The 113,602-nt window shown below is 62.9% G+C and carries 99 protein-coding genes, 1 tRNA gene, 9 pseudogenes and 1 riboswitch (2 of these 110 running past the window's edge); of the genes and pseudogenes, 38 read left to right on the top strand and 71 right to left on the bottom strand.

Translation table 11 applies throughout. The features are described 5' to 3' along the window. The 4 genes from ACQY4Y_RS21430 to ACQY4Y_RS21415 form a co-directional block, all read left to right on the top strand. Positions 1-447, top strand: partial view of an energy transducer TonB gene (locus ACQY4Y_RS21430; protein WP_428492600.1) — the 3' portion only. 426 nt of this gene lie to the left of the window's left edge; the window shows 447 of its 873 coding nt (coding positions 427-873); its start codon lies beyond the left edge, outside the window; the stop codon is at positions 445-447. Between the two features lie 11 nt (positions 448-458). After that, the gene (locus ACQY4Y_RS21425) at positions 459-1,013 is read left to right on the top strand and encodes a cob(I)yrinic acid a,c-diamide adenosyltransferase (RefSeq protein WP_428492599.1); all 555 of its coding nucleotides are present in this window, start codon (positions 459-461) and stop codon (positions 1,011-1,013) included. Positions 1,014-1,182: 169 nt separating this feature from the next. Continuing rightward, positions 1,183-1,488, top strand: a complete 306-nt coding sequence (locus ACQY4Y_RS21420) for a DUF3303 family protein (RefSeq protein WP_428492598.1) — start codon at positions 1,183-1,185, stop codon at positions 1,486-1,488. Between the two features lie 130 nt (positions 1,489-1,618). Continuing rightward, a complete protein-coding gene (locus tag ACQY4Y_RS21415) occupies positions 1,619-2,740 on the top strand; it encodes a hypothetical protein (protein WP_428492597.1) in 1,122 nt (373 codons plus the stop codon). 263 nt (positions 2,741-3,003) lie between these two features. On the opposite strand, the gene ACQY4Y_RS21410 is transcribed toward ACQY4Y_RS21415, so the two are convergent. The 8 genes from ACQY4Y_RS21410 to ACQY4Y_RS21375 form a co-directional block, all read right to left on the bottom strand. Then, complete coding sequence (locus ACQY4Y_RS21410; protein WP_428492596.1) at positions 3,004-3,210, bottom strand: hypothetical protein; 207 nt, start codon at positions 3,208-3,210, stop codon at positions 3,004-3,006. 260 nt (positions 3,211-3,470) lie between these two features. Continuing rightward, a complete protein-coding gene (locus tag ACQY4Y_RS21405) occupies positions 3,471-4,595 on the bottom strand; it encodes a TAXI family TRAP transporter solute-binding subunit (RefSeq protein WP_428492595.1) in 1,125 nt (374 codons plus the stop codon). A gap of 2 nt (positions 4,596-4,597) precedes the next feature. Continuing rightward, complete coding sequence (locus tag ACQY4Y_RS21400; protein WP_428492594.1) at positions 4,598-5,644, bottom strand: hypothetical protein; 1,047 nt, start codon at positions 5,642-5,644, stop codon at positions 4,598-4,600. Positions 5,645-6,042: 398 nt separating this feature from the next. Further along, a complete protein-coding gene (locus ACQY4Y_RS21395) occupies positions 6,043-6,681 on the bottom strand; it encodes a nitroreductase family protein (RefSeq protein ID WP_428492593.1) in 639 nt (212 codons plus the stop codon). Between the two features lie 12 nt (positions 6,682-6,693). Beyond that, positions 6,694-7,491 carry a glucose 1-dehydrogenase gene (locus ACQY4Y_RS21390; RefSeq protein WP_428492592.1) on the bottom strand — a complete coding sequence of 266 codons (798 nt, stop codon included), beginning with the start codon at positions 7,489-7,491 and terminating at the stop codon, positions 6,694-6,696. Between the two features lie 379 nt (positions 7,492-7,870). Beyond that, complete coding sequence (locus tag ACQY4Y_RS21385) at positions 7,871-9,043, bottom strand: CaiB/BaiF CoA transferase family protein (RefSeq protein ID WP_428492591.1); 1,173 nt, start codon at positions 9,041-9,043, stop codon at positions 7,871-7,873. A 71-nt stretch (positions 9,044-9,114) separates the two neighbouring features. After that, a complete protein-coding gene (locus ACQY4Y_RS21380; protein WP_428492590.1) occupies positions 9,115-9,570 on the bottom strand; it encodes a hypothetical protein in 456 nt (151 codons plus the stop codon). Positions 9,571-9,735: 165 nt separating this feature from the next. After that, a complete protein-coding gene (locus tag ACQY4Y_RS21375) occupies positions 9,736-10,899 on the bottom strand; it encodes an MFS transporter (RefSeq protein ID WP_428492589.1) in 1,164 nt (387 codons plus the stop codon). A 263-nt stretch (positions 10,900-11,162) separates the two neighbouring features. On the opposite strand from ACQY4Y_RS21375, the gene ACQY4Y_RS21370 reads away from it, so the two are divergent. Beyond that, complete coding sequence (locus tag ACQY4Y_RS21370) at positions 11,163-11,681, top strand: PaaI family thioesterase (protein WP_428492588.1); 519 nt, start codon at positions 11,163-11,165, stop codon at positions 11,679-11,681. Positions 11,682-11,718: 37 nt separating this feature from the next. On the opposite strand, the gene ACQY4Y_RS21365 is transcribed toward ACQY4Y_RS21370, so the two are convergent. Then, entirely contained in the window at positions 11,719-11,991 is a 273-nt protein-coding gene (locus ACQY4Y_RS21365) for a sarcosine oxidase subunit delta (RefSeq protein ID WP_428492587.1), read from the bottom strand. Further along, entirely contained in the window at positions 11,991-13,247 is a 1,257-nt protein-coding gene (locus tag ACQY4Y_RS21360) for a sarcosine oxidase subunit beta family protein (protein WP_428492586.1), read from the bottom strand. The genes ACQY4Y_RS21365 and ACQY4Y_RS21360 overlap by 1 nt, the downstream gene beginning before the upstream one ends. Positions 13,248-13,464: 217 nt before the next feature. Between ACQY4Y_RS21360 and ACQY4Y_RS21355 the strand changes: the two genes are divergently transcribed. Continuing rightward, positions 13,465-15,081, top strand: coding sequence for a GMC family oxidoreductase (locus tag ACQY4Y_RS21355; protein ID WP_428492585.1), 1,617 nt, complete (start codon positions 13,465-13,467; stop codon positions 15,079-15,081). A gap of 52 nt (positions 15,082-15,133) precedes the next feature. Here ACQY4Y_RS21355 and ACQY4Y_RS21350 read toward each other — a convergent pair whose 3' ends face one another. The 4 genes from ACQY4Y_RS21350 to ACQY4Y_RS21335 form a co-directional block, all read right to left on the bottom strand. Continuing rightward, complete coding sequence (locus tag ACQY4Y_RS21350; RefSeq protein WP_428492584.1) at positions 15,134-16,288, bottom strand: epoxide hydrolase family protein; 1,155 nt, start codon at positions 16,286-16,288, stop codon at positions 15,134-15,136. Positions 16,289-16,511: 223 nt separating this feature from the next. After that, positions 16,512-17,399 (bottom strand): carbohydrate ABC transporter permease, encoded by an 888-nt coding sequence (locus tag ACQY4Y_RS21345; RefSeq protein WP_428492583.1) that lies wholly within the window; start codon positions 17,397-17,399, stop codon positions 16,512-16,514. After that, entirely contained in the window at positions 17,396-18,313 is a 918-nt protein-coding gene (locus ACQY4Y_RS21340; RefSeq protein WP_428492582.1) for a carbohydrate ABC transporter permease, read from the bottom strand. Before ACQY4Y_RS21340 ends, ACQY4Y_RS21345 begins: the two co-directional genes overlap by 4 nt. Before the next feature lie 17 nt (positions 18,314-18,330). Beyond that, the gene (locus ACQY4Y_RS21335) at positions 18,331-19,710 is read right to left on the bottom strand and encodes an ABC transporter substrate-binding protein (protein WP_428492581.1); all 1,380 of its coding nucleotides are present in this window, start codon (positions 19,708-19,710) and stop codon (positions 18,331-18,333) included. 219 nt (positions 19,711-19,929) lie between these two features. On the opposite strand from ACQY4Y_RS21335, the gene ACQY4Y_RS21330 reads away from it, so the two are divergent. Then, positions 19,930-20,463 carry a Uma2 family endonuclease gene (locus ACQY4Y_RS21330; protein ID WP_428492580.1) on the top strand — a complete coding sequence of 178 codons (534 nt, stop codon included), beginning with the start codon at positions 19,930-19,932 and terminating at the stop codon, positions 20,461-20,463. Here ACQY4Y_RS21330 and ACQY4Y_RS21325 read toward each other — a convergent pair. After that, positions 20,457-21,635: an acyl-CoA dehydrogenase family protein gene (locus ACQY4Y_RS21325; protein ID WP_428492579.1), complete on the bottom strand. Its 1,179-nt coding sequence runs from the start codon at positions 21,633-21,635 to the stop codon at positions 20,457-20,459. The two genes, ACQY4Y_RS21330 and ACQY4Y_RS21325, sit on opposite strands and share 7 nt — an antisense overlap. Before the next feature lie 254 nt (positions 21,636-21,889). Here ACQY4Y_RS21325 and ACQY4Y_RS21320 point away from each other — a divergent pair, with 254 nt between their 5' ends. Further along, complete coding sequence (locus tag ACQY4Y_RS21320) at positions 21,890-22,762, top strand: glycosyltransferase family 9 protein (RefSeq protein ID WP_428492578.1); 873 nt, start codon at positions 21,890-21,892, stop codon at positions 22,760-22,762. A gap of 89 nt (positions 22,763-22,851) precedes the next feature. Here ACQY4Y_RS21320 and ACQY4Y_RS21315 read toward each other — a convergent pair whose 3' ends face one another. Next, positions 22,852-23,658 carry a helix-turn-helix transcriptional regulator gene (locus ACQY4Y_RS21315; RefSeq protein WP_428492577.1) on the bottom strand — a complete coding sequence of 269 codons (807 nt, stop codon included), beginning with the start codon at positions 23,656-23,658 and terminating at the stop codon, positions 22,852-22,854. Between the two features lie 238 nt (positions 23,659-23,896). On the opposite strand from ACQY4Y_RS21315, the gene ACQY4Y_RS21310 reads away from it, so the two are divergent. Next, the gene (locus tag ACQY4Y_RS21310) at positions 23,897-24,367 is read left to right on the top strand and encodes a MaoC family dehydratase (protein WP_428492576.1); all 471 of its coding nucleotides are present in this window, start codon (positions 23,897-23,899) and stop codon (positions 24,365-24,367) included. A 12-nt stretch (positions 24,368-24,379) separates the two neighbouring features. Here ACQY4Y_RS21310 and ACQY4Y_RS21305 read toward each other — a convergent pair whose 3' ends face one another. The 7 genes from ACQY4Y_RS21305 to ACQY4Y_RS21275 form a co-directional block, all read right to left on the bottom strand. Next, positions 24,380-25,411, bottom strand: a complete 1,032-nt coding sequence (locus ACQY4Y_RS21305; RefSeq protein ID WP_428492575.1) for a hypothetical protein — start codon at positions 25,409-25,411, stop codon at positions 24,380-24,382. 104 nt (positions 25,412-25,515) lie between these two features. Beyond that, the gene (locus ACQY4Y_RS21300) at positions 25,516-26,748 is read right to left on the bottom strand and encodes an ABC transporter substrate-binding protein (RefSeq protein WP_428492574.1); all 1,233 of its coding nucleotides are present in this window, start codon (positions 26,746-26,748) and stop codon (positions 25,516-25,518) included. Between the two features lie 194 nt (positions 26,749-26,942). Further along, entirely contained in the window at positions 26,943-29,051 is a 2,109-nt protein-coding gene (locus tag ACQY4Y_RS21295; protein WP_428492573.1) for a 3-hydroxyacyl-CoA dehydrogenase NAD-binding domain-containing protein, read from the bottom strand. 137 nt (positions 29,052-29,188) lie between these two features. Then, complete coding sequence (locus ACQY4Y_RS21290) at positions 29,189-30,847, bottom strand: isocitrate lyase (RefSeq protein ID WP_428492572.1); 1,659 nt, start codon at positions 30,845-30,847, stop codon at positions 29,189-29,191. Positions 30,848-31,033: 186 nt separating this feature from the next. Further along, positions 31,034-31,453, bottom strand: coding sequence for an MAPEG family protein (locus tag ACQY4Y_RS21285; protein ID WP_428492571.1), 420 nt, complete (start codon positions 31,451-31,453; stop codon positions 31,034-31,036). A 2-nt stretch (positions 31,454-31,455) separates the two neighbouring features. Further along, positions 31,456-32,490: an LLM class F420-dependent oxidoreductase gene (locus tag ACQY4Y_RS21280; protein ID WP_428492570.1), complete on the bottom strand. Its 1,035-nt coding sequence runs from the start codon at positions 32,488-32,490 to the stop codon at positions 31,456-31,458. A gap of 2 nt (positions 32,491-32,492) precedes the next feature. Then, positions 32,493-33,446 carry a TIGR03619 family F420-dependent LLM class oxidoreductase gene (locus ACQY4Y_RS21275; RefSeq protein ID WP_428492569.1) on the bottom strand — a complete coding sequence of 318 codons (954 nt, stop codon included), beginning with the start codon at positions 33,444-33,446 and terminating at the stop codon, positions 32,493-32,495. A gap of 82 nt (positions 33,447-33,528) precedes the next feature. Between ACQY4Y_RS21275 and ACQY4Y_RS21270 the strand changes: the two genes are divergently transcribed. After that, a complete protein-coding gene (locus ACQY4Y_RS21270) occupies positions 33,529-34,485 on the top strand; it encodes a TIGR03619 family F420-dependent LLM class oxidoreductase (RefSeq protein ID WP_428492568.1) in 957 nt (318 codons plus the stop codon). Next, on the top strand, positions 34,482-36,830 hold the full coding sequence (gene cofH / locus ACQY4Y_RS21265; RefSeq protein WP_428492567.1) for a 5-amino-6-(D-ribitylamino)uracil--L-tyrosine 4-hydroxyphenyl transferase CofH: 2,349 nt from the start codon (positions 34,482-34,484) through the stop codon (positions 36,828-36,830). The genes ACQY4Y_RS21270 and cofH overlap by 4 nt, the downstream gene beginning before the upstream one ends. A 44-nt stretch (positions 36,831-36,874) precedes the next feature. Here cofH and ACQY4Y_RS21260 read toward each other — a convergent pair whose 3' ends face one another. Then, complete coding sequence (locus ACQY4Y_RS21260; RefSeq protein ID WP_428492566.1) at positions 36,875-38,074, bottom strand: pyridoxal-phosphate-dependent aminotransferase family protein; 1,200 nt, start codon at positions 38,072-38,074, stop codon at positions 36,875-36,877. A 122-nt stretch (positions 38,075-38,196) separates the two neighbouring features. Between ACQY4Y_RS21260 and ACQY4Y_RS21255 the strand changes: the two genes are divergently transcribed. Continuing rightward, a complete protein-coding gene (locus ACQY4Y_RS21255) occupies positions 38,197-41,112 on the top strand; it encodes an FAD-binding and (Fe-S)-binding domain-containing protein (protein ID WP_428492565.1) in 2,916 nt (971 codons plus the stop codon). A 123-nt stretch (positions 41,113-41,235) separates the two neighbouring features. After that, a complete protein-coding gene (locus tag ACQY4Y_RS21250) occupies positions 41,236-41,655 on the top strand; it encodes a secondary thiamine-phosphate synthase enzyme YjbQ (protein WP_428492564.1) in 420 nt (139 codons plus the stop codon). Between the two features lie 156 nt (positions 41,656-41,811). On the opposite strand, the gene ACQY4Y_RS21245 is transcribed toward ACQY4Y_RS21250, so the two are convergent. Beyond that, a complete protein-coding gene (locus tag ACQY4Y_RS21245) occupies positions 41,812-42,498 on the bottom strand; it encodes a glutathione S-transferase family protein (RefSeq protein WP_428492563.1) in 687 nt (228 codons plus the stop codon). A gap of 188 nt (positions 42,499-42,686) precedes the next feature. On the opposite strand from ACQY4Y_RS21245, the gene ACQY4Y_RS21240 reads away from it, so the two are divergent. Both ACQY4Y_RS21240 and selD read left to right on the top strand, forming a co-directional pair. After that, entirely contained in the window at positions 42,687-44,198 is a 1,512-nt protein-coding gene (locus ACQY4Y_RS21240) for an oligosaccharide flippase family protein (protein ID WP_428492562.1), read from the top strand. An 81-nt stretch (positions 44,199-44,279) separates the two neighbouring features. Next, on the top strand, positions 44,280-46,391 hold the full coding sequence (selD, locus tag ACQY4Y_RS21235) for a selenide, water dikinase SelD (RefSeq protein ID WP_428492561.1): 2,112 nt from the start codon (positions 44,280-44,282) through the stop codon (positions 46,389-46,391). Positions 46,392-46,404: 13 nt separating this feature from the next. Here the strand turns inward: selD and ACQY4Y_RS21230 are convergent, their stop codons facing one another. Next, positions 46,405-46,992 carry a Uma2 family endonuclease gene (locus tag ACQY4Y_RS21230; protein WP_428492560.1) on the bottom strand — a complete coding sequence of 196 codons (588 nt, stop codon included), beginning with the start codon at positions 46,990-46,992 and terminating at the stop codon, positions 46,405-46,407. A gap of 226 nt (positions 46,993-47,218) precedes the next feature. Between ACQY4Y_RS21230 and ACQY4Y_RS21225 the strand changes: the two genes are divergently transcribed. Further along, positions 47,219-48,295 (top strand): tartrate dehydrogenase, encoded by a 1,077-nt coding sequence (locus ACQY4Y_RS21225; RefSeq protein WP_428492559.1) that lies wholly within the window; start codon positions 47,219-47,221, stop codon positions 48,293-48,295. Between the two features lie 35 nt (positions 48,296-48,330). Here ACQY4Y_RS21225 and ACQY4Y_RS21220 read toward each other — a convergent pair whose 3' ends face one another. The 3 genes from ACQY4Y_RS21220 to ACQY4Y_RS21210 form a co-directional block, all read right to left on the bottom strand. After that, a complete protein-coding gene (locus ACQY4Y_RS21220; protein WP_428492558.1) occupies positions 48,331-49,533 on the bottom strand; it encodes a CaiB/BaiF CoA transferase family protein in 1,203 nt (400 codons plus the stop codon). Positions 49,534-49,699: 166 nt separating this feature from the next. Then, positions 49,700-50,830: an NAD(P)/FAD-dependent oxidoreductase gene (locus tag ACQY4Y_RS21215; protein WP_428492557.1), complete on the bottom strand. Its 1,131-nt coding sequence runs from the start codon at positions 50,828-50,830 to the stop codon at positions 49,700-49,702. After that, a riboswitch (TPP riboswitch) is annotated at positions 50,820-50,915 on the bottom strand. It overlaps the preceding gene by 11 nt. 45 nt (positions 50,916-50,960) lie before the next feature. Beyond that, positions 50,961-51,632: a hypothetical protein gene (locus ACQY4Y_RS21210; protein WP_428492556.1), complete on the bottom strand. Its 672-nt coding sequence runs from the start codon at positions 51,630-51,632 to the stop codon at positions 50,961-50,963. Positions 51,633-51,813: 181 nt separating this feature from the next. On the opposite strand from ACQY4Y_RS21210, the gene ACQY4Y_RS21205 reads away from it, so the two are divergent. Continuing rightward, entirely contained in the window at positions 51,814-52,194 is a 381-nt protein-coding gene (locus ACQY4Y_RS21205; RefSeq protein ID WP_428492555.1) for a cupin domain-containing protein, read from the top strand. A gap of 1 nt (position 52,195) precedes the next feature. Here ACQY4Y_RS21205 and ACQY4Y_RS21200 read toward each other — a convergent pair whose 3' ends face one another. The 6 genes from ACQY4Y_RS21200 to ACQY4Y_RS21175 all read right to left on the bottom strand — a co-directional run bounded on the left by ACQY4Y_RS21200 (position 52,196) and on the right by ACQY4Y_RS21175 (position 59,475). Beyond that, positions 52,196-52,942 carry an SDR family NAD(P)-dependent oxidoreductase gene (locus tag ACQY4Y_RS21200; RefSeq protein WP_428492554.1) on the bottom strand — a complete coding sequence of 249 codons (747 nt, stop codon included), beginning with the start codon at positions 52,940-52,942 and terminating at the stop codon, positions 52,196-52,198. After that, complete coding sequence (locus tag ACQY4Y_RS21195) at positions 52,939-54,108, bottom strand: acyl-CoA dehydrogenase family protein (RefSeq protein ID WP_428492553.1); 1,170 nt, start codon at positions 54,106-54,108, stop codon at positions 52,939-52,941. The genes ACQY4Y_RS21200 and ACQY4Y_RS21195 overlap by 4 nt, the downstream gene beginning before the upstream one ends. A 39-nt stretch (positions 54,109-54,147) precedes the next feature. Further along, a complete protein-coding gene (locus ACQY4Y_RS21190) occupies positions 54,148-55,212 on the bottom strand; it encodes a phosphotransferase family protein (protein ID WP_428492552.1) in 1,065 nt (354 codons plus the stop codon). A gap of 82 nt (positions 55,213-55,294) precedes the next feature. Continuing rightward, positions 55,295-55,513: a hypothetical protein gene (locus ACQY4Y_RS21185; protein WP_428492551.1), complete on the bottom strand. Its 219-nt coding sequence runs from the start codon at positions 55,511-55,513 to the stop codon at positions 55,295-55,297. Between the two features lie 405 nt (positions 55,514-55,918). Next, entirely contained in the window at positions 55,919-57,883 is a 1,965-nt protein-coding gene (locus ACQY4Y_RS21180) for an acetyl-CoA carboxylase biotin carboxylase subunit (RefSeq protein WP_428492550.1), read from the bottom strand. Positions 57,884-57,888: 5 nt separating this feature from the next. After that, positions 57,889-59,475: a carboxyl transferase domain-containing protein gene (locus tag ACQY4Y_RS21175; protein ID WP_428492549.1), complete on the bottom strand. Its 1,587-nt coding sequence runs from the start codon at positions 59,473-59,475 to the stop codon at positions 57,889-57,891. 668 nt (positions 59,476-60,143) lie between these two features. On the opposite strand from ACQY4Y_RS21175, the gene ACQY4Y_RS21170 reads away from it, so the two are divergent. After that, positions 60,144-60,752 (top strand): PEP-CTERM sorting domain-containing protein, encoded by a 609-nt coding sequence (locus ACQY4Y_RS21170; protein ID WP_428492548.1) that lies wholly within the window; start codon positions 60,144-60,146, stop codon positions 60,750-60,752. A 654-nt stretch (positions 60,753-61,406) separates the two neighbouring features. Here ACQY4Y_RS21170 and ACQY4Y_RS21165 read toward each other — a convergent pair. Beyond that, on the bottom strand, positions 61,407-61,991 hold the full coding sequence (locus ACQY4Y_RS21165) for an alpha/beta fold hydrolase (RefSeq protein WP_428492547.1): 585 nt from the start codon (positions 61,989-61,991) through the stop codon (positions 61,407-61,409). A 239-nt stretch (positions 61,992-62,230) separates the two neighbouring features. Next, on the bottom strand, positions 62,231-63,409 hold the full coding sequence (locus tag ACQY4Y_RS21160) for an isovaleryl-CoA dehydrogenase (protein ID WP_428492546.1): 1,179 nt from the start codon (positions 63,407-63,409) through the stop codon (positions 62,231-62,233). A gap of 156 nt (positions 63,410-63,565) precedes the next feature. Between ACQY4Y_RS21160 and ACQY4Y_RS21155 the strand changes: the two genes are divergently transcribed. Both ACQY4Y_RS21155 and ACQY4Y_RS21150 read left to right on the top strand, forming a co-directional pair. Then, positions 63,566-64,798 carry a metallophosphoesterase family protein gene (locus ACQY4Y_RS21155; RefSeq protein WP_428492545.1) on the top strand — a complete coding sequence of 411 codons (1,233 nt, stop codon included), beginning with the start codon at positions 63,566-63,568 and terminating at the stop codon, positions 64,796-64,798. Beyond that, entirely contained in the window at positions 64,798-68,259 is a 3,462-nt protein-coding gene (locus ACQY4Y_RS21150; protein ID WP_428492544.1) for an AAA family ATPase, read from the top strand. The genes ACQY4Y_RS21155 and ACQY4Y_RS21150 overlap by 1 nt, the downstream gene beginning before the upstream one ends. 3 nt (positions 68,260-68,262) lie before the next feature. Here ACQY4Y_RS21150 and ACQY4Y_RS21145 read toward each other — a convergent pair whose 3' ends face one another. From ACQY4Y_RS21145 to ACQY4Y_RS21125, 5 genes are all read right to left on the bottom strand, one after another. Continuing rightward, on the bottom strand, positions 68,263-69,393 hold the full coding sequence (locus ACQY4Y_RS21145) for a tetratricopeptide repeat protein (protein ID WP_428492543.1): 1,131 nt from the start codon (positions 69,391-69,393) through the stop codon (positions 68,263-68,265). A gap of 193 nt (positions 69,394-69,586) precedes the next feature. Further along, on the bottom strand, positions 69,587-71,011 hold the full coding sequence (locus tag ACQY4Y_RS21140) for a hypothetical protein (protein ID WP_428492542.1): 1,425 nt from the start codon (positions 71,009-71,011) through the stop codon (positions 69,587-69,589). A gap of 225 nt (positions 71,012-71,236) precedes the next feature. Then, the gene (locus ACQY4Y_RS21135; RefSeq protein ID WP_428492541.1) at positions 71,237-72,823 is read right to left on the bottom strand and encodes a WcbI family polysaccharide biosynthesis putative acetyltransferase; all 1,587 of its coding nucleotides are present in this window, start codon (positions 72,821-72,823) and stop codon (positions 71,237-71,239) included. Between the two features lie 43 nt (positions 72,824-72,866). Continuing rightward, the gene (locus tag ACQY4Y_RS21130; RefSeq protein ID WP_428492540.1) at positions 72,867-73,991 is read right to left on the bottom strand and encodes a hypothetical protein; all 1,125 of its coding nucleotides are present in this window, start codon (positions 73,989-73,991) and stop codon (positions 72,867-72,869) included. A 490-nt stretch (positions 73,992-74,481) separates the two neighbouring features. Further along, positions 74,482-74,557: transfer RNA gene (locus ACQY4Y_RS21125), tRNA-Ser, on the bottom strand. 137 nt (positions 74,558-74,694) lie between these two features. Between ACQY4Y_RS21125 and ACQY4Y_RS21120 the strand changes: the two genes are divergently transcribed. Next, positions 74,695-75,993 (top strand): tyrosine-type recombinase/integrase, encoded by a 1,299-nt coding sequence (locus ACQY4Y_RS21120; RefSeq protein ID WP_428492539.1) that lies wholly within the window; start codon positions 74,695-74,697, stop codon positions 75,991-75,993. 114 nt (positions 75,994-76,107) lie between these two features. Here ACQY4Y_RS21120 and ACQY4Y_RS21115 read toward each other — a convergent pair whose 3' ends face one another. Beyond that, the gene (locus ACQY4Y_RS21115) at positions 76,108-76,362 is read right to left on the bottom strand and encodes a hypothetical protein (RefSeq protein ID WP_428492538.1); all 255 of its coding nucleotides are present in this window, start codon (positions 76,360-76,362) and stop codon (positions 76,108-76,110) included. Positions 76,363-77,363: 1,001 nt separating this feature from the next. On the opposite strand from ACQY4Y_RS21115, the gene ACQY4Y_RS21110 reads away from it, so the two are divergent. Together ACQY4Y_RS21110 and ACQY4Y_RS21105 are read left to right on the top strand one after the other, a co-directional pair. Beyond that, positions 77,364-78,995 carry a DUF927 domain-containing protein gene (locus ACQY4Y_RS21110; RefSeq protein ID WP_428492537.1) on the top strand — a complete coding sequence of 544 codons (1,632 nt, stop codon included), beginning with the start codon at positions 77,364-77,366 and terminating at the stop codon, positions 78,993-78,995. A gap of 457 nt (positions 78,996-79,452) precedes the next feature. After that, a pseudogene (locus ACQY4Y_RS21105) lies at positions 79,453-80,139 on the top strand (IS1380 family transposase); the annotation flags it as partial. 387 nt (positions 80,140-80,526) lie between these two features. Here ACQY4Y_RS21105 and ACQY4Y_RS21100 read toward each other — a convergent pair. From ACQY4Y_RS21100 to ACQY4Y_RS21075, 6 genes are all read right to left on the bottom strand, one after another. Beyond that, the gene (locus ACQY4Y_RS21100) at positions 80,527-81,168 is read right to left on the bottom strand and encodes a hypothetical protein (RefSeq protein ID WP_428492536.1); all 642 of its coding nucleotides are present in this window, start codon (positions 81,166-81,168) and stop codon (positions 80,527-80,529) included. Between the two features lie 202 nt (positions 81,169-81,370). After that, on the bottom strand, positions 81,371-81,982 hold the full coding sequence (locus ACQY4Y_RS21095; RefSeq protein WP_428492535.1) for a tyrosine-type recombinase/integrase: 612 nt from the start codon (positions 81,980-81,982) through the stop codon (positions 81,371-81,373). A gap of 13 nt (positions 81,983-81,995) precedes the next feature. Further along, complete coding sequence (locus ACQY4Y_RS21090) at positions 81,996-82,325, bottom strand: DUF3768 domain-containing protein (protein WP_428492534.1); 330 nt, start codon at positions 82,323-82,325, stop codon at positions 81,996-81,998. Between the two features lie 128 nt (positions 82,326-82,453). Beyond that, on the bottom strand, positions 82,454-82,720 hold the full coding sequence (locus ACQY4Y_RS21085; RefSeq protein WP_428492533.1) for a hypothetical protein: 267 nt from the start codon (positions 82,718-82,720) through the stop codon (positions 82,454-82,456). 325 nt (positions 82,721-83,045) lie between these two features. After that, entirely contained in the window at positions 83,046-83,411 is a 366-nt protein-coding gene (locus ACQY4Y_RS21080; RefSeq protein WP_428492532.1) for a hypothetical protein, read from the bottom strand. 8 nt (positions 83,412-83,419) lie between these two features. Then, positions 83,420-85,105, bottom strand: a complete 1,686-nt coding sequence (locus ACQY4Y_RS21075; protein ID WP_428492531.1) for a carbohydrate-binding domain-containing protein — start codon at positions 85,103-85,105, stop codon at positions 83,420-83,422. Here ACQY4Y_RS21075 and ACQY4Y_RS21070 point away from each other — a divergent pair. Then, a pseudogene (locus ACQY4Y_RS21070) lies at positions 84,990-85,283 on the top strand (aldehyde dehydrogenase family protein); the annotation flags it as partial. The gene ACQY4Y_RS21075 and the pseudogene ACQY4Y_RS21070 sit on opposite strands and share 116 nt — an antisense overlap. A gap of 54 nt (positions 85,284-85,337) precedes the next feature. Here ACQY4Y_RS21070 and ACQY4Y_RS21065 read toward each other — a convergent pair. Together ACQY4Y_RS21065 and ACQY4Y_RS21060 are read right to left on the bottom strand one after the other, a co-directional pair. Next, positions 85,338-85,445: pseudogene (locus tag ACQY4Y_RS21065) on the bottom strand (hypothetical protein); the annotation flags it as partial. Positions 85,446-85,550: 105 nt separating this feature from the next. Next, entirely contained in the window at positions 85,551-86,054 is a 504-nt protein-coding gene (locus ACQY4Y_RS21060; RefSeq protein WP_428493689.1) for an aldehyde dehydrogenase family protein, read from the bottom strand. On the opposite strand from ACQY4Y_RS21060, the gene ACQY4Y_RS21055 reads away from it, so the two are divergent. Further along, positions 86,033-86,302 (top strand): hypothetical protein, encoded by a 270-nt coding sequence (locus tag ACQY4Y_RS21055; protein WP_428492530.1) that lies wholly within the window; start codon positions 86,033-86,035, stop codon positions 86,300-86,302. The two genes, ACQY4Y_RS21060 and ACQY4Y_RS21055, sit on opposite strands and share 22 nt — an antisense overlap. Positions 86,303-86,589: 287 nt before the next feature. Here the strand turns inward: ACQY4Y_RS21055 and ACQY4Y_RS21050 are convergent, their stop codons facing one another. Next, positions 86,590-86,781, bottom strand: coding sequence for an IS110 family transposase (locus ACQY4Y_RS21050; protein WP_428492529.1), 192 nt, complete (start codon positions 86,779-86,781; stop codon positions 86,590-86,592). 187 nt (positions 86,782-86,968) lie between these two features. On the opposite strand from ACQY4Y_RS21050, the pseudogene ACQY4Y_RS21045 reads away from it, so the two are divergent. The 3 genes and pseudogenes from ACQY4Y_RS21045 to ACQY4Y_RS21035 form a co-directional block, all read left to right on the top strand. Further along, positions 86,969-88,522, top strand: a pseudogene (locus ACQY4Y_RS21045) (ISL3 family transposase). 100 nt (positions 88,523-88,622) lie between these two features. Continuing rightward, entirely contained in the window at positions 88,623-89,318 is a 696-nt protein-coding gene (locus ACQY4Y_RS21040; RefSeq protein WP_428492528.1) for a hypothetical protein, read from the top strand. A gap of 680 nt (positions 89,319-89,998) precedes the next feature. Next, a pseudogene (locus ACQY4Y_RS21035) lies at positions 89,999-90,292 on the top strand (DDE-type integrase/transposase/recombinase); the annotation flags it as partial. A 2,042-nt stretch (positions 90,293-92,334) separates the two neighbouring features. On the opposite strand, the gene ACQY4Y_RS21030 reads toward ACQY4Y_RS21035, so the two are convergent. Further along, the gene (locus ACQY4Y_RS21030; RefSeq protein WP_428492527.1) at positions 92,335-93,123 is read right to left on the bottom strand and encodes a Hint domain-containing protein; all 789 of its coding nucleotides are present in this window, start codon (positions 93,121-93,123) and stop codon (positions 92,335-92,337) included. A gap of 809 nt (positions 93,124-93,932) precedes the next feature. After that, complete coding sequence (locus ACQY4Y_RS21025; RefSeq protein ID WP_428493688.1) at positions 93,933-95,096, bottom strand: IS4 family transposase; 1,164 nt, start codon at positions 95,094-95,096, stop codon at positions 93,933-93,935. Between the two features lie 104 nt (positions 95,097-95,200). Here ACQY4Y_RS21025 and ACQY4Y_RS21020 point away from each other — a divergent pair, with 104 nt between their 5' ends. Both ACQY4Y_RS21020 and ACQY4Y_RS21015 read left to right on the top strand, forming a co-directional pair. Beyond that, a complete protein-coding gene (locus tag ACQY4Y_RS21020) occupies positions 95,201-95,599 on the top strand; it encodes a hypothetical protein (RefSeq protein ID WP_428492526.1) in 399 nt (132 codons plus the stop codon). Positions 95,600-95,983: 384 nt separating this feature from the next. Further along, positions 95,984-96,466 (top strand): hypothetical protein, encoded by a 483-nt coding sequence (locus tag ACQY4Y_RS21015; RefSeq protein ID WP_428492525.1) that lies wholly within the window; start codon positions 95,984-95,986, stop codon positions 96,464-96,466. Between the two features lie 486 nt (positions 96,467-96,952). Here the strand turns inward: ACQY4Y_RS21015 and ACQY4Y_RS21010 are convergent, their stop codons facing one another. The 5 genes from ACQY4Y_RS21010 to tnpA all read right to left on the bottom strand — a co-directional run bounded on the left by ACQY4Y_RS21010 (position 96,953) and on the right by tnpA (position 100,233). Further along, complete coding sequence (locus ACQY4Y_RS21010; protein WP_428492524.1) at positions 96,953-97,531, bottom strand: IS3 family transposase; 579 nt, start codon at positions 97,529-97,531, stop codon at positions 96,953-96,955. Positions 97,532-97,639: 108 nt separating this feature from the next. After that, positions 97,640-97,846 (bottom strand): hypothetical protein, encoded by a 207-nt coding sequence (locus ACQY4Y_RS21005; protein ID WP_428492523.1) that lies wholly within the window; start codon positions 97,844-97,846, stop codon positions 97,640-97,642. A gap of 2 nt (positions 97,847-97,848) precedes the next feature. After that, positions 97,849-99,428, bottom strand: a protein-coding gene (gene tnpC / locus ACQY4Y_RS21000; RefSeq protein WP_428492522.1) for an IS66 family transposase whose coding sequence is annotated in 2 segments (ribosomal slippage) — positions 97,849-98,846 and positions 98,846-99,428 — 1,581 coding nt in all. Because the reading frame shifts where the segments join, the coding sequence is not laid out codon by codon here. Between the two features lie 74 nt (positions 99,429-99,502). Beyond that, positions 99,503-99,850 carry an IS66 family insertion sequence element accessory protein TnpB gene (gene tnpB, locus ACQY4Y_RS20995; protein WP_428492521.1) on the bottom strand — a complete coding sequence of 116 codons (348 nt, stop codon included), beginning with the start codon at positions 99,848-99,850 and terminating at the stop codon, positions 99,503-99,505. After that, on the bottom strand, positions 99,847-100,233 hold the full coding sequence (gene tnpA / locus ACQY4Y_RS20990) for an IS66-like element accessory protein TnpA (protein WP_428492520.1): 387 nt from the start codon (positions 100,231-100,233) through the stop codon (positions 99,847-99,849). Before tnpA ends, tnpB begins: the two co-directional genes overlap by 4 nt. Before the next feature lie 66 nt (positions 100,234-100,299). On the opposite strand from tnpA, the gene ACQY4Y_RS20985 reads away from it, so the two are divergent. Then, the gene (locus tag ACQY4Y_RS20985) at positions 100,300-100,584 is read left to right on the top strand and encodes a transposase (protein WP_428493687.1); all 285 of its coding nucleotides are present in this window, start codon (positions 100,300-100,302) and stop codon (positions 100,582-100,584) included. A gap of 570 nt (positions 100,585-101,154) precedes the next feature. Here the strand turns inward: ACQY4Y_RS20985 and ACQY4Y_RS20980 are convergent. Further along, positions 101,155-101,610 carry a hypothetical protein gene (locus tag ACQY4Y_RS20980; protein ID WP_428492519.1) on the bottom strand — a complete coding sequence of 152 codons (456 nt, stop codon included), beginning with the start codon at positions 101,608-101,610 and terminating at the stop codon, positions 101,155-101,157. Positions 101,611-102,090: 480 nt separating this feature from the next. On the opposite strand from ACQY4Y_RS20980, the gene ACQY4Y_RS20975 reads away from it, so the two are divergent. Both ACQY4Y_RS20975 and ACQY4Y_RS20970 read left to right on the top strand, forming a co-directional pair. Beyond that, positions 102,091-102,288, top strand: a complete 198-nt coding sequence (locus ACQY4Y_RS20975; protein WP_428492518.1) for a hypothetical protein — start codon at positions 102,091-102,093, stop codon at positions 102,286-102,288. A 132-nt stretch (positions 102,289-102,420) separates the two neighbouring features. Beyond that, positions 102,421-102,573, top strand: a complete 153-nt coding sequence (locus ACQY4Y_RS20970; RefSeq protein WP_428492517.1) for a hypothetical protein — start codon at positions 102,421-102,423, stop codon at positions 102,571-102,573. Positions 102,574-102,939: 366 nt separating this feature from the next. Here ACQY4Y_RS20970 and ACQY4Y_RS20965 read toward each other — a convergent pair whose 3' ends face one another. Together ACQY4Y_RS20965 and ACQY4Y_RS20960 are read right to left on the bottom strand one after the other, a co-directional pair. Next, the gene (locus tag ACQY4Y_RS20965; protein WP_428492516.1) at positions 102,940-103,332 is read right to left on the bottom strand and encodes a hypothetical protein; all 393 of its coding nucleotides are present in this window, start codon (positions 103,330-103,332) and stop codon (positions 102,940-102,942) included. A gap of 349 nt (positions 103,333-103,681) precedes the next feature. Continuing rightward, positions 103,682-104,439: pseudogene (locus ACQY4Y_RS20960) on the bottom strand (IS5 family transposase). Between the two features lie 731 nt (positions 104,440-105,170). On the opposite strand from ACQY4Y_RS20960, the gene ACQY4Y_RS20955 reads away from it, so the two are divergent. Continuing rightward, positions 105,171-105,833 (top strand): JAB domain-containing protein, encoded by a 663-nt coding sequence (locus ACQY4Y_RS20955; protein ID WP_428492515.1) that lies wholly within the window; start codon positions 105,171-105,173, stop codon positions 105,831-105,833. A 765-nt stretch (positions 105,834-106,598) separates the two neighbouring features. Here ACQY4Y_RS20955 and ACQY4Y_RS20950 read toward each other — a convergent pair. Together ACQY4Y_RS20950 and ACQY4Y_RS20945 are read right to left on the bottom strand one after the other, a co-directional pair. Continuing rightward, complete coding sequence (locus tag ACQY4Y_RS20950; RefSeq protein WP_428492514.1) at positions 106,599-106,895, bottom strand: hypothetical protein; 297 nt, start codon at positions 106,893-106,895, stop codon at positions 106,599-106,601. Between the two features lie 437 nt (positions 106,896-107,332). Continuing rightward, entirely contained in the window at positions 107,333-107,596 is a 264-nt protein-coding gene (locus ACQY4Y_RS20945) for an integrase core domain-containing protein (RefSeq protein ID WP_428492513.1), read from the bottom strand. Here ACQY4Y_RS20945 and ACQY4Y_RS20940 point away from each other — a divergent pair. Beyond that, positions 107,566-108,039 (top strand): annotated as a pseudogene (locus ACQY4Y_RS20940) (IS66 family transposase zinc-finger binding domain-containing protein); the annotation flags it as partial. The gene ACQY4Y_RS20945 and the pseudogene ACQY4Y_RS20940 overlap by 31 nt on opposite strands. A gap of 137 nt (positions 108,040-108,176) precedes the next feature. Here ACQY4Y_RS20940 and ACQY4Y_RS20935 read toward each other — a convergent pair. Continuing rightward, positions 108,177-108,410, bottom strand: coding sequence for a hypothetical protein (locus ACQY4Y_RS20935; protein ID WP_428492512.1), 234 nt, complete (start codon positions 108,408-108,410; stop codon positions 108,177-108,179). 185 nt (positions 108,411-108,595) lie between these two features. Here ACQY4Y_RS20935 and ACQY4Y_RS20930 point away from each other — a divergent pair, with 185 nt between their 5' ends. Further along, positions 108,596-108,760, top strand: coding sequence for a hypothetical protein (locus tag ACQY4Y_RS20930; RefSeq protein WP_428492511.1), 165 nt, complete (start codon positions 108,596-108,598; stop codon positions 108,758-108,760). A 37-nt stretch (positions 108,761-108,797) separates the two neighbouring features. On the opposite strand, the gene ACQY4Y_RS20925 is transcribed toward ACQY4Y_RS20930, so the two are convergent. From ACQY4Y_RS20925 to ACQY4Y_RS20905, 5 genes and pseudogenes are all read right to left on the bottom strand, one after another. Next, the gene (locus ACQY4Y_RS20925) at positions 108,798-109,550 is read right to left on the bottom strand and encodes an IS3 family transposase (protein WP_428493686.1); all 753 of its coding nucleotides are present in this window, start codon (positions 109,548-109,550) and stop codon (positions 108,798-108,800) included. Beyond that, entirely contained in the window at positions 109,523-109,873 is a 351-nt protein-coding gene (locus tag ACQY4Y_RS20920) for a transposase (RefSeq protein WP_428492510.1), read from the bottom strand. Before ACQY4Y_RS20920 ends, ACQY4Y_RS20925 begins: the two co-directional genes overlap by 28 nt. Positions 109,874-109,977: 104 nt before the next feature. Then, positions 109,978-110,414: pseudogene (locus ACQY4Y_RS20915) on the bottom strand (IS110 family transposase); the annotation flags it as partial. Positions 110,415-110,432: 18 nt separating this feature from the next. Next, positions 110,433-110,900, bottom strand: coding sequence for an IS5 family transposase (locus ACQY4Y_RS20910; protein WP_428492509.1), 468 nt, complete (start codon positions 110,898-110,900; stop codon positions 110,433-110,435). Beyond that, positions 110,897-111,241 (bottom strand): transposase, encoded by a 345-nt coding sequence (locus tag ACQY4Y_RS20905; protein WP_428492508.1) that lies wholly within the window; start codon positions 111,239-111,241, stop codon positions 110,897-110,899. Before ACQY4Y_RS20905 ends, ACQY4Y_RS20910 begins: the two co-directional genes overlap by 4 nt. A gap of 543 nt (positions 111,242-111,784) precedes the next feature. Between ACQY4Y_RS20905 and ACQY4Y_RS20900 the strand changes: the two genes are divergently transcribed. Then, entirely contained in the window at positions 111,785-111,952 is a 168-nt protein-coding gene (locus ACQY4Y_RS20900) for a hypothetical protein (RefSeq protein WP_428492507.1), read from the top strand. A gap of 1,061 nt (positions 111,953-113,013) precedes the next feature. Continuing rightward, complete coding sequence (locus ACQY4Y_RS20895) at positions 113,014-113,142, top strand: hypothetical protein (protein WP_428492506.1); 129 nt, start codon at positions 113,014-113,016, stop codon at positions 113,140-113,142. 174 nt (positions 113,143-113,316) lie between these two features. Here ACQY4Y_RS20895 and ACQY4Y_RS20890 read toward each other — a convergent pair. Then, positions 113,317-113,602, bottom strand: a pseudogene (locus ACQY4Y_RS20890) (ATP-binding protein) (its annotated part continues 239 nt past the right edge of the window); the annotation flags it as partial.

Here is a 113,602-nt window from a genome sequence, read left to right as displayed (position 1 = left end):
GCCGAGGCGGCGCCGCCCAAGCCCGCCCAAGCGGTGCCGGCGACAGCCAAGGCCGCCGAAGCGACGCCGCGACCGGCGCAGCCGCCGCCGGCCGCGCGGCGGCAGGCTCCGGTGTTCGACCTGGCCGGCACCGACAGCGAATCCAACGCCGTGGCGCTGGGGCCGAATATCGTGCCGGCGAGCCCGGACGACCGATTCAGGAACCGCCCGCCGATCTATCCGCCGGAAGCGGAAATCCGCGGCGAGCATGGCACCGTGCTGGTGATGATCCATGTGTCCGAGGATGGCCTCGCCAGCAGCGTCGATGTGGCGCAAAGCTCCGGCGTCGAGGTGCTGGATCGCGCCGCGGTCGATGCGGTGCGGAAGTGGCGGTTTCGCCCGGCGGTGCGGCAGGGCAGGGCGGTGCCGTTCGACATGCCGTTCCGGTTTGTGTTCGAGGCCAACTGAGGAATTTGCGCATGGTGGTTCGTATCGATCGGGTGGTGACGAAGGGCGGCGACTCGGGGCAGACATCGCTGGGCGACGGGTCGCGGGTGTCGAAAACCGACGCAAGGATCGAGGCGATCGGCGCGGTCGATGAGGCGAATGCCAGCATCGGCGTGCTGCGGACCCGCACCCGGGGGCGGCCGGAGGACGCGATTTTGGGCCGGGTGCAGAACGACCTGTTCGATGTCGGCGCCGATCTCTGCGTGCCGGGCCAGGGCGGCGACCGGCTGCGGCTGACCCAGGCCGCCGTTGCGCGGCTGGAAGCCGAGGTCGAGACGATGAATGCCAGGCTTCCGGCGCTGAGCAGCTTCATCCTGCCCGGCGGCACCGAGGCGGCGGCTTTCGGTCATCTGGCGCGGGTCGCGGTTCGGCGGGCGGAGCGAGCGGTGCTGGCGGTGGATGACGTCAATCCGGCGGTGTTGCGCTATCTCAACCGGCTGTCGGACCATTTTTTTGTGCTGTCGCGGGTGCTGAACGAGAACGCGGCGGCGGACGTGCTGTGGGTGCCGGGGGCCAATCGAGGTTAGCGGCGTGGGATTTTTTGGCGCGGCGGCGGGCGGCTAAACCGTCTTGCCCATGAGGCTCAGGGCATTATCGTGTCTTGTTGACCCGAAAATACCCCACAGTCATTGTTTAGCGAGCGATTCGCGCTTTTGGTGATGCGACCAGAAGCGATCGCGCGCTGGGAGACGTCGCATGCTGTTTTTGGTGGTCAGCGAGCCGCGGCCGGAGCGTCCGTCCGGGGTGACGGCGGCGCGGCAGAGCTACTGGCGCTGGATCCAGCCGTTGATCGATGCTGGCGAAGTGCGTTCGGTGCATGCCAAGGTCGGACGCGGCGCGGTGGTGCTGTTCGACGTCGCCTCCAACGAGGTGTTGCACGCCCATCTGAACGCCTGGGCCGACATCATTCCGGCGCGGTTCGAGGTGCATGCGCTGATCGATCCGGCCAACGCGCGGCGGTTCCTGGACCGGCAGGCGTCGGGCCAGGGGGATGCGCAGTAGGGGTACGGGGTCGGCCGGTGCGGGGTCGGGGGGGATCGGCGACCGGTCGGCGGGCCGGATCGGGCCGGAGAGCCATCGCCGCTGATTTGGGACCGTGTCGCCGGGCTCGGTCCGGCGGCGGGTTGGTTTGATGAGTTCGGTGGTGGGCGTCGATGTGGACCTCGGCTCCATACTGGCCTTCCGGCTGTTCGATATCGGCTACGAAATCGACCTGGCCAAGGCCGAACAGGTCTGGGCCCGTACCGTACGCACCGGCAGCACGCGCGGGCGGCTGACGACCACGCCGCCCAAGGCGGTGGCATTTGGCGTGGCACCGGTGGCGCTCAATTTGGGGACCATCAGCCTGGCGCTGCCGGACGGACCGCTTGCGGCGATCGCGACCGCCAGGCTTTACGACTTCGGTGTGGTCAGCGTCGCGATCCGGGTGACGGTTCAGGATCTGCCGTGGGCTGGCTTCGCGCAGCGGCTGAACGCGGTGGATCGGGTGGTCGGAACGACGCCCGATACCGGGCTGTGGAGCGAGCTGCTGGAGCGGGTGCGCCAGGGCATCGGTGAGGGGCTGGTGCGTCCAACCGTTCGGGCGCTGGAGGAGGACTACCTGGTTGGCGTGGTCAATGCATTCAGCGAGAAAATGACGGCCGGGGCATTGGTCGAGCGGCTGGATCTGGTGCCGCTGTTGTCGGGCGAGCAGCGCGCGCTGTCGGACGGTGCCAGGCGCGACCTGCTGCGCCACCGCTATTCCTATTACACCGACGATCTGGTGGTGCTGACCTGGGACCGGGCGTTCATCTATGAGCCGCGCGGCGATACCGACGTGATCGACGTTCTGGAGGTCGCCAATGCGCAGTTGCTGGAGATGCGCTACTACGACGAGCTGCTGGATGCCGAACTGCCGCGGATGTACAATCTGGTGGAGGCCGAGCGCCGGCGATGGTCGTTGCCGGGCGCGCGGCGGTTCGCCGATCTGGCGCGGCGGCTTTATACGCTGGTGGCCGAAGTGACTGAACTGACCGAAAAGGTGGACAACGCGCTGCAGGTGACCGAGGACGTCTATCTGGCGCGGATCTATGCGGCGGCGTTGGAGATGTATCGTGTGCCGACAGTCAGCGCGGCGGTGGACCGCAAGCTCTCGATCATCCGCGACACCTACACCGCGCTTTACGACGAGGCGTCGAGCAGCCGGTCGGGGCTGCTGGAAATCATCATTGTGGTGATGATTGCGGTCGAAGTCGTTCTGGCGGTGATCCGATGAGGCAAGTCTCGGCGCTGTTGTCCGGATGGTGTTTGCGGAGGGGCCCCGATTTCGACGGGGCAGGATGCCGGCTTCGGCGGAATGGTCGAAGCGCGACGGTCATTCGACGCCGGCGGTAACCGGCCGTGGCATGGGCTCGGCGGCTAAACCATTTTCAGCATGACCGTGCATCCTGGTCCTGGTCCAAGCCTTTGTTTTGTCGAGCGATCGCGCGAGCAGCGCGTCCTTCGGACGAGGAACGTTCCGCCCAGCGCGATCGCGCTCTAGCCGCCACGCTTTCGAGATGCCAACGCCTCAAAAGTGCTGACCAGGCCCTCGATCTCCGCCGATACGGACTCGAACTCCTGAGCCAGTTGGGTGAATGCGTCGCGCGCTTCGGGCTCGGTTTCCTTGTTGGCGTGGACGGAGCACTCGGCTGCCCATGCCAGCGGATCCCTGACATAGCCCTTCGTCGTTTCCTGCAGGTCCATTGCTGATTTCCTTTGGCAACCCGGTAATATGTAACGGACCAGCGGTTTGCCGACGATAGATTTGCGTTACAGCAGCATGAATAGAGCCGTTTCGGGTGCACGATTGGATCGATTAACGCGCACTTTCCCGTGTATCTGCCTCTGATTTTGCCTACTCCAGCGGTCGCCGGCTTGAGTTCGGGTCGCTGGGGGAACGAAGCGGCGATTGCCCGTCGGCAGGGGGTTGTGTGGTTGGGGCGCTCGCGAGTGTCGCGAACTTGTTACTTGGACGGCTGCGCTACCTGAGTCTGCTGGCGGTGTTGCTGGAGGTATTGCCAAGTCGCCTGGCGTTGGGCTGGGGTCAGATTTGGCACGCCGCGCTGCGCCAGGAAGGCGTCGAAATCGGTCTGCATCCTGACCTGATCGAGGTCGGCGGTGGTCGTCGCGGTTGGGTTGCGGGCCTCGGGGTTGTGCTGGGCCAGCCACATGGCGGCGGGTGCGAAGCGCACCCATCCGGGTTGTGCGGCTTCGAGATTGACGTCGTGCCATTTGGGATGGTGCGGCGGCTTCAGCAGCGCCGGGAACTTGCTGAAGAACGCATCGACGAAGGTGACCAGGTTCTGGTAGCGCGGGGTTCCCGGCGACCATGCGAAGCAGGCCAGGGCGACGCCGACGCCGACGGTATTCACCGTCTGACCCGGAGCGATCAGGGTAGGATAATCCTGATGGGTGAGCGTTCCGCCGGGCAGATAGGTTTTCTCCAGCTCGGGGTTCGACGGAATGGCAACGAAATGCAGGCCGGTATCGGCGGGTTGGGTGGCGAACAGGCGCACGGGTGTGCCGGCGGCGTAGACGTTGGCGGCGATTTCTCCGCGCCGCAGGCGGTCTTGCGCGATGGTCGGTTCCTCGGTGCGGAAATCCGGCTGGATGCCCAGGGTCTTGAACACCGCGCGGGCGGTCAGGTTGGTGCCGGCGCCCTCGACGTCGATATTGACCGGCTTGCCCCGCAGGTCGGACAGCACCTGGATGTCGGGCCCGGCGCAGACGTGCACGTCGTTGTCGTAGAGCTTGCAGATGTACTCGATCTTGTTGAGTTCTTTTGGATAGAGATTGTTGGCCTGGGCGTAGGCGAGGGCGTCCGAGGCGACCAAGGCGAGGTCCACTCCGGGCAGATGGAGCAGGTCGCCGAGGTTCTGCAGCGAGCCTTTTCCAACCACCGGCACGACCCGCAGGGTGTCGGAATTCAGCACCGAGGTGAGATCGGTGGCGATGCGCATGAAGGTGCCGTCGATCTCGCCGCCCATGATGCCGATGGTGGCCGGCCGCGCGATCGCGGCCAGGGCGAAGTTGGAGCGGGCGAAAAGGGCGGCGGCGGGGACGGCCGAGAGCAGGAAACGGCGGCGCATGTTCACCTCGATGACAGGGCTTCAAGCAGCGGTGCGGCGCCGGTATCGCCGAGCCTGGCGGCGGTGGCGTACCAGAACCGGGCGAGTTCGGGATCGGGGTCGACGCCGCCCAGGGTGGTCTGTTTGAGGTAGGCGGGGTCGTAGAGGCGGCCGAGATTGAGCGCGGCGGTGGCGTCACCCTGGCGGGCCGAGGTGGCGTAGAAGCGGCGTGCGCCGGAGATATCGCCGCGGCGTTCGGCATCCAGTCCGCGGGCGAACAGCATCGCGGCGCGCTGTGGGTCGTCGGTGGTCTGGGCCGGTTCGATCGGTGTGGGGGCGGCCTGGGTAGGTGTGAGCGGATCTGGGGCTATCTTGCTGGGCGTGATCGTGTCGGCGATCGGGCTGGGTGCGGCCGGGCCCGAGGGGGCCTGGCTGGAGTTGGCCGGGCTGGGGGTGGCCGAGCTGGGGGTGGCCGAGTTGGGGGTGGCCGAGTTGGGGGTGGCCGAGCTGTTCTGGCCATCGTTGGATGGTTGGTTTGCCGATTGATCCGGCAGCGGCGTCGCCGGCGGTTCAGCGGTCGCCAGCGTCGGATTCGGTGTCGGCGTGGGTTGGTCGGCGATCGGTGGTGACACGGATTCAGTCGCGCCTGATGGGGCGGGTGTTGCGGCCAGACCGGGCATGTCCTGAGGCGGGGCCGTTGGGGATGGGGTTGGTGGGGACGAGGTTAGTGGGGGCATGGCCAATGGGGGCGTAGCGAACGTGGCGGTGTCGGCCGGCATGTTTTCGGTTTGCCTATCCGGTGCAAGCGGGTCGGCTGGCGGCTTGTCGCGCTGCAACAGCGCCGAGAGCTCGGCCAGTTGGTCTGGCGTTGCGGTGCTGATGGTGTCCAGCATGGTCATGACCGTTTCGGTCACGTTGTCGCCTGGCGGTGCCCATCTGTGACCGGCGGCGTCCTGTGCTTTTGCCCGAGCCAGAAGATCGGCGAAGGAGTTACCTCCGGCATTTGCGGGAAGCGACGTTACCAGCAGCGCGCACAGCGCCAGCACAGCACAACGAATTGCCATCGTCATCGTGTACGTTTCCCGCTTTCAATGACCTGCTTACTAGCGACGACTGCTGCGTGAAGCGGCGGCGTTCGCGGGCAGGACACCAGCAACCAAGGCGTTCCAGCACAAACCAAAAACGTGAGTTCCTGGCTTGTTATTTTGTTGGCGGTGGCAACCGCGGTGGTCACCGCGGCAATGTTTAAGTAATCCGTTTGTAATCATCCGCTGGAAAAAAACCAGCCTTTCGATAGACTCGCCATGTAATCTTTATGACATCTGCTTGAGCGGAAATCCGTTGCTGGATCGTTGCATAAAACGCTGATCAATCGTCAGTCCGGGGGCGTCACGGTCCTCAAGCGGGGCGCGCACCTGGCCGGCGCTTTGGCGCCGGCCGCGGTTGGCGTGGGACGCTTCGATAGGGGCTATGGGCCTGCGACCGCCGGATAGGGCTGCTCCCATTTGTCCAGATAGACGAAGTCGGACAGCTTGCCGCGTCCCACCGGGCCGAACTTGCCCATCGGGTAGCCGACCGGCAGGATTGCGTAAGAGTGCACGCCCGGCGGCAGGCCGAGCGCGGCTTCGGCTTCCTTTTCGTAGAGCAGATGCCGAGTGGTGAGGGTTGAACCGAGGCCCAATGCTCGGATTGCCAGCAGCATGTTCTGTACCGCCGGATAGATCGAGGCTCCGGCGCCGCGGCCGGGGTTTGGTCCATCTTTCAGGCAAGCAACGATCCACACTGGCGCTTCATGGAAATGCTCGGTCAGGTATTCGACCGCGCCATGTTGGCGGGTGTATTTTTCTCCGCTCACGCCGGGCGGGGCTGGGCTTTTGGCGTAGCGCGGGCCGACGACTTCATCGAAGGCTTTCTTGTACCAGGTCTGCACGGCTTGCTTAATCGCCGGGTCGCGCACCACCAGGAAGCGCCAGGTCTGGTTGTTGCCGCCGTTGGCGGCGGCGGTGCCGGCCAGCAGGATTTTCTTGATCATCTCGTCCGGTACGGGATCGGGTTTCAGCCGGCGCATCGAGCGGGTGTTGCCGATGATCTCGAAGACGTCTTGCATGGTGTTTTTCCCTTACTGTCGTTTCACTGGCGCCACGCCGCCGGTCGCGGAACGACCGCCGTCGATGACGATGTGGGTACCGGTCGTGTCGCCGGAGAGATCGGAGCAAAGATACAGCACGGCGCCGGCGATTTCCTCGGGCGAGGCGTAGCGTCCGGTGGGAATGCCGGCGGCGTAGGCGGCATGCACACCAGCGGGATCGTTGGGGTTTCGTTGTGACTCCAGCGAGCGCATCATGCGGGTCTCGACCGGGCCGGGACAGACCGCGTTGACCCGGATGCCGTGGGCCGCGACATCGGCGGAGGCAACCTTGGTCAGCCCCAGCACGCCGTGCTTGGAGGCGACGTAGGCCGGCATTCCGGGCGAGCCGAACAAGCCGGCGACCGAGGCGGTATTGACGATCGTGCCCGACTGCTGATGCAGCATCACCGGCAGCACGTGACGCAGGCCGAGGAAGACGCCCTTCAGGTTGACCGCGATCACCTGGTCGAACACGTCCTCGTCGTAGTCCTGGGTGGGTATGACCTTGCCTTCGATGCCGGCATTATTGAAGAACGCGTCGATCCGGCCGTAGGCGGACAGGGTTTTTTCCACGTAGTCCTTGACCGCGGCCGATCGTGTCACGTCGGCCTGCACCATCGCGGCGGTGGCGCCGCGCTGGGCGATGATGTCGACGCTGGTTCGGGCCTGATCGGCATCGGCGTCGACCACCATCACCTTGGCCCCGCGCAGCGCGAAGCCGAGGGCGGTGGCGCGGCCGATGCCGCCGCCACCGCCGGTGATCAGTGCCACCTTTCCGGTAAAATCCATTGGCGTCTCCTGTGTTGGTTACTTGTTGGGTTGTGACCCCTCCGATGGCTGATTGTGCTTGCGTCGGGGTGGCCGGCGTCAAGCCCGAGCCGCCTGCGGCGGTCGCCTCGCGAAGCTGTCATGTCCGTTTTTTACCCCCGCCGCCGAGGTTCGAGTATCGGGTGCGTCGCCGGGGTCTGATCGTCATCTGGGGCGTTGGGTCGGCTGCCAGGTGTTGGATGGGCGCGCTGTTGTATTGAGGCATGATTCGGGTGGCTTCAACGGTCCGATCTCGTATCGCGCATCATTGAAGCGCGATACGTCGCTGTTTGTTTGAGTATCCGAGTCACGCGTCGAACCGTGGACGCTACGCGTCTCAACGCTTCTCTGCGATCGGATACTAGATCACCTTGCCCTGGCGCAGCTTGGCGATTTCGGCCGCGCTGAAGCCGAGTTCGGTCAATATCGGATCGGTGTGCTGGCCGGCCTCGGGTGTTGCGCTATGGATGGTCCAGGGCGTGCGGCTGAGTTCGATCGGCTGACCGATCACCTCGACGTCGCCCAGCACGGGGTGGGGGATGGTGCGGGTCATGCCGAGATGTTTCACCTGCGGATCGGCGAAGACTTCGTTCATCTGGTAGATCGGGCCGGAGGGTACGCCGGCCTTGTTGAGTGTCTCGATCCATTCGGCGGAGGTCTTGGCGCGGGTGATAGCGCCGATCGCCTCGTTCAGTGTGTCGCGGTTGGCGGAGCGGGCCGATCCGGTGGCGTAGAGCGGATCGGCGGCGAGGTGGTCGGCGCCGAGCGAGCGGCACAGCCGGCGATAGATGTCGTCACCGGCGGCGGCGATGTTGATATAGCCGTCGGCGGTTGCGAACACGCCGGTGGGGATGCTGGTCGGATGGTTGTTGCCGGCCTGTCCGGGCACGTCGCCCGCGATGGTCCAGCGCGCGGCCTGGAAATCCAGCATCGAGATCTGGGCGCCGAGCAGGGAGCTTTTCACCCATTGGCCTTTGCCCGATTGCTCGCGTTCGAGGAGCGCGATCAGGATGCCCATGGCGGCGAAGATTCCCGCTGTCAGGTCGGCGACCGGGATGCCGACGCGCATCGGGCCGTGGCCGGGCTCGCCGGTGATCGACATCAGGCCGCCCATGCCCTGGGCGATCTGGTCGAAGCCCGGGCGATCGCGATAGGGGCCGTCCTGACCGAAGCCGGAGATGCTGGCATAGACGATGCGCGGGTTGATCGCGTTGAGGCTGTCGTAGTCCACGCCGAGGCGGAACTTGACGTCGGGGCGGTAGTTTTCCACCACCACGTCGGCTTGGGCGACCAGGCGGCGGATGACTTCGGCACCGTCGGGTGATTTCAGGTTCAGCGTCAGGCTGCGCTTGTTGCGGTGCAGGTTCTGGAAGTCCGGGCCGTGGCGGTCACCGCCGAGGCCGGCGTCCCCTTCGGGAGATTCGATCTTGATGACGTCGGCGCCCCAGTCGGCCAGTTGGCGCACCGCGGTCGGGCCGGCGCGCACGCGGGTCAGATCGATGACCTTGAAGCGAGCCAACGGGGCTTGGGTCATGCTTGGGTCCTTATCTGCGAGGGCCGGCATGCTGGCACGAAGCGTCGTAGTGGTCGAGGCGTGGGGGTGCGCTATAGCGGGGTTTTCCAGGGTTTCCAGCCGGGAAACATGACCACCACGGGCGACCAGAACAGGCGGAACGAGCGGTTGAAGCGGATGTCCATGCGGGTTGGCGTGCCGTCGGCCTCGTAGCAGATCAGCGCGCCACGGCCGTCATCGGTGGCGTCGGACATGACTTGTTCAATTTCAACGAATTGGCGTGTGCTTTTGCCAATCCACATTAATTTCCATTGACCGCTTCTGGTGTAGGCGTCGGCGCCGGTCGAATACTGGAACTGGTGATCCTTGCTGTCCTTGATGCGCACGTCGCCGACGCCGGCGGCGAAGCCTCGGCGGGATCCGCCGGACATTTTGCCGGCGACGCCGAGCTGGATCCAGGGCGACGGCTTGCGCGGCAGCGCGTCGAGCAGCAGGCGGGCGTCGTCGGAGTTGAAGGTGTTGTCGTCGCCGTAGATCAGGCGGTCCACGGTGGCGGCGATGACGAACCGGTCGGGTTGGTCTGGCATGGGGGTACGGTTGCCATGAAGGCGGCTTGGGCTGCAAGCGTAGGGGATTTGGCGAGGCCGCCTTGATTTAACATAATATACATTATGCGACTTTTCTGTGTCCGCCGCGTTCCTGGCGAAGCAACTTTACGTCGAGGAATGAGGGTCGCCATGGCGGCCGATCGCGATGATGATACCGGCCAGAAGGTCCATTCCGGCGGCTAACAACAGTGGCAAACGGTATCCACCAGAGGCATCGTGCAGCAGGCCGTAGAAGCCCGGCCCAAGCGCGGTTCCGAGTTGGATACCGCACGAGGTTATTCCAAAAATCGCGCCGAAGGACGCAGCGCCAAATTCCCGGCGGACGATGATCGGCGAAAGCGTTGTGACGTTGCCGATGGTCAACCCGAACACAACGCTCGCGCCGACCAAGACGGCCGGAAAACGAGAAAGCGCCATGATCACGAACGACACAGCGGCGAGGACCAGAACCGCGAAGGCTGTCTTGCGTCCATTGATCTGGTCGGCGAAGCGGGCCAGCGCCAGACGGCCGACCAGGGCGGCGATGGCCGTCGCCGAGACGGTAGCGGCCGTGCCAGATGTTCCGAGGATGGGCGAAAGCAGTGTAACCTGATGGGTGAGAAACCCGATCTGCATCATCATCCCGATGCCGAAACATAACATGACGCCACGAAGAGCCGACGTGCGCAGTGCGTCCCTCCGCCGCCAGCGCGGTTCGTTTGCGGTTGCCGCCGCGCTTTTCGTTTCAGCGCCATCTGGAAACAGTCCCATGTCCTGGGGGCGCCGCTTCAACAGCCAACATAACGGTAGCAGGATAACAAGGGTGGTCAGCGCCGCCGCGGTTGTCGTCGCCGCGAAGCCGAAATTTTCGATTCCAAACAAAAGAACTGGGACACCAACCGCGCCGCCGCCACTCGCCCCTAACAATGCGACCGAGACCGCGCGGCCCTGATATCTGTCAAACCATGGTGCGAGTGCCGTTGCCACGGCAGTTGTCGACAAACAAGACCAGCCAATCCCGGCGACGAGAAAGGCGGCGTAAACCTGCCACAGTTCTTTGGCGTGTCCGATTCCAACAACACCGGCGGCCATGGCAAGCGCCCCTGACGTGAATACAGGGCGCGGTCCATACCGGCTAATCATTCCGCCAAGCGGGATGAGCAGAAGTGCGCTGGTCACGTAGAAGACCGTAATCGCGCCAGAGACGAGACTGGTCGGCCAGGTTTTTGTTCCAGCTAAAACGTGCAGATAAACACCCGCTCCGAACAAACCGAGCGTATTGCCGAACAAGTTTGCGACCAGGCAAACAGTGACGATCCACCAACCGTAGAAGGGTCGGCCACGCCCTACTCGCCAACCCGATCCCGCAAGCCTTGCGAGGAGGCTGGTAGGCGATGGAGACGCCGCGGATTTGCTGAGTTGCATCGCTGTCGGTTAACACGGTCCCCCGGTGAATGCTTCGATCGATGCTTCGATCGCCGCCGAAGCAGTTCCGGCTCAATTCCGGCCTTGACGCTGCCATATCTGAGGCACGCCAACGACGGAGAATTCAGATGACGATCCCAATGGCCACGCGCGATGCGCCTCCGGCCGCCCCGATCCCCAAGGAGGCTATGGAAGCCTTATCGGGATTGGATCAATTGCGGGCGATCCGCGACGGTAAGCTTGGTGTCGCGCCAATGCAGGCGTTGATGAATATGCGCCTGATCGAGGTGGAAGACGGGCGGGTCGTGTTCGGCGGCACTCCTGAGGAAAAGCACTACAATCCAGGTGGAACAGTGCATGCGGCCTTCACGGCAGCGATGCTGGACTCGGCCATGGGCCTCGCCGTGCGCACCACGCTGCCGGCGGGCGTTGGACAAACGACGATCGAGTTCAAATTGAATATGGTCCGACCCATGTCAGCCGACATTGGCGAGGTCAGAGCTGAAGGTTCGATCGTCCATCGGGGCCGCACGATCGCGACGGCTGAAGGTAGAATGATCGATCCGGCCGGCAGGCTCATCGCGCACGGCAACACCACAATCATGATTTTCGGCGCGAAGGCACTTAGGCGAGCAGCACCAGGTTGACTGTGCGCAGGATCAGAGCCGACCCGCTTCCGAGCGATCATCGCGGCGGCGGTTCGCCGGGTTTGTAAGTGACCTCTATGCGGTCGGTCACGGTATCGCGCACGCAGTTGAAGAACTGCCCGCAGCCGTGGGTGTGTCGCCAGCGTTCCCGGTGGCGGCCCTTGGGGTTGTCGCGCAGATAGAGGTAGGCGGCCCAGGTTTCGTCGTCGACCGCGGACGGGTCGGCGGGGCGCGGCAGGTGGGCCTGGCCGGCGTAGCGGAACTCGTTTTCCGGCCGCGGGCCACACCAAGGACACGGGATCAGCAGCATCAGTGTGCCACGGCGGCGGCCGCGGCCTCGTCGATCAGGCGGCCGGTTACGAAACGATCCAGCCCGAACGGGGCGGCGATCGGGTGTGGCCGGTTGTTTGCGATGGTGGCGGCGAAGATCTCGCCCGACCCGGGGGTTGCCTTGAAGCCACCGGTGCCCCAGCCGCAATTGACGAACAGCCCCGGCACCGGGGTCAGGCCGATGATCGGCGAGCGGTCGGGGGTAGTATCGACGATGCCGCCCCAGTTCCGCAGCATGCGCAGGCGGCGGAATGTGGGGAACAACTCGCAGACCGCAGCCAGCGTGTCGCAGGCGACGTGCAGGCCTCCGGCCTGGCTGTAGGAGGTGTAGGCGTCGGTCGCGCCGCCGATCACCAGCTCGCCCTTGTCTGACTGGGAGATGTAGGCGTGTACGGTGTTCGACATCACCACGCAGGGCAGCACCGGCTTGACCGGTTCGCTGACCAATGCTTGCAAGGGAAACGATTCCAGCGGCATCCGCAGGCCGGCCATGGCCATCATCACGCTGGTATGGCCGGCTGCCACCACGGCGACCCGGGGCGCCGCGATCGGGCCGGCAATCGTTTCGACACCGGCGACCGCTCCGGCGGCGTCGCGCAGGATCCCGGTGACGGCGCAGTTCTGTACGATGTCGACGCCCATTGCGGAGGCGGCCCTGGCGTAGCCCCAGGCGACGGCGTCGTGGCGCGCCACGCCGCCTCGGCGCTGCAGGGCGGCGCCCTGGACCGGGAAATGGGCATCGGTGCCGATATGCAGCGGCGGACAGAACGCCTTGGCCTGGGCCGGGGTGAGCCATTCGTTGTCGATCCCGGCCAGGTGGTTGGCGTGCACGTGGCGCCGCAGCACATGCACGTCGTGCTCGGTGTGCGCCAGCATCAGCACGCCGCGCGGCGAAAACATCACGTTGTAGTTGAGTTCGCGCGACAGGCCTGGCCAGAGTTTGAGGGCATGGTCGTAGAGCGCCGCGCTCTCGGGGCGCAGGTAGTTCGAGCGGATAATGGTGGTGTTGCGTCCGGTGTTGCCGCCGCCGAGCCAGGCTTTGTCGAGGACGGCGACGTTGCGAATGCCGTGTTGGCTGCCGAGGTAGTAGGCGGTGGCCAGGCCGTGGCCGCCGGCGCCGACGATCACCACGTCATAGGCCGGCTTGGGCTGTGCGTCGCGCCACTGCCTGTCCCAGGGCCTTCCGGCCGCGTGGCGCAGCAGGGAGAGGACGGAAAATCGTTCTGGCTGTCGCATCTGGCTTCATGCTTGCCACACCCCCTGCCCCGGGCAAAGTCTTCGGGCCAAGTTTTCGGGGAGAGTGTTCGAGGGCAAGGTTGGTCGGGCAGGATCTCGGGCGATGTCGTGGGGTAATGTCGTAGGGGGAATGTCTTGGGGGAATGTGTTGAGGGGCAACGTCTTCCTGTGTGCCGGCGCCGGGGCTATAGGATTGGCATAAGCGGGGGAACAGAGGATGGCCGAGTTCGACTATATTATCGTGGGTGCCGGGTCCGCCGGTTGCGTGCTGGCAAACCGGCTGAGCGAGGACAATCGCTGCACCGTTCTGCTGCTGGAGGCGGGGCCGAAGGATAGCTCGCGGTGGATCAATATTCCGGCCGGCTTCACCAAGCTTTTGAACGACCCTCGATACAACTGGAATTTCGAGAGTGAGCCGGAACCCAATGCGGCCAACCGGCGCATTCCGATCCCGCGCGGGCGGACGTTGGGGGGATCGAGCTCGATCAACGGCATGCTGTATGTGCGCGGCAACCCGCTGGACTACAACACGTGGTCGCAGTTCGGCAATCGCGGCTGGGGCTATGATTCGGTGCTGCCGTATTTCCGCAAGGCGGAACACTTCGCGCCCGGCGGCGATGACTCGCGCGGGCGCGGCGGGCCGTTGAACGTCGAGCATATGCGCGAGCGGGCGGAGTTGCTGGATGCGTTCATCGACGCGGCGGTGGATCAGGGGTTTCCGCGCAACAAGGATTACAACAACGGCCGCCAGGAGGGGTTCGGCTACTTCCAGGTGACGCAGAAGAACGGCGAGCGGTGGTCGTGTGCGCGCGGCTACCTCAATCCGATCCGCAACCGGCCCAATTTGAGGATCGAGACCGAGGCGCTGGCGACGAAAGTGCTGCTGGAGGGCAAGCGGGCGGTCGGGGTGGCCTATACCCAAGGTGGCGCTGCCAGGGAGGCTCGGGCCAACCGGGAGGTGATCCTGTCGGCCGGCGCGGTCAAGTCGCCGCATCTTCTGGAGCTGTCGGGAATCGGCAATCCCGAGTTGTTATCGGGCGTGGGGATTGCGGTGCAGCACGCGCTGCTGGGCGTCGGGGAGAACTACCGCGACCATTATGCGCCGCGGATGAACTGGCGGGTGAAGCTGCCGGTGACGTTGAACGAGCGCAGCCGCGGGTTCGCGCTGGCCAAGGAGGTGGTCAAGTATTACACGCAGCGGCGCGGCATCCTGACGTTCACCGCCGGCATCGCGTATGGCTTCGTCAAGACGCGGCCGGAGCTGGAAGAGCCCGACGTGCAGTTCCATTTCGCTCATGCCAGCTACGGCAACGCGCAGAAGCGCGACCTGGAGACTGAGCCGGGGATGACGCTGACGGTGTATCAGTGCCGGCCGGAATCGAAGGGCTCGATCCACGCCAGGTCGAGCGATCCGGCGGCGGCTCCGGCGATCCGGCCGAATTACCTGGCCGATCCGATCGATCAGCGGGTGCTGGTGGACGGCATGAAGATCGGGCGGAGCATCATCGGCAACCGGATCATGGACCGCTACCGCGCCTATGAGATGAATCCCGGCGACAAGGTGCAGACCGATGCCGAGTGGCTGCAGTTCGCGCGCGAGAACGGCCAGACCACGTATCATGTGATCGGCACCTGCCGGATGGGTCCGGACCCGATGGCGGTGGTGGATGACCGGCTGCGGGTGCATGGTATTGCGGGCTTGCGGGTGGTGGACGCCTCGGTGATGCCGACGGTGCCGTCGGGCAACACCAATGCCGCGGTGATCATGATCGCCGAAAAGGGCGCCGACATGATCAAGGCGGGGACCACGGAGGACCTGCGCGCGGCGGCGTAAAGGGATCAAAGGGCCGCCGGCCCTTTGCGGGTCCAGGGCAGCGCCCTGGAACTTACTTTAGCTGACGGAAGAACGCCCGAATGTCACCTGCCAGGGCGTCGGGTTGCTCCATCGCCGCGAAGTGGCCGCCGCGCGGCATGTCAGTCCAGCGCTGGATGTTGGTATAGACATGCTCCGCCAATGACCGTGGCGGACGGATGATTTCCTTGGGGAACGCGGCGTAGCCGGTGGGGACGCCGACGGTGCCTCCGGCGGGGATCGGCCACTGGCCGTGCAGGCGCGCGTAGTATGGCCAGAACGATGATCCGATCGCGGCGGTGAACCAGTAGAGCGAGATATTCGCCAGCAGGTGGTCGCGGCTGACAGCGGATTCCAGGTCGCCGGCGCAATCGGTCCAGGTGCGGAATTTCTCGGCGATCCAGGCGGCGAGGCCGGCGGGTGAGTCGGTCAGGGCGTAGGCGAGTGTTTGCGGCTTGGTGCCCTGGATCGTTGAGTAGCCGGTTTCCTCCTTGAGCCAATGCGCGAGGTCGCGGAAATACTGGCGTTCGGCATCGGTCGGGTTGGCCGGCGGCGGTCGGTCGCGCTGGATGGTCAGCAGGTTGATGTGGATGCCGATCAGGTTGTCGGGGTGGGCGTGGCCGAGGCGGGACGCGGTGAAGGCGCCGTAGTCGCCGCCTTGCGCGGCGTAGCGGGTGTAGCCAAGCACGTCGGTCATCAGGTGGGCGAAGCAGTCTGCGATAGCCTCTATGCTGAAGCGCTTCTGGCCGGGGGCGAAGGAGAGCCCGTAGCCGGGCAGCGACGGGGCGATGACGGTGAAGGCGTCGGCCGGATCGGCGCCGAAGCGGGCGGGGTCGGTCAGGCGTGGGATGATGTCCGCGAACTCGAACACCGAACCGGGCCAGCCGTGCATCAGCAGCAGCGGGGTCGGTGACGGCCCCTGCCCCGGCACGTGCAGGTAGTGCAGATCGACGTCGGGCAGTTGGACCTTGAACTGGGGGTAGGCGTTCAGCGCGGCTTCCTGGGCGCGCCAGTCGAACTGGTCTTTCCAGTAGGGGATGAGGGTTTTCATGTAGTCCAGGTCGGTGCCGTAGGCCCAGGGGGCGTCGGGGGCCTGATCGGGGAAGCGGGTCAGGCTGAGGCGGGCGCGCAGGTCGGTGATCGCCGATTCTGGGATCGACAGGGTGAACGGCGTCGGTTTCGCAGCCATGGGTATTCCTTGATTCGGGTCGGTCCGGGATGGTCGGTCCGGCCAGAGGATGCCGCGGCTGGAGATCGGGTCAAGCCGGCCTCGGTTCTATTGGCTGGATGACGTATTGAACCGCGGATGAACGCGGATTCAGGTCAAGGCGTTGAGCCCGGTGTCCGCGGGTTTGCGCGGATTTATCGAGGGCGATGTTGTTGGATTATAATGTTATCAAATCGATTTGGCTCTATCCCTTCACTCCGCCCATGGTAAGGCCGGCGGCCATGTAGCGGCGGAAGGTGTAGTACATGATGATCGGCGGCAGCGCGTAAATGGTGGCGGTGGCCATCATGTAATTCCACGGCGATTCGTCGCTGTTGAGGAACTGCGCCAGAGCCACCGGGACGGTCATCACGTCGGGCGAGGACAGCAACAGAAACTGATACAGATATTCATTCCATGCAAGTAACAGGGCGTAGGTTCCGACGGCGACCAGCGCGGGCGCCATCAACGGCAGGTAGATGCGGACATAGATCTGCAATGGCGAGGCGCCGTCGATGCGGGCGGATTCGTCGAGCTCCATCGGGATCGACTTGCCGTATTGCTGGAAGATGAAGATGGCGTAGGGGGTGGCGAAGGTGACCATCGCGGCGATCACCGACCATTTGTTATTGCCCAGCCCGTAGATCTGCATGATGCGGTAGAACGGGATGGCCAGGAAGGACGCCGGGATGACGTAGGTCATCAGCGCAGCGTTGGTCAGCAGCCAGCCGTGGCGAAGCCTCAGGCGACCGACGGTGAAGCTGGTCATCGATCCGAACAGCAGGGTGAGGAACATCGTTGCCAGGCCGACGGTGAAGCTGTTGCCGAATTGATGCCAGAACCGCGCCAAATACCAGAAACTCTCGGTGAAGACCACGACGAAGCTATGCAATGACGGATTGCTGGGCCAGATCGCACCGCTGAAGACGTCGCTGTGCCGGCTGAGCGCGATCAGCACCATGTTATAGATCGGGACCAGCGACCAGATGATCAGCACGGCGCCGAGTGCCAGGCACAGGGTTTCGACCACCGCCTTGCGCAGCCGGTAACGTGGCCGTCGGGGTTGCCGCCGCGCCGCCACGGTGACGCTCATAGCTGGACTTCCTGGGTGCGCAGCTTGTGCATCAGTACCGCCACGATCGGGATCAGCAGCGGCAAGGCGCACATCACGCAGGCCACGCCGAGGCGTGGATCGGCGATGGTGAAGGCGTAGCGGATGCCGAGCGTGGCCAGCACCTCGGTGGACATCGCCGGGCCGCCGCCGGAGACGAAGAATACGGCGTTGAAGTCGCCCAGCGTCCAGATGGTCGAGAGCAAGGTGGAGACCAGATAGAGCTGCGCCAGCAACGGAACGGTGACGTGGCGGAAGCGGCGCAGGCCGGTAGCGCCGTCCATGTCGGCGGCTTCGTACAGTTCCTGCGGGATCGCCATCCGGCCGGCGATGAAGATGACCGTCCAGAATGGCATGTTCTTCCAGATATAGGCAGCGATGTCCGAGCCCAGTCCGAGCCAGTGCGAATTCAGCCAGATCGGACCATTGATGCCGAACAGCATCCACAACGCGTTGTCGAGGAAGCCCCATTGGCCGTTCAGCAGCCAGTGGATCGACATGTAGGCGGGCAGTGCCGGGATCGCCCATGGCAGGATGTAGATCAGCAGCAGGGATTTGACCCACCAACCCTTGCGCATGAAGAAGCCGGACAACAGAAAGGCGACTACCATCTTCAGGTTAACGCCGATGCCCACATACAGCGCGGTATTGAGCACCGCGGTGAGGAAGCGCGGATCAGAGAACAACTCGGGGTAAAGCGAGGGTTTGCTACCGAGCCAGAGCCCGTAGCCGATCGGGTAAACGACGAAGGCAAAGAACATCACGGCGTACGGTATTGCAAAGGCGATCGCCCAAGCGAAGTCCGTACCGAACAACCCAGCGTGCCAGGCGCTGTGTCTGGTCCGAGCGGCCACGAAGGGCCGTCCGGTCGCAAGCGCCTGTTGTGTTGTGCTCATGCACGCCTCACTGATTATTATACGAAGCTGTACTTGGTGAACAACGCCTCGGCGCGCTTGATTGCCTTATCGACCGCCGCCTTTGGCGTCATGCTGTTTTTGATGACGTCCGCCACGGCCAGGGTCCATAATTGTTCAGCCTGCACCTGGCCCCAGGCGGGATTGTAGGCGTTATAGCTGGGGAGGGTTGGACCGAGCGCGCCTTCCTTCACATAGGGCGGGCGATGCGGATCCTTGGGATCGAGCCAGAACGGGTCGCTTTTGACGATCTCGGGGATCGCCGGCAGCCAGCGGCCCAGGCCACCCTTCAGATTTTGATCCATGACCGCTGGCTGCATGAAGTATTTCATGAAGTCCTTCGAAGTGGCGGTATTCTTGGCTCCCTTTGGGATGAAACCGCCGCCGGCGCCAACGAAAGCCGGGACCGGCTTGCCGTCGTTGCCGTTCGGCAGCCCCATCGTCACCATCTCGTCGAAGTAGACTTTCTTGTCCTTGATCATGGCGAGTTCGGTGGAAAGCGTGCCGTCAAAATCCATCAGGAACACTTTTTCATGGAAGCCGTTGTTGTCATCGGCGTCGTTCCAACTGAGCGCCTCGGGCGGCACGAAGCCGGCTTTATAGGCATCAGCCATGTAAGCCACGGATTTCTCCGCTGCCTCCAGAGCCTTCGGATCATCGCCGTGCAGTTTGCCATCCGGGGTGACGATGCCAGCGCCGCCATTGGCGATCATGAAGGCCATGAATACGGCGTTGCCGTCGTTGGGTCCGACCGAGGTGACCTGCAGGCCGAGCGAGTAGATTCGGCGCATACCCTTGTTGCGCAGTTCTTTCTGCATCGGCTTGAAGAAATCCCAGAATGCATCCCAGGTCTTTGGCGCGTCCGAGAGTTTGAACCCGGCCTTTGTGACCAGATCGCCCCAGATATGGAATGGCGCGCAGGCTTGCTTTACCGGGCAAAGGTAGAAGCTGCGGGCTTTCGTCACTTTATTGTAATAGCTGGCGCAGGCCAGCGACGTGGCACTGAGTTTCGCCTTCTGGATGTCGACCACATCGGTCACGTCCACCAGCGAGTCGTTCCAGGCGAATTGAGGCAGGATCGTCTCGGGCGCGTCGTGGAAAATCAGATCCGGAACGTCGCCGCTGGTCATCGCTGACACAGCCTTCTGGTTCAGCGCCATGAACGGCATGATGCTGTAGTCGATCTTGTTGCCGCTGGCCTTTTCGTAATCGGCGACCGTCGCGCGGAACGCGGCGTCTTCTTCAGGGACAAAGCCCTGGACCTGCCAGACGGTCGCGGTTGTCGCCGCGGCGTTAGCGATATACGGCCGCGCCAATGTTCCCATCGCCGCCAAACCGACAGACCCGGCTATGGCGGAACGCCGGCTCATGTTGACCATGGCCGCTACTCCTTCCCTGTTGGCCGGTACATTCGAATGACCGGTCCGTGGCATGACTTATACGACGCCTTTGCGGATAGCTTAATAACGTGTGGGGGCGGATGTCAAATTGGCGCTGGCCGCCGCCGATGCCTTGCTGCTTTCCGCGAACGCCACGTCGGCACTATATTGGCATCAAGACCAACGGGACCTGTCATGAGCGTCACGGCATTGAGGCGGATGACCGCGGATGAATTCATCGTCTGGGCGATGGAGCAGCCCGAGGGAAAGCATTACGAGTTGGTGGCTGGTGAGGTGGTCGCCATGGCGCCTGAACGGGCCGCGCACGGGCGCGCGAAGGGCCGCTTTTATGCAAGACTCGCTGAGGCGATCCGAGCGGCCGACGTGCCGTGCGAGGCTTTTCCGGACGGCATGACGGTGCGGGTTGATGCCGACACCCTGTATGAGCCCGATGCCATGGTCAGGTGCGGGCCAGCGCTCGACGACAACGCGACCGAAGCCAACGATCCGCTGATCGTGGTCGAGGTGGTCTCACCATCGTCGCAAAGGCGTGATTCCGGCAGTAAGCTGGAAGACTATTTCCGTCTGGCGTCGATGCGCCACTACCTGATCGTCAAGACCGAGAACCAGGTCATCATCCATCACCAGCGCGACGAAGCGGGCGAGATCACCACCCGTATCATCCGCGATGGAGCGATGCGGCTGGATCCGCCCGGCCTGGTGCTGTCCGATCTATTTCCCGCTCGTCAGTAGGAGCGCGGCATGCCCAGCACATGCTGGCCGACGTAGCCGAGGATGAGGTTGGTGGAGATCGGGGCGATCTGGTAGAGGCGGACCTCACGCCATTTGCGCTCGATTTCGTATTCACGGGCGTAGCCGAAGCCGCCAAAGGTCTGCATTGCGGTATCGGCCGCTTTCCAGGCGGCTTCCGAGGCCAGCAGCTTGGCGATGTTGGCGTCGGCGCCGCAATCGCGGCCGTTGTCGAACAGGGCGGCGGCGCGGCGGCAGATCATGTCGGCGGCCTCGAGTTCAGCCCAGGCGCGGGCGATGGGGAATTGCACCGCCTGGTTCCTGCCGATCGGGGCGCCGAACACGACCCTTTCGTTGGCGTATTGGGTGGCCTTGTTGACGAACCAGCGGCCATCGCCGACCGCCTCACTGGCGACCAGGATGCGTTCGGCGTTCATGCCGTCCAGGATGTGGCGGAAGCCCCTGCCCTCCTGGCCGATCAGGCTGTCGGCGGGGACGCGGAAATTGTCGAAGAACACCTCGGTGGTGTTGTGGTTGATCATGGTCTTGATTGGGCGAACCTCGAGGCCCTTGCCGGTGTTCTTTTCGCGCATGTCGAGCAGGAACACGGATAGGCCGTCGCTGCGCTTTTTCGCCTGGTCGGGGGCCGTGGTGCGGGCCAGCAGCAGCATCATGTCGGAGTGCAGGGCGCGAGAGGTCCAGACTTTCTGGCCGGAGATCAGGTAGCAGTCGCCATCGCGGACGGCGCGGGTCTTCAACTGGGTGGTGTCGGATCCGGTGCTCGGTTCGGTGACGCCGAAGGCTTGCAGGCGGATCTTGCCGGCGGCGATGTCGGGCAAATAGCGGCGTTTCTGTGCCTCGCTGCCGTGGCGCAGCAGGGTGCCCATGATGTACATCTGGGCGTGGCCCTGGCTGGCGACGCAGCCGCAAGCGTTGATTTCCTCCAGGATGACCGCGGCGGCGCGTAGCGGCAGGCCGGAGCCGCCGTATTGCTCCGGGATCAGCGCGCCGAGGAAGCCGGCCTGGGTGAGTTCGTCGACGAAGGCGGTGGGGTAGGCTTCGTTGTCTTCCAGGCCGCTCCAGTAGGTGCCGGGGTAGCGGGCGCAGATCTTGCGCACCGAATCGCGCAGTTCGGGATAGTCTTCGCCCAGTGCGACGAGGGTTTCCTCGGACATCATGCTGAACCTCTTGCAGGCGGCGCGACGTTGGTGTCCCGCGTCCGAAGTTCGCCATATCGGGCGAACATCAGTCTCGCGACACCAGCTCTTTTTTTCAGTGGCCTGCTGATCGCATTCGTCCGCCGCGAATTGCGGCGAACTTCTGGGGCGGGACACTAGGCCCGAACCATATCGGCGAACAACCGCCGGGCGGAGTCAGACGGGTTGAACGTTCCGCACCGGGCGCGATCGTGCTGTAAGTGTCGGCGCAGATGAAAATATTGTTCGTGACCTCCACCCGGTTGGGCGATGCGGTGCTGTCCACCGGGCTTCTGGATCACCTGATTCGCCGCCACCCGGCGGCGCGCATCACCGTGGTCTGCGGGCCGGTGGCGGAGGGCGTGTTCGCCCGGATGCCGAACCGGGAGCGTACCATCGTGCTGCGCAAGCAAAGCGGCGGTCGGCACTGGGTGGCGCTGTGGCGCGACGTGGCGATGCATGTGTGGGACCTGGTGGTCGATATCCGCGGGTCGGCGCTGTCGTGGCTGGTGCCGACCCGTCGGCGGGCGGTGTTTCGCCGGGTTGCGGGGCCGAAGATCGCCCAGCTTGGCGCCATACTGGGGGTGTCGCCGCCGCCCTCGCCGGTGGTCTGGACGGATACGGCGGACCAGCGCGAGGCCTCGGGTCTGTTGCCCGCCGACAGGCCGATCGTCGCCTTGGCACCGACCGCCAACTGGGACCCGAAGGTGTGGCCGGCGGAGCGCTTCGCGGCGGCGTTTGGCGCCGTGGCGGGGTCGTTGGTGGCGAACCCGGCTGCGGTGGTGCTGGGCGGACCGGGCGCGCGGGAATCGGCGATGGCCGCGCCGCTGCTGGCGGCATTGCCGGGGGCGATCGACCTGGTGGGCGGCATCTCGCTGGCGGTGGCGGCGGCGGTGCTGCAGCGGTCTTCGTTGTTTATAGGAAACGACTCAGGGCTGATGCACCTGGCCGCCGCGGCTGGGGCGCCGACCATCGGACTGTTCGGTCCGACCGATGCGGCGACCTATGCCCCGGTGGGGCGCTGCGCGGTGGCGGTGGTTGGCGGGTCGATGGACGAAATTCCGCTGGCTCGGGTGGTCGAGGCGGCGGCCCGGCTGCTGCGCTGACCGGGTGGGGTCAGGCAACAGGGAGTGGTGGGGCGGGGGGTGGGGGTCAGGCGCCGGGGGGTCAGGCGCGGGGGGTCAGGCCAAAGTGGTCAGGTGCCAAACGGGTCGGTTGCCACAGGGGTCGGGATCATGGCCAGCAGGGCGGCGATCGTTGCCTGCTCGTCGCGCCCGGTGGTGTCGATGCGCAGGTCGGCGCGGGCATACAGCGCCTCGCGGCTGGCCAGGATCGCGCGCAGGTCGGCCATCGAGCGGCGGTTGTCGCGCATCGGCCTGAGATCGCCCTGGTCGATCACCCGTTGCATGTGCTGTTCGGGCGTGGCGATCACCCAGATCGTCAGGCAGCATTGCAGCAGCCGAACGAAGGTCGCGGTCTCGGCGACGATGCCGCCGCCGGCGGCGATGACGGCTTGTGGGTGGGCCTCGATCAGACGATCGAGCACGCTGCGTTCGAGGCGGCGGAAACCGGCCTGGCCGTGCAGTTCCATGATCTCCGCCAGGTTGAGGCCGGCTGCCTTTTCGACCTCTTGATCGAGTTCCAGGAAGGCGACGCCGCGGCGGGCGGCGAGCAATCGGCCGAGGGTGGATTTGCCGGCGCCGCGCAGGCCGATCAGCGCGATGCGGCCGCGGTAGTCCGGGCGGCGCGGGGCTGCTGTGATGGGCGGTTCGGGGGTGTCCTGCAGCAGGGCATCGAGTGGGATGTTCAGCGCCCGGGCCAGGGCCCGGAGCAGCAGGATCGAGCCGTTGCCGGCGCCAACCTCGACGGCGGAGATGTAGCGTTCCGACACGCCCGATTGCGCCGCCAGGATGCGCCGGGTCATGCCTCGGCGGGTGCGCAGCAGCCGGACCCGGTGGCCGAGGGCGTGCAGGAAGGCGGCGTCACCGTCGGCCGGTGTCATGCAGCGCGGCGGGATGGCGGCGGGACCGCCGGGTGCGGCGGCGGTTGGGCCGGGTGACGGTCGGTGGGGAGGTCGGGTCCGGGGATTCGGTTGTCATGCACTATATCGCATGTTAACGCACGACGGCGTGGGGCGGAAAGTCCGCGGCGCGCGAAGCCTGCGATCAGGTCAGCGGTTGGACCATTGTGGAAGGGCCTCGGATCGCGCAACAGACAGTAGAGCGACCCGATCCATGTTGATGGAATTTTCCACGCCGCCCGCCGATCGCCGTTTCGAGGATTATACCGTGGGGGCGACCTATCGGGTTGGGTCTTTCACGGTGACCGAGGACGAGATCATTCAGTTCGCCCGTCAATACGACCCGCAGACGATGCATGTCGATCAGGCGCTCGCGGGCCGGGGTCCGTTCGGCGGGCTGATTGCCAGCGGCTGGCAGACGGTGGCGCTGGCGATGCGGCTGCTGGTGGATAATTTCCTGCCGCATGACGGCCTGGCGGCGCCGGGGATCGACGAGTTGCGGTGGCCGCGGCCGGTGCGGCCCGGCGACACGCTGACGGTGCGGGCGACGGTTCAGCAGGCCAGGCGATCACGCAGCAAGCCGGATCGTGGCTTGATTCATGGGCTGATGGAGGTGCTCAACCAGGACGACGAAGTGGTGATGAGCATGAAGCCGATGAATTTTGTCCGCGTGCGCACGCCCGAGGCGTGAGTGGCGCGGACTCTAAACTTGATGCGCTATGGTAGTGTCGATCACCTGCAGGCTGACCAGGTTGGAGACGTAGCGGCCGCCGGCCTGATCGCCGGGGACGACGAGGCGCAAGGCACCGTCGCTGCCGTTCGGTCCCAACTGGCCGTTGCTGTCGGCATAGGCCACCAGATCTTGCTGGTTGCCGAAGTTCGGGGCGATTTCGCCCAGCGAGATCACCGCGCGGTATCCGTCGCTGCCGGTCGCCACCACGGCAAAACCGAGCAGGTCGTTCTTGACCGCTGGGTCGGTGAGCAGGCCGGCGCCCTGGATCAGGGTCCATAGCGATACGCCGGTGTAGGTGTCGGTGGTGGATGCGGAGCCGGCAAGATAAGTCGCGGTCTCGGTGGTGGCGTTGTATAGTTGGGATAAGGTTTCAGGTGTGACGATCGTCGGGTCGGCCACCGCGCCCGACAGCGTGGCCTGCGGCGAGGTGCCCCCTGCCCCGCCCCCTGGCCCGCCCCCTGGCCCGCTGGGACCGGGTTCGGGCAGGCCGGCGACCTGCAGGCTGACCAGGTCCGACACGTAGCGGCCGCCGGCGAGATCGCCAGGGACCACCATGCGGGCCAGTCCGTCGCTGGCGTGCGGCCCGAGTTGTCCGGCGGCGTCGGCGTAGGCGACGAGGACCGGCTGGTTGCCGAACATCGGATCGATTTCGCCCAATGAGAACGTGGCCTGGTAGCCGTCGGCGCCGGTGGCGATCACATACTTGGTCAGGATGTCGTTCTTCGCCATGCTGGTGCTGACGCCACCGGCGTCGGCGAGCAGGTTCCACAACGTGGTTCCGGTGTAGCTGTCGCTGACCGGCACCCCGGCGGCCTGATAGGTGACGCTTTCCGTGGTGACCGGCGTCGTTGCGGGAAGATTATAGATCCCCGGATCGGTGACCTGGCCGGAAATCAATAATGGCGAGAATGGATAGTTGAAACCGGCGAAGATGCCGGCCGCGTCATTTTCGAGGTCGTAGATAGTGGGCAGGAGATCCTGACCAATCGAATATTGTTGCATGGTTCCGCCCCGGCTGCATTTGCGTTATTCCTTGACGACTATAGCCCAAGGGATCGCGGGGGCAACGCGGCGGACGCTGAACTTTCCGTGGCGGGGTCGGCGATTCAGCTTTGGGCGAGTTTGCAGCCGCCTTGGTCGAGCGGACGGAACGCCTCGTCGCCGGGAACGGTGCGCTTGAGGGTGTAGTAGTCCCATGGCTGCCTGGACTGTTGCGGCGACTTGACCTCGAACAGGTACATATTGTGGATGGCGCGTCCGTCCTTGCGGACCCAGCCTTTGCCGAACAGCGGATCGTCGGTCGGGGTGGCCTTCATCCGCTCGATCACGGCGCGGCCGCTCGCCTTGGCGTTTTCCGCGCCGATCGCGAGGCAGGCCTTCAGGTAGTGGGTCACCGCCGAGTATTGGCCCGCGTGCACCGACCCCGGAACGTTTCCCGGCATCAGCACGGCGAACCGTTTGGCGAAGGCGCGGGTGCCGTCGTTCATGTTCCAGTAGAACGGTTCGGTCAGCAGCACGCCCTGTGCCGATGCCAGACCGACGCCGTGGACGTCGTGGATCAGGAACAGCAGGCCGGCGATCTTCTGGCCGCCCTTCTGGATGCCGAACTCGGCGGACTGCTTGATGCAGTTCACCGTGTCGCTGCCGCCGTTGGCGAAGCCGATGACCTTGGCGCCGCTGGCTTGCGCCTGCACCAGGTAGGAGGAGAAATCGGTAGTGCCGGGAAACGGCGCCGCGGCTTGACCCAGCACCTTGCCGCCGGCGGTGGTGACGAAGTTGGCGGCGTCGGTTTCCAGCGAGTGGCCGAAGGCATAGTCGGCGGTGATGAAGAACCACGAATTGCCGCCCTCTTTCACTGTCGCGTCGACCACGGCGTGCGGCATCGACCAGGTGTCATAGGTCCAGTGCAGGTGATTGGGTCCGCAATGCTTGCCGGTGATCTCGGCCGAGGCAGCGCCGTTGAAGATCGCCGCCTTGTTCTTTGCCTTGACCATGTCGCTGATGGCGAACGCCGCTGACGACAGCGGTACGTCGGTGATCAGGTCGACCCCCTGGTTGTCCAGCCAATCGCCGGCGATGCCGACCGCGACGTCGGGCTTCAACTGCAAGTCGGCGGAGACCAGTTCGACCTTGAGGTCGGGGTGCTGCCGGGCGAAATCCTCGATCGCGAGGCGGGCTCCGACGACGGAGCCTTGGCCGGTGTTGGCGGCGTAGGCGCCAACCATGTCGGTGAGCACGCCGATGCGGATTGGCCGACCTTGGGCGCGTGCGATGCGTGGCAGGGTGGTGGCGGCGAGGCCGCCGGCAAGCAGGCCGCGGCGCGGTATCGATCGGTTCATTCGTTGCCTCCCGGTTTTATTGCGGGCAGCGTGGTTCGGAACGCTGGATTAGGCAAGCGGCCGGTGCGGGGGTTGTCACCGGCCAGGCTCTGTCAGATTGACCAACGGATCGGTGTATGATTCGATACAACAATGATTTGAAGGTGTAGTATGAGCGTCAAGTTCGTGCCTGGGGCGCGCTTGCGCCGACCCTGTCAAGCGAACGGAGCGGGTTTGGCTTCGCGCAACGGGGTTTTGGTTTGGGCCAGATCACGCAGCAGGCCCGATGGCGCCCAACGGTCGCCGTATTGCTGGTGCCAGGCGGCGATCTGATTATAGACGTCGCGGACGCCGATGCCGTCGGCCCAGTACATCAGGCCGCCACGGTAACGCGGGAAGCCGAAACCGTGCAGCCACATCACGTCGATGTCGCTGGGTCGGTAGGCCTTGCCTTCCTCGAGGATGCGGCAGGCTTCGTTGACCGACGAGAACAACAGGCGCCGCAGGATTTCGCTGTCGGTGAAGGCCTTTTGCGGGACCCCCATTTCGGCGGCCAATGACTTGATGACGGCGGCGACGTCGGGATCGGGATGTGGGGTGCGGTCGCCGGTTTCGTAGCGATACCAGCCGGCGCCGGTCTTCTGGCCGTAGCGGCCCATTTCCACCAACTTGTCGGCGATCGGCAGTTTCCGGTAATTCGGGTTGGTCGCCGCGCGTCGTTTCCGGCCTTCGGCGCCGATATCGAGCCCGGCCAGGTCGCCGACCGCGAACGGTCCCATCGGGTAGCCGAAATCGACCATCACCCGGTCAACCTGCTCCGGCAGGCAGCCTTCCTCCAGCAGGATGACCATTTCGCTGTTGAATGGCGCGCGCGAGCGGTTGGCGACAAAACCATCGGTGTTGCCGGCCATGGCCGAAATCTTGCCGATCCTGCGGCCCAGCGCCATCGCCGTCATCAGCGTCTCGGGCGAGGCTTTTGACGGGCGCACGACCTCGAGCAGCTTCATCACGTTGGCGGGCGAGAAGAAATGCGTGCCGGCGATGCGATCCGGGCGTTTGGTGACCGCTGCCAGTTCGTCCATGTCGAGCGCGGAGGTGTTGGAGAACAGGAACGCGTTCGGCGGCATCACTGCGTCGAGCTTGGCGAATATGGGTTGCTTGACGTCCATTCGTTCGAACACGGCTTCCACCACGACGTCGCAGTCGCTGATGTGCTGATAGCTGGCGACCGGATGGATGCGTGCCAGGCGGCGTTGCATTTCGTCTTCCGCCAGGCTGCCGCGCTTGACCGAGGTGGCATAGTTATTTCGGATGCGTTGCATACCGCGATCCAGGGCTTCCTGGTTGGCATCCATGATTTTCACGTCGTAGCCGAAATCGGCGAACGCCATGGCGATGCCGCCGCCCATGGTGCCGGCGCCGATGACGGCCGGGTTGGCGACGTCGTGGGCGGCGGTGGTGGCGGGCAGGTCGGGCAGTTTGGCGACCTCGCGTTCGGCGAAGAAGGCGTAGCGCAGCGCCTTGGCCTCGTCGGAGGTTTCCAGTTCGGCAAAAAGTTGGGCCTCGCGTTGGATGCCGTCGTCGAAGGGTCTGGTGCAGGCGGCTTCGACGGCGTCTATACAGTAATAGGGCGCTTTTTGGTTGCGCGCCTTGTGGGCGATGGATTTGCGCATGGCGCCGAAGATGGCCGGGTCGGCGCTGACGGTCTTGTCGCGGACCCTGGGCAGCGGGCGGGTGGCGGCGATGCTGCGGGCGTAGGCGACCGCCGCGGCACGCAGGCTGCCGCCGTCAGGGGCGATCTCGTCGATGATACCCAGCCTGGCGGCTTCGGGGGCGGGAACGTGGCGGCCGGTGGTGATCAGTTCGAGCGCGGTTTGTGCGCCGACCAGTCGCGGCAGGCGCTGTGTGCCGCCGCCGCCCGGCAGGATGCCGATCAGCACTTCCGGCAGGCCGACCTTGGCGGACGTCACGGCGATGCGGTAGTGGCAAGCCATGGCATTTTCCAGCCCGCCGCCGAGGGCGAAGCCGTGGATCGCGGCGACCACCGGCTTGGGGCTGGCGTCGAGCACGTCGTAGGTGCGCTGGCCGATCGGGGCACGCTTGCGCCCCGTCCCGAAGCCGCGGATGTCGGCCCCCGCGATGAAGCTGCGGCCGTCACCGATCAGCACCATGGCTTTCAGCGATGGGTCGGCGTTGGTGGTGTTGAGGTTGTCGATGATGCCTTCGGAGACGCCGGGGCCGAGCGCGTTGACGGGCGGGTAGTTGACGATGATGACGCCGATTTCGCCGTCTTTTTCCAGGCGGACGACGGGGGAGTCTGGCATGGGGCGGTTCCTCTCGCGGATGCGCTCGAGGATAGGCGGGGTTGGTTGCGGCGTATAGGTTTTGCCGGCCGGGTGAGCTGAAACGGACGGCCGGGGGCGATATGCCCCTGGCCGTTCCAAGGCAACGGAACGATCGGCTAGCCGAACTGGTGCATCGTGTTGTGCGTGCCACCGGCCTTCAGCGCGGCCTCACCAGCGAAGTACTCCTTGTGGTCGTCGCCAATGTCGGAACCCGCCATGTTCTGGTGCCGCACGCAGGCGACGCCCTGGCGGATTTCCTGACGCTGCACGTTGAGCACGTAGCCCAGCATGCCCTGGGTTCCAAAATACTCCCGTGAAAGATTGTCCGCCGCCAATGCCTCAGTGTGGTAGGTCGGCAGCGTGATCAGGTGGTGGAAGATGCCGGACCGCTTCGCCGCGTCCGCCTGGAAGGTGCGGATGCGTTCGTCGGCTTCGGCGGCCAGCTTGGTGGCGTCGTAATCCACGCTCATGAGCTTCGCGCGGTCGTAGGCGGAGACGTCCTTGCCGTCGGCTTTCCAGGCGTCGAACACCTGCTGGCGGAAACTCAACGTCCAGTTGAACGATGGCGAATTGTTGTAGGCCAGCTTGGCGGTCGGGAACACCGCTCGGATTCTGTCCATCATGCTGGCGATCTGCTCGACATGCGGCTTCTCGGTTTCGATCCACAGCAGATCGGCGCCATTGCGCAGCGAGGTGATTCCGTCCAGCACGCAGCGATCGGCGCCGGTCCCGGGGCGGAACTGGAACAGGTTGCTTGGCAGCCGCTTCGGCCGCATCAGCTTGCCGTCGCGGTTGATGATGACATCGCCGTTACGGGCGTTGTCGGCGGTGATTTCCTCGCAGTCCAGGAAGGCGTTGTACTGGTCGCCCAGATCACCCGGTGTGTGGCTGACGGCGATTTGCTTGGTCAGGCCGGCGCCCAGTGAATCGGTGCGGGTGACGATGACGCCGTCATCCACGCCGAGTTCCAGGAAGGCGTAGCGGATGGCGCGGATTTTCGCCACGAAGTCCTCGTGCGGGACGGTGACCTTGCCGTCTTGGTGGCCGCACTGCTTTTCGTCGGACACCTGATTTTCGATCTGCAGCGCACAGGCGCCGGCCTCGATCATTTTCTTGGCCAGCAGATAGGTCGCCTCGGCGTTGCCGAAGCCGGCGTCGATGTCGGCGATGATCGGCACGACGTGACTTTGGTAATTTTCCACGCGGTTCAGCAGCTCGGTTTCCTTGGCGCTGTCGCCAGCGGCGCGGGCGGCATCGACCTCGCGGAACAGGTTGCCGAGTTCGCGGGCATCGGCCTGCTTCAGGAACGTGTAAATTTCCTGGATCAACGCCGGCACCGAGGTCTTTTCGTGCATCGACTGGTCCGGGAGGGGACCGAATTCGGAGCGCAGCGCGGCGACCATCCAGCCGGACAGATAGATGTAGCGGCGCTTGGTAGTGCCGAAATGCTTCTTCACCGCGATCATCTGCTGCTGGGCGACAAACCCGTGCCAGGCGCCCAGCGACTGGGTGTAGGTGGTCGGATCCGCGTCATAGGCCGCCATGTCCTGGCGCATGATCCCGGCGGTATAGCGGGCGATATCCAGCCCGGTCTGAAAACGGTTCTGCAGCCGCATACGAGCGACGGATTCGGCATTGATGCCGTCCCAGGTGCCCTTCTTGGCTTCGATCAGTTCAGCCACCCGAGCGGTGTGATCCTGATAGCTGGAACGGCCGCCGCGCAGCGCCGACGCGCCACCAGCCAGACCATCGGGAGAGTAATTCGACGTATCCATCGCAAATGTTCCTTCGCACTGAGCCGCCTTGTGGGCGCTGGCCGCATCTATGATGCTGCAGTTGCGAAGTCACTGCGCAAACCGGTGTCCCGGGCTGAAATTTGTCAAGAAATTACAGAAAGAGTTTACAGCCTGAAAACCGCGAACCCGCCCGGCCCAAGCTATCAATGCAGGCCATCTAAACTATCAATGCAAGCCATAAGGTACGCTGAGACAGCGCAACAGCAGCGTCATTGCCGCAACCAGCAGCACCGCCAGCGTCGCCACAGCCGGTAGTCCGCGGAAGATGTACTGCTGCATCGAGTTTACCGGCGCCAGCATCCCGAACGGATGCATCAGGCGGGCGATCACCAGTATGATCAGCAGTGTCGTGATCAGATAGAGGTTGCTGCGCATCATCTCCAGAAGTGCGATGAGGATCAGTATCATCGGGACGTATTCGGTGAAGTTTGCATGGGCGCGCATTCTGCGGCCAAGCGCTTCTTGCCGGCCGTCGCCGTGCAGCACGCCGGTGTGCAGCCGAGTCGCCACCACCCACACCGACAGAGCCGCCAGGATCAGGCCCAGGATGGCGGCATAGGTGGCCGTGACCAAGGGAAACGCCATGGCTACAGCACCGCCTCGGCCACCACGCGCAGAACGTCGATGCTGGAACCCTTCAGCACCATGGTCCCGAGGTGGCCCGCTTTCGCCACGTCCTTCCACGCGGCCAGCCGATCCCTGATCCGCTCCGCCGGTCCGCATAGCGAAATCGCGTCGATCAGCGCGTCCGGCACCGCCGCGGCGGCCTCGTTCTTCTTGCCGTCGAGATACAATTGCTGAATGGTTTTCGCCTCGCCGGGAAAACCCATCTGGGTGATCATGTCGTTGTAGAAATTTTTTGTCCGGGCGCCCATCCCGCCGATATACAGCGCAAGTTCGGGGCGGATGGCGTCGCGGCAGGCCGCGACGTCCGGTCCCAGCTTGGCGCGGACGAAGGGCGCAGTGTCAAAGCCTTGCATGGTCTTGCCGACTTTGCGCCGCCCTTCCAGCGTCGGGCCTGTCACCACGTCAGGAGCGTCGGGGGAAAAGAAGATCGGCAGGTTGCCGTCGGCGACTTCGCCAGCCATGCGCAGGCCGGCCGGGGTGATCGATGCGGTGTAGAACGGCACGTCCGGATCACCGTGCGCGATGCTGCGCAGAGGCCGGCCGAGGCCGGAGGCACCGGGGCCGTCATAGGGGATGGAATACTGCTCGCCGTGGAACTCCAGCGGCTTTTCGCGCGCCAGTATCTGCTTGATGATGGCGATGTATTCCTTGGTGCGCTGCATCGGCTTGCCGAACGGCACGCCGTGCCAGCCCTCGATTACCTGCGGCCCGGACGGCCCGATGCCGCAGAGGAAGCGGTTGCCCGACAGCGCCTGCAGCGACAGCACGGTCATCGCGGCGCAGGCCGGGGTGCGGGCGGGCATCTGCATGATCCCGGTGCCGGCTTTGATCTTGCTGGTTCGCGCCAGAATCCAGGCCGCCGGAGACACCGCATCGGTGCTGTACGCTTCGCCGGTCCAAACCTGCGTGAATCCTAGCCGCTCGGCCTCCAGGATCATTTCCATGTCGAGTTTCGGATGCGGACCGGCCATGCCGATGGTGAGGCCGAGCTGCATGATCAGCGTACCTTGGCGATGACGTCGTCGCGGAAGCGACGCAGATTGCCGACCGTCGCCTCGGCATCGGCGCCGAACAGGCCGAAATCGAAGGCGGTGACGCCGACATCGCGCAGCGCCTTGATGTCGCCGGCGTAATCCACCGCGTCACCGGTGAACAGTTTGCGCTCGCCATCGACGCTGCCTTTCGGCTGTGCCTCGGGGTTGGAGGAAACGCGGTAGGCGAGCGATACGGCGGCCGGGTCGCGGCCTGCTTTCTCGGTCAGTCCGCGAAGCTTGGCGGCTCCGGCTTTGAAGCGGGTCAAGGTGTCCATCGGGAATTGCGGGTTGGTGCCGATCGGGTACCAGGCGTCGCCGTATTTCGCGGTGCGGCGCAGTGCCGGGCCGCTTTCACCACCGACCCAGATCGGGATTTTTCCCTGTGGCGGCTTGGGCGGAAACAGCACGTCCTTGAACTGGACGTACTTGCCGTTGAATTCTGGATTGTCCGCGGTCCACAATTCCTTGCAGACGGCCATGAATTCGTCGGTGACGGCGCCGCGTTCGGCGAATGGCAGCGTGCCGATGGCGATGAACTCCTCCTCGCACCAACCGGCGCCGATGCCCAGGGTCAGACGGCCCTTGGACAGAAAATCGATGCTCGCCAGGATCTTCGCAGTGAGCACGGCGGGACGATGCGGCACGACCATCACCGAGGTCACGATCCGCAGCTTCCTGGTCGCCGCGGCAATGAACGCGGCGGTGGTGAGTTGTTCCAGCCTGGGAGCTGCCGCGCCGGACGGGAATTCGCCGGAATCGGAGTATGGGTAGCGCGAGGCGATGCTGGTCGGGATCATCACATGGTCGCTGACGGTGACGTAGTCGAAGCCCAATTCCTCGGCCTCGGTGGCGATGCGAAGCAGGCTGTCGGGTTCGATCAACGGACCGCTGGTCGGGGCGCTGCAACCGATCTGCATGGGTTCCTCCTGCCTGGATTGCGATATCGGCGCCGATAGCACACGATCCGGCGGCAACAGGCAACGGGGAGCCGTTCCAATCATGGACTTCGGGATCCACATCGGCACGCGCGGATGTCTGACCACGCGGGACAACATCATGGCAGTGGCCTCGGGTGCCGAGGCGGCGGGTTACGCCATCATCGGCGTGGCCGACCACCTGATCGTGCCGGTCCACACCGACGTGCGCTATCCGTACACCGCTGACGGCATCTGGCCTGGCGCGCCCACGGGAGAATGTTTCGACGCCATCGCAACATTGACCTTCCTGGCCGGCTTTACCCAGCGGATCAGGCTGCTGACCTCGGTGCTGGTGGTGCCGTACCGGCCGGCGGTGCTGACCGCGAAGCTGTTGAGCACGGCGGATGTGCTGTCCGGCGGGCGGGTCATTGCCGGGATCGGATCCGGCTGGATGAAAGAGGAATTCGCCGCGCTCGATGCCCCGGCATTCGAACATCGCGGCGCCGTGACCGACGAATATGTCCGCGCCTGGAAATCGCTGTGGACCGACGAGCGGCCGGCGATGGACGGCAAGCACGTGCGGTTCGAAAACGTGGTGTTCCGGCCGAAGCCAACATCGCAACCGCATCCGCCGATCTGGGTCGGCGGCGAGAGCGCCCCTGCCCTGCGCCGAGCGGCACAGGTCGGCGACGGCTGGTATCCGGTGTCGAACAATGCGCAGATTCTGATGAACACGCCCGAGTTGCTGAAGGCTGGGATCGATCGCCTGCATCGGGCGGCGGAGAAGGCCGGACGCGACCCGGCATCGATCGACATCGCCTATGTCTGGTTCATGCCGCCGCGGTGGACCGCCAAGACCGGCGCCGACGGGCGGCGGCAGATGTTCACCGGCAGCGCCGGCGATATGTTGGCGGATGCCGCCGCCTTCGCCGCTGTTGGTGTCAAGCACTTGATCATCTATGCCCAGCAGCCCACCCTTCAGGCAACACTGGACGTCCAGCAGCGCTTTGCCGAGGACGTAGTACGGAAATCGACATGACCGACCTGACCTGGTTTGAAACCGCACCGCTGGCGGAGTTGATGGCGCAGGCGTCAGCCAAGCGCGACGCGGCGTTTGGACGAAATATCTCCTACTCGCGGAAGGTGTTCATTCCGCTGACCAAGCTGTGTCGTGACGTTTGTCACTACTGCACGTTCACGGAACGACCGAAGCACGGGCACTCGGTATATCTGTCAGCCGATGAGGTTCTGGCGATCGCCAGGGCGGGCGAAGCCGCCGGCTGCACCGAGGCACTGTTCACCCTGGGCGACAAGCCGGAGCTGCGCTATCGCGCAGCACGCGAGGCGCTGGCGGCGCTGGGACATGACACCACGATCAGCTATCTGCATGAGATGTGCGCGCTGGTGCTGAAACAGACCACGCTGCTGCCGCACGTCAACCCCGGTGTGATGTCGCGTGAGGAAATCGCAAGCCTGCGCGAAGTATCCGCCAGTCAGGGGATCATGCTGGAATCCACCAGCGAGCGCTTGTGCCAGCCGGGCGGCGTGCATTACGGCTCGCCCGACAAGCTGCCCGCGGTGCGGCTGGAAACGCTTCGCCTGGCCGGCGAATTGGCGGTGCCGTTCACCACCGGCATCCTGATCGGGATTGGTGAGACGCGTGCGGAACGGCTCGATGCACTGGTCGCGATTCGCGATTTGCATGCCGAGCATGGGCACATCCAGGAAGTGATCGTGCAGAATTTCCGCGCCAAGCCGGATACCAAGCTGGCGGGCGCGGACGAGCCAGATTTGGCCGACCTGCTTTGGACCATTGCCGCGGCGCGGCTGATCCTGCCGGCGGATGTGCACGTGCAGGCGCCGCCCAACCTGTCGCCGGGGGTCTATCAGCAGTTGATCGACGCCGGGATCGACGATTGGGGTGGCGTGTCGCCGGTGACGCCGGATCACGTCAATCCGGAGGCGCCGTGGCCGGAGCTTGCGGCGTTGGGCCTGCGTTCGGCGGAGATGGACAAGATCCTGGTCGCTCGGCTGCCGGTGTATCCGGCTTGGGCGGCGGACACCGGGCGCTGGCTGCACCCAAAGGTGGCGACGCGGGTGATGCAATCGGCGGATGCCGAAGGCTGGGCGCGGGATGATGCGTGGGCTCCAGGCCTGAATTTCGCGCCAAAACCGCTTGGGGTGATGCTGGCGAGGGTCGATGCTGCCGTGGACCGTATCATCAGTCGGGCCAACGCGGGTGAGCGGCTGCGGGAGGCGGAGATCGTGCGGCTGTTCGCGGCGCGCGATATGGATTATGAGCGTGTCGTTACGGCTGCCGACGAACTGCGCAAGGCGGTCAGCGGTGATACGGTGCGCTACATCGTCAACCGCAATATCAACTATACAAACATTTGTTACTACAAATGCAAGTTCTGTGCGTTCTCCAAAGGCAAGACGCACGAGGCCTTGCGTGGCACGCCGTATGACCTGGAAATGGCCGAGATCGTGCGCCGGTCGCAAGAGGCGTGGGACCGCGGGGCGACGGAAGTCTGCCTGCAGGGCGGCATCCATCCCGACTACACCGGAGACACCTACGTCGGCATCTGCAAGGCGATCAAGGCGGCGATCCCGGGGATGCACATCCATGCGTTCTCGCCGTTGGAGGTCACTCAGGGCGCCGCAACACTGGGTCTGTCGCTAACCGCGTTCCTGGCTCGGCTGAAGGACGCCGGGCTGGGCACGCTGCCGGGCACCGCGGCGGAGATTCTGGACGACGAAACCCGCGCCATCATCTGCCCGGACAAGATCAACACCCAACAATGGGTCGATGTGGCACGCGCCGCGCACGCGTTGGGACTGCGCACCACGTCCACCATCATGTATGGACACATCGAAACCGCCCTGAACTGGGCTCGGCATTTGCTAGTGCTGCGCGATCTGCAGGCGGAGACCGGAGGCTTTACCGAGTTCGTGCCGCTGCCGTTCGTGCATATGGAAGCGCCGATGTATCTGCGCGGCATGGCGCGCAAGGGGCCGACACTGCGCGAGGCGATCCTGATGCACGCGGTCGCCCGGCTGGTGCTGCATCCGCTGATCACCAACATCCAGACGTCTTGGGTGAAGATGGGTCCCGAGGGTGCGGCGATGTGCCTTGCCGCCGGTGCCAACGACATGGGCGGCACGCTGATGAACGAGAGTATCTCACGCGCCGCCGGAACCCAGCATGGTCAGGAATTCCCGCCCGAAGCGATGGAGCAACTGATCGGGTCGCTGGTGCGCAGCCCGGTGCAGCGCGATACGCTGTACCGCCCTGTCGGCAATGAGCGGCGCGTGGTCTCGTTCAGTGCCGCGGAGCTGGTGCCGGTCGTGCAGACACCGCCGCGGAAGGTGATGGCGGGATAGGCTCGCCGCGCGGTGGATTCGAAAACAGGTCGTTGCCAGACTGCTCAGGCGTTGCCGGACAGATAGTCGATCGCCGCCTGCACGCCGCCGGGGCCGTGCGGCACGCCGGCCGCACGCAGGCCCATCTCGACGCCACCCAGCGTGCCGATAAGCTGCAGGTCGCCGAAATCGCCCAGATGGCCGATGCGGAATACCTGGTCCTTGAGGATACCCAGCCCGTTGCCGAGGCTCATGTTGTAGCGAGCCAGGATGGTGGCGCGCAGGGCGTCGGCGCTGTGGCCTTCGGGCATGCGCACGGCGGTGAGGGAGGACGAATAGTGCCTGGGGTCGGCGCACTGGATTTCCAGCCCCCAGGCGCGCACCGCGCGGCGGGTGGCCTCGGCGTGGCGGTCGTGGCGGGCAAAGACGTTGGCGAGGCCTTCGTCGAGCAGCATGTCGATGGCCTCGTTCAGGCCGTACAGCAGGTTGGTTCCTGGCGTGTAGGGGAAATACCCGGTCTTGTTGGCCTCCAGCATCGGGCGCCAGTCCCAGTAGCTGCGCGGCAGCCCAGCGGTTTCGGCGGCGGCCAACGCCTTGGCGCTGATCGCGTTGAACGACAGGCCGGGCGGTAGCATCAGGCCCTTCTGCGATCCCGCCACGGTGACATCGACGCCCCACTCGTCATGGCGGTAGTCGATCGAGGCCAGCGACGAGATGGTGTCCACCAACAGCAACGCCGGATGAGCGGCGGCATCGATCGCGGCCCTGACCTCATCGATGCGCGAGGTGCAGCCGGTGGACGTTTCATTGTGCACGACGCAGACCGCCTTGACGCGATGCGCGGAGTCGGCCTTCAACGCGTCCGCCAGGGCAGCGACGTCGGCGCCGCGGCGCCAGTCGGTGTCGAGGAACATCGGATCGAGCTGCAGGCGTTCGGCCATTTCTTTCCATAGATGGGCGAACCAGCCGGTGCGGCACATCAGCACTGTGTCGCCGGGAGAAAGGGTGTTGGTCAGCGCCGCTTCCCAGGCACCGGTGCCGGACGCGGGGTAGACGATCACCGGCCCGGAGGTCTGGAAGATCGCTCGCAGGTTGTCCAGCAGTTCGAGACCGAGCGTGCCGAACTCGGGACCGCGGTGATCCATGGTCGGGCGGTCGATGGCTCGCAGCACGCGGTCCGGCACGTTGGTCGGGCCAGGGATCTGCAGAAAATGACGGCCTGCAACGTGCCCGGTTGCGGGCGATTGGTGGCGCGAGCCGGACATCATCGGTGCTCCTGTGACAGCGCCGCCAGCTTGCGGGGGTTCGCCGGCTTTGCCAATGGTGCGGGTGGGATTAGCATGGCGGCGATGAATGGTGCCCTGCCCCGCGGTTCGATCGGCCTCGCATGAGTGCTAATCTTGCCGAGTCGGTGATGCCCGACAATGCGGCGTTTGCCATGCGGCTGGCCCGCAACATCAAGGGCGAGGTGCTGTTCGACCGCGCCAGCCGCGGCCGCTACAGCACCGATGCGTCGATCTATCAGGTCGATCCGGTCGGCGTGATCGTGCCAGAGACGATCGACGACGTGGTCGCCGCGATGTCGATCGCGCGCGACGAGGGCGTGGCGGTGCTGCCGCGCGGCGGGGGCACCAGCCAATGCGGCCAGACGGTCAACCGGGCGCTGGTGATCGATTGTTCCAAGCGTCTGCGCCGGGTGCTGCATGTCGATGCCGAGGCGCGCACCGCCTTGGTCGAGCCGGGGCTGGTGCTGGGGCATCTCAACAACGCCTTGCGGGCGCAGAAACTGTTCTTTCCGGTCGATCCTTCGACCCACGCGCGGTGTACCATCGGCGGCATGGCGGGCAACAACTCGTGCGGGTCGAAGTCGATTCGCTACGGGCTGATGGCGGACAATGTGCGCTCGATCGAGGCGGTGCTGTCGGATGGCACGCAGCACCGCTTTGGGGCCATTGGGGATAATCTCGGCGAGCGAATGCCGGCCACCGTGGCCGACCTGATCCAGCGCCTGCGGGTGCTGGGGGCGTCAGAGGCGGATGAGATCGCGGCGCGGTTTCCGCGCCAGTTGCGCCGCGTCGGCGGCTACAACATCGATGCGCTGACGCCGGCGGCTCGGGGGTCGGGTCGCGACAATCTGGCCAGGCTGCTGGTCGGGTCGGAGGGCACGCTGGCATTCTCGGCGGCGATCGAGCTGATGCTGCACCCGATCAAGCCGCGCAAGGTGCTGGGAATCTGCCAGTTCCCGACGTTCCGCAAGGCGATGGAGGCATCGCGGCACATCGTGGCGCTGGAGCCCGAGGCGGTCGAGCTGGTCGATCGCACGATGATCGATCTGGGCCGTGGCATACCGATCTATCGCGCCACGATTGATCAGATGCTGCTGGGCGAGCCCAACAGCCTGCTGATCGTCGAGTTCCACGGCGATGCGGACGCCCCGTTATTGGCCAAGCTGGCCGAGCTTGAGGAGTTGATGGGAGAGCTTGGTCATCCGGGGGTGGTTCGCGCCGTCGATCCGGCGTTGCAGGCCGATATCGCGGCGGTGCGCGAGGCTGGGCTGAATATCATGATGTCGATGAAGGGCGACGCCAAGCCGGTGTCCTTCATCGAGGACTGCGCGGTCGATCTGGACGACCTCGCCGACTACACCGAACGGCTGAACGAGGTGTTCGAGCGGCACGGCACCAAGGGCACGTGGTATGCGCACGCCTCGGTCGGCTGCCTGCATGTGCGCCCGGTGCTCAACATGAAGGACCCGAACGACGTGGCGCGGATGCGTTCGGTGGCCGAGGAAGCGTTCGCGCTGGTGCGGGAGTACAAGGGTTCGCATAGCGGCGAGCACGGTGACGGCCTGGCGCGCAGCGAGTTCCACGATTCGATGTTCGGTTCGCGCATGGTGCGCGCGTTCGAGGCGGTGAAGGACGCGTTCGACCCGATCGGGCTGATGAACCCGAACCGCATCACCCAGCCGGCGCGGATGGATGATCGTACGCTGTTCCGCTACAGCCCGGGCTACGGCACGATCAGCGACTTTATCCCGAAGCTGGATTGGTCGGAACATCCGGGCGCGCTGGGCGGCATGCTGGGCGCGGTGGAGATGTGCAACAACAACGGCACCTGCCGCGGGTTCGATGCTGGCGTGATGTGCCCCAGCTATCGGGTGACGCGGGACGAGGTGCATCTGACGCGGGGGCGCGCGAACACGCTACGACTGGCGCTGACCGGGCAGCTTGGCGCCGATGCGATGGCCTCGGATCCGATGGCCGAGGCGATGGCGCTGTGCGTGTCGTGCAAGGCGTGCAAGCGGGAATGCCCGACCGGGGTCGATATGGCGAAGATGAAGCTCGAGGTGTCGGCGGCGCGGGCCGACCGGCACGGAGTGAAGTGGCGGGAGACGCTGATCGCCGAACTGCCTCGGTACGCGCCGCTTGTTTCGCAATTGTCGATGGTCGCCAATCTGCGCAATCACCTGCCGCCATTGCGCTGGCTGACCGAGCGGGTTTTGGGGCTGTCGGCGACGCGGCGGCTGCCCAGGTGGCGGGCGGACAAGTTCCTGGACAAGGAGGCGGTCGCCGTCACCGCGGCGTCGCCGCGCGGCGAGGTCTACCTGCTGGCCGATACCTTCAACCGGTATTTCGAGCCGGAGAACCTGCGTGCGGCGTTGAAGCTGCTGGCCGCCGCCGGATATCGGGTGGTTATGCCGAACACCGGCGGGCGACCGTTGTGCTGCGGACGGACCTGGCTGGCGGTCGGCATGCTGGACAAGGCCCGCGAGGAAGCCGCCAGGACGATGCGTTATCTGCCGCTTGATCTGCCGATCGTCGGCCTGGAGCCATCGTGCCTGATGACGCTGCGGGATGAATTCCGCTCACTGCTGCCGGGGGCTGAGACGGATCGGTTCGCCCTGCGCGCCTTGCTGCTGAGCGAGTTCATCGCGCGCCAGAAGCCCGCGCTGCCGCTGCGGCCAATGCCCGGCACCGTGCGGGTGCATGGACATTGCCACCAGAAGGCGTTCGGGGCCTTCCCCGACGCATTGGCGATGCTGCGGCTGATCCCGAAGCTGTCCGCCTTGCCGATCGCGTCTTCCTGCTGCGGCATGGCCGGGGCGTTCGGTTATCAGGCGGAGACCCAAGCGGCATCCAGGGCGATGGCCGAGGCCGATCTGCTGCCGGCGGTGCGGGCGGCGGCCGCGCATCATTATATCGTCGCTGACGGGACGTCGTGCCGACACCAGATTCGCGATCTGGCGGGGCGCGAGGCGATCCATTCGGTGCGGCTGATGGAGCGGGCGCTGGAAGCCGGTTAGTGGTGCCGTGTCCAACGTGACCGCCCAGCGAACAGCCGGCGCTTATATCGCCCACGTCCTGAAAGCAGCCGTGCCGGGCGTTACGTGCGGTTGGGAATGGCTTGCGGACATGAGGGCGGCGGCATGAAACAGGCGATCCACACGCTTCGCGTCAGCACCACCGGCGCGGCGCTTTACGACGTCACGCAGCCGATCCGCCACTGGGTGGGACAGCAGGGGATCGACATGGGCCTGCTTACGGTGTGGTGTCGTCATACGTCCGCTTCGTTGATCGTGCAGGAAAACGCCGATCCGGACGTGCGGGCCGATCTACTGGACTTCTTCCGCCGCGTGGTGCCGGAAGCGGGCCGGTATCGCCACGACGCCGAGGGTCCGGATGATATGCCCGCCCATATCAAGGCCGCGCTGACGCAAACCACGTTATCGATTCCCGTTCGTCAAGCAGCGCCGACATTGGGTACCTGGCAGGCGATCTACCTATTCGAGCACCGAACCCAGCACCAGGACCGCCGCCTGGACCTGCATGTCATCGGTGCGACGTGATGGTGTTCGGGTACAGGCGAACGCCTTGCGGGCATGGCGGTTGATCGCCGCGGTCGAATGGATCTGGAACCAACTCAATTTTCCAAGGCGTGAACCGAATGTGGCACGGGCAGGCCTCGCGCCAACCGGCTGGCTTCCGCGGTTGCCCGACGGCGTTCATGCCCGTTTGGCCGAATGGCCCAGGCCGCCATACAGGTCCAGTATCCGATGCAGCCATTCGGCAACGGGATCGTTATCCTGAAGTAACTCGAAGCGACTGGCGCAGCGCGGCCACATCAGCGTTCCCGCGACGATATGATCGGCATAGCTTGGCGACGCGCCGCCCAGCCATTTTTGCCGGCGCAGCACCAGCCGGATCGGCAACAGCGAGTCGCGGAACGCCGCCAGACGATCCTCTCGGCCCGCTTGGACGTGTTCCAGGGTATCGCCGAACCGGGCCTCCCGGCTGGAACGGAAGTAGTCGCGGTCCTTCGGGTGGATGACCGCCATGAGGTCATGCACAATGAAGCGGGCGATGCCTCCGACCAGCACCGCGTCGCACCAGGAATTCACGAACAGGGCATGGGCCCGGCCGGTGTCACCGCCGAACAGCGTCGGCGTGGGATATCGGTCTTCCAGGTATTCGGCGATCGCCCAACTGTCATGGACGATTTTGCCATCGTCCTGGATCACCGGCACCTTGGCCTGACCGGAGAACGCGAGCGCGTCGGTTTCCGTGAAGCGCCATGGCACGGTTTCAACCGGTAGACCTTTGTGCGCCAGGGCGAAGCGAGTGCGCCAGCAGTAGGGACTGAAGCGAATGTCCGGATCTTCGCCGGCGAGGTCATTCAGCACGATGCTCATGCCGCATCTTGGCCGCGGGACCCCGGTTCGTCCAGATCGGTCATGACAGATCGATCATCACCGGGGCTGTCGATCCATGGCCCACGGATTGGACGGCCGGACCTGGACCCAACGCAGCGTTCGAACTGACATGGTCGGAACGTTCGGATTTGCTGTGCGTATCCGGGTCGATATGATAACAAACCTCGGTGTCCGAGCTGCATTCCCCCGACAGTCTGCTGATCCGCACCGCCAGGGGTGCCGGCTGGGTGATGGCCTGGCGGCTGGGGGTACGATTGCTCGGCCTGTGCAGCACCCTGGTGCTGGTCCGGCTGATCCGGCCGGCGGATTTTGGCATCATCGCCCTGGCCAGCAGCTTCAGCCAGACCATCGACGGCATGCTGACGCTGGGCACCGAGGAAGCAGTGATCCGAGAACGCTCGCCCGGACGCAGCTTCTATGACACCGCGTTCACGCTGAACCTGCTGCGCGGATTGTCGGTGGCGGCCCTGGTGGCCGCGCTGGCCTATCCGGCGGCCGGGTTTTTCGCCGATCCACGTCTTGGCCCGGTGCTGCTGTTCGTCGCCTGCCTGCCTTTGCTGGATGGATTGTCGAACATCGGCACTGTCGATTTTCGCCGCGATCTGGCTTTCCACAATGAATTCGCGATCATGGTGCTGCCGAAGCTGTGCGGCATCGTCACCGCGATAACAGCGGCGGTGCTGCTGCGGTCCTATGTGGCGATGCTGCTGGGGATGGGCGTCAACCAGACCATGCGCGTGGTCATGGGCTATGTGATGCATCCGTTCCGCCCGGGTCTGTCGCTGAAGGCGTGGCGAGGGCTGGCCGGCTACTCGTCGTGGACCTGGCTGCTCAGCATCGCGGTGCTGATCCGTGACCGCAGCGACTCGCTGCTGCTGGGACGGCTAATGAACACGGCGTCGGTGGGGTTCTATTCGGTTGGAGCCGAGATCGCCGCGCTGCCGACGACGGAACTGATCGAGCCGCTGGGCCGGGCCGCGTTCGCCGGCTTCTCCGCTGGGCGGCAGCAGAAACTGGCGGTGGGGGAAACCTTTCTCAGGCTGATCGGATCGGCCGCGCTGGTGACGTTGCCGGCCGGCGTTGGCCTGTCGCTGGTGGCAGCGCCCTTGGTCGGCCTGGCGTTCGGGCCGGGCTGGGAGCAGGCGGTGCCGGTGCTGCGCATCCTGGCGCTGAGCTTCACCATCATGGTTTTTGGGCATCTCAGTCTGCACCTGCTGAGTGCGCATGCGCTGCTGGGGCGCCTGGTCGGGATCACCTTGGCGGGTGCCGGGGTGCGGGTGGCGCTGCTGGCGCTGCTGATCCCGCGGTTCGGCCTGACCGGCGCGGCCGCCGCCGCCGCGGTGGCGGTGGTGGTGGAGCAGGCACTGACATTGGCGACCGCGATGCGGCGCTTCGACGTCGGCGCGGCGGCGATGGCGCAACGGATCTGGCGCCCGATGATGGCTGCCTCGGCGATGGCGGCGGTTCTGGCGGCCAGCGGTTCGGAATGGTCAGATCGACCCGTCGCCCTCGGGTTGGTCATGGCGATTTCGGCCGGGGCGGCGATCTATGCCGCGGTGCTGCTGGCGCTGTGGTCCGTGGTCGGGCGGCCGGACGGCGCTGAGGCCGACGTGCTGAGACTGCTGCGGCGCTGCGCGCATCGACCGGTGTCCGGTCGAAGCGATCGTCGGCACCAATAGGCATCTTGAACGATCGACCAGGTTTGGTCGCGGCCCATTCGCGGTGCGGGACGACTCGCCGCAAGCCGGCTAAAGTAGGTCATGCAAGCGTCCCGTCCGATCGAGACCGATATCGTGCTGCTGGGTGCCGGGCATGCCCATGTCGAGGTGCTCCGCCGATTTGCCATCCGCCCGGAGCCCGGTGTGCGCCTGACGCTGATTGGGCGAGAGCCACAGACGCCGTATTCGGGGATGCTGCCTGGCCTGATCCGGGGGGATTATTCGCACCAGGCGGCGCATATCGACCTCGCGCCGCTGGCGGCGATGGCGGGTGCGAGGCTGATCCTGGCCGAGGCGACCGGCGTCGATCCGGACGCGGGCGCGATCACCGTCCTGGGCCGGCCGGAGATCGCTTTCGACCTGTTGTCGATCGATGTCGGCGGCGCGCCGGTGGTGCCGGCGGCGAGCGGGATCGGGGTGAAGCCGATTGGATCGTTCCTCGACCGATTGTACCGGCTGGAGTCGGAGCTTGCCCCCGGTGCCCGGATCGCGGTCGTCGGCGGCGGCCCGGGCGGCGTGGAACTGGCCTTGGCTCTAGCGGCGCGGTTCGCCGGGCATTTCCGCCTGTTGCTGGTATCGGCCACGCCCGAGCCGCTGACGGTCGCCCCCGTCACGGCTCGGCGCGTGGTGCGGCAGGCGCTGGTGGAGGCTGGCGTCGAACTGGTTTCAGGCGTCACCGCCAGCGGCCTGGACGCCGGCCACCTGTTGCTGTCGGACGGTAGTTTTGTCGAGGTCGCGACCGCACTGTGGGCGACCGGGGTGGAGGGACCGGCATGGCTCGCCGAGTCCGGCCTCGCCTGCGATCGTTCGGGCTGCGTCCGGGTCACTCCGGCGCTGCGCAGCGTCAGCCATGCGCACATCTTCGCCGCCGGCGATTGCGCGGCGGTGGAAGGCGACCCCAGGCCGAAGGCAGGGGTCTGGGCGGTGCGGGCGGGGCCGCCGCTGGCGGACAATCTGCGGCGGGCGGCCAACGGATCGACGTTGAAGGCATGGAAACCGCAACGCGACGCGCTGGCGATCCTTGGTCTGGGGCATGGCCGCGCGGTCGGCTGGCGCAACGGCGTAGCGGTTCAAGGACGGAAAGTCTGGTGGCTGAAGGACCGCATCGACCGCCGCTGGATGCGGATGTATACCGAGATGCGGATGGCTCCGGATCCCGACGCGTCGATGCGCTGCGGCGGGTGTGGCGCCAAGGTCAGTGCCGAGGTGCTGGCCGGGGCACTCGCGACATTGCCGGCGGGCGACAATCCGGACCTGCTGCCGACGCTGGACGACGCCGCGGTGCTGAAGCCGCCGCTGGGCAAGCTACTGGTTCAATCGGTCGATCACTTTCGCGCCTTTCTGGACGATCCGTTCGTGTTCGGCCAGATCGCCGCCGCGCACGCGCTTTCAGATTTGTATGCCATGGCGGCGCAGCCATGGACTGCGCTGGCGATCGCGTCGGTGCCTTATGCCGCATCGCGCAAGATGGGCGCTGAACTATCGGCAATGCTGCAGGGTGCCAGCGAGATTCTTCGGGCGGATGGCTGCGCCCTGGTCGGTGGTCATAGCGCCGAGGCGTCTGAGACGGCGCTTGGCTTCTCGGTCACCGGGCTGGTGGATTCCGGCAGAGTGCTGCGCAAGGCGGGCCTGCAACCGGGTGATCAGTTGATCCTGACCAAACCGTTGGGCACCGGGATCGTGCTGGCGGGGCATATGCGCGGCAACGTGCGAGCGCCGTGGCTGATCGCGGCGATCGATCAGATGCGAACCACCAACGCCGGCGCGGCGCGGATCGCGATGGCACATCGGCCCAGGGCCGGTACTGATGTGACCGGTTTTGGACTGGCCGGACATCTGCAGGAGATGCTGGGGGCGTCAGGGGTCGGCGCGGTGCTGCGGCTGGAGGCAATTCCGGCGCTACCCGGAGCACGCGCACTGGCGGCGCATGGTATCGAGAGCACGTTGGCGGCGGATAACCGGCGCCTGCTAGGCGATGCGCCGGGCACCGAATTGCTGGTCGACCCGCAAACCTCGGGCGGATTGTTGCTCGGTCTCCCGCCGAGCCGAGCGGGGGGGTGCCTGGAGGCGTTGCTGGATGGTGGACTGACCGCGGCGATCGTTGGTGAGGTGGAACCCGCCCGTCAGGGGGAGCGGCGGATCAGGCTGGAATAATGCGCCGCTGACCCTACCGGGACAGGCCGGAGGTGCGGTACAGGTCCGCGACCGCGGTCCGAAAGCCGATACTGGACAGGTCCAGCAGGCCGGGCGGCGTCACCAGTACGGCGGCGTCGGGCCAATTGCCGTCCGCATCGCGACGCAACAACTCGACCTCCATGCGGGTGCTGCGGACCGCGAGGATCTCTCGCACACTGGGGATCGTGCAATAGGCCCAGATGTTGGTTCGGGTCTTGGCCTCGTTTGACGGCGACAAGATCTCCACCAGCAGCACCGGGTCCGGCAGCATGACCTCGCCCGACGGCGGAGCGCAGGTCACACTAAGGTCGGGGACGCGGAAGTTCTCGTTGGCGCGAACCCTTGGGACAATGCCGGGGGCATCCACCACCCTGCATCGACTTCCCATTCCGACAAGATGGTTGCCTAGAAGGCGGACCAGTTCCGCCTGTATGGACCCATGCACATCGGCCGCCGGCGCCATCAGCACCGGGTCACCATCAATGAGTTGCCAGCGCCGGCCGGTGACATCGTTGGAGTCCCATACCAGGAACTCATCGACCGTCATTCGGGCGGGCAGGCGTTTGCGGATTGCGGCCATGCTCCAGCCTCTATCATGGCGGGACGCGGCTCGCCACGGATGGGTTCCTGTCGGCTTGGTGCGATCACCGACACGCGCTAATGTCGCCAGCTTGAAGTTCGCCGTGGCGTCCGGACCTTTTTTTGGCGTCACTCATTGTTCTCAGTGGCCTGCCCGTCTGATCCGTCTGCCGGATGATGACGAACAGCACACCGGGAACGACGCCGTCCGCGGCCAGGAGCGCAGCATGACACGCAGCTACCGGATTGCCTCTGTTCCCGCCGACGGCATCGGGCCGGAAGTGATCGACGCCGGGTTGGAAGTGCTGGAAGCGGTCGCTTCGCGCGATGGCGGGTTCAAGCTGGTGGTGGACCATTATGGCTGGGGCTCCGACTGGTATCGCAAGCACGGCGTATTCATGCCGCCGGACGGTCTCGCATGGCTGCGAACCGCCGATGCGATCTATTTCGGCGCAGTCGGCGATCCCGATATTCCGGACCACGTCTCGCTGTGGGGCTTGCGGCTGCAGATCTGCCAGGGGTTCGACCAGTACGCCAATGTGCGTCCAACACGGATCCTGCCCGGCGTCACCTCACCGCTGCGCGATGTGGGCCCGGGCGACCTCGATTGGGTGATCGTGCGGGAAAACTCCGAGGGCGAGTATGCCGGCCAGGGCGGCCGGACGCATCGCGGTTTGCCCGAAGAGGTCGCCACCGAGACCGCGATCTTCACTCGGCGCGGGGTCGAGCGGATCATGCGTTTCGCATTCGATATCGCCCGGTCACGGCCGCGCAAGCATCTGACGGTGGTGACGAAGTCGAACGCGCAGCGCCACGGGATGGTGTTCTGGGATGAGATCGCCGGACTGGTGTCGCACGACTACCGGGACGTGAGTTGGGACAAGGAGCTGGTCGATGCGATGACGATGCGGATGGTGCGCAAGCCGCAGACCATCGATACCGTGGTCGCGACCAACCTGCACGCGGACATCCTGTCGGATCTGGCGGCGGCGCTGGCGGGGTCGCTTGGCATCGCGCCGACCGGGAACATCGATCCGGAGCGGCGGGCTCCGTCGATGTTCGAGCCGATCCACGGCAGCGCCTTCGACATTACCGGCAAGGGTATCGCCAATCCGGTGGCGACGTTCTGGACCGGGGCGATGATGCTGGAACATCTGGGTGAGAAACCGGCCGCCGACCTGTTGATGCGGGCGGTGGAGCAGGTTTGCGCCGCCGGGACCCTGTCGCCCGACCTGGGCGGGACGGCGACCACCAAGGAAGTGACGAAGGCGGTGGTTGAGGCGCTGCGGGGGATGAACCGATAGCGATCCGGTTTGGGGTCAGGACGATGGTCATTTACTCAGGCGACGATGCCGTCGCGCTTCAACGCGACGATCTCGGCCTCGGTCCGGCCCAGCGTTAGCAGCACCGCATCGGTGTCGGCGCCCGCGACCGCCGGGAGCGCGGTTGGACCTGGGGCTGAGCCGTTCAGCCGGAACGGCAATCCAGGCAGCGTCATTGCCGGCCCCTGCCCGGCTGCGACCTCGCGCCACACGCCACGCGCCGCGGTGTGCGGATCGGCGACCGCCTCGGGGATGGTGCGCACCCGACCGGCCGGGACATCGGCCGCCATCAAGACCGCCTCCCACGCTGCCGCCGACTTGGCTGCAAACGTGGCGGCAAGTTCAAGGCGCAAGGCATCGGCCTGGGTCAGCCGCGAGGCTCGATCGGCGAAGCGGGGGTCGGTCAGCAAATCCTCGCGCTCGATCGCGGCGCACAGCCGCCGATACTGCGGCTCGAAGTTTGCGGCCAGCGCGAGTTTGCCGTCGGCGGTGTCGAACACGCCCGAGGACGGGCTGCCGCTGGCCGGGATGTTGCCCTCGGGACGCGGTGTCACGCCGGCGTTCAGATGCGCCGAGATCGCCGAACTCATCAGCGCCTGGGCGCAGTCCCACATCGATAGGTCGACGCGCTGGAAACCGCCATCCGCGGCGCGCTGTGCCAGTGCCGCCATGACTGCGAAGGCAGCGTACGCCCCGGTCGCATAGTCCACCACGGGCGGGCCAACCCGGAGCGGTGCGGCGTCCTTGGTGCCGGTGACCGACATCAGCCCCGACGTCGCCTGGATGATGTGGTCGAACGCCGGCCATGGCGCGAACGGTCCGACCTGGCCGAAACCGCTGATCGAGGCGAACACCAGCCTCGGGTTCAGCACCTGCAGCGCGCGCTGGTCGAAACCCAGACGCGACAGGGTGCCGGGGGTCAGGTTCTCGACGAACACGTCGGCGCCGCGTAGCAGGTCGCGCAGGATCGCCGCACCCGCCGGGGTGCGGATATCCAGCCCGAGCATGCGCTTGCCGGCCGCCTGGGCGGCGAAGCCGGCGGCCAATCCGGCGTCGCGTGCCGGACCGGGCGGTCCCTGGGTGCGGGACCACTCGCCGCCGGGCAGTTCGACCTTGATGACCTCGGCCCCGAGCAGGCCCAGCAGATAGGTGCAGTAAGGGCCGGCGAAGACCTGGGTGAGGTCGATGATGCGCAGGCCGCTCAGCGGACCGGACGACATGGCAGGTGGACCCTCCGCGATTTCATTCCGCGCAGTGCAGAGTAGGCGGTTTGCCCGGAGCGTTCAAAGCTTGGGGAGCGTTCAAAGCGTGGGGAGCGTTCAAAGCGTGGGGAGCGTTCAAAGCGTGGGGAGAGTTCAAAGCTTGGCGGCGTTCCCAAGCCTTGGGTTAGCGCAGCGCTGCCAGCGCACCGAACGCCGACCGCTCGCGCCGGGCCGGATCGAACGGCGTCAGATCGATCAGGCCGGCCTCGCCGGTCACCAGGTCGGCCAGCAGGCGCCCGGCAAGCGGACCGATGGTCAGCCCGGCGGCGCCCAGGCCGTTGCCGGTCGCCAGTCCCTGGATTCCGGGCACCCAACCCAACAAAGGCCTCGCGGCGAGCGGACGGAAACCGACCCTGGTCTCGATCGTCGTCGCGGTGCCGAGACCGGGGGCGATGCGCAGCGCCTCGGACAGCACCTCTGCCTGGCCGGCCGCCGTTATTCGGTAGTCGAACCCGGCGCCGGTTTCCCGGGTGGCGCCGGCGACGATCCGACCGGCGTCGAACGGCACGATATAATGACTGCCGGGCGGCAGGATCACCGGCCAATCGCTGGTCTTAACACCGTCGAGCCTAAGGTGGGCGATCTGACCGCGCTGCGGTTCGACCGCGGTTGCGAAACCGATCGGGCGCAGCAACTTGTCGGCCCAGGCGCCGGCCGCAACGATGACTCGATCAGCCCGGATGCGGCGGCCGTCGATCTCCGCGCCAGCGACGCGATCGGCTTCGACCGCCAAGGTGGCGTGGCCGCGGGAGAGCTTCGCGCCATGAAACTCGGCCGCCCGCAGCAGGGATGCCGCCAGACGCCTGCCGTCGACCCTGGCACCGCCGGCCAGATGAACCGCCCCCAGACCCTGGTGCAGCGGTGGAAACAAGGTTCGCGCCTGCGCCTCGCCGAGGCGGGTGATCCGGCCCATCGCCGCGGCGGCACGTCGCCGCGCCATGCGTTCGAGCCAGGCAAGTTCTTCAGCGTCGCCGGAGACCAGCATCGCACCGGCTTGACGGTAGCCGAGATCGCTGGGTCCGGCATCGTTCAGTGCCGTGATCAGGTCGGGATAGTATTCGCCGCCGGCGCAATACAGCCGATGGAAAGATACGTCCTCGGTCGCCGATATCCAGGGACAGAGGATGCCGGCGCCGGCGGCTGTGGCCCGACCATCCAGATTGGCGTCGATGACGCTGACCTCGGCGCCGGTTCGGGCGAGGTGAAAGGCCGCGCTGGCTCCGAGCACGCCGGCTCCGATGACGATGATCCGCATGACCACTCCCTTCGCTGGCATGACCCAGAGCAGGTTCACGGGTGTGATCTCAGCCCTCCCGACGAGGGCACCCCGGTGTGGCTTGCAGTTTCGGTGCGGGTGGCCCGATGTCAAGCCGGCCGGATGCCGGCTATATGTCACCCTCCACCGAACGGGGCGAATATGGCGGCGCCGGCGGCCCGCTGAACGGCGCAGCGGGGCGACCGACCGGGGACGCCGGGGTGAAAGGCTGCGACACATTTGGGCCGGGTTGCGATGGCGCAACGCCGGACGGCTGCGACGAGCGGGCCGCGACCACCGAACGAACGCACTGCATCATGTGGACTATCGCGATATTGCTGCCTTTCAGGCTGGCCGACCAAGGGCGTTCGCTGCCGGAAGGAAACGCCACGGACATGTGCGAGGCAAGGCGCAACTGGTCGATGAAGCCTGTTATGTCGTCGCCTTGGATGCGGAACTCCACCCTGGACCCGGTGGCCGAGGTCCCCTGAACCCCAACGGCCCTCGCCCGCCATGGCGCCAATTGGTCGAACTGGAACAGGACATCGACCTGTTGCCCATCCGGTATGTTCCAGCCGGTTTTGGCGATCTGGATGATCAGTCCATCGACGCCGGCAAACCATTTGATCAGAAGGATTCGATCCTGGCCGATGATTTCGGCGCCGCAGACGGTCTTGCCGTCCGTGGCGGTGCCCGCGATCGTCTTCCATGCACCGGACTCGCTGGTGATCGAAACGTCGGCACTGGCCGCGCCGACCAAGCCGATGAGCAGGGCAGCCGCCAAAACGGGCCGTTTGAACATCATTGTATTCCCAAAACTGAGAAGATAATGCATTTTTAATACCGTAATCATATTGATTTGTAAATCACAATTTGGCGCTCCGCCGCGGTCCGTGCCGCGGCTCTCTCGCCTTGGCTGAGCCGCTGTCGTAGCGTGGAGCGAACCAGGAGCGGGTGAGCCCAGGATGCCGACAGGTTCGACGATGAGGCTTCCGGCAACAGCCGATCTGCTGGCCCCGGACGGGTCCGAGGTGCGGGTGCTGCTGTCGTTCGCGGCCGGCGGCATGGCGCATTTCAGCCTGGCGGCCACGCAGGTGAGCCGGGCGGTTCGGCATCGGTCGGTCGAGGAGATCTGGTATGTGCTATCGGGGGCCGGCGAGATGTGGCGCTCGCATGGCGGGCACGAGGAAGTCCTCGCGCTGTGCCCCGGCCTATGTCTGACGATCCCGGTCGGAGTGCGGTTTCAGTTTCGCGCGGCTGACGCCGGCCCGCTGGCCGTGGTCGCAATCACCATGCCGCCCTGGCCCGGCGATGGCGAGGCGGAAGCGGTCGCCGGCACGTGGGCAGCCACGGTCGGCGGCTGACCTACTCGGCTCCCCAGCCGCCATCGACGACCAGGCTCTGCCCGGTCATGAACGCCGAGGCGTCGCTGGCCAGGAACACCACGCCGCCCGCCATGTCCCTGGGTGTGGCGAAACGTCCCATCGGGGTACGGTCCAGCAGGCGTTTGCCATGGACATCGTGGTCCAGCAGACCGTGTGTCAGGTCGGTATCCACCCAGCCCGGGGCCAGCGTGTTGACCCGCACGCCGCGGGCCGCCCAATCCAGTGCCAGCGCCTTGGTCAGCATCTCGACGCCGCCCTTGGAGGCGCAGTACGGCACCGATCTGGGCAGGCCGCCATGGCCGGCGACCGAACTGACGTTGATCACCGAACCGCCCTGCCCGATCGCGGCGCCGATGTGCTTGCAGCACAGGAACACGCCGGTCAGGTTGACGTCGATGATGTCCTGCCATTCGGCCAGCGTGATGCGTTCGATGCCCTTGAAGATGGCGTTCACGCCGGCGTTGTTGACCAATACGTCGATCCGGCCATGTCGCCGCATGACCGTATCGCGCAAACCCTCAACCGCGACTTCATGGGCGACATCGGCGGCGACCACGCTCGCCGACCCGCCGATCGCGGCGGCGGCGGTTTCCAGCGTTGCCAGGGTGCGGCCGCTGAGCACCACGGTGGCGCCATGCCGAGCCAGGCCCTCGGCCATGCCTCGGCCGATGCCGCGGCCGGCCCCGGTGACGATGCAGACCTTACCAGTCAGGTCGAAGTCGTTCACCAGTTGGGTCCATTGCGGGCGATGCGTTGCGCCAGGCTCCAGCGATGCACTTCCGACGGGCCGTCGTAGATGCGGAAGCCGCGCACCTCCTTGAAGATGCGTGCCACCAGGGTTTCGCCGGTGACGCCCTGGCCGCCCAGCACCTGCACGCACCGATCGACGACCCGCCAGACCGCTTCCGATACGAATACCTTGGACATCGACGATTCGGTTCCGGCGCGCTCGCCCTGATCCAGCAGCCATGCGGTATGCAGGATCGACAATCGGCTGAGGCGGATATCCATCTCGTTATCGGCAAGCATGAAACCTACGGCTTCGTGGCCGATCAGCTTTGACCCGAACACCTCGCGTTTCAGCGCGTAGTCGGTGGCGATCTGGTGGGCGCGCTTCGCCGCGCCCAGCCAGCGCATGCAATGCGTCAGCCGAGCGGGCGCGAGGCGGACCTGGGCATAGCGGAAGCCCTTGCCCGGCTCGCCGAGGATGTCGCCGGCCGGGACGCGTACGTTGTTCAACCGCATGACGGCATGGCCGCCGGCGAATGCGCTGTCCAGGCTGTCCATCGCGCGCACGACCTCGATGCCTTGGGTGTCCATGTCGGCCAGGAACATCGTTGCGTTGCCGTCGTCGTCCTTCGCCATGATGATGGCGAAGGCGGCCCCGGCGGCCCCGGTGATGAACCATTTGTCGCCGTTGATGACGTAATGGTTGCCGTCCTTGGTCGCGGTGGTGCGCATCGCGGCGGGATCGGATCCGGCGCCGGGGGCCGGTTCGGTCATGCAGAAGCAGGACCGGGTCTTGCCGGCGGCCAAGGGTCGCAGCCAGCGGTCCTTCTGTTCGGTGGAGGCAACGGCCTCCAGCAGGTGCATGTTGCCTTCGTCGGGGGCGAAGATATGCATCGCGACCGGGCCAAGCAGGGAGTATCCGGCTTCCTCGAACACGATCGCCTTGGCGACATGGGACAGACCGAGGCCGCCGTACTCAACGCCGACATGGGGCGCCACCAAGCCCTCGGCGGCGGCCAGCGCCACCAGTTCCTGACGGAATGGCTCGGTTGGGCCGTGCTCGGTTTGGCGGTTGTCCGGTTCAAGCGGAATGATCCGGTCGCGTACGAACGTGCGCACGCGCTGCTGCAACTCCTGCAGTTCGGGCGTCAGGGAGAAATCCATGCGGCGATCCTCGGGCAAAAGGGTGCGACGGAGGGCCGCTTAGAATGCGCGGCCCTGGGCGATTTCGTGGCTGAATTCCAGAATGCCGGTGCCGATGCCGGTCAGCGGCGCGTAGCGTGCCTCCTGCGTCGCACCGGTCCGGTAGCGCAGGCCAAGCTGGAGGAAAATCACCGCCAATTTGTACATCGCCAGCACCCGGTGGAAGACGAAGTCGGACATGTCCCGGCCGGAGATCCGGGCATAGTCCGCCACCGCCTGCTGGCGCGGACACAGGCACGCCTCGACCGCGGGCATCTGTTCCATGTCGTGCAGGGCCGGGGGATCGTCGGGGTGGACCCAATAGGACAGCAGGGTGGCGAAATCGAACAGCGGGTCGCCACGGGTGCCCTGGTCCCAATCGACCACGGCGCGGGGTGAGAGATCGTCCGGGTCGAGGATAATGTTATTCAGCTTGAAATCATTGTGCAGCAGGCCCGGCGGGCCATCCGGCGCAATATTGGTTTCGAGCCAGCGTCCGACCTGTTGGTGCAGGGTTTCGGTGCCATCCTGCATCGCCGCCAAGCCGCGCTTTCGCCAACCGGCGACGCCGCGTGCCAAAAAGCCGTCCGGCCGACCGAGATCACCCAGCCCGACCGCCTTGGTATCGACGGCGTGGATCGCGGCGATGGTCTGCAGCAGCACCTGCGACAGCCGCACGCCGATCTCAGGCCGGTGCGCGAGGTTGGCGGGCAGGTGCTCGCGGATCACCAGGCCGGGGCGATATTCGATGATCTGAAAGCGTTGACCGATGACCGTTGGGTCGTCGCACAAGTAAAGCCCGCGAGCGATGAACGCCAGCGCGTCCGGCAGGCGCGAGAGGATACGGAACTCACGTGCCATGTCGTAGGCGCCGGGGGGAAGATTGCCCATCGGCGGCCGGCGCAGCACGGCGGGTTTGCCGTCCAGGTGGATCAGGTAGTTCAGGTTGGCCAGGCCGCCATCAAACTGGCGCGGCGGCGGATCGAGATCCAGGCGATAGCCGTGGGCGGCCAAATGGGCGCGCACCACATCCCAGTCCAGGGCTACGCTGTCGGCGGCCGAACGCAGGCCGGTTTCGGGTGGCACGCTGCCTCCTGCTGCTGCTGGTGGCGAGTCAATACAGCAGGGGGCGAATGACGCAACCGACGGCGGGAACAGGCGGCGTGCGTCAGCGCTGCCTGCCGACCCCCCATTTCTGCTGAATGTAGGTCGCTTCGGCATTTCCCCCGACAGTGCTGGAGGATCCGACCACGAAGGTGCGCCCGGTCCAGCCCGGCGTGTTGGCGTTTTGCGCGGCCTGGTTGGGGTCGACGGTGGGCGGGACGCTACATGCCCCGAGCGCTGCCAGCAGCGCGACGGCGGAGATGGAGCGCGTCATGTTGGTCATCGGTCTGTTCCCGTGGTTGCGACTGCGCCGAGACACGGTCCCGGCGGGTAATATTTAGGTCTCGCAATGGCGAGGTGAAGGGTTGCATTATTCTACGTGAAGATTACGGCGCTCGACACGCTGCATGGCCGGACAATGTTGCGGTGAGCGATCTGGCGGCGGTCGACGTGCCGGGTGAAAGCGTGGTTCGGACAACCAAGATCGCAGCCATCGACGGTCGGCGGATTGCGACGATCGGATGTTTCTCTGAGATGGATCGCGGCCTTGTGCGGGACCGATTGAAACAACATATCGGCCGGGAGCTAGACCATTCTCAGCATGACCGAGCATGCTGAGAATGGTCTAGCTCTTTGTTTTGCCGCATGATTCACGCGCTTTGAATGGTCCGCCCAGCGCGATCACGCGCTAGGCGTTTGATTCAACCTCGGCGAAACCCACCAGTGATTGGCCTTCCTGTACCATCTCGCCGGCGGCGCAGTTGACCGAGGCAACCACCGTATCGGCCGGTGCCGAAAGCCGAAAGACAGTCTTCATCGCCTCCAGCACAACCAGCACCTGGCCTCGGCTGACATGTGCCCCGACCGATGCGTTGACCTGGGTCACCAGGCCCGGGATCGGCGCGAGCAGGCGATCGCCGGCATCTTCCTGTTCCTCCGCCGCCGCCAGCGGGTCCGGCAGGGTCAGGCGCCAGGTCTGGCCGTCGTCACGCAGCGTCACCACGTGATGATCGACGGTTGCGCTGACCGTGCGCCGGACGCCATCCAGCGATACGGACAGGCGGCCGTCGCGCGGCGGTTCCGCGCTGCCGAGGATGCCGCCGATCCGCCAGGCGCCCGCCTCGCGCGTCACCGCGACGGGATGGTTGGTGCTGCCATCGGTGAAATCGAGCACCCGAACCGGCGTCGTGTTCAGCCACCATTGATCGCGCGCGTCCCATGGATCATCGCCGGCCGGGGCTTCGGCGGTCAGCACCGCCAGTGCGGCGATGGCGAGGACCTCGGGCGGCGGCTTGGGCTGTGCGGCGAGCAGGGTCTCGGCATGGCGGGCGATGAAGCCGGTATCGATGCCACCGGCCGCGAAGTCGGGGTGCGCGGCGATACGGCCGAGCAGGTCGAGGTTGCTGGCGAGGCCGGCGACGGCGCAGTCGGCGAGTGAATTTTGCAGCCGGCGCAAGGCGGCGGCGCGCGTCGGGCCGTGGCAGATCAGCTTTGCCAGCATGGCGTCGTAGTGGACCGACACGGTATCGCCGGTGGCGAAGCCGCTATCGACGCGAACGCCATCGGTTTCAGTCGCGGTGCGGAACGCCGCCAAGCGGCCGACCGAGGGGGCGAAGTCGCGCGCCGGGTCCTCGGCGTAGATGCGCGCCTCGATGGCATGGCCCGACAGGGTAATGGCGGACTGGGCGACCGGCAGCGTTTCGCCGGCGGCGACGCGGAGTTGCCATTCGACCAGATCGAAGCCGGTAACCATTTCGGTGACCGGATGTTCGACCTGAAGCCTGGTGTTCATTTCCAGGAAGAAGAAACCCTCGGCGTCGGCGACGAATTCCACCGTTCCGGCGCCGACATAGCCAACCGCGCGGGCGGCGGCGACGGCGGCGGTGCCCATGCGGTCGCGCTGCGCGGCCGACAGTCCGGGCGCGGGTGCTTCTTCGATGACCTTCTGGTGGCGGCGCTGGACGGAGCAGTCGCGTTCGAACAAATGGACGACATTGCCGTGGGTGTCGGCGAAGACCTGGACCTCGATGTGGCGCGGCCGCTGCAGATAGCGTTCGACCAGCACCCGGTCGTCGGAGAACGCCGATGCAGCCTCTTGCCGGGCCGAGGTCAGCGCGGCGGCGAAGTCGGCGGCCGCGGTCACCACCCGCATGCCGCGGCCGCCCCCGCCGGAGACCGCCTTGATGACGACGGGAAAGCCGATCCTCGCTGCCTGGTGTTCGAGGAAGTCGGCATCCTGGCGGTCGCCGTGGTAGCCGGGCAGCAGTGGCACCGCCGATGTTTCCATCAGCGCCTTGGCGGCGGATTTCGATCCCATGGCGCGCATCGCGGCGGGTGGTGGGCCGACGAAGACGATGCCCGCCTCGGCGCAGGCCTCGGCGAAGGCTGGGTTTTCCGACAGGAAGCCGTAGCCAGGATGGATCGCCTCGGCGCCGGCGGCGCGGGCGGTTTCGATGATGCGGGGAATGTTCAAGTAGCTGTCGCGCGCAGCTGCGGGGCCGATCGGGTAGGCTCGGTCCGCGGCCTGGACGTGCAGCGCGTTGGCGTCGGCTTCGGAGTAAACCGCGATCGTTTCGATCCCCAGCCGCCTAGCGGTGCGGATGACGCGGCAGGCGATTTCGCCTCGGTTGGCGATCAGCAGGGTGCGGAACATCGCGGTCACATCCGGAACACGCCGAAGCGGGTGTCGTGTCGGGGTTTGTTCAGGGCGGCCGAGAGCGAAAGCCCCAGCACGCGGCGGGTATCGGCCGGATCGATGATGCCATCGTCCCACAGGCGGGCGCTGGCGTAATAGGGATGGCCCTGGGAGTCGTACTGGGCGCGGATCGGGGCCTTGAAGTCTTCTTCCTGCTGCTTGGTCCATTCGGCGGACCCGCTGCGCACGGTTGCCAGCACGCCGGCGGCCTGTTCTCCGCCCATCACCGAAATCCGCGCGTTCGGCCACATGAACAGCAAGCGCGGGTCGTAGGCGCGGCCGCACATGCCGTAGTTTCCGGCACCGTAGCTGCCGCCGATGATCATCGTCAGCTTCGGCACCGCGGTGGTGGACACGGCGGTGACCAGCTTGGCGCCGTCCTTGGCGATGCCGCCGGATTCGTATTTGCGGCCAACCATGAAGCCGGTGATGTTCTGCAGGAAGATCAGCGGGATATTGCGCTGGCTGCACAGCTCGATGAAATGGGCACCTTTCAGCGAGGATTCCGAGAACAGGATGCCGTTGTTGGCGACGATGCCGACCGGGCAGCCGTAGAGATGGGCGAAACCGCACACCAGGGTGGTGCCATAGAGCCGCTTGAATTCGTCGAACACACTGCCATCGACGACGCGGGCGATCACCTCGCGCACGTCGTAGGTGGCGCGCAGGTCGGCGGGCACCACACCGTGCAGTTCAGCGGGATCGTATCTTGGCGGTTCGGCGGGGCGCCGTTCCGGGCCGGCCGGCTTGTCCCGGTTCAGGCCGGCGACGATGCGGCGGCAGATCGACAGTGCGTGGTGATCGTTCCGGGCGTAATGATCGACCACGCCCGAGGTGCGGGCGTGGACGTCGGCGCCGCCCAGGTCCTCGGCGGTTACGATCTCTCCGGTCGCGGCCTGCACCAGCGGGGGGCCGCCGAGGAAGATGGTGCCTTGCTTGCGGACGATGATGCTTTCGTCGCTCATGGCCGGGACGTAGGCACCGCCGGCGGTGCACGATCCCATGACGACGGCGATCTGCGGGATGGCCTGGGCCGACATGTTGGCCTGGTTGAAGAAAATGCGGCCGAAATGCTCGCGGTCGGGGAAGATTTCGTCCTGCATCGGCAGGAAGGCGCCACCGGAATCGACCAGATACAGGCAGGGCAGGTTGTTGTTCCTCGCGATCTCCTGGGCGCGGAGGTGCTTCTTGACGGTCATCGGGAAGTAGGTGCCGCCTTTGACGGTGGCGTCGTTGGCGACGATGACGCACTCGCGGCCGGAGACCCGGCCGATGCCGGTGACGATGCCGGCGGCCGCCACGTCGCCGCCATAGAGGCCGAAGGCGGCGAGTTGGGACAGTTCGAGGAACGGCGATCCGGGGTCGATCAGCGCGGCGACGCGGTCGCGCGGCAGCAGCTTGCCGCGGGCGACGTGGCGGTCGCGGGCGGCGACGCCGCCGCCTTGGGCGGCGTTGGCCACCTTTTCGCGTAAATCGGCCACCAGCGCGCCCATTGCCGCCGCATTGGCGGAGAACTCTTCGGATCGGAGGTTCAGGTTGGATCGCAGCATGCCGGCCCATCAGTCGTTATGATCTCGTCCTTGGTCTACCGCCGCGGCAGCCGGCGCGGAAGGGGCGCCCGGCGATGGCGCCACGATCATCGGTTCCGGGCGCACGCGGGACGGACGTATTCGTGACTTTCCATCATGGGTAAGCCAGGAGCCCTGGCGGTGGGAGACCAACGGTAATGGTCCTGGATTGGCCACCGGCCTTAACGATGGGGAGGCACGATCGCGCGACCCGGACAGGCGAACAGGCCTGCGCCTGCGGCTGCGCTGGGAATCACATTTGTCGTTGGACTTTACACATACTCAGGTAGTGACCCGGTATTTATTACGCACATGTATGCAGGATCTCTTACTTAAGCTTTTGTCCTGTGGCCCAAATATGAACTTGGGTATGGTCAGAGCATACACTGGCAGGACATTGCGGACTTTGGGTGTGTCGTAGATTTTTACATCCTTCACTGCGATCTCATACTTTGATCTTGGAATGCGGCGAAATCGGTCGCCCGGGCGATTTGCGCCGGCTGTGGGGTAGGTTGATACGATCAGTCATCTGTTAAAATGTCGACAAATCAAATCAGTGTTCCTTATAACTCAGACCCGTTGCTTAGTTGGCACGGTACTTGCGATTGCGCTTGCACGGCATGATGATGTGCCTATTCAGGAGTCAACGTATGTTTTCCTTCAAGCGCGGATTATTCATGCTGGCTGCCGTGGCGAGTATGCCGCTGTGTACGGCGATCGCCCACGCTACGCCTTCGGTTGAAATGATTGGCTACTTCACCGGAACCACGACCTCGATTACTGACCCCAGCAACGCTTGGGGCCTGAAAACAAGCTGCAGCGGAAAGTTTGGATGTGACGTCGCCGACCAAGTAACCGGATCATTTTATTACGATGTATCCTCGACCGGCGCCATCGGCAACAGCCAGTTGACCCTAACCCTGGACGGCATAACCCATACCGTGAGCGGGCAAGGTTTGGCCTTATTGTTCCAAGACTTTGCGGGCAACGGCGAATTCCAGTTGCTACCCAACAAGACCTCCACCACCAGTCTGACCTATGCTGCCCCCGGCTGGCTCCACAGCAACACCACGCTGACGACGAACGAGATTTTTAGCCGCCCGAGCGCAAGCGAGGCGGCCAGCGAGTTCGACTTCAATGGCAGCAGCGTAGACTTCTACGTGGATTCACTGGACGTTCCGGAGCCGATGTCGGTCGCGCTGCTAAGCGTGGGCTTGCTGGGTGTTGCCGCGGCGCGGCGTCTTCGGCGCACTATTTGACAGCAAGACGGAGTTGCAACCGCCCCGCCCTGGCCGAGAGAAAAATGACGGCTGGCCAGTCTCCGGGGTCGGTTCGCGGGGAGTATTCGGTCCGCGGGGGTGCAGTTCCAAGGCCATGGATCGCCTCGCTTGGTCGGCCAGCCGACCAAGCAGTGTGGCGATCTAACGAAATCATTAAGCGCGAACTTGCGGCCAGGGCTGCAACGGCGGGCTTCGAGCGGCGGCTTGGGCGTGCTCGATCCGACCCAGCATCAACGCCAGAAAACGTCCGTGCCGGCGTAACCTAGATTATCGACTTTGTGAGGGACTATTTCAACGTGTCCCGGAAGATCAAGCTCTTTCAGTGACCCAACGCTGCCGGCGGACGCTTGCCAAGGCATCTATTGCACGGCGGTTGCCTGCGAACCCGTTTCTGCGCAGTCTGCTTGCATATGCAACAAAGATGACAACGAGGATTTCTTCGGCAATGATCTAGGTCTGTCCGGCCGCCTCAAGGATCAGCTTCGTGATAGTATCGGGGTGTGAGATCAACGAGAGGTGGCTTGCCTTTACCTCAATCGTCGTCGCGCCCATCCGCTTCGCCATGAACCGCTCGAGGTCCGGATTGATAGTCCGATCCTCCGTGGACACCGCGTACCAACTCGGCTTCGACCGTCAAGCCGCAACCGTCGTCTTGTCGACAAGCAATCTACGGTCGAACGGAGCCTGAACGGCGTACAGCACGCGCGCCTTCGCCGTCGGAATGTCGCCAGCGAAATCGCGCAGGAAAGCCGCCTCGCTGAGCTGCCCGTAACCGCTGGAAAAGACGATGCCCGCGGAGGCCGGCGGTGTCGGGAATCGCGCTGCCAGGCCCGCATAGTCCTCGCCCGCGTCGGGAGCCCGCGCTGCGACATACACGAGTGAAGTAACCTTGGGATCGACACCGGCCTGAGTGACGATCATGCCGGCGAAGGAATGCCCCACCAGAACCGTCGGACCATCCTGCAGAGCCAGCGCGCGCCGCGTCGCTGCAACGCTTGCTTCGAGCGTCGTCAGCGGGTTTTGCACAGCGGTGGCGTTGATCCCCGCCGTTTGCAGCCGGGCAATGACTTCGGACCAGCATGACCCGTCGGCAAACAACCCATGGACGAGGACGACATTGCGTGCTTTCGGCGCAGGCGGCGCACCGACCGCACGATGACGAATGGGAACTGCTGCACCAATGCCCGCCAGAATGCCCACGAAAGTACAACGATTCATCAGTCTTCTCCTGTCTGGTTGAGGTCAAAGTGACCCGACGGTCAAGCTGGCCTTTGCCCGGCGTCGTGCGCAACGACGTCCCGACGCAGAGGGTCGCGGCGGTGAGATGACCTTGCCGGGAACCCGAAGTGCTGAATTTCTGCACCAGAAGATCGGTGCGGGACGGTCAACCAAAACCGATAATGCCTAGCCGACGCGTGCCGCAATCGGGGCGGTTGGCGCCTCGAGCCCGCAACCGCTCACGCGGTTTCCGCGAACAATTCCCGTCCGATCAGCATCCGCCGGATCTCGCTGGTGCCGGCGCCGATTTCGTACAGCTTGGCATCGCGCAGCAGGCGGCCGGTAGGATAGTCGTTGATGTAGCCGTTGCCGCCCAGCGCCTGGATCGCCTCCAACGCCATCCAGGTGGCCTTTTCCGCCGCATACAGGATTGCCCCGGCGGCGTCCTTGCGCGCGGTTTCGCCGCGATCGCAGGCTTTTGCAACGGCATAGACGTAGGCCTTGGCAGCGTTCATCGTGGTGTACATGTCGGCCAGCTTGCCCTGCATCAACTGGAATTCGCCGATCGCCTGGCCGAACTGCTTGCGCTCGTGGACGTATGGCACAACCACGTCCATGCAGGCCTGCATGATGCCGATCGGGCCGGCCGCCAGCACCGCACGCTCGTAGTCCAGTCCGCTCATCAGCACGTTCACGCCGCGGCCGACGCTGGACAGGATATTTTCCTCCGGCACCTCGCAATCGGAGAACACCAGTTCGCAGGTGTTGGACCCGCGCATGCCCAGCTTGTCGAGCTTCTGCGCGGTGGAGAAGCCCTTGAATCCCTTCTCCACCAGGAACGCGGTGATGCCGCGCGGGCCGGCCGCCGGATCGGTCTTGGCGTAGATCACCAGCACATCCGCGTCCGGCCCGTTGGTGATCCACATCTTGCTGCCGTTGAGCACGTAGCGGTCGCCCTTGCGGTCCGCCCGGGTGCGCATGCCGACGACATCTGATCCGGCCCCCGGCTCGCTCATCGCCAGGGCGCCGACCCGGGTTCCGTCGATCAGCCCCGGCAGGTAGCGCCGTTTCTGGTCGTCGTTGCCGTTACGGAAAATCTGGTTGACGCAGAGGTTGGAATGCGCGCCGTAGGACAGCCCCACCGAGGCGGACGCGCGGGAAATTTCCTCCATCGCCACCACGTGCTCCAGGTAGCCCATGCCGGCGCCGCCGTATTGTTCGGCTGCCGTCACCCCGAGCACGCCGAGTGCTCCCATTTTCGGCCATAGATCCATCGGGAACGCGTTGTCGCGGTCGATCGCGGCGGCGCGTGGGGCGATTTCCTCGGCGGCGAACGCCTCGACCGTGGCGCGCAGCATGTCGGCGCTCTCGCCCAGATCGAAGTTCAGCCCCGGCAGACGGTTCGGCAGACTGGCCATTCCGATTCCCAGACATAGTTAAGATACGACAGTGCCACTGCCACAGTTGGCGGGCGAGGCAACGCAACCGTCAGTCTATCACGAACCGATCGCTTCCCGGGAATGGCATCGAAATTCCAGTTTATCCGACTCGGCGGGAAGTGATATCAAGGCGGAATGACGAACGTCCGATTTCTGCATGCTGCGGACCTGCATCTTGATAGTCCGCTGCGAGGTCTCGAAGCCGATCCCCTGGCACCCACCGAAATAATCCGAGGTGCGACCCGAAAAGCGCTGGGCAAGCTGGTGGACCTGGCGATCGAGGAGAAAGTCGACTTCGTCCTGATCGCGGGCGACATCTACGATGGCGACTGGCCGGACTTCGGCACCGGCCTGTTCTTCTCCAACCAGATGCGCCGGCTGCAGCAGGCGGCGATCCCGGTATTGACCATCCGCGGCAACCACGACGCCGCCAATCGCATGACCCGATCGTTGCGGATGCCGCACGTGACGACGTTCGGCCACGACGAGGCCCATGTCCACATACTGGACAGCCTGGGTGTCGCCATCCACGGGCAGAGCTTCGCCGACCGCGCGGTGCCGGAGGACCTGTCGCGCGGCTATCCGAAACCGATCGACGGGCTTTTCAACATCGGCTTGCTGCACACTTCGGCCGAGGGTTACGCCGCGCACGATCGCTACGCCCCCTGCGAGCTAAGGCGGCTGCAAACGCATGGCTACGATTACTGGGCGCTGGGCCATGTGCACGAACGCCAGGAGCTTTCGCGCGACCCATGGATCGTGTTTCCAGGCAACCTGCAAGGCCGTCATATCGGCGAGACCGGCGCGAAGGGCGCCAGCCTGGTCACGGTCAGCGATCGCGCCGTGTCGGTCGAACACCGCGTGCTCGATGTGTTGCGCTGGGCCCATATCGAAGTGGACATCGACGGGGCGGCGGACGAGGCCGAGGCGTTGATTCGGGTTCAAGCCGGTCTGGAGGCCGCGCGCGACGCCGCGTCGCAGCCGCTCGCCGCGCGTGTCACCCTGATCGGCACCACCCCGGCGCACGCCGCGCTGTCCGGCGACGGGTTGCGCGACAAGGTGCTGAACGAAGCCCAGGCGATCACCGGCGACCATCTGTTCTGGCTTGAATCGGTCAAGCTGCGGACCAGTCCGCCGGCCGGGATCGACGCCTCGGCGCGACCCGACAACCTGACCCGCCTGCTGAGCGAAATCGATGCCATCGCCGCCGCCCCCCCGCCCGACCTGCTGGGCGACTGGCCCGCCCTGCTGCTGGGCAAGCTACGGGAGGCTTTGCCGCAGGGTCACCCACTGCTCGGCGGCGATCCGGCACCGATCATCGAGCAAGCCAAGCGCAGGCTGGAGGCGGCGCTGTCCGCACGGGTCTGATGCGTCTGGCGCATTTCCGCCTGGAGCGTTACGGACCGTTCGAGCAGCTTGACCTGCCGCTCGATCCGACTCCTGGGCGGGTCAACCTGATTGTGGCGCCGAACGGCTACGGCAAATCGATAATCCGCCAGGCCATCGGCGAGTTCCTGTTCGGCATCGAACCGCGCACGGCGATGAGCTTCCGTTTCGGTACCGAACGCATGCGCCTGCTGGCGGACGTCGTCGACGACGGCCGAGCTGTGTCGCTGGTGCGGCGCAAGGGCAACGGCACCACGCTTGCCCGGTCCGATGGCGACGAAGTCTCTGCCGGCGAGGCACGCCGCCTGCTGGGTGGCGCGGATGAGACGGTGTTCCGCGAACTGTTTGGCCTCGACACCGCGCTGTTGCGTTCAGGTGGCCGCGAACTGATTCGCAGCCAGGGCCGTCTGGGACAAGTGCTGTTCGCGGCTGGCGGCGGCATGGCCAGAGTGCGCGAACTGCTGGCCGAACTGGAACGCAAGCGCGACGAGCTGGGCAAGGCCACGGCGCGCCACCGGTCGCGGCCGTTGTGGAGCGCGCTGAGTCTCTGGGAGCAAGGCAATTCCGATCTGCGGCGTTCAGCGCTGCGTCCGGACGGTTGGCAGACGCTGGAACGCCAGGCAACGGAGACGGCGCATCAGCTGCAGGCGCTGTTGCGTGAGCAGGCCGAAAACGCCGCGGAACGGGAGCGGCTGCGCGCTATCGGCGCCTGCCGCCCATGGCTCGGCCGCACGCATTCGGCACACCTTGTGCTGGCCGACACTCAGGATGTGCCAGACCTGGACGACGGGTTCGAGTGGCGCTGGCGCGAGGCGCTGCAGCAAGGCGTGGTAACGGCCGGCGGTGCCGAGGCCGCTCGGCTGGACCTGCAGACAGCGCGCGAGGCGCGTGCCGCGCTGCACTTCGATCCCGCCTGGATCGCGGCGGATACCGACATCACCGCACTAGGCGGCCTGCGCGGTGTCGCGACGCAGTGCGAAATCGACCTGCCGACGGTGCAAAGGGAACTGGCCGCTGGACAGGCGCGGGCGACGGCTATGCGCCGCGATCTGGGATGGAACGCCGGCGTGCCGTTGCCGCCGGTGCCGGTGATCAAGGACGCCCAACGGCGTCTCCGTCAGCATCCGAAACTGGCGGCCGACGCGGCCGCCGCGGCGGAGGCCCTGACGGCCGCCGAGCGGGCGCAGGCGGCGAGCCTGGGGGAACTAGGTGGCCTGCCGGACCAGGGCGATGTCGCGGCGCTTGGCGATCTTGTCGGGCTGCTGCGCGCTGGCGGTGACCCGGGGATTCGCCTGGATGGCGGCCGACGCAAGCTGCGCGACGCCGAGGCAGCGCTGCGGACCTCGCTGGCGGCGATTCCGGACTGTGCGTTGCCCGAGGCTGCGTTGAACGCCACCGCGGCGCCGTCGGACGCAAAGCTGGAGGCTGCCGGCAAGGCGCTGAACCAGGCCGAGGCGGCGCAGGCGCAGGCGTTGCGGGATCACGCCGCTCGGGTGGCGGACATCGAAACCGAGCAGGCCAGGCTGGCAGCGCTGGAACGGACAGCTATGCTGCCGGCGCCCGACGCACTGGCGATTGCGCGCGCCGAACGCGATGCGCTTTGGGCGCTGCTGTGCGGCCCGGAACGTCCGGATGCGGCAGCGGCGGTCGCTCTGGATCGGGCAATGCGCCATGCGGATGGCGTTGCTGATGCGCTGATAGCGCACGGGCGGGAGGTTGCCGAGGCGACCGCACTGCGCGGCCATCTGGCGGCTCTGGAGATCGAACGCGGAAAGCAGGCCGACGCGCTGACCCGCACGGCGGCGGCGCTGGCGGCGGCGCGGGGCACGCTGCTGGCGATCGCTCGGGCGGCGGGCGGCGACACGGAAGATATGTCTGGTTTGCGCAAATTCCTGCGCGCCAGGGAGGCGGCCGTGGCCTGTCGTTGCACGCGCGATACAGCGGCGAGGGAACTGGCGGATCTTGAGAACGTGCTGAATACGCTGGGCCAGCGACTGGCCATCGCGATCGACGCCGAACCGGCTTCGGTGGCGGAATTGGGCGCCGTGCTGGCGCGGGCGGACCGTTTGATCGAAGCCGACCGCGACCTGGCGGCGCGGCGGCGGTCATTGATCGAGCAGACGAACAAGCATCGGGCGGCGCGGGCGGCCTCGGCCATCGCCGCCGAGAAGGCGGCCCGGGCGCTGACCGACTGGGAAGCCGCGTGGCGCGGCGTGGCGGCCGAGTTGGCGCGGCCCGACGGCGAAGCGCCGGCCACGACCGGCGACGCGATGGCTCAGATCGAGGAATTGCGCCAGGCCGAGGTGACGATCGCCGAGAAGCAGGGCCGGATCGATGGGATGGGCGCGGCGGTCGACCTGCTCGCCGTCAAGGTTGCCGGTCTGGCCGGTCTGTCAGCCGAATTGGCGGCGCTGGCCCCGATCGAAGCGGCGACGGCGTTCCACCATCGTCTGCAAGCGGAACACCGGGAGGCCGCGCGCTGCAAGGACGCCGAACGGCGGATCGAGCAATCGGAGGCCAAACTGGCCGTCGCGGTGGCCGATGCCGCCGCCGCCGCTGTCATGTTGGATGGCCTGCGCGCCGCGTTGCTCGTGGCCACCGATGCGGAGGCGGAACACCGATTGCAGCGCATCCGAGCGGTGGCCGCGGCGCGGGCGGACGGGGCGGAGGCGTCGCGGCAACTCGCGCTGCAGGGTGGCGGCCAAACGGTCGAGACGCTGGCGGCGCGGGCCGGCGAGACCACGGCCGAGGCGGACGTTGACCGGATTGCGGCGATCGATGCCGCCGATCAGGAGCGCGCCGCCAGGATCGAGACCGCCAGGGAGGCCGCCGCCACCGCCGCCGCCGCGTTGGACCGGGCGGGCAACGGCCTGGATGCGGCCGAAGCGGCGCACCGGCGCGAAGCGGCGCAGGCCCATCTGGCGCGGACCGCCGACGAAGCGCTGCTGCTGCACACCACGCACGCGCTGTTGCAGGCCGCGCTCGAGCGTCAGGCGAGCAGCGCCGACCAGCCTCTGCTGGCGCGGATCGGCGAGGTGTTCCATGCCATCACCGGAGGCGCCCAGGCCGGGGTGCGGGTCGAGGACAGCCGGGACGGCCAGATCATGGTGGCGCTGGAGACCGACCGGGTGACGCGGAAATCGCTGGATCAGTTGAGCGAGGGGACCAGTGATCAGTTGTATCTGGCGCTGCGGATCGCGGCGCTGGAGGATTACGCGAAAGGCACCTCGCCGCTGCCGTTCGTCGCCGACGATATCCTGCAGACTTTCGACGATCCGCGCACGACGGCGACATTGCGGGCGCTGACGGCGCTGAGCGAGCAGGTGCAGGTTATCGTGCTGACGCACCATCCGCATGTCGGCGTGCTGGCGGCAGGGCTTGGGGACGGAGTTAGGGTTATTTCGCTGCAGGGGGCGGCGGCGGCGCTGGGATTGTCGGCTTAATCACTAGATCGAATTGAAACGAATCCGGTGCGCTTCAAGCAGGGCATCAGCCTGTTCGTCGTTGCCGCTTCGACGGAGCGCCTCGGCGCCGCTGGTATAAGCTTCTTGTTTGTCCGGGAAGGTGGCGCGCACCGCCGCCCATGCCTCGGCGGCAGCCGGAAAATTCCGACGCTTGATTTGCATCAGCCTAGCCAGGTCCAACATCGGGCGAATCTCTGTCGGAAAACGATCGATGGCGGCGCGCAGGGCGGCCTCGGCCTTCTTGGGTTCGTCGAGCCTCTCGAACGCCTCGGACGCGGTAATGTAGGCACGCATATCCAGCGGGAAACCGGACAGCACATCGTTCCAGCGCCGCGCGGCCTCGGCGTTGTCGCCCCTTGCCTCGGCCACCCTGGCGTACTCACTCAGCGGTTCTGAACTTGATCCAAAACGATAACGTGCGACCTGAAGCAGTTGCTCGGCTGCATCATGGCGCCCCAGCTGCACTAGCGCCTGCGCGGCGCCAACGAACCCGGCAACATGGGCGAATTGATCCTGGAGCGGGCGCCAGCGCTGCAACGCCTCCTCCCAGTCTTGCCGTAACATGGCAATGCGGGCGTATTCCAAGAACGGTGCGATATGAGAATTAAAGTTCTTCATTGCCTTTCCGACAAGGTGCTCGGCCTCATCCAGCCGATTGGCCGCTTTCAGCGACTCGGCGCCCAAGGTGTAACCTTCCATCACTCCAGGAAATTTTTTGCGCAAACTAGCGAAGATCCGAATAGCCTCATCATGATCGCCCTTGACCTGGGCGATCTGTCCGAGCCCCTGCAAGAAGCGGGGGTTGCGCGGCGAGCGCTGTTGGCCGTGGCGCATAATCGTGGTCGCCTCATCAAATCGACGCAGGCGTAACAAGATCCTGAGCGCGAGCGGAGTGTCCTGGACAGCGGTCCGGTGATCGGCCATCAGCCTCACCCAAATTTCGGTTGCCAGCCGATGGTCATTGTTGTCCAGCGCCAGGTTCGCGTAGGTCAACTGATCCTTGACCTTGAAACGATCGACCTCCCTCACGTCGGCTGCGTGGCGCTCAACATCACGCAGGACCAGGCTGCGATTCAGCCACGAACGCCATGCTGATATAAGACCCATTGCCATGCCCGTACCCCCGGCACGCCGATGCTATGCGTCCGGGCGTTGAAAAGCCATCCCCCGCCACATCCGGAAGTAGGTCCGTGAACGGACGCGTTGTGTCCTGCTTACGGTCGAAGGCGACCGTTTAACGGCGGCGCGCTCGAACACGGATAGGAAACTATCTAGAATGTTTCGTGGCTCTCCCAACGGTCAAACCCTATCTAAAACGAAACCTCTCACAAAATGCTTGGGGATCAGCTATAATTTTTTGGCTACTGAGCATAGGTTTAATTTTCCAAAGAGTTTCCAGACCAAAACCCGCCAGGTCTAGCCTCGTATATCGATCGACGATTTCGGTGAAACATCTGCTGAGAATGTCTGACGTGCTATCAAGGCCGCTGCACAGGACGAGGCCAGTGGGAGGACAATCCAGCACCACAACGTTCAAATCCGGACGGAACTCCGTAAGTATCAGCAAAACACGCCACACATCACCTGTCCAAAAACCCCTCGTAATTTCGTCTTCAGAAGCCGGGCCTGTTTCCTGATGCCTTGAAGTCATTCGAACGTTTAGCGGCAGACAATCGTGAAGTAACGCCATCGAACCAATATGAGAGCTGCGCTCGAAGTTAATAAAATCCCGCAACAGAGCCTCGAAATGATGAAGTCCATCCAGCATGCTCAAATCGAGATGTTCAAGAAAGAGCCGAGGGTCATGATCGCGGAAGAAGTCATCCGACGTCTTCTGGAAGAAGAACATCTTTTCCCTGCGCCCAATCACATCTTGGCTGATTTTGAATCGAGGATCAACGCTGATAGCGTCGCACGAGATTTTTGCCAAGCTGGCGCCGTTTTCTGTCCCGATTTCTAAGTATCCTAGGGGACACATCTCGCGATCGAGGAATGTCATAAATTCAAGGTAGCTCACCCCTTGGTGTTGGAATGTAATTTGATAGTCGCAACGGTATTTATGCTCAATTTGAGATAGATCAGAACTTCTTAAATCTCGAGAACTTTCAAACCTGGGATTTTCAAGCCACCAATAGTACGATTCAGGTTGCCCCCAACGGACTTGAGATACATAATCGGCCCCAAGTGGAACCGAGTCGGAAATTTCACCATATCTATCGCCGACTAGATCTTTGTTGATGGAAGTTATCGGGAGTAATTTCTCCATCGGCTTATACGGCTGCTTAGTATAATCGGAATATGGACGCGAGAAAAACTCTTCAGCGGCTTTGAAGGAGTCCTTGTTTATAATCTGCATGGTGCTCTCGGGCCACTGATATGAGCGACACCATAACGAAACCCAACCACGGTCGCATTCGTTAAAGAACTTTACCGCCCGACCACTAATAAGAAAAGCGTCGCTTTCAATGTGAACGATCCTATCGAATCCGCCTCTTATGCCACTCATGATGGCATAGGCAAACGATCGATACCATCCTGGGAAAGGCTGCCCATCAACATCGCGGCCGAGCCGATTGTCGAAATGGTGAATACTCACACCCTCTGGTATCGGATCGTCATATCGTCCGGGCGATACGACGGCCACTCGAGACCAGTTTGGCAAAATTGGTGAACCGTCATCGACGATTAGTGCTTTGTCGATTTGCAGTCCCGAGTTGAGGATGGCCTTCATCCAAACTCCGCAGCGTCGCTCCCAAACTCCTAATGATTCCGCATATGATGTGCAAAAGACCAAGGTTTTCATCACAGTCTGATGCTCCCCGCCGGGATGATGTGCGTATGAACATACACTACCCGCCTTTCCGAGGCCAGAAAAAGCAAATCGAGCCTGTTGCAGTGCACGCGACTAAGACCGGGTTCCAGAAAAGGCCCTCAAATGGAGAATGGCGAGTTGGGATCAGGCCCTGACTGACGCAGATCTCCGTAGTTTCCATTGATCCGATAATTGGACCAGCCTCTTGACAAGCACCCCATCTGGTTCGATTTTGATGGCTTGGTAAGCATAGTCGATCGCGTCCTCAAGCTGGCCAAGTTGCGCCGACGCTTCCGCAAATGCAAGTCGCGCGATCGTCGAGCGCGGAGCCGTGGAGAGCGCCAATTTGAGCTTAGCCAGCGCTGAATCTGTCCGTTGTTGTCGCATCACATAAAGCGCCTCAGCGAGCAATGCATTCCAATCGTAGCGCATATAACGATCTGCGTATTCGATGAATGTGAAACTCCCTTCCTCGAAGAAACGATATTGTCGTTCCGGAAGTGCAGAAAACAGACCGAAATGGCGAGCTACGGCCGGATGAATCGGAGTTTCCGTCGGCGGGAACACGTCAGGCTGACTCGCGATAAGTCGGGCAATCGCGGCTGGATCTTCTCCCATGCGGGTAAACACCTCGCCGGCAATCCATGTTGACATGCTCGGTTCAGGATGATTCCGCGATCGGAACTGTCTTGTACTGAGGTGCTCACTAATTCGGGCCGCAATTGGAATGCCGCATGCTTCGTCTCGGTCGCGTTGCTTTTGAAGGTGCAGTTCCATCATTCGCTCAGCGCGTTTTATTATAGAAGCTTCAGCAGTAAGATAATCCGCAATCGCAATATTAGGCGCCACTCCAGCAGCGATTTTGCGGTTAAGAAAACCATCACCCAACTCTGCGTTGTACGGGCCGCTCGGTTCTAGGACGGGTTCAGGCCGATTTAGGGGGTGGGGTGTTCCCGCGTAGGGCCACAGAAAGGCCGCGCTGACGTGTGGTACCAGATAGACCTTTCCATGTGTGGGAAGTTCTCCGATCCGGGAGGCGGAGATCAATACTTGTTGCACAACCGCCGTAGCATCCGCGACAGCCTGCATAGCACTCGGAGTCGCATCGTTATAGGATGCAATATATGTCACAATATGATCGCTGCCTGCGGGTAACACTCGGTGATAAAGGCGGGACAGCGCATCCATTTGGCAATTACCAACGAATACCGTTGAAAGCCGAGTTGGTTCAGTGATGACGACCGGTGCGGCGGGGCTCTCGGAAGGCTTGGTCTCCCGTTCAGCAACCGTCGATCTGACCCTTTGCAGGCGGGCTTCGCGAATCGACAGCGCTAGCCTCCTATGATCTCCGATGTCGGCAAAGTCGATCGGGCGTACAGCGTCTGGATGGTGGATTGTGAAATGAAGTCGATCGCAGGCGCCAAGTGCGCTGGATGGAATTGGAATGCTGAAAGCGACGGGCGCAGACAGCTCGGCGCGATATATCTCAACCTCTCCAATCTGGATAATCACCCGTTGCATCGGACGGTAAGGCATGCCGACCAACGGACGCAGATCAAGGCTCAGGACGCAAGACCCAGCTCCCAAAGTATCAAACCAAAATTCACTCAGATCGTCGATCATCCATCGGAAGCCATCTTCGCCGGCTGACCATCCCGCACCTAAGCAGCTGTCGGCGTTCCCTTCTTTGCCAAAGGTTAAATGACCAATCGTCTCCGCCAGGTCCGACATTTCGTCCTATTCAAATTTTATAAGGCCCAGATGGGCGCAAGATTCACTTTGACGGCGCAAGAACCTCGTGCGCGTAGTTAACGACTGCCGTCCAGGCCAGTGGGTCTGTTTCAGGCAGATTCTGACGGGGAAACTTCATCCAGCTCGCTAGGTCCACAGCATCAAGCTGGATCGCGTTTCGTTTGATGAGATCGATATGTTTGCGCACCGCGGCTATCCAGTAGTCTGCTGTCATTGCGATCTTTGGGGAGGCATTAGCGCGAGGCGGAGGCACGTCAGGGTCCCAGTTCAGGTCCTCAGCGTTGACGATTAGGGAGACTCGTAGGCCCTGTCGGTGTATATCGTCAGTAATTTCCTTGGCCGCAGTCACCCATCGATAGCCAGTGTGCCACGTATCCGTCCAATGAAGGTCCATATCAAGGTAATCGATCGGCGCCCCGTATTCCGCGCGAAATGCCGACAGAAACCGGTGATAATCGGGCAACCATTGAGCTGGCAGCTGTTCGCCAGGCCCCTCCGCATCGACGATTATGATTTTTGGATAGTAAGCCCTAATCATCCTCATCGTCGTGGCAGTTCGGCGCGCGACATCCTCGATTGAAAAATGGCATTTATCATGTTTGTAATCATAGCCAAAGTAGAACGGACTATCCATTACGAAGTAGGTCATCGGCATTCCGGCATCATGCCAGGTCCGCGTGGTTAGAACGGCTTCCCGGGCATACCCCTTGTCACCGGTCATCCCCTCCACGGCTGTACCCGAACAAAGGCCATCAGTGTACAATACCGACCCCCCGCCCCCTACCTTAAGCTCATGGCGAGCGAGCATTGCCCGGATTTTAGGCAGCGACGGCACGCCATTTCGAGAGAACCCCTCCGCTGCATGGCTCGTATCAAACATTATGGCGTCGATTTGGGCCAGCGCACGCTGCCAGTGCGCATTGGGTTCGAACATCGCGAGGAAGTCGTAATGGGTCCACGACAGTGTCCGAGTCGCCGAATTGTAATAATCCTGTCTCGGGCTGAACCACACCTGCAGCGGACCCTGCCTTTGCGCTGGCTGGGCCTGCAGCCGCCCCGAAAGCGCAAGCGATACGGCCAGGGACAGGACCGTTAAACAGGCGCTCGTGGCAAAGCGCCGCCGGATACCGAGGCCATAACTCACCATGCCCCACCCCATTGGAGGCCTGCGAACGAGATAGCCTTGTGCCTCGATATCATCGGTAGGTATGTGTGGTTGCCTGCGTGATGACCGTGACGTAACCACTTCATGGGGGCCGCGAGCAAGACCCTCGTTAAAAATTTAGTTGCGTACGCTTAGACGTGCCCAGACCGAAACAGCGTTGTACTCGGCAAACCGCTCCGGTAACCTGCAAAAGCCCGGCAATCAGACGGCCGTCGCATGTCGCGAATTGGCCGCCGCAAATCTGCCGCTTCGCCTAACAAGAGGCTGGAGGTCACTACGGCCGATTCGACGAGATTAATGGAATATTCCCGCCATACTTTCTCACTACCATTCGCTAGCGCGTCGCATATGAAAGGCGAGGTCGTCTGCGAGTCTTCAGAAGCTGCCGGGAAAGCTGCCGCACCCTCGCAGCTCCGACACGGTCGACGTGTCATATTGTCCCGCTCTTGGAAAGCCTCGGAAACGCAGGGTTTGGCGGACCCGACACGATTCGAACGTGCGACCTTCGCCTTCGGAGGGCTGTAGTCATCAATTTTCTGGCCTTTTCCGGAATAGACGGATGCGTCCAGAACTTATGTCATTCAGTACGTTAGACCATTTCCGCCGCTTTACGCCTTTTCCAGCATCTTCCCCAATTTGCTTCCGCGTGCTTCCGTAGTGCTTCCGGCAGCGAAGGGACTTCGGTATGCCAAAGCTGACAAAACGCACGGTCGAGGATGCCGAAATTCGGGCCGTCGACTACTTCATTTGGTGTGACGAGTTGGCGGGCTTTGGGCTGCGAATTTACCCTTCCGGCAAGCGCGGTTACCTCATCCAATATCGATCAAAGGGTCGCACCCGTCGGGTAAAGCTCGGGGTTCACGGCCGGGTGACCTGCGAGCAAGCCCGGAAGGAGGCCATCGGCCTTTTTGGGCAAATCGCCCGGGGTGAAGACCCAGCCGAGGACCGGGAGGGGCAGCGAGCCGCTATGACCGTCAGCCAATTGTGTGACAGCTACATGGTCGCCGTTGAGGCCGGTACGGTGATGGGAAAGCGCGGCTTGCCCAAGAAAACCCTTACCATCCGATCAGACATCGGGCGCATCAATGGCCACATCCGTCCGCTCCTCGGGCGTCGGTTGGTGCGCGACCTGACGCCCGTCGATATCGGTCGGTTCATACGTGACGTTACTGAGGGAAAGACAGCCAAGATTGCAAAGACGACGAAAATGCGGGGCAAATCGATCGTCACCGGTGGCCGAGGCGTGGCGTCCCGCTCGGCAGGCCTGCTGGGTGGCATCCTATCGTTCGCAATGTCAGATGGCATTATCCCGGTGAACCCGGCCATCGGGGCAAAGAAGCCGGCTTATGCAAAACGAACCGCCCGACTTTCCCCCGATGACTACGGCGCGCTCGGGGCCGCGCTTGATGCCGCTGCGCAAGAGGGTGTCAATGTCACGGCTGTCGCGGCTGCGCGGCTGTTAGCACTGACGGGCTGTCGTAAGGGCGAAATCCTCGGCTTACGCTGGACCGAGGTTGACGAGCCAGGCCATGCTTTTCGCATGGTCGATACGAAGGAAGGCGCGTCGGTGCGGCCGATTGGCGGCGCAGCGTTTGAGATATTGGGTCAGCTCGCTCGGCGCGAGGGTAGCGTGTGGGTGCTTCCCGGCGAACACCGCGATCTACCTTATGGCGGCCTAGGTGGCGCCTGGCGGGCGATTCTCGGCAGGACGAAGCTGGCAGGCGTTACGCCACATACCCTGCGGCACAGCTTTGCCAGCATGGCTGGCGATGCCGGGTATTCCGAGCCGACGATCGCGGCGTTGCTAGGCCATGCATCGGGCACGGTTACCAGTCGCTATACCCACATTCTCGACACCGTCTTGATCGCCGCGGCCGATCGGGTGGCTGCTCAGATTCGAGCTTGCATGGTTGGTACGGCGTCCGGCGTTCGCCCGAACGGATCGGCGCCACGGCCGTTCGAGAAGAATGCGGCAGACCCATAGGCGCTTGCCGCAGTGCCTGCTTCGACGGACGTTGGCGCTTGGTTCATGTTTGTCCGTCAGTGTATTTGTCGCAATGTGCACTGAGACATCCACCCGCGACATTCGACGCGCCTGTTAGCCGCGCAAACGTAACAGCTTTGCTGCGTGCCGCTTTGCAATCGCCTTGGCTGAGGCTGGAAATGCTTTCGCGAATGCGTCGCTGGGTTTGTCTTTTTCTCGCAGCCCCGTGACGAATTTTTTGATGCGGGCGGCTTGTTCCTCCTGGACGCGAACGTTTAGCTGAATGACGCCGGCGCGACGATCGTTTGTGCGATAACGTTGTTGCGGTGTCTGCGCTGCCGTCCGCTTCGCCGGGTAATGTGCTGCCATTTCAGACTCCTGCCGATTAAGACACCATCCCAGGACGGCCGTCGACAAGGTCAGCAACCCGGGCTGTCGAGACCCAACATCGAGGCAAGGGTAGCCAGGTGTCAAGCATGGAGGACGCCGTGGCGTTCATATCTTTGGCAGGTCGGTTGCGGAACATGAGGCCCTGTTCGGAAACCTCAGCTGACCGGCACGCGATAGCGCTAGCGGCTTATTGTCCGGTCGTACTACAAACTTTCCGCTGATGCCAAATCGGCCTCCCAAACCGCCCATTCTTGACGCTTTAACCGGCGCCCGTGGCGGCGGCGCATCGCGCAGCTATGCGCGAGTTAGCTAGTCACTAGAGATTTCTATCGAACCAATATCTAGAGACTGATCACAGTTAAAATATTACATCACTAGAGATGCATTACCAACCGATTTCAATAAAAATAATTCGCGAAATGCGAACCGGTAAAGCATGAAAGTGCTGCAATGCCGCGGTAACCGCAGCTTTTTCGGCACGACCCACTTTTGAGGAAAAACATTCATGGAAACCCCAGATCGCGACCTTACGCCTGCAAATGACATTCCCGTCCGCCTTTCAAAGCCCAGGTTACGACGTTGGGAGGCCAGCGAATACCTAGAGATAAAGCACGGCCTTCGCGTCGCACCGGCGACGCTCGCCAAACTCGCCAGTGTCGGTGGCGGGCCGGCTTTTAATCGCGCCGGGCGAGTTCCGCTTTATCCAACGGGCGAACTGGATCAATGGGCGAAAAACCGTCTTGGTCGGCTAATCAATAGCACGAGCGAGATCCCATTGCAGCAATCGTGGCTAGAGAAGATTCGGAACCCACGATCGCACGGGTAGCGATTTGACTTGGTCGCCTGCGCTCTGTCGTCCGTGTTCGACATTCGATAGGGCGCAGGGGCGCGTTTTGCTGGTGTGCGCGGTGTGCACGGTGTGCGGCGACATCGAAAATGAACGCTTCAATCAGTGATCGAAAGTTTGCAAAGGTTCAGACATGAAAAACGCGATAAAGAATGGCCAAGCCCGGCTGTTGGGGATCGGCAAGGACGCGAGACTCAAAGACTGGTCACGCATTTTCGACGTGCGCGACCCTGCCGGGTGCAAGGCCCAGCTCATTATTCCAATGGGGGCTAGCGAGGCCGCACTCATCACTAACCTGCAGCTGCCCCTAGGTCGCACCGCGCGAAAGCAGGTGCTGGACAGCTTTATGCCTAAGGATCCCGCCCTTTTCGACATCGTTAGTACCCCGGGCTGGCTAAACCCTGGGACGTTCGTGACACCTTGCCGAACCTACTCCTCAAACGGTTCGAAACCGATCATTGACCAGTCTGCGTTGATGCTCGGCCACCGCTTCGGGCGGGCAGGGAAACTCACGGACTGGCAAAACCGGGTAGCCAAGCCATCGTACGGCAACAACCTGGCGATGTTCGCGCTGATGGCGGCCTTCGGCGGCCCGCTGATGCGCAGCGCAGGGTTGGACACCGCCGGTTTCCACCTCGTCGGGCCGAGCAGCATCGGCAAGACAAGCGTTCTCGTCGCTGCCGGTTCGATATGGGGCGGCGGCGGAACGATTGGCTTTTCGCGAACCTGGCTTGCCACTCGGAACGCAATTGACCAAGTCGCGGCGTCGCATAACGAAACGTTCCTGCTCCTGGACGAGGCCAGCCTCGCCGGTGAAACGCCACGGGATGCGGCGCGGACGATACTGCACGCGGGCTATCGCCTGACAGGCGGTGAAGAAAAGGCACGGCGAACCGACCGGCACGTTCGGTTCAGCTGGAGGTTATTGTACATGGGCTCGACGGAACACAGCCAGGACCAACTGGCAACGATTTGCGGTCATCCGCTGGCGGCCGGCCAACTCGTGCGCCTAGTGGATGTGGCGGCGGATGCTGGCTGCGGGATGGGCGTGTTGGAGGAACTTCATGATCCGACCACATCACCATCACGTTTTTCCGATAAGCTGCGCGATGCGGCGTTGCAATGCTACGGCACTGCCGGGCACGCGTTCCTGGAGCAGCTGGTCGAATGGACCCACGCCGATCCGGAGGCAGCAGCGGTCTATATCGAGAGGAGAATGAACTTTTATCTTCGGCATGTCAACGCCAATGCCTGGGGCGGCCCGGTAGCTCGTGTCGCCCGACTATTTGCGTTTGTGTATGCGAGTGGTCGGCTGGCGAATAAGTTTGGCGTTCTGCCTTGGCCGTGGAAGGACATGCTGGGCGCCGTAAGTACGGTCCATCAACGGATTCTTTTGCCTGCCAACGCGATCGCGCTGCGGACGCCAAAGTCCAGTATCGATGCGGTCGCGGGATACATAACGACGAACCGAGACCGTTTCGTGGACCTTACAAAACGAACGTCGATGACCGCGGCGGAATTGCAGTCAGCCTACGGCATCCTCTACCCGACAGGCAGCGGAAGTAAGGAGTTTCTTTTTGCCAATGAACGGTTTCGCAACGCCGTATGCGCCGGACTACCGGCTGATGAGGTTTTGTCCCATCTAGCCGCCGCAAACTTTCTCCGAGTGCAGAAGGGCGGAAAGCGCACCGTCACCCGTGATTTCCCCAAACCGCTCGGCAAGGCCCGCGTAATCAGCATCAAGGCTGCTATCGTCAATCAATAAGCCGCACGGTTACAATCAATACGACCGTCTACTTGCGGACGGCAGGCCTGGGACCAATCTAGCGTCTGCCGCTGCCAATGTCTAACGGACTGACACGCACTGACAGACACTGGCGGTTGCCGGTAGGTATAGGCCTGGAACGTTGTACGGCACCATTAGGGGACGGCGGGCTCAAACCAAGCCATCCGTAGTATTTGGGGTAAAACACACTCGGCATGAGCCAACCCAAACCGGCGGCGGGTCTGGCAGAGATCGTTAAGGGTAATGGTTGAGCGTTTGAGGACTTGGCCCAAACTACCAAATATTGGCCCGCAGGTTACAAACCTGCACAAGCTAGCCCATCTTATTCAGCGCATGGCAGGGATTCGCGGGCGGATGTCGCGTAAACGTCTGATTTCAAGTAGAGACTCGGGTGTCAAAGCCAATTTCCATCGAATCGGACGCTGCCACACCCGCCATGCTCGAAGATAGCCTTCTGCCATTCGGTTTCCCAGCGGTCGAACGCAAGAAAGTCACTGCCGCGTTCGACGGCGGACGCATCACCTCCGACGGCGGCGGGATGCTTCTCGCCGCGGTCGACAAAGAACTCGGCACCGCCGACCGGCTCGCGCCGTTGATCACCGATCCGCGCAATCCGCTGCTGGTGACGCACAGTGTTGCCGACATCCTGCGCGCCCGCATGCTGGCTATTGCCTGTGGCTACGAGGATGCCGACGACCTCGACCACCTGCGCACCGATCCCGGCTTCAAGCTGGCCTGCGGACGGTTGCCCGATAGCGGCACCGACCTGTGCTCGCAGCCGACCGTGTCGCGGTGGGAGAACGCGCCCAGCCTGCGTGAGGTGGTGCGCATGACTTACGCGCTGATTGATACCTACTGCGCCAGCTACCAGCGGCCACCGCGCGCGGTTACCCTGGATATCGATGACACGCTCGATGTCGTGCATGGGCAACAGCAACTCTCGCTGTTCAACGCTCATTACGATGAACGCTGCTTCCTGCCGATCCACGTCTACGACACCGCCCCATCGCGGCCGGTAGCTGTGCTGCTGCGGACCGGCACGACGCCATCAGGCGTTGAAATCCGCGGTCATCTGCGGCGCCTGGTGCGCCGAATCCGCAGCCAATGGCCCAACCGCCTCATCATTCGTTGTGCAAGGTTGGAGGCGGGGCCACGGTGGGGCATTCCCGAGCAGACGCTTGGAGGCCAGTCTCGTGCTGATGCCCGTCCTAAGATAGGGACAGCCCCGGACGGCAACCGGACAGGCGGTATTCAATCCGCGCATCAGAGATGGTCAACCGACGTCCAGCGGTCCCGCCTCCTGCCTTGCACGACTGCATCCCGCGTCACGCAGCATTGTTGCGCAAGAGGATCTGCGTCCGTGTCTCTTGAAAGTGGACATCAGAGCCGTCCGGTGTCACCACCAGCGCAATGACGACTTGCGCGCAATCGGGGCGGTGGTCACGCGAGTAGCCGAAGCGGCGCTTGTCGCCTTCCGGGAACGGCGGGTTGGCTTCGAAATAGGTGCTGGTCAGATCATAGAGCAGCACGTCGAAGTTGGCGTTGAACAGATCCTGCGAGGCTGCCGAAGGTGCCGGAACAGAGCATCCTTGTGCGCCAGCAAACGGTCATGGCAGGCATACAGCTTGTGGACCTCGGCCAGGTCCGCGCCAGTCCCCAACACATCGGGCAGCGGTCGAACCACTGGCGATGCAGTTTCCATTCGCTGCCGGGGGCGATCAGCCGGTATGCGGTCAGCACGAACAGGATCTGGTCCCACCGTGCGCCCGTACGGCTTGGCGTCAGACGGTCCGACCAGAATTGGTCCAGATGCAGCTCTTCCCACAGATGCCGGGCCAGCCAGCAGCCAACCCCATTGGCGCGGGCGGCGTAACTGAAGCGCCAACAGTCTCAGACGGACGATCGTGTCGTCGGGTGCCAGGCCCTCGGTGCGGTCCTCGGGGAACAAGGACAGCTTGCGGGGTTGCGGCGAGCCGTCCTCGAGCACCTCGATTGTCTTGCGCCAAGCGGCGGCTTGGCTATCGTTGATCTCGCCCAGGTAAAGCAGTGGGCGCTTCGCCACGCGGCCACCGCCGACACGGCAGCTTTCTACGACGCTCCAGTAGCGGGGATGCTTGCCGTCCTTCTGGCGAATCGTCGAGCGCAGGAACATGACGACTGGTGACTATCCACACAGACCGGCGGTTGGGAATAGGCTTGGTCTTCACTACAGCCGATTTTGGCCGCCCCCCGAGATCAGAACTGGGAGTTTCCGATGAAGACCTCTGCAATCTGCCGCGAATCCGCTAAGTTGGGCTAAGGTGAGGTCGACAGCCCCGTTCAGCTGACGGGACGCTTGTTGAGAAGCCGGCGCGCTACAGCAGCCCGACCAGCTTGCGCTGACCCGCTGTGTGTCCCTCGATGTAGCATTGCGTGGTTTCAATCGAACGATGCCCGGCGAGCAACTGCACGTCCCGCAAACTGCAGCCGGCACGGTGCAAGTTTCGTGCGGCCTGGGTGATGAATGTCCGCCGTCCGGAATGCGATGAGCACCCCTTAATTTGTAACACCGCGAATAGGGTGACAAACCAGTTTACAATGCTATTGGGCTGCATTGCCCCGCCGCGCGCCGACCTAATAACCGGGCCGTCGCGCTCACCGGTCTGCGACATGAGGCCCTGCAATGCCGCACGCAGCTCCGGGTGAATCGGGATGGTGCGCCCCATTCTCTTCTTGGCGATCCGATCTGTTACCAGGACGGTATCGCCGATGCGACCGCGGGCATCCAGCACCATCGGCCAGCTCAATTGGGCGATTTCAGCTGCGCGCAACCCAGCCCGCACCGATAAAAGGATGATGACCCGATCGCGCACCGGATCACCGGAGTGTTGGTGCAGGTGGCGCAGCACGCGTTGCAAAACCGCTGACGTTATCAGCTTCGCCTGGCGACCAGGCATGAGCGTGAACTCCTGATGATGGTGAGACAACGTTGAATGATGCTCAGTATTCTTCGACGAGCATGATTGTCAGCACGCGGCGCGTGACCTTCGGGTCGGCCGGGTCAGGCGAATGGCCCGACAGCGTGCCGTTGTAGTAATCGATTTTGAACATCACCCGCAGCCCACACGGCTGCAGCACCGCAAAATCATGCTCACCGTGTGGGTCGTTGTCGGTGGTGAAATCGGCGAACCGCTGCACCGCGGCAAATGCCTTCGCCACCGTCTCCGGCCCGAGTGCAAGCAAACCGCGGGTCGCGACGATCTCCCCGCCCTGCCCAGTAGTACGCAGGTTATCATTCAGGGCGCGAACGCGCTCTGATCGTGCTGTCATCGATTTCCATCCTTGCTTCGGTGTGGGACGTCAACAAGCCAACGGGCGGGCTTTGCGATGAGTTCGCCCTTTGCGGTGGCCGTTATGTTGCGACGTGCTGGTAGGGCGGCGCGGCCCTAGCGGCGATCTTATTCTTCGAGAACGAAGGCGTTTTGCTGCTGAAGAAAGCGCATGACATTAGGCGCCTTAACGAAGGCGACTTCGACGTCTTGATCAGCCAGCAACCCCAGTGCCGGCTGCACAACATGGGTGCGTAATGTCGCGATGCTCTTTAGCCCCGCCAATCGAACAAGGTAAAACCACGCGCCGTCTTTCAGTGGTAGCGTCCCAGCTGGACCATCACCTGCCGCGTTGCCGGTCCAGCGGAATACCCGGCTACCAAGCAGGCCGGTCATCGCTCGTGGGGGTGGCCAAAAGCCATGTGCTGCATCAATGGCACCGGCCCAATTATGGGTGGCACTCGACCACATCACGAGCATGCAGGGCGTACCGAGACTAGCGGCCGGCCTCCCGGGACGACCAAGGTCGATCACGATCGATAGATCGCCCAGGCGTTGCCGGCGTTGTCGCGCCGGGAAAGTCCACCGCCATCCATCAAAAATCCATCCCTCACCGCCGGTGTAATGCTCGATGTCAGTGGTCTCTTGGTCTTGCAAAAACGTGAAACCACTGCTGGCGCCGATTTTCTCAAGCGATCCGCCGAGCTCGGCCTGGACCTGTTCAAACCAGCGGCCAGCGCAAGTGGGAGAGTATTTTAGGGGAGACGGCTGTCAAACGAAGCCGGCCACGCGGGCTAATACCGCCTTCGCCGACGAGATTCGCCATCTTTGGCAACGCCGACCCCGATATCCTGACAGTCATCAAGCCAGCCTTCGCCGCCAGTTTTGCGGCAACCTCACCGTCGTTTTGACCGAACCAGCCGGCCTTTGCCGATTGGCTGCCGTTCAGCGCGCCGAACACAACGAACGCGCTACGTGGCGCGGGCACGGTTGTGCCTGCTTTTTTCATGGTATTCTCCTTTTTTTCAGGTATTTGCTGGGTATAGGCGAGCACCACGCAGGCCGTGATGCTGCGACCGGTGACCACTGTTCAGCTTACGTCGCCATTGCCTGCACCAAGTTTGGCAGGCCGGTATCGAGCTTCAGCTCGTCGCTGCTGACGATTTCAGCGAGTTGCTGACCGCCATTGTACCAGTTTTTGATGACCGTCTGCTGATTGGTACCCAACACGTCGACGACCAGGTCGTTGCCATACTGTTCGAACCGTAGCTGGCCGTGGCTGAAGGGTAGTTCCAGCTTGCCCGCCGCCGTGATGCTGCTTCCGGCGCCGTTCACGATGGTATCGGTCTTGTCGCTCGCCCGCATCACGTAAGTGTCGCTGCCCCCGTTGCCAACCATCAGGTTCGTCGAGCTCATTCCGGTCAGCGTGTCGTCGCCAGACGTGCCGCCGGTCACGGTTGGGGTGGAGATGCTGTAAGTTGCGATGCCCTTTGAGTACTGCACCGCGTTCTCAACCGTGGTCGCCCCGTCGAGCGTGATCGAGTTAACGTAGAGGTTGCGATCGGTCTGCGGCGTGCCGGCATAGGCATCGTTCAGGAAATCAAGCGCGACCGTGTGCGGGCCGGCGCCGAAGCTACCCGTGAAGGTAAAGTCCTGGGTCTGGCCCTCTTCATGCAGGGCGGTCAGCGTCTCCGCGCCGCCAACCTGCTTGCCGTCGACGGTGACCGTGAACTGCGCATTGCCGAGATACGCGTCCTCCGACAAGTTCAGCACCAGCGTATCGGTGGGCTGCGCGGGCGTGACGACGGTATAGCTCGCCGTGCCCTGCGACATCTGCGCGGCATTCTGCGGCGTGGTCACCCCGTCGAGGGTGATGGCGTTCACATACAGGTTGCGGTCCTCGTTAGTTGTGTTCGGGCCGCCCCATAGGTCGTTCAGGAAGTCGATCGCGACCGTGTGCGGGCCGGCGCCGAAGGTACCCTCGAAGGTGAGATCCTCGCTCTGCCCCTGGCCATGCAAGGCGGTGATGCTTTGCGTGCCACCGAACCGCTTCCCATCGACGCTAACGGTTAAATCGGCATTTCCTTGACAGGCATCTTCCGACAGGCTGAGAGTCAGCGTATCGGGCGCAGCCGGCCTGACGATCGCGTAATTTGCGATGCCCTTTGAGTACTGCACCGCGGTCTCAACCGTGGTCGCCCCGTCGAGCGTGATCGAGTTAACGTAGAGGTTGCGATCGGTCTGCGGCGTGCTGGCATATTCATCGTTCAGGAAATCGACCGCGACGATGTGCGAACCCGCGCTGAAATTGCCGTTAAAGGTAAACGCCGCTGTCTGACCGGATCCGTGCAACGCCGTCACCGTGCCGATGCCGCCGACCTGCTCGCCATCGACGGCGACCGTGAACTGCGCGTTGCCAAGATAGGCATCCTCTGACAGATTCAGCACCACTGTATCCGGGTCGGCCGAGGCCGGATTCATGACGGTAAGGACCAGATTTGACGATCTGCCGACATTGCCGGCGAGATCCGTCGCCCTGGCGTTAATGCTATACGTTCCCGCTGTAAAATTCCCGATATAAGTCCAGGCGCCGTTGCTGCCGAGAGTCGCGCCGAGAGGCCTGGAGCCGTTATACACCTCAACTGTTGTCCCGGCCGGCCCGGACATGGCACCGCTGATGGTGACGCTGGTGGTAATCGACTCTCCCGATGTGCCCGTTATCAGCCTGACCGGCAGCTCGAAGACCGGGCAGGCGATGATGGCGGCGGCGGCTAGGAACATGAAGCGCTTTGGTGGCGAACTCGGCGGCAAGACGCCGATTCTGCTGTTCGACGACGCCGACCTGGACAAGGCGCTGCCCAAAGTCGAGAAAGCGCTTACCGTCTTTGCCGGACAGTTCTGCATGACGGGCAGCCGGCTGCTCGTCCACAGGCCCATTTTGGATACCGTCCGGACACGCCTTGCGGCTCGACATCGATTTGGCGTTGCTGCCCAGCTCGCCGGCAAGTTTCTCCGCCTTCGCCAGGGACTTGTCGGCGATGATGATGCCTTCGCCACCAGCAGTCAGGTTTTTTGCCAGGCGGGACCCGATGTTTCCCAGGCCGATGATTGCAGTATTCATGATGTGTGATTTTCTTTTGTTCTGATTAAGTAAGTAGTACCCAGATGCCGCCTGAAGGAGTTACAGTCATTTCGCTTTGCCAATACGCAATGCGCCAGGCGAAGGTCATTGTCGGGTCGCTTGCAGATCGATTTCGTGGATGATGGTCCTGTACTCAACGAAGTCGTCGATAGCGGACACGCCGTTCAATCGTCCAAGGCCGCTCTGTTTGTAGCCGCCTTCTTCGGTCTCGTCGTAGATGATGGCCCAGTTGTTGATCCAGACCGTGCCCGCATCAATCTGCCGGGCAATTCGAAGCGGGCGGTCCACATTCGTCGACCAGACCGATGCCGCCAAGCCGTACTCGGAGTTGTTGGCTAACGCGACGGCTTCCGCTTCCGTATCGAAGGCTTGCATGACCAGGACCGGGCCGAGGACCTCGTCCTGCGCGATCGGCATCGAACGGTCACCGATCTCCAGCAACGTCGGACGGTAGAAGGCGCCCTTCGCCAGCGGCCGCTCCTTGAACGGGCCGCCCCGCACAACGACGTCAGCGCCAGCGACGATTGCAGCGTCGACAACGCCGTAACCGGGTCGAAAGCCTGCAGTTGGTTGCTGACCCGGACAGATACGCTGCTTTTAATGATACCGCGGTTGAGCAACTGGGTCGGCTTGTGCTGCGCGACTTGACCATCACGGGCGTGGTGCAGTTGTTGGCGCGTGACCGGGTGCGCGGTGGTCACGTCGAGGCTCACAACATTGACATCGTGGCTGCGGACGCACGCAGCTACAACCATTGGCCCAAGGGCTATGGCGTAGAGGTCATTCCCGGCGCCTTCACGCTTTGGAACCAGCAGGCGTGTCAATCGGCCCTTTAATCGTGGGTGTCTGTCAACTCCGGTAACACTGCCTTGCCGGGGTCAGGGTCCTTTCCGAGGTCTACGCCTCATGATTGTGTTCGGGGGTGGGCGCCTCAACGTACGCAGCGAAGTCCGAGGAACTCGTCTTCAGCCGATTGACCGAGGTCACCAACACCACCGTCCCGGCAGGGACAACGACCGACGCTGCGGATACCCGCGGGCCGGATCTCTGCTTTCCTGTTAAGCCGCTTTCTTCTCCGTGCCCCATTCGAAGCCGGTGCCATCCGTCCAGATGCAATGCAGGATCACGGCGATCTTTCGGGCCACTGCGTCTCGAAGCCGATCCGCTCCGCGTCAGGTGCACGTTTGCGGATGATCTGAGCAAGCGCACCGGGGTTCGATGGAGCCTTGCCCTCGAACAGCACCTTGCCGTCCTGATCCACGACGCACACCGCTGTCTCCTTCTGCGACACGTCCAATCCGACATACTGCTTCACGGCTGCTCTCCTGCTGGGTGATACCAAGGCCGAGCTTACCGGACCTCGTGTCATACGCAGGACAGACACCCGCGATTACTCAACGTACGCAAAAAGGCCCCCCGATCGGCATGCAAAAGGGGCTCAGACTCAATGCTGATGCAATTTGCCCTGACCGTGAGCAGCGAATCGGTCGGGAAACGCCATTATGGGTCTTGGAATCACGCTTGCTCCGTGCGGCCTCGCCATTGAGAGTATCGAAACAGAGGCCGACACACTGCGGATTGCTGCAACGCCAGTCAGCACGACCGCCGCATGCCCGGTCTGCGGCGCCGTATCCGCCCGTATCCACAGCCGCTATCGGCGAACATTGACCGATCTTCCATCGCAGGGACGGCGTGTTGTGTTGACCGTCTGCGCCCGCCGGTTCCGCTGTATCGATGCCGATTGCCGTCAGCGGATCTTCGCCGAACGATTTGAGAGCACGGTGGGTGGCCCGTTCGCACGCCGCACAATGCGCCTCGATGGAATCGTGCATCATCTCGGCCTGGCGTTGGGCGGACGGCCAGGACAGAACTTCGCGCGACGTCTGCTGCTTCCCGTGAGCAACGACACCTTGCTCCGCGTCGTACGACGCCGTGCCGTCCAACCCCGCGAAGAACCGCGGGTAATCGGTATCGATGACTTTGCCTGGAAGCGCGGTCACCGCTACGGGACGATCATCTGCGACCTGGAACGGCGGCGTATCATCGACATTCTGCCTGATCGGGAAGCCGCAACGGCGACGGCATGGCTGGCTGATCGTCCGTCGATCACCATCATCGCGCGGGATCGAGGCGCCAGTTACAGGCAGGCCGCCGCGGAGGGCCGTCCTGACGCCGTTCAGGTCGCTGACCGGTGGCACCTGATGGAAAACGCCAGCGCTGCCTTCCTCACCGCAGTGCAACGGTCGATGACCACGATCCGCAAAGCCGTCGGTGCAGGCATCCTCGATCCGGAGGCTTTAACCGCCGCTGAACAGCGCCAGCATACCGGGTGGCTTCGCCGCGAGGCAGAGAATGCTGAGATCCTGGCGCTCTCGGTTCGGGGCGTGGCCATCAAACAGATCATGCGGCGAACCGACAAATCACGCGGGCTCGTTCGCCAGGTGGTTCGGGGTGGGCGCGCCGATATATTCCGCAGCCGGATGAGCTCACTCGATCCGTTTCTGACGCAGCTTGAGACGGCATGGACCGATGGCAGCCAGAACGGTGCCGCACTGTGGCGCGCCATGAAAGCCATAGGTTTTACCGGCAGCCTGCGTGTCGTTACCGAATGGGCGACGCGGAAGTGAAAGGACAAGGGAACGGCTACTCGGGAAAAGCGGCCCAGCAAGACACCGTCTGCCCGCCGCATCGCCCGCATGATGACAATGGAGCGCGACACGCTGTCGAAAGCTGTCGCCGGGACAGTCGCGATAATCGGAGTGGCTGTGCCGGATCTGACGTCGGCACGAGATCTGCTCGATCGCTTCCATCGCCTGATCCAGCACCGAAAAGACAAACGTCTGGATGAATGGCTGGGGGATGCACGGCTTGGCCTGATGGCCTCGTTCGCATCAGGCATCGCTCAGGACCAGGCGGCGGTGAAAGCGGCATTGACCGAACCATGGTCAAACGGTCAGACCGAAGGGCAGAACACAAAGCTCAAACTGGTGAAGCGGCAGATGTATGGGCGCGCCAATCTCGACCTGCTGCGAGCCCGTCTTATCGGGACTGTGTAGCTGTGGCCGATCTCAGCACCAACATTGCGTCAGAGCCACCCGGATCACCGCGAATCGCCGCTTCGATCAGCGCTTCCAAGGCCGCCGGCAGGCCAGGCTGATGCACCACCGCACGCTTGCGCCCGGCGCCCGGACGGCGCACCTGCCGGTCGATGTCGCTGCGCGCGGACCGAAGCTCGCGGATGCCACGGTTGATGGTACTCCGCGCCAGACGGGTCGCTTGGGCGGTTGCGGTCACGCCGCCAAGGCCCTGGGCCAGAGCTTCATTGGCGGCAAACAAGCGCCGCCCCCGCTCGTCGAGAAACCGGGCGGCCAACTGCCAACGCGACCGGATGTCATCAATGTCAATCACCGGCTCAGGCTAGCGGCATGGCACCGCGTCGCGGCCAGCATATTCGCGATTCTATTCCTGCGTTCTTACGGCCGCCGCGATTCGATAATTTCTCCGCGAGTCCTTAAGCAAACGGTTCCTTGGGGCGCTGCACCGCTTGCACATGTCTGGCGCTATTGGGAAAAATGGCAACGGGTTGAGAGCGCGATGGATGCGGCGACCGTAACCTTGGTCGGCCCTCTGTTTCTGCTTCAAGTCTCGCAGCGTCCTGCTCAAACTCTGCGGCCAATTCAAGCAGTGCGATTCGGAAACGAACATCACTACCTTCGGCCGACATTCTACGATAGATTCCAGCGCTGTTCCGCAGCTTGGCTACCTCTTCTGCGTGCATGGATGATGCTCCGTTATTCGAATTACCAGAGTCAATCCGTTCAGGTAACATCAGCTATGTTAAAGGGCCATTAACAACCCGGCTGTTAATCTGCGGGTAGCCGGCTGTGGTTTCGCCCACGGGCGCCAAGAACCTTACAGGCGCACGCTTCACGGCGATGCGCCTGTTTGTCGTGTAAGACCCTGGCCGCCGTCGGCAACCTTGGTGCTCGAGGGATGGTGAAGGCTGGTTCGCAGCCCAGATAACTGATTGTTAACCTCTTGCCGTTAGCGTGAGCATTGCCGGCTGTGGTGCCGCCCACGGGTGCATCGGTCTCCGATCCGGCAGGCGCAGTCTAAAAAGAGTGCGCCTGTTTGGGGTCCAACAAGGTTTGCCTTTGAAAAGTAAAGTCATTCGGTGGCGGCCAACCGTATATTTCCTGCTGATTAACGCTGCCATCGTCTATTTGGGTTACTGGATTTGGACCACTCGATTTTGAGCCTATCTTTAAACGGTTACCAAACTCATGCGCGTTTACATCTTTCAGTCAGAGCCGGACCATGATGTTACCGGATTTTCCGCCCACAGGTTTGGTGGTGATCTGCTTCGTACATTTGCGCCGTGGAAACCGCTCGGCCCGCGCGACATGCGGGATGGTGATACGGTCGCCGACGTTTATGGTGGGGCAAAAACGGTCCTAGACAGAATACGCAGAGGCGGTGTTTTTGTGTCTCGAGCCTACTCACAAGACTAGGGCCAGCAACGGCCACGACCGCGCACGGAATTCGTGCTCGCCGCACTGGAAATAGCGGTGGGGCAAAGGCGACCACACGATGTCATTCATCATTCGGACCAGGGAAGCCAATACACGTCTCTCGCGTTTGGCGATCGCTGCCGCGAGGTCGGCGTTTGGCCCTCCATGGGGTCGGTCGGTGACGCCTACGACAATGCCATGTGCGAGAGCTTCTTCCCGACGCTCGAATGCAGCTCTCGCCGGAAATTCGTGTCTCGGACGGAAGCTGTCGCCACCGCTGGAAAACTGACCCACCCCTGGAGTGCGCCCCTGCGGGTCAGTTTTCGACCGGCGTTGACAGCGTCCTCCAAGGCGGCGAATCGCCGCCCGTAGCGGAAGCGAATCGTACTCTCGCGGTCGTCGGAAATGCAGCGGGGTTTGGAGTCGTCTTCACCCGCAGTTGGTATGATATAATATATGAGCCTATGACCACCAGTTTGACGTCGGGCAAGCCGCGGCGGACGAGCCTGCGCAGGAAGTCAGCCTTCCATTGTCGTCAGAATAATAGTTTTGTAGTTGCAAAACATACGCTGGCGTGACAAGGAGGAGTTGTCTGCATTGGGCTAGCGAGCGCTTCGCGAAGGGTGGCTGGTGTGGCTTCTTATGTAACGGTTAAGGGCAGTGGCGATCAGACGACAACCCTTGGTTTTGGCTCGACTAGAAATCTCGAATTGGCGCAGCAGCTTGTCACGCATATCAATGCCGGTATCGCGGCGGCCACCATCAGCATCAAATACGACACAAGCGGGGCGCCACAGTCGATTCCGGCTGGCGCCAGCCGTGCATTGGTTCAGGCCACGTCCAATTTTGTGGCCATGCCACCTGATTACAGCATCGACCTTGTAACTAAGTCCGGACCCGCGGCAGTGTTGAGTTCTGGCGCAGCGAATGAAATAATTTTATCGGACGTAAAGACTGATCTGACATTCCTGGCAAATTCTGGATCCGGATCGGTAGTAGCGGGCGGCGGAGACAACAGAGTCTCCGTTGGCGGGTTTGGCAACTGGTCACTGCACACGGATGGCGGCAACGACATCATCGCTGCTCTAGGTGAGGTGAGTGCTACAATTGAGGCCGGTGGAGGTGCCAATTCGATCTTGCTGGGGAAAGGCGACGATCTTGTCACCTCGACCGGCAAGGATACGGTTGTGAGCGCGTCAGGTCATGAAACCATCAATGCGGGCAGAGCGCAAAGTGACTTCGTGAAAGGCAACGCCAGTGATCTGCTCTTCATCGGCGGGTCGGGCGGTGCGACGATTCTCGGCGGCAGCGGCAGTGACACCTATCTGGGGTCCGCCCGACAAACCGGCAAGCAACTAATTGTTGGCGGATCGGATGGCAACAACTTCTTATTCGCGGGGTCGGCACCCTCATTGGCGCCGGAAATAACGATCAGCTCTTCGCCTATGGTGGGGAGCATCAGTCGCTCATCGCGGATTCAGGCAACGAGACACTTTCGTCGGCGTTTGCTTCGGGCGGCGACACCATTCAGGCCGGCTTGGGCAAGGATGTTTTGATCGGCGGCGGGGGCGCCGACACCTTTGTTGGGGGTTCCGGCGATGCGACTGTGACAGCTGGATACGGGGAGCAAGTGTTCGAGTTCACCAACCACGAAGCCGGAGGAACCGAGTTGGTTGGGGGGGATCTTCAATCCTGCGTTGATCAAAATCCATCTGGATGGATATGGAAGAGGAGCTGTCGACCAAACTCTGGCGCAGCAGACATTCAAGGACGGATCTGTTACAATCGGATTGAGAGATGGTACGAAGGTTACGTTCCAAGATGTGACCTCGCTAAACCACTCGAACTTCGTTTAGGGTCTGTGCCGCATTCGAATCGACAATGGCGCAGAGTGTTGCCCCGGCTGTGCAGTCTGCAAATCAGGGGCGGCGGCCTGGTCCACCATAGCGACCGCGGTGCCCAATATGTCTCTATCCGCTATCCAACAAAACCCCTGAAGCCTGGCAACCCTCCAGCACCGCTTACGATCGAGCGCTACTGGTCGCGTCTCAACACACGCCGTGCCATCGCCACCCGCTATGATAAGACCGCACGTCGTACGCCGCAGGCATTGCGATCGCCCGCCACACTCGATTGGTTCAAGTCGACACGATGCTGGAACTGAGGAACTGATTACGTGTGGGCTGATCGTCGCCTGCGCCGTGGTTACCTAGATTATATTTTTCGTAAAAAGGACCTAATAAAATAGGTGGAGCCCATGAAGACTCCTTTTGCTGCGCTAAATTTGGCCGCCGTGGACTCCCTTGGGACGATGTGCATTCAGCCATCGCAGGTTGTTTTGCAGCGCAATTAGGGCGCTACGTTTTCAAATAAACTATGACTACCCCGCTATCGACGATGTGGCTTATAGGCAGTTGGGCAAAACCTAATACGTGCCGCCACATTACTTGATCATCGCATTCGCAATCCCCCCACCCCTGCGTCAAGCTTGGATGGTCGGCGGAGATAACCTGATAAGTATTCTGGGTGATCGTTACAATTTCCACGACTGCTGCGTTTCCCGATGATGTCAACTGGGCAACTTTATGGCCCGGTGGCAGGATGAATTTCCACGCATTGCCGGAAACTTCAATCGAGTTGGTCGACTTTCCATTGATGACGAGCCGCACGTCACGATTCAGCTCTTCATTATCTGATGTTCTAATGTAGCCGAGGCGCTTCGCGCGATTTGCCAGCGTTCTCCAGATTGGCGCCACGCGATCAGAACCGAGGGCCAATTGCCCTTGCGTTCGTTGTTCAAACTGAACCTGGCTGTAAACAACAGCCTCAACAGGACCACGCCGCACTGTAAGGCAATTTATGAGGAGAGTTGCTGGTACTAGGCGGTTTCGAACCCACAAGCAATGCCAAGGTGCTACTAACAAGTCTGTACCCGGCAAACTCGGGGCAATCGCCTCTCGGAGTAAGCAAACCGGCGCAGTTCGCTCGGCATGCAGTTCAACTGGGCTCCACTGAACGTTAAACTTTACGGTTCTACTACCAAGGGGGGTAAAGACAACGTCGCCCGCGGTCAGCTTTTCTGCCTGCACCACTCCCTTCGTGGTGGCGACAAGCACACCACTCACGTAACAGGCTTGGTCCGCCAAGAAGGATCCAGCCCAGAGAGTCCACGACGCAAGCTCCGGACCAGATAGTCGCTCCGGACTTGATACCTGGCTGGCGCCATCAATTAGACTGATCGTATTGCTCGGAAGGTTTGGCCCAGTCACGGATGATAGACCCCTTGTAAGAGCTTAAAGTAGCCGAGCTTGCATTCCGTTTGCAATTCAAAGACTGGCGGGTCGGCGAAACAGGGTATTCTGCGGGCCCTAGCCCGATCAGCTCTGCGCCGGAGCTCCGGCGTCAGGTGTTTGATCGGCCGGAACGACCTTTCCAATTGCTGGTGCCGGACTCGCTTCATAACAATGCAATTTGCGTTTCAGAAGTGCTCGTTTGGTGTCAGCCGTGATCGTCGGACACGTGATACCGAATGATCTCGTTTCGAGGCGACTTTCGCTTTAGCAACCACTGCAGTGACCGAGCACACTAGACTCTGGGGGCTTCGCTCGGTTCGCCATTCGTCGTGTTCAAGGGTTCCCAAGCAGATTCCGTTGCCTTGCTCAAAAAGGACGAAGGTCGGCATGGCGTCTGGGTCACAGCTTGAGGATACGATAATTGTTAGGCCACCATCGCAGTTAATTACCTGGTCGATGTCCCACTCGGGACCAAGCCCGTCGGAGAGCATGCAGACCACATCGCCGAGCCCAGCCGGCTTCAACGGCCAAGAGCTGCCCTTCGCTGAGGTGAAGTGGATTACCTGGGTCATCTGACAAATTCCTCCGCAAATCTGATGTGCAGAGCCGAATGTGCTAGCCGACTGGTTAACAATTGGTTGAGGTCTAAATTGGGACCTCAATCATCCCCTCATATAGGTAACGGCAAACGCGCCGGCGAACTCGGTCGCCTGTGAGAGAGCTTGCGCGAAGCTGGCGATGAGTGGGGCGAGCCTGTGCTCTGGCATATTGGGGATCAGTTCGTAGAGCATGCAGCCCTGGCGGAACAGCGAATGGCTGCGGGTCTTGCTGGTGTTGGATTTCAGCAGCCGGTCCATGCCCAGGCTCTCGCCGACCCTGCCAAGCAAGGTCAACAGCGCCACGGCGAATGCGCTGACCAGCAACAGGCGGTCTCGCCTTGTGGGTTCGCCGATGCGAGTGGACGACAGCCCCATGCCGAACCGCAGGTCCTTGGTGTCGCGGAACGCCGGCTCGATCGTCCAGCGTTTGGAGTAGTGGTTCACCAGAACCGCCGCTGTCGCCTCCGGATCGCTCGCGGCCAGGCACCAAGGCTCCTTCATGCCCTTCGCATGCACGCAGACAACAGCGCCGACCCTGCGACCCTGCGCCGTCACACGAGCCTCGCGCAGCTTGCGGGCACGCCCGTTCTTGCCCACCCATTCAGCCGCAGGCTTCGTCTCACCATCGGTGGCGGCGACCAGGATGTTGCCGCGGAAGCGGATGACATAACCAAAGCCCAGTTCGCCAAGGAAGGCGAACAGCTTGTGGTCGCCGAAGCCGCGATCGGCCAGGATCGTCACCCGGCATGCTGGCGGCACGAGGTCGGCGAGACGCCGCAGGCAAGCGTCCTCATAGTCGTTGCGTCGGGTTGCGATCTCTTCTTTCCAAACGGTCAGCCACAGCAGCGGAGCAGCCCGGCCGTGGCCCGTCACCAAGCTCAGCACCAGCGTCGATTGGCCATCATGGTCAAAGTCGGTCCAGTCCATCGCGACCAGGATGTTCGTCAGGCTGCCCACCTGCTGCGGGACCCAGCGCGCAAAGCTGTCCCACACGTCGATGCCCGCGTTGCTCATCAGCCGGTCCACCTGCTTGACCGCATGCTTGGTGACCAACCCGCGCGCCTGCGCCAGCGCTTGGCCGATCATCGCCACCGCCAGCGACGCGCCCGCCATCACACCGAGTGTGGCCCCCGCTAGCGCGTCGACCCGTTTGGCATGCAGGTCATGACCATACAGCCCGCCGATAAACCCACGCACATCCTCCAAACGCCGACGAGAATGATACACCGCAGCCACTTCGACGCTCCCATCCGACATGGGTCAAAGCAGCTACACAACCCGAGCGAATCGCGCCTACCCCGGCGTCAACAAAATGAGGGGATTCGTGAGAATTGGGACAGGATTCAATCACTACAGATGGAACATCACGGCTGCGGGCCAATGCAAATGGCGGAGAAGAAGGGCGTAGGGTCGTCGCGCGTTGTGATACGTCGGCAATTTTCGAAATTTTGGCAAGCATTTTACCGATGAAGCTCGCAACGTTGGTAACGGGATGCTATAGCGAGTTGATGAAACTACATACATTTCGATCAAAGCAGACGTTTACACTATGTGGGCTTACGATCGACCCAACCGGGGCCAACCTCCCTAAAGAGGATGGCCCCTGGGATGACCTTGGATCTTTAATCTCGTTGGCTGCCGGCGCAGAGATGCCAACGGATATCACTGAGGAAATTGAGCGCTGCGGTTTTGCTTTGCTCGAAGGTGATAATGTATGGCAGCGGGCTTAGTAAGGCGGATGGCGCCGACTGAGCACTTTCCGATGCAACAGGCCTGCCTGCATTTCTTACTAGAGATACGGACGCGCTACCCTCCATTGTTAGATCGTTCTGAGTTAGTGGTGTTGCGCCACTCTGGGTTTGGGCCACCCGCTTGGGCTGGCTTCGGAAGCCTCCCACAACATCAGCGGGCAAATCGTGCTCGGAGGTTTACGCCAATGACCTTTGGCTCAAGCGTGGCTTCGGCTAACTGGCGGAGGTGCAACCATACTCGGGCGGAACGGGCCGAACAACGCGCTGACGATCTTTGCGGCAAGCTCGATGCGGCGGGTACCGTAGCGCGGCGCAGTGGCTGCATTCCCGCTGGCCGTGCATCAACCGATATGGAGGAAAGAGATGGGTGAGTTCAATAGCTTTTCGGAGCCGGGATTCGTCACCGAAACTTACGAGGATAACAGCATTTTCCTGCTCAACGGCAACGTCGGCCTCACGCTTAATGACAATTCGACGAGCCGTGTCCTCATGATCGCCGCCAATACGGAGGTAGGCGTCATCCTCAATGCGACGGATAAGAATGAGACCATCTATGATCTAACGACAAACTCTTCGCCGACCGTAATTCTGCAGCCCGGCGGCGTGTCTGGGGTGACCAGTATCTTTGGGTATGGCTACGACCCAAGCGCGGCTGTTGATATCACGGCCAAAGACCTGACGAGCATCACTCATAATCCCGCCGGGACGAGCCTGACGACAGTGACCGGCGGCAAGGTAAACATCATTGGCGGCAATTACGGAATCACCGCCCAATTCGGGTCGGGACCTGAATCAACCCTCCTCATCGGTAACCTCAATGCCCACGAAGCACTAACCCTCGTTTGATAGCAGAACGGCGGGCGGTGCGCGAGATCGCGCGGCAACAGGGCTGCCAAAGAATCCGTGCATCACCGCCGATCGGACCGCCTCACGTACCGATCCGGCTCCGGGTTCTTATGCGCGATATGTTGCCGCTGCGTCTCGAGCACGCCCTCAAGATTCCTTAAACGAAATGTGCTGATGGGTTTGAGGTAGACCCCATTCCCTGGACAGTAATCCGGGTGAGTTAAGAGAGACTCCTGCCAGTTCCAATTCCCCCTACCCGCGCGCGGGGGCAACGAAATTATCGCTTCTTTTCCAATTCGATTGAATCCCTTCCTTGCTGTTGACGTTGGGCCTGTGGGGGTGTGGTCAACGCGCAGGCGTTGTCCACATATCCATAGGTCACCGGCCGCGCCCCGAACACATCGCATGGGGTTCGATAACCCAGTGCCTGATGCAGGCGCTTGTCGTTGTAGAGGCTCAGCCAGCCGCCGATTGCTACGGCGCGCTTCAGGGACCGAGGCGTAGGTCTTGATGTGCACGTCCTCGTACTCCAGGCTGCGCCATAGCCGCTCGATGAAGATGTTGTGGGGGTAACGGCCTTTGCCATCCATGCTGATGCGCACACCGCTGGCCGCCAGCGCGCCGGTGAACGCGGGACTGGTGAACTGCACCCCTGATTGGAGTTGAAAATTTCGGGCGAACCATGCCGATCCAGCGCCTCCTGCAAGGCCTCGACACAGAACTCGGTGTCCATGCCGGTCGACAAACACCAGGCGAGAACCCGACGGCTGAACCAGTCCATCGGGCCGCGGAGCGGGTCGATGTGCCGGAAGGCGTCTGCCGCACCCACCGCGACCAGATACACAAACCCCTTCGCCAACGGGATGTAGGTGATATCGGCGCACCACACCTGGTTCGGCCGATCAATCGCCAGACCGCGCAAAAGGTAGGGGTAAACAACATGATCCGGTGACGGCGGCTGGTGTTCGGGTTCTGGTAGTTCGCCTCGATCCGCATCACGCGCATCAGACGTCGCACCCGCTTGCGGTTTACCGTCCAACAATCCCGCCGCAGCACCGCTACCATGCGGCAAGCACCGTAGAACGGCGTCGCTAAATACAACTGTAAGCATCCGCCGAATGCCGCGGTGAAGTGCGACGGCGGATCGGCTGGGCGGCGGATCGCGGCTACGGCTCAGTTTTTACGGTCGGCGAGAAGCTCTTTGAGGTTTTCGACACCCTGCGGTGTAAAGGCGACGGTCGATACGTCACCGAGGCCCAAGACGGAGAGGCAACCATCTTCCGGCTCCATGTCCATGGCGATGTCCTGAAGTAGCTCCTCGGGTTCACCGAGCAGCTTGGCGACGCGGGCTATGGTGGAGACGTAGCTCGGTGCCGCCATCGTCAGGCCGCGAGGGCAACCCGCTTGGCCTGGGCCCATTGCCAGGGCAGCAGTTCGTGTAACCGAGAGGCCGGATGATCGCTGATGCGGGCAAGCACGTCGGCAAGCCAGGCGCGCGGATCGATGTCGTTCAGTTTTGCCGTGATGATCAGCGAGTACATGGCCGCCGCCCTTTCGCCGCCCCGATCGGAACCGGCAAAAAGCCATGCTTTTCGGCCCAGGGCAATGCCGCGCAACGCGCGCTCGGCGGCGTTGTTCGTCAGACAAATCCGACCGTCATTCAAGAATCGCGTGAACACATCCCAGCGCTTCAGCATGTAGTCCATCGCCTTCGCGACGTCGGCGTGCCGCGACAGTCTACCACGTTCGCCGCGCATCCAGGTCTCCAGGCTGGTAACCAAAGGTGCGGCGCGGACCTGGCGCAATGCCTGCCGCTGAGTGGCGGGCAGTCCGTTGATGTCGCGCTCGACGTCGAAGATCGCATCGATCCGGCGCACCGCCTCGATCGCGAGCGGCGCCTTGGCAACATCGGCCAGCACGAACAGCTTACGTCGCCCGTGCGCCCAACACCCAGCCTCACGGATCGGACCGGGTTTGCGTGCGTGGTGGTAGAGCTCGTTGAACCCGGCATAAGCATCGGCTTGCAGGATCCCCGCGTAACCTTTGAGATGCCGGCACGGATGCTCGCCGGTGCGGTCGCGCGAGTAGTGGAAGATCGCCGCCGGCGGCGCCGGACCGCCGAACGGCTTATCGTCACGCACATAGGTCCATAATCGCCCGGTGATGGTCTTGTCCTTGGCCAGCACCGGCACCGTGGTCTCGTCACCGTGCAACCGATCGGCAGCGAGCACGTGGGCTTCGATCAGCGTCACCAGAGGCGAGAGACCTGTCGTGCAAGCGCCCACCCAGTCAGCAAGCGTGGAAACGCTGAGATCGATCCCCTCGCGAAAGAAGCGCTCGCTCTGGCGGTTCAACGGCTGATGCTCGCCGAACTGGCGTGCATGATCGTCGCCAGCAGGTCCGGACCGGCGCGGCCGCGGGCGATGACATGGAACGGCGCCGGCGGCTGCGTGATCGTCTCGCAGGACCGGCAGGAGAATTTCTCCCGTACCGTCTGGATCACCTTGTAGCTGCGCGGAATGCTCTCCAGCGTCTCGGTGATCGTCTCCCCAAGTTTGGAGAGCGTGCCGCCGCAGCACGGGCAGTTCGTCGGTGCTGGCAACACGACGCGCTCGCGCGGCAAATGCGCCGGTAGCGGTGCCCGCACCGGCTTGGAACGGGCGAACGGACGCACCGTCGTATTGTTGGGCGCCGCGGTGGCGGCAGCGACTTCGTCCTCGGCTGCGGCCGTTTCGAGTTCCTCGAGTTGCATCTCCAACTGGTCGAGCAGTTTGCGACCACGTTCCGCCGAGGCGCCAAACCGATCGCGCTTCATCTTGGCAATCAGCAGCCTCAGATGTGCAACCATCGCCTCTGCGCCAGAAGCGCGGGCCTCGAACTCGCGCCGTGCCGCACGCTCAGCGAGCAGCGCCGCCTTGAGCGCGTCGACGTCGTCGGGAAGGCTGTCGGAGGTGGTGTTCACGTGACGAGCGAATCACACTCGCCCGTAGTCATGCACGCAGAATTTTCAGAAAAACGACGTGACGGCCAAACTCATTATCCAGCCAGTTCTGGTCGCCAAGTTCGTTGCGGATTTCTCCAATCGATCCCTTCGAGCATATAACCGAGCTGCGCCGCTGTAATGGAAACGACCCCATCCGTCGGTGATGGCCAGATGAACCGCCCGCGTTCCAACCGCTTCGCATAGAGCGACATGCCGAGACCGTCATGCCAAAGAATCTTCAAAAGATCTCCGCGCTTGCCGCGGAAGCAGTAAATGTCGCCCATATGCGGGTCGCGCTGCAGCGCCTGCTGGACCTGCAAAGCCAGGCCGTTCATGCCGCGGCGCATGTCGGTCGTCCCGGTCGCCAGCCAGACCCTTACCCCCGATGGGACCGGGATCATCCGCGCAATGCGCCCAGCACGCGGCGCAGCGCCGATGTGCCGACATTCCGTCCCACTCGAAGCGTCGTGCCGTCCAGAAGGGTGATCTCGATCGCGGCGTCGGCAACGGCCTGCTGCCGATACGATGGTCTGCTTGAAGGCGTTGGCTCCGGCGCAGCCGCGTCGCTCATCACCTGAATCGGCAGGAACTGCAGGTCTGTGTCAGATCTCAGCGTGCCACCACGCACCTGGCGTCGCCAATTCCACAACAGGCCCCGGCTGACCTCGTGTCGTCGCGCTACTTCGGCAAAGCAGGTGCCGGGTTGCTCCAACTCAGCCACGATCCGAAGCTTGTCCTCGGCTCGCCACCGACGCCGCCGTTCAACACCGGTGATGATCTCCATCCTGCAACCTGCCTCCGTCCTTTGCGGCGCTCGTAAAAGCGCCCTTAGGATCAGCAGCCAGATTCAATACCGCAAGGCGGCGTTCACCGGAGGGATACATACAACTCGTCGATTCGGCGCATCAACACCGATCGCGAGGTCAAGCGGTTTATCGTGCTGCCGAAGCGTTGGATCGTCGAGCGGACATTCGGCTGGGTCAACCGAGCCCGTCGCCTCGCAAAGGATTTCGAGACATTGATCACCTCATCACACGCTTGGTTCATGCTATCGATGTGCTTTCCTGCTCATCCGCGGGGTCGCCCGCGACTACGAGGCGGCAGGGTGATTTCGAGTCAGGCTCTTTGGATGTGAGAAGCCGACATCAACCAAGCAGCGGGGAAAGAGGGCGAAATTGGAGGGGGTGAGCGACCTCGGATCAGAATCATGCCTTGTTTAAGATTTGAACAAACTTCCTGCTGCGGTCATTTTCGATATGGATGGCCTGCTCTTCGATAGCGAAGCGCTCTATAGAGACGCGATCATCGCCGCAGCATGCGAACTGGGACACCCTTTCACCGTTGCAGACTTCCTCAAACTGGTCGGCCGTCCTTGGTCGATCAACCGAAAACGTTGCAGCAACACATCGGACCCACGAGAGATCCCGACACTTCCGGGCAGCTTGGATTACATATAATGAGCGTATGAGGACAAGCTTAGCAACCCTCGCGCATTGCACACCGCGGGGCGAGCCACTTCAAATCAATACTGCGGACATGCGGTCTTATCCTTTCGCTCAACCCGCCGAGGGCGGTCGAAACCGCTGGACGCGTGCCAACCGCTCCCAGCGGCTCACGCTCGACAAGATCATGGGCAGTCCGTCGTGACCGTTGCCGCATAGGGGCGAGCCGACAATGTCGGCGGTCCAACCATTTGACTCGCCAACTATTGAATTATGACGGTCAGTTGGAGCCGAACGATGCGTTCGAAATGGAAAAGCGAGTGCTTTCCGACCAATGGGCCGCGCAAAAGCTCACCATTATGGCCAATAACAGCTTGAACTTTCTCCGGCTGGAGTTGGCTGATTTCAGACTCGAGTGACATCGTGTAAATGCCGGCTGGATAAGGATTACCGCCATCGCTAAAGGGGCCCGCTTGGAAATTCCCCTCTTCTATCACTACTCTTTCCTCAGCCATTAGCCGCCGTCCGTGATACACAGTCATGACAGCCTCTAAGCCATCCGGCAGGTTGGTTGATCCTAAAATGACAGGTTTCCTGCCACCTCCGACCATGACACTGATTTGAGCATTTATAGTTGGCGCCGAAGGCATACAGGGTGCTTGTTCCTCAACCAACAGACAGAGTAGGCAGGCAAGTATCAATTTCCGGAATAATTCCATGAGTTGGAAGCCTTCTTTTTCAAGCGGGACTCTTCAGCCGAGGATGGAATTGATGATGACTCCGAGCCGTATCGAAAGGACAAGGTGCCGAGAGCGCCGGGTGGTTTTATTTCGTGCCCGTCTAGTAATGCAATAAATATCGGAATGATGCTCCGCATGTACGCCCCGGAAGGAGGCGCATATCAAAGCCGGTGCCGAGTTGGCTCACAATGGACGCCACGCTCAACCTCTTCGACCCCGGGTCCGTGCCAGTGCCCATCAAATTAACGACTCTCTGCGCCATTCTGGGTTTCTCGCGAACGGCAAGATCCTGCTACATCCGAGAGGCAGTAAGGCATACGAGCTGGCTGAGATCGCGTTTCAGCCCGAGGTACCGCTAGTGTCCCGAGTCCGAAATCCGTCATAGCAGAGATTCGCAAACTGCACTTGGTGCGGCTCGATTTGACTTGCGGGCGTCCTCCATCGCGGCGGGAGGCAATGATGGCAGGTCGACGTTTGGAAGCACTCAGGCTGATCGACGGCGAGCGGTCTGAACTGATGGCCCTGGCGGGCCGGCCGAAGGCTGCGCAGGCCCTGGCACTGCGTGCCCGCATCATCCTGGCCTGTGCCGACGGCCTGGAAAACAAGGCTGTCAGCCAATGGCTCGGTATGCACGCCATGACCGTATGCCACGCATAAAACCGCGATGATCAGGGACTGGCTCGCCAAGCGGCCGCGCTGGAGCGTGCATCTGACCCCGACGAGTAGTTCCTGACCCAACCAGGTCGAGCGCTTTTTCGCCTTGCTCACCGAGAACAGATCGGACGGGGCGTGCATCGCAGCGTCGAGCAACTCGAAGCCGCGATCAATGCCTTCCTCGATCGGCATAACGCGGAACCAGCTCCCTTCAGCTGGATCAAGTCCGCCGACGACATCCTGGCCGCAGTCGAGCGCTTCTGCACTTACAACACTTCACCGACATGATATGGCGGATTAATGGTTCAGGACACTAGTTAGATCATGGCGTGGCCACCGCGGCACTTCTTTTGGCTCAGGTCTCTTAACTTAGTTTAGGTGTCTGGACCGACAGAAATGCACTTTAGGTGGTGCGGCACAACGGAGATCGTGCTTGCGGGCAACCGGCTGGCTTGATGCGTTCGAGCTGCCCTCAACCGTCCACGCGAAGATGCGATCTCGATGATTCCCTCGTGGAAAGGGCAAGCAGCCGCTGTGTTGCCATTCCTTGTCTATCTCCATCATAACCTGATCGGAACGATCCCGGTCGCGTCTTAAAGAACAACGCGTCACTTGATCGGTGCAGGAAAGAAGAGATTATGATAGAGCGCAAAGTTAGTTTGGTCTGCCTTCCGGGGAAGTATGTATGCCGAGATGGGCGGTCAGGCAGCTGACGATAGCGGGGATCTGCTCCTTGGGCACAACTAACCCAACTGGGCCAAAAGCAGGATGGTAGAATGTCAGAGCCGATCCTTCGCTAAGAGCATCGGGCTGGATATGCCAGCTTGTATTATAAGCGGCTTGAATATTTGCGCCCTGCAAAGACGGAGCCGGTTCTCCAGCAACCATAAGTTGGCGCACGGCTCCCAAACCACGAATAAAATCTGTGAATTCGGCCAGCTTGAATGAGAGCAATCCAGTTGCGCCGCTTGCCGGGAGGAATTCAACTACAACAGTTTTATTATCGTCTGAAAGGCGCACAGTGAGCTGTCGTCGATCCTCGGACACTATGTTCTCCATCGCTTCTGCCTTACGGGGCAGTCCGTTAACCCATTTATCATCACAGAATTTTCATTTACAACGGTTTGAGGCAAACGCGCACCAATTTTCCTAGTTCGAAAAACGGACAGGCATTGTCGTCGAGCTAGCAGCTGATGAAACTATGGATGGGGGTCAGCGCTTCGGCAACGGGCCCGCCTCGCTTCGGACGTGCGCCGGACGCACCCTACCGTCCGGACAACTGCGCAAGATGCCATGCCAATGCCAACGCTCGTTAAACATGCGATGCGCGCCAGATCGCGCGTTCGAGGCTCGCCCTTCCTACCCAGCGGCTTCGGCTACCCACTAGGGCCTGTCGTCAATTGAGCCAAATCGCGCTGGCGGCGAGATAGACGGCGGCGAGGAAATTGCGGGCGGTCTTGTCGTAGCGCGTGGCGATAGCGCGGAACTGTTTGAGTTTGGCGAAGAAATTCTCGATCAGATGGCGCGCTTTGTAGAGGTCGCGGTCGAACGGGCGAGCCGCCCGTCGGTTGGCCCGTGGCGGGATCACCGTGCTCTTGCCGGCTTCGGCCAGCGGCTCGATGACCCGGGTATCGGCATCAAATGCCTTATCGGCGATCAGCGTATGGGCGGCCATATCCGGCAACAGATGGTCAGCTCCGACCAAATCGTGGACCTCGCCGCCGGTCAAATGGAAGCCAACTGGATTGCCAAGCGCATCGACCAGGGTGTGGATCTTGGTGCTCAGTCCACCCCGCGAGCGGCCGATCGCTTGGTCCTCGCCGGCTTTTTTTTAGCCCCGGCGCTATGCTGATGAGCCCGCACGATGGTGCTGTCGATCATCGCCTATTCGTTGTCGGCATCGCCGGCGAGATGCTCGAAAACCCGCAGCAAAACGCCGGACTTTGCCCAACGACTGAAGCGTCGGTGGACGTTTTTCCAGTCACCATAGCGTTCCGGAAGGTCGCGCCAGGGAATCCCGGCGCGGTATCGGTAGAGCACCGCCTCGATGAACAAACGGTTGTCCGCGGCGTTCGCTCCCACCGTCCCCGGCTGTCCCGGCAACAGGGTCTTGATCCGGTCCCACTGGTCATCACGCAAGCCATAGCGGCGCATCGGTCAGCCTTTCGATCAAGCTGACCGCCTACGAATCGAAGAATGCGCCGCGCCGGAATCTCCTAGTTTGCCTGGATAACCGATTTACGCTTAGCTGTTGCACGCTGGACTCAACACGCCAGTCCTTAATTGACGGCAGACCCTAGTCACCGAGCAGGAGTCGTGATTTCTGAGATAGTCTTGATCAGCAGGCGGGTGATCAGTTTCAACCCGACGATCGCGAGAAGTCGCAAGAGTGCTCATACGAGCACTCTTTGAATCAGCGGCTGTCTCGGGTCGGGACCCGTCCGTTTCCATGCGCCCGACGCAGCATATCTTCAGATACCGGCGCTAGGTGGAATCGCCGCAACTTAGGTTCGCCGCAACGTTTGCGGTTTACCAATTATTAAGAAAGAATAGCCATAATCTTCCGGACATCAGATTGCCAAGATGGCTCCAACCTCCAGGCGGCGACGCTTTATCGGGGCATTAGGCAATGAAAAAAGTCTTGGGCGTCAAACGACGCTGGGCATGCTTGTTGTGGCGTCCAATTCTGACCTGTGAACTTTCCCTTGGGGCAGCGCATGCTATTGATGCGATCGGGATGTCCCAATCTGACTTAATGCCGAGACTTCTGCATCAAGGGTCCGTCAAAAGCGGAGCGCGCGCTTCTCCAGTTTTGCCTCCGCCCAGCAGGCAGCCGCGCCGTCGGCGACACGATAATCATAATCGGCAGCGTAGCGCCGCCACTAATGCTCAGAATCGATCTCGCTCAGGGGGTGTCCGAACACCCGGTGCCTTTGTTGCGCATCGTAAGAATCATGCGACGCTTTCCTACTGTATCGCGTCCTAGCGGAGTCCACGTAATGTCGGAGCACGTCTTGACCACTTATGGCCAAGCGGCCGTGCAAATGCTTCGAGCTGCTACCATCGAACGCGTCCAATTTCAGGATATAAAAGAGCTGACCCAATATCTTATCGCTCGATTGAATGATGAGCATACCGAGTTACTCTTGACGACGTTCTTGGATTGCGAGGGCTTTGTCGTTGCGGAATCATTTAGTTCCTCAATTTACTGCCCATCCGAAGTTATTCATCGCTGTCGGGAGCTAGATGCGACGTATATAATAGTTGCACATAAAAGTCCTGGTGCCAGTATAAGACCGTCGCTAGCAGACATTATAATTACACGAGCGCTCGTTGCGGCTGCGGGTTCGACGGGCATTTGTGTAGCGGATTACATAAATGTAGGATGCGGGCAATATTTTAGCTTTGACGAAGAACGGCTACTTATAGACCCCCCAGCGGGGTTCTCGATCGCCGGAGCGTCCGCGCCGCAAGACTGCGATGAACGAGCGGGCGAGGAGCCTGACGTGGCCCTGCCTGGGACCTTAAGAGGTTTCTCCTCGCTTTGAGCGATGCTGACGCCGCGGTCGGCGGAATCGCGAAACGTTCGAACAGATTGACGCCATCTCTCAGGGACTGGATCGGTGGCTAGAAAAGCTGCGGGAGGAGTTGGTTTCTGGGCGCTACGCGCCCAAACCCCTTCTGCGGGTTTGGATACCGAAGAGCAATGGAGCCAGAGGCCTCTCGGCATTCCGTGCATCAGCGACCGCGTGGTCCAGATGGCGGCGGTGTTGATCATTGGCCCCATCTTCGGGGCAGACCTGCTGCCACAGCAGTATGGTTCCCGCCCCGGGCTGGACGCCAAGATGGCTCTCCGACGGGTATACTGGCACGTGACGCAGCATGGGCGGCGGGAGGTGGTGGACGCGGACCTTCGCGACTACTTCACTTCGGTTATTCGGTTCCGCATTCGCCCCTGGTGCGGAGCCTGTCCCGGCGGGTCGCCGATGGGCGTATGCTTCACATCATTAAGGGTTGGCTGACAGCACCGGTGGTGGAAGTCATCGACGGGAGACCGGTGTGCAGACCACCGAAGCGCGACGGACGAATCAGGGAACCCCGCAGGAGGCGCCGATGACGCGAATGACGGCGCTGATGACGCGACTTGGGTTGGAGGTGAACGATCAGCCAGCTTGGCGCTTTGCTGCGCATCGCTGGCGATCATAGCCGGCACACTCCTCTTTATAACAATTCGCTTAACGCGAATGGTTAATGCTCTGCAAGATGCGCGAAACGCGGGAAGCAGTTGCCTTCTGAGCTAAAAAGCAAGTCTCCTAATGGCCCGCTTCGCCGCATTCCATCACCTCTGCTTCGAAATCAGGATCAGGCTGTCGGCAGTCCAACTCTTGGATCAACAAATCAACAACATTCTCAATCGCCTCAGTTGGCAACTTTCGCATGGCTTCCGAGAGGACACGCGGGGTTAACGCGATCGATGTCGGTATTCGAATGTAGCCGACATGTCTTGGCAAACGCGCCGACGGTCGGGCGTCGGTTTGAATCGATAAAGCGTTTAACATTTGCCTCTGCACCCAACCGAAGGCGTCGCCGCCGGAGGTGGTTGAAGCCATTTTGGCAACTCTGATGATCCCAATACCCTTCATACCCTTAAAAAGTGATTAATATAAGTCACGATCGTCGCATCCACCGCGCGTCCGGCCCGTGAGCTATTTTTTCAATCTTGCCCGACATTTGCAGCCGGTGAAGGCTCGGAGGAATCGCTTGTTCATGTTGTAGCGGAGCTCGGCGTTCTTCGGGTCTGCAGTGGTCCCGGTGGTCTGGACAGGTCCGGGAAGAATAAGCTAAGGCCCGTGGCCGGCTGAAGGTTTCGCCTTTCCCGGAATCAAAATCAATTCTTACTGCTGCTGCGGTGGCGCTGTGAAGCTTGTGGACAGCCGCCGACCTGTGGGCAAGGTGGGGGAAACGCAAGGCGTTTTCCCCGGCTTGTCCATAGGGGACCGCGCTTGAGCGGTCAGGCGGGCACCGGCGCAGCCGGCTGTCCACAAATTCACAGCGTCGTTCCCCCATGCGCTACGCCGCCGCTGCCGTAGCCGGCGCCACCTGGCCGGAATAGGCCCTCGTCCGGTGTCTGCCAGCCAAGCGCCTGATGCGGACGCCGCCGGTTGTACCAGTCGAAGAATTCAGCAAGACTGAGCTTCTGCTCAAGCCCGTCGGCCGCGGGGCGGAGGTAGACCCATTCGTGCTTCACGGTCCACCAAAGCCGTTCGACAAAAGCAGAGCCTGCCTGAAACTGGAGAGGCGTTGCGCCCATTGGTGCTGGCGACATTCGCCGAACGCGATGCAGCGGTCACCGAGCGCGACACTTTACCGACACAGAATGACCGGTTGCGTCATCTGCTGCTGAAGCTGACGCGGATGCATTTCGGCGTCCGATCCCAACGCCTGCCTGAGGAGCAGCTGCAGCTGGGCCTGGAAGCGCTCGGGCAGGCGATCGCCAAAGATGAGGCGCAGGCGGAGAAGCAGGACGCCGAGCTGCGCAAAGACAATGCAGCTAAGCGGCGCGCGAGCCGTGGCGCGCTGCCGGCGCATCTGCCGCGGATCGAGGTGACGCTGGCGCCCGAGGACACCGCGTGCCCTTGCTGCCGGGCGGCGATGACGGTGATCGGCGAGGACACGTCCGAGCGGCTGGACGTGATCCCGGCGCAGTTTCTGGTGATCGTGACGCGACGGCCAAAGCTTATCTGCCGGGCCTGCCCGGCTACCTGATAGCCCAAAATTCGGCAATGTCCGGATTGGTCAAGCCTTTCAGTCGTTTAACCGTTGGGAAATTTGATTCCGGTTGTGATAACATGCTACCAAACTTAGCGCATGCCGCCGACTACGGCAGCGATTTAGCGATTGCTACGCTCGCCCTGACCCTGCCAGCACAACCAGCCGTGTAACTCGGCAGCGTCCGCCGCCGCTGATTTGATTTTCTGAAATTCTTCAAACGTGTGACTGGCCGCCCATAGCAGCATCAGGTGCAAAAGTTCTTCCCGTGGCTCACCGTGCAGATTTGCTCGGTCAGCTAGGATTTTGATAAATCGCTTCACGCGATAACGTTGTTGGATTGTTAAGCCGATCATCAGCGTGTCTTAGCAAATATCAAAACGCAAATGGAAGCACCACGCGCTGTTTTTTCGATCCCAGCAAAGGGCCGCACCCAAAAGTTGGACAAGCCTGTTTGATATAACGCGATCGTATCAATTGTGCGCGATATGCGTGCGTCAATCGAAACTTCGCGCCATAGTCGTTTATGGCACTGCGGTCTATGGCGGAATTGCGCCTTTTAATCCTGAATTTCCGGGAAATGGCGCACTTTGGCGACGATCCATGGCTGCAGGCATCACTACTTGAGGTTGCAAACGATATCGAGATGGAAATCCGAACGATCGATGCCGCTGCCTCTACTGAATTGCGCGAGCAGCGACTTTGAACCACGTGCTGGAGTGCGCCCCTGCGGGTGGACAGTTTCAAGCCAGCACTTTGATCGTCTGGCGGGTGTGTTGATCCTCAAACTGGGCCGGGCTGAGATAGCCAAGCGCTGAATGCAGTCGTTTGGTGTTGTAGACCTCGTCGATGAAGCGTGGAAGATCGGCGGTAACATCCTCGAAGTAGGGATTGCCGCGACGGCTCATCGAACCTTTTAGGCCGTACTCGGCAATCAAAGTGCGATAGGCGTCCGACGCGTATTGCGCCCCCCGATCGGAATGGTGAATACAATCCTTGGGCGGCTGACGCAGTCGGATGGCGGCCTTGAAGGCGGCGATCGCAATCCGGGCATCCATCGATCGGCTGATGGCGTAGCCGATCACTTTGCGCGACCAGGCGTCCAGGATGGCGGCGAGATAGACGAAGCCACCCGGGATCGCCACATAGGTCAGATCCGCGATCCAGAGCTGATTGGAGCGTTCGACCACCAGGCCCTTGGTCAGGTTCTTGAAGATCGGGCTGGCATGGTTGCTGTCGGTGGTGACGACATACCGTCGGCGGCGCTTCGGTTGCAGATCATGCTCGCGCATCAGGCGGCGGATCTTCTTGCTATTCACCACCATACCCTGGTGGCGGAGGGCCGCACTCACCCGTCGGTACCCGTAGCACTCAAATTCGTCACAGATCTTGCTGATCCGTTGGACGACATCGTCCTGAGACGCCGCGATGGGCGGTGCGTCGTAGAACGTCGAGCGCGCCAGCCCCATCAGTTCGCACCCCCGGCGGGCGGTGATGCCACGGGGCCGGTGACGACGGAGGTATTCGCGCTTTTCGGCCGGGGTGCCTGCTTGAGAGCCCCCTTTAGCATCTCGATCTCCAGCGCCTGGCGACCGACCATCCGCTCCAGAGCTGCGATCTTGGCTTCGTATTCCTGAAGCAGGTCAGCCGCCTGGACATCATCATCCAACGCCCCGGCTTCGAACTTGCCAACCCAGATCCGGATCAGTTGGCGCGAGATGTCGTGGCGCTTGGACAGCGCATGTAGCGCCTCCCCGGCGATGAATTCTTCGGCTACCTGCCGCTTGAACGCCGCACTATGGGAACGATGCTTGGGCATGGCTTCTAGTCTCCAGAAGCCCGACCAGGGGGGTCAAATCTACGAACTCAAACTGTCCACCCGCGGGGGCGCACTCCAAAACCGGGTCAATCCCAAACAGTCGCTTGCACCGCGTTGAGCATCTCCTGAAACGCCAGTCGCTGCGCCGGATGGGTGAAGGTCTGCCAAACGAGAGAATGCTTATGCCGGCCGCGCCAACTCGTCTTGCGATCGTAGCTGCGCCGTGGCGCAGCAGGAACGAGGTAACGTGTTGGCGTTTCCGCCTGTAGTCCTCGACAGCAATTTCGCGCGTGCGCACAAGATCTCGCACCGCCTCGTGCGCCCACACCGCCGTCAGTTCGCCAGCTCGCAGCAGGCGTGCCAGGGACAGCGCATCCCGCCGGTTGGTCTTGACCCGATCACCGGGCCGACGCGGAATGAGCGAAGGCGCAACCACCATGCACGCGTGCCCAAGGGAAACAAGCTGGCGATACAGCCCAAAGCCGGTCGGACCTGCCTCGTAACAGAAATGTAGCGCCTCGTAACGCTCAGCTAGGGTCCGTTCGCATTTGAATACCTGTCAGCCGGAAGACTTGAACCAGTCAAGCGTTGTGGCGATTGCAATACCTGCGGCGTAGGAGATCGCTGTCTTGTCGTACCGCGTGGCGATGGCCCGCCACTCTTTCAGGCGCGACCAGCAGCGTTCGATCAGGTTGCGGTGCCGGTATAGGTAGTCTGGGCACGGCTCCGGCTGCTTGGTGTTCTTGCGCGACGGCACAACCGGGATCGACCCCATTGCCCGCGCCGCCGAACGGAACACCTTGGCGTCGCACGCCATGTCAGCCAACGCCCAGGTCGGCGGCTTGGGCAGACGCTGCAACAGCAGCACCGAGGCAGCCAGTTCGTGCGCCTGACCCGGCGCCAGGACAAAGTCGACAAGGCGGCCAGCGGCATCGCAAAGGCCGATGATTTTACAGCCAAAACCGCCTCGCGACCGGCCAAGCGCCTGGGTCTCGCCGTCGGTGTTGCGATTGAATCGCAGACTCACATCGTCGGTTTGCTCGGACCCGCGCCGGCCGCCTTCTGGTGCGCCCGCGCGATCGTGCCGTCGATGCAGGCAAACGCCAGTTTTGGCTCTCCTTCGGCCACCACGTGCGCCATGATCCGGTCCCAGACGCCGCTCACCGCCCAGCGGCGGAAACCCAGGTAGGCGTGGTGCCAAGGGCCGAGTTCGGCCGGGATCGAACGCCATTTAGCGCCGTTGCCGAGCCGCCAAATGATCGCCTCGATGGTGCGCCGCTCTTGCTTGCGCGGACGCGCGCCACGGATCTTGACCGCTTCGATCGCTGCTTCGAACTTCGCCCACTGCGCATCGGTCAGAACTTGCATGGTCTTGCCCCGGCTATCACCGCAGAAAACCAGGACCTTCCTCGATTCGCCAAGTGCTTAAATGCGAACGGACCCTAGCTTGCGCACCAGTTTCGCGACGGCATCCCGTGTGTTATCGAACTCACCCAAGATAACGCGCTTCGCCGTTCCGGTCACCGTCCGCCTCGGCCACAGCATTCCGTGCCTTTTTGCGTCGAGGCTCGGCCCGGCCCATCCGGGCAACCATCGCTCAACCCGCACAAATGGGACGAGCCACCTCAGCCCACACGACGGATCATCGCTGAACGGGGCATGAACACGGGCGATGCCAAGCTTCGGCGCCAGATGAACAAGCGCGTCGATAAGGCGCTTCGGCACCAGCGGACCAACGGCATGGTTTCGAGAAGCATATGGACGGCGCCGTTGGCTGGTCGATCACCGGGTATCAGCGTGCGATCGTGTGAAATTCACGTTTCCCGGTAATCAATAATTAACTACTGGCCCTCAACCTCGGGTTGCACGCGATGTTGGGCGTGCGAAGAAACAACAGAACAGAGGCCGAAAATGAAACAAATTATCCTCGTCAACTATGCCCGTGATAGCGCGGAGATTGAAGCGGCGGGCTTCCTGCGCGACAGCCAGGACACAAAAGATTTCGGCCGCGTTGTTCTGGGTGGCGGTTACGCCGGCATTTCCGCTCCGACTCATCTTCCGATCGTCGCCCGCAGCTAATCACCAGCTAATTGCTGTCCTGCCCGCGCGTGCGCACACTTTTTACCGCGTGCGCTCGCGTTGGCTGGATGGTCAATTAATTATTGCTTTACCATTGGCAGGCAGTCTCCGGTGTATTCCATCCGGCAGCTACTCATGCACATTCTGGCTATTATCGCGGGCGTTTGGCTTCACTTCGTGGGCGACCTCGCACTGTGCTTGGCAGGCGCTATTACGGCATGCACGCCGACCGGGTATTTGTATGACGAGTTCTACTCATATCCGTCTCGGGCAGCCGCTGCGTTTGAGCTTCTACCAATTCCGATTGGGCTTTTAGTCGCTGGCTTGATCTTGGCTAAGTGGGGCTTTGCCGGGCTGTAGGTTTGGGCTTGCAGGCGGCATGGGCCAATCGTCAACATAGCGGAAGAGTAACCGGCGTCGCGCAGTTCCAAAGCTGTTCTGTGAACTGCTTCACGCTGAATAACGGAACAAAGCCGGACCTCCGTGAATCGCCGGTTTCAGTTCCGCGACATTCGTTTATCGCGGCTTCCGTCCTTTTTCCCTCCATCGCGCATCGACCCACTTCTCGGCTTCTTCCTCGGTGCTGAAACCCCGCACAGTGACCGTTTCACCGTTGCCGAATTTGATTTCGACAATGAATTCGCCGCTGTCCTCCCGGCTTATTACATACCGATCCATCAGATCACAGTCAGTCAAAAATGCTACCTGAGGTTGTAAACTGTGATTTGGGGAATTCGGTTCCGTTACAAACTGTTAAGGTTTTTGCAATCTCTATCGGTTACCTAGGTGTAGCCAGCTGTGGTTTCGCCCACGGGCGACGAGAATCCTACAGGCGCACGTTTCATGGCATGCGCCTGTTTGGTGTTTCAAAATTGCGCATCGCGGGAACAAGGTTTCCATTCCGCGAAAAGCCGCTTAACGCGGCTTCAGGCGTATGCTGGAGATTCACCGAGTAATAGGATGGCAATCAGGTGTCTCGGAGTGAGGTGGTCCCCGAATCCTGGACAGGTAGCTAAGAGAGAGACTCGCCCTTAAACCGGCCTGACGGCCAGGGGTTACAGATGGCGAATGTTCGCAAAAAGCACGGGGTTGATTTCAAGGCGATGGTAGCACTGGCGGCGGTCCGCGAGGACAGCACGGTGGCGGAGCTGTCGAGCCGCTACGGGATGTCAACGCCGGTTGAAAACTGACCCACCTGTGGCGGGGGGCGCCGGTTGAAAATTGACCCACCCGACTGCCGCAGGACGTAGTGGTGCGTTACGGCATGTAAGCCTGCCTCGCTGTTGGGTGCCGAGGTCAAGCCCCGCAGCCGCGCAGCGGGGCGTCGCAGACGCCGGGCTTGAGGTCGGCGACCGACGGCGGGATCATGGGTTCGGCCGGTTCTCGGCGATCGGCCCTGGGAGCGCCGTAGTTGCCGTATCGACCTGTGACAGTGGGTGACGTGCGGACTTTGGCATGATGCCGCCCTTCCTCTTGTCGCGCAGCCGGTAGCTGTCGCCGCCAATCTGCACGACGGTCGCGTGATGCATCAGTCGATCGAGCATCGCGGCCGTCAGCACGGCATCGCCGGCAAGTGCCTGATCCCAACTGCCAAATGTCAGGTTCGAGGTCAGCACGATCGACCCGCGCTCATAACGTTTGGCGACCACC

The organism is Rhodopila sp. (genome assembly GCF_965277165.1).
Lineage (GTDB): Bacteria > Pseudomonadota > Alphaproteobacteria > Acetobacterales > Acetobacteraceae > Rhodopila.
Note: the sequence above shows the minus strand (reverse complement) of the source record. Positions and strands in the feature narration are given on the sequence as shown.

Bases quoted from the DNA above. Each gene is read 5' to 3' on its own strand.
- ACQY4Y_RS21400 (WP_428492594.1), bottom strand. From the start codon at position 5,644: ATGACGATGGCAATTCGTTGTGCTGTGCTGGCGCTGTGCGCGCTGCTG.
- ACQY4Y_RS21010 (WP_428492524.1), bottom strand. From the start codon at position 97,531: ATGGTAGCGGTGCTGCGGCGGGATTGTTGGACGGTAAACCGCAAGCGG.
- ACQY4Y_RS21330 (WP_428492580.1), top strand. From the start codon at position 19,930: ATGACCGCGGATGAATTCATCGTCTGGGCGATGGAGCAGCCCGAGGGA.
- ACQY4Y_RS21270 (WP_428492568.1), top strand. From the start codon at position 33,529: ATGGACTTCGGGATCCACATCGGCACGCGCGGATGTCTGACCACGCGG.
- ACQY4Y_RS21150 (WP_428492544.1), top strand. From the start codon at position 64,798: ATGCGTCTGGCGCATTTCCGCCTGGAGCGTTACGGACCGTTCGAGCAG.
- ACQY4Y_RS20950 (WP_428492514.1), bottom strand. From the start codon at position 106,895: ATGGCTTCAACCACCTCCGGCGGCGACGCCTTCGGTTGGGTGCAGAGG.
- ACQY4Y_RS21210 (WP_428492556.1), bottom strand. From the start codon at position 51,632: ATGTTCAAACGGCCCGTTTTGGCGGCTGCCCTGCTCATCGGCTTGGTC.
- ACQY4Y_RS21155 (WP_428492545.1), top strand. From the start codon at position 63,566: ATGACGAACGTCCGATTTCTGCATGCTGCGGACCTGCATCTTGATAGT.
- ACQY4Y_RS21360 (WP_428492586.1), bottom strand. From the start codon at position 13,247: ATGCGACAGCCAGAACGATTTTCCGTCCTCTCCCTGCTGCGCCACGCG.
- ACQY4Y_RS20920 (WP_428492510.1), bottom strand. From the start codon at position 109,873: ATGCCCAAGCATCGTTCCCATAGTGCGGCGTTCAAGCGGCAGGTAGCC.
- ACQY4Y_RS21215 (WP_428492557.1), bottom strand. From the start codon at position 50,830: ATGCGGATCATCGTCATCGGAGCCGGCGTGCTCGGAGCCAGCGCGGCC.
- ACQY4Y_RS21345 (WP_428492583.1), bottom strand. From the start codon at position 17,399: ATGAGCGTCACCGTGGCGGCGCGGCGGCAACCCCGACGGCCACGTTAC.
- ACQY4Y_RS21170 (WP_428492548.1), top strand. From the start codon at position 60,144: ATGTTTTCCTTCAAGCGCGGATTATTCATGCTGGCTGCCGTGGCGAGT.
- ACQY4Y_RS20935 (WP_428492512.1), bottom strand. From the start codon at position 108,410: ATGATCGGCTTAACAATCCAACAACGTTATCGCGTGAAGCGATTTATC.
- ACQY4Y_RS21275 (WP_428492569.1), bottom strand. From the start codon at position 33,446: ATGCAGATCGGTTGCAGCGCCCCGACCAGCGGTCCGTTGATCGAACCC.
- ACQY4Y_RS21015 (WP_428492525.1), top strand. From the start codon at position 95,984: ATGGGTGAGTTCAATAGCTTTTCGGAGCCGGGATTCGTCACCGAAACT.
- ACQY4Y_RS21395 (WP_428492593.1), bottom strand. From the start codon at position 6,681: ATGCAAGACGTCTTCGAGATCATCGGCAACACCCGCTCGATGCGCCGG.
- ACQY4Y_RS21415 (WP_428492597.1), top strand. From the start codon at position 1,619: ATGAGTTCGGTGGTGGGCGTCGATGTGGACCTCGGCTCCATACTGGCC.
- selD (WP_428492561.1), top strand. From the start codon at position 44,280: ATGCAAGCGTCCCGTCCGATCGAGACCGATATCGTGCTGCTGGGTGCC.
- ACQY4Y_RS21335 (WP_428492581.1), bottom strand. From the start codon at position 19,710: ATGGTCAACATGAGCCGGCGTTCCGCCATAGCCGGGTCTGTCGGTTTG.
- ACQY4Y_RS21425 (WP_428492599.1), top strand. From the start codon at position 459: ATGGTGGTTCGTATCGATCGGGTGGTGACGAAGGGCGGCGACTCGGGG.
- ACQY4Y_RS21085 (WP_428492533.1), bottom strand. From the start codon at position 82,720: ATGACCGGCCTGCTTGGTAGCCGGGTATTCCGCTGGACCGGCAACGCG.
- ACQY4Y_RS21205 (WP_428492555.1), top strand. From the start codon at position 51,814: ATGAGGCTTCCGGCAACAGCCGATCTGCTGGCCCCGGACGGGTCCGAG.
- ACQY4Y_RS21385 (WP_428492591.1), bottom strand. From the start codon at position 9,043: ATGACCCAAGCCCCGTTGGCTCGCTTCAAGGTCATCGATCTGACCCGC.
- ACQY4Y_RS21220 (WP_428492558.1), bottom strand. From the start codon at position 49,533: ATGTCGTCCGGTCCGCTGAGCGGCCTGCGCATCATCGACCTCACCCAG.
- ACQY4Y_RS20980 (WP_428492519.1), bottom strand. From the start codon at position 101,610: ATGGAATTATTCCGGAAATTGATACTTGCCTGCCTACTCTGTCTGTTG.
- ACQY4Y_RS21120 (WP_428492539.1), top strand. From the start codon at position 74,695: ATGCCAAAGCTGACAAAACGCACGGTCGAGGATGCCGAAATTCGGGCC.
- tnpB (WP_428492521.1), bottom strand. From the start codon at position 99,850: ATGATCCCGGTCCCATCGGGGGTAAGGGTCTGGCTGGCGACCGGGACG.
- ACQY4Y_RS20975 (WP_428492518.1), top strand. From the start codon at position 102,091: ATGGCAGGTCGACGTTTGGAAGCACTCAGGCTGATCGACGGCGAGCGG.
- ACQY4Y_RS21185 (WP_428492551.1), bottom strand. From the start codon at position 55,513: ATGACCAACATGACGCGCTCCATCTCCGCCGTCGCGCTGCTGGCAGCG.
- ACQY4Y_RS21370 (WP_428492588.1), top strand. From the start codon at position 11,163: ATGACGATCCCAATGGCCACGCGCGATGCGCCTCCGGCCGCCCCGATC.
- ACQY4Y_RS21350 (WP_428492584.1), bottom strand. From the start codon at position 16,288: ATGGCTGCGAAACCGACGCCGTTCACCCTGTCGATCCCAGAATCGGCG.
- ACQY4Y_RS21135 (WP_428492541.1), bottom strand. From the start codon at position 72,823: ATGTCGGACCTGGCGGAGACGATTGGTCATTTAACCTTTGGCAAAGAA.
- ACQY4Y_RS21300 (WP_428492574.1), bottom strand. From the start codon at position 26,748: ATGAACCGATCGATACCGCGCCGCGGCCTGCTTGCCGGCGGCCTCGCC.
- ACQY4Y_RS21340 (WP_428492582.1), bottom strand. From the start codon at position 18,313: ATGAGCACAACACAACAGGCGCTTGCGACCGGACGGCCCTTCGTGGCC.
- ACQY4Y_RS21130 (WP_428492540.1), bottom strand. From the start codon at position 73,991: ATGGTGAGTTATGGCCTCGGTATCCGGCGGCGCTTTGCCACGAGCGCC.
- ACQY4Y_RS21115 (WP_428492538.1), bottom strand. From the start codon at position 76,362: ATGGCAGCACATTACCCGGCGAAGCGGACGGCAGCGCAGACACCGCAA.
- ACQY4Y_RS21280 (WP_428492570.1), bottom strand. From the start codon at position 32,490: ATGCAGCTCGGCCTCACCATCGGCATGGCCGGTCCGCATCCGAAACTC.
- ACQY4Y_RS21245 (WP_428492563.1), bottom strand. From the start codon at position 42,498: ATGAGCATCGTGCTGAATGACCTCGCCGGCGAAGATCCGGACATTCGC.
- ACQY4Y_RS21195 (WP_428492553.1), bottom strand. From the start codon at position 54,108: ATGGATTTCTCCCTGACGCCCGAACTGCAGGAGTTGCAGCAGCGCGTG.
- ACQY4Y_RS21230 (WP_428492560.1), bottom strand. From the start codon at position 46,992: ATGGCCGCAATCCGCAAACGCCTGCCCGCCCGAATGACGGTCGATGAG.
- ACQY4Y_RS21165 (WP_428492547.1), bottom strand. From the start codon at position 61,991: ATGAATCGTTGTACTTTCGTGGGCATTCTGGCGGGCATTGGTGCAGCA.
- ACQY4Y_RS21285 (WP_428492571.1), bottom strand. From the start codon at position 31,453: ATGGCGTTTCCCTTGGTCACGGCCACCTATGCCGCCATCCTGGGCCTG.
- ACQY4Y_RS21110 (WP_428492537.1), top strand. From the start codon at position 77,364: ATGAAAAACGCGATAAAGAATGGCCAAGCCCGGCTGTTGGGGATCGGC.
- ACQY4Y_RS21250 (WP_428492564.1), top strand. From the start codon at position 41,236: ATGAAACAGGCGATCCACACGCTTCGCGTCAGCACCACCGGCGCGGCG.
- ACQY4Y_RS21290 (WP_428492572.1), bottom strand. From the start codon at position 30,847: ATGGATACGTCGAATTACTCTCCCGATGGTCTGGCTGGTGGCGCGTCG.
- ACQY4Y_RS21320 (WP_428492578.1), top strand. From the start codon at position 21,890: ATGAAAATATTGTTCGTGACCTCCACCCGGTTGGGCGATGCGGTGCTG.
- ACQY4Y_RS21175 (WP_428492549.1), bottom strand. From the start codon at position 59,475: ATGCTGCGATCCAACCTGAACCTCCGATCCGAAGAGTTCTCCGCCAAT.
- ACQY4Y_RS21040 (WP_428492528.1), top strand. From the start codon at position 88,623: ATGCACCACCGCACGCTTGCGCCCGGCGCCCGGACGGCGCACCTGCCG.
- ACQY4Y_RS20900 (WP_428492507.1), top strand. From the start codon at position 111,785: ATGAAACAAATTATCCTCGTCAACTATGCCCGTGATAGCGCGGAGATT.
- ACQY4Y_RS21090 (WP_428492534.1), bottom strand. From the start codon at position 82,325: ATGACAGCACGATCAGAGCGCGTTCGCGCCCTGAATGATAACCTGCGT.
- ACQY4Y_RS21295 (WP_428492573.1), bottom strand. From the start codon at position 29,051: ATGCCAGACTCCCCCGTCGTCCGCCTGGAAAAAGACGGCGAAATCGGC.
- ACQY4Y_RS21405 (WP_428492595.1), bottom strand. From the start codon at position 4,595: ATGCGCCGCCGTTTCCTGCTCTCGGCCGTCCCCGCCGCCGCCCTTTTC.
- ACQY4Y_RS21310 (WP_428492576.1), top strand. From the start codon at position 23,897: ATGGAATTTTCCACGCCGCCCGCCGATCGCCGTTTCGAGGATTATACC.
- ACQY4Y_RS21390 (WP_428492592.1), bottom strand. From the start codon at position 7,491: ATGGATTTTACCGGAAAGGTGGCACTGATCACCGGCGGTGGCGGCGGC.
- ACQY4Y_RS21410 (WP_428492596.1), bottom strand. From the start codon at position 3,210: ATGGACCTGCAGGAAACGACGAAGGGCTATGTCAGGGATCCGCTGGCA.
- ACQY4Y_RS21100 (WP_428492536.1), bottom strand. From the start codon at position 81,168: ATGTTCCTGCGCTCGACGATTCGCCAGAAGGACGGCAAGCATCCCCGC.
- ACQY4Y_RS21180 (WP_428492550.1), bottom strand. From the start codon at position 57,883: ATGTTCCGCACCCTGCTGATCGCCAACCGAGGCGAAATCGCCTGCCGC.
- ACQY4Y_RS21260 (WP_428492566.1), bottom strand. From the start codon at position 38,074: ATGTCCGGCTCGCGCCACCAATCGCCCGCAACCGGGCACGTTGCAGGC.
- ACQY4Y_RS21005 (WP_428492523.1), bottom strand. From the start codon at position 97,846: ATGGCGGCACCGAGCTACGTCTCCACCATAGCCCGCGTCGCCAAGCTG.
- ACQY4Y_RS20895 (WP_428492506.1), top strand. From the start codon at position 113,014: ATGGCGAATGTTCGCAAAAAGCACGGGGTTGATTTCAAGGCGATGGTA.
- ACQY4Y_RS21145 (WP_428492543.1), bottom strand. From the start codon at position 69,393: ATGGCAATGGGTCTTATATCAGCATGGCGTTCGTGGCTGAATCGCAGC.
- ACQY4Y_RS20930 (WP_428492511.1), top strand. From the start codon at position 108,596: ATGGCGGAATTGCGCCTTTTAATCCTGAATTTCCGGGAAATGGCGCAC.
- ACQY4Y_RS21355 (WP_428492585.1), top strand. From the start codon at position 13,465: ATGGCCGAGTTCGACTATATTATCGTGGGTGCCGGGTCCGCCGGTTGC.
- tnpA (WP_428492520.1), bottom strand. From the start codon at position 100,233: ATGGAGATCATCACCGGTGTTGAACGGCGGCGTCGGTGGCGAGCCGAG.
- ACQY4Y_RS21420 (WP_428492598.1), top strand. From the start codon at position 1,183: ATGCTGTTTTTGGTGGTCAGCGAGCCGCGGCCGGAGCGTCCGTCCGGG.
- ACQY4Y_RS20905 (WP_428492508.1), bottom strand. From the start codon at position 111,241: ATGCAAGTTCTGACCGATGCGCAGTGGGCGAAGTTCGAAGCAGCGATC.
- ACQY4Y_RS21325 (WP_428492579.1), bottom strand. From the start codon at position 21,635: ATGTCCGAGGAAACCCTCGTCGCACTGGGCGAAGACTATCCCGAACTG.
- ACQY4Y_RS21365 (WP_428492587.1), bottom strand. From the start codon at position 11,991: ATGCTGCTGATCCCGTGTCCTTGGTGTGGCCCGCGGCCGGAAAACGAG.
- ACQY4Y_RS21160 (WP_428492546.1), bottom strand. From the start codon at position 63,409: ATGGCCAGTCTGCCGAACCGTCTGCCGGGGCTGAACTTCGATCTGGGC.
- ACQY4Y_RS21075 (WP_428492531.1), bottom strand. From the start codon at position 85,105: ATGTTCCTAGCCGCCGCCGCCATCATCGCCTGCCCGGTCTTCGAGCTG.
- ACQY4Y_RS20955 (WP_428492515.1), top strand. From the start codon at position 105,171: ATGCTCAGAATCGATCTCGCTCAGGGGGTGTCCGAACACCCGGTGCCT.
- ACQY4Y_RS20945 (WP_428492513.1), bottom strand. From the start codon at position 107,596: ATGGGCGCAACGCCTCTCCAGTTTCAGGCAGGCTCTGCTTTTGTCGAA.
- cofH (WP_428492567.1), top strand. From the start codon at position 34,482: ATGACCGACCTGACCTGGTTTGAAACCGCACCGCTGGCGGAGTTGATG.
- ACQY4Y_RS21315 (WP_428492577.1), bottom strand. From the start codon at position 23,658: ATGACACCGGCCGACGGTGACGCCGCCTTCCTGCACGCCCTCGGCCAC.
- ACQY4Y_RS21255 (WP_428492565.1), top strand. From the start codon at position 38,197: ATGAGTGCTAATCTTGCCGAGTCGGTGATGCCCGACAATGCGGCGTTT.
- ACQY4Y_RS21140 (WP_428492542.1), bottom strand. From the start codon at position 71,011: ATGAAGGCCATCCTCAACTCGGGACTGCAAATCGACAAAGCACTAATC.
- ACQY4Y_RS21305 (WP_428492575.1), bottom strand. From the start codon at position 25,411: ATGCAACAATATTCGATTGGTCAGGATCTCCTGCCCACTATCTACGAC.
- ACQY4Y_RS21225 (WP_428492559.1), top strand. From the start codon at position 47,219: ATGACACGCAGCTACCGGATTGCCTCTGTTCCCGCCGACGGCATCGGG.